The 114,360-nt window shown below is 45.2% G+C and carries 112 protein-coding genes, 1 pseudogene and 1 riboswitch (2 of these 114 only partly in view); of the genes and pseudogenes, 53 read left to right on the forward strand and 60 right to left on the reverse strand.

Annotated elements, in window-relative coordinates; all coding sequences use genetic code 11:
* The 3 genes from J8Z23_RS22090 to J8Z23_RS22100 all read left to right on the forward strand — a co-directional run.
* Positions 1–137: the 3' end of a YjiG family protein gene (locus J8Z23_RS22090; protein ID WP_005396746.1), read on the forward strand. It extends 331 nt beyond the left edge of the window; 137 of the gene's 468 nt are visible here — the last part of the coding sequence; its start codon lies beyond the left edge, outside the window; the stop codon is at positions 135–137.
* A gap of 9 nt (positions 138–146) precedes the next feature.
* Complete coding sequence (locus J8Z23_RS22095; RefSeq protein WP_047009639.1) at positions 147–1,271, forward strand: M20 family metallopeptidase; 1,125 nt, start codon at positions 147–149, stop codon at positions 1,269–1,271.
* 165 nt (positions 1,272–1,436) lie between these two features.
* Positions 1,437–1,811: a YkvA family protein gene (locus J8Z23_RS22100; RefSeq protein WP_074190348.1), complete on the forward strand. Its 375-nt coding sequence runs from the start codon at positions 1,437–1,439 to the stop codon at positions 1,809–1,811.
* A 104-nt stretch (positions 1,812–1,915) separates the two neighbouring features.
* Here J8Z23_RS22100 and J8Z23_RS22105 read toward each other — a convergent pair whose 3' ends face one another.
* The 5 genes from J8Z23_RS22105 to J8Z23_RS22125 form a co-directional block, all read right to left on the reverse strand.
* Positions 1,916–3,220 (reverse strand): dicarboxylate/amino acid:cation symporter, encoded by a 1,305-nt coding sequence (locus tag J8Z23_RS22105; protein WP_005397791.1) that lies wholly within the window; start codon positions 3,218–3,220, stop codon positions 1,916–1,918.
* Positions 3,221–3,622: 402 nt separating this feature from the next.
* Positions 3,623–4,888, reverse strand: a complete 1,266-nt coding sequence (locus tag J8Z23_RS22110) for a DUF1835 domain-containing protein (protein WP_301659330.1) — start codon at positions 4,886–4,888, stop codon at positions 3,623–3,625.
* A 366-nt stretch (positions 4,889–5,254) separates the two neighbouring features.
* On the reverse strand, positions 5,255–7,420 hold the full coding sequence (locus J8Z23_RS22115; protein WP_301659331.1) for a polysaccharide biosynthesis tyrosine autokinase: 2,166 nt from the start codon (positions 7,418–7,420) through the stop codon (positions 5,255–5,257).
* A 55-nt stretch (positions 7,421–7,475) separates the two neighbouring features.
* Positions 7,476–7,916 (reverse strand): phosphotyrosine protein phosphatase, encoded by a 441-nt coding sequence (locus J8Z23_RS22120; protein WP_031780663.1) that lies wholly within the window; start codon positions 7,914–7,916, stop codon positions 7,476–7,478.
* A 130-nt stretch (positions 7,917–8,046) separates the two neighbouring features.
* Positions 8,047–9,165, reverse strand: coding sequence for a polysaccharide export protein (locus J8Z23_RS22125; protein ID WP_006740798.1), 1,119 nt, complete (start codon positions 9,163–9,165; stop codon positions 8,047–8,049).
* A 458-nt stretch (positions 9,166–9,623) separates the two neighbouring features.
* On the opposite strand from J8Z23_RS22125, the gene J8Z23_RS22130 reads away from it, so the two are divergent.
* Positions 9,624–10,523 (forward strand): hypothetical protein, encoded by a 900-nt coding sequence (locus J8Z23_RS22130; RefSeq protein WP_301659332.1) that lies wholly within the window; start codon positions 9,624–9,626, stop codon positions 10,521–10,523.
* Between the two features lie 69 nt (positions 10,524–10,592).
* On the opposite strand, the gene nfsA is transcribed toward J8Z23_RS22130, so the two are convergent.
* A complete protein-coding gene (nfsA, locus tag J8Z23_RS22135; protein ID WP_301659333.1) occupies positions 10,593–11,315 on the reverse strand; it encodes an oxygen-insensitive NADPH nitroreductase in 723 nt (240 codons plus the stop codon).
* A 195-nt stretch (positions 11,316–11,510) separates the two neighbouring features.
* On the opposite strand from nfsA, the gene J8Z23_RS22140 reads away from it, so the two are divergent.
* Together J8Z23_RS22140 and J8Z23_RS22145 are read left to right on the forward strand one after the other, a co-directional pair.
* Positions 11,511–12,152 (forward strand): MarC family protein, encoded by a 642-nt coding sequence (locus J8Z23_RS22140; protein ID WP_046875716.1) that lies wholly within the window; start codon positions 11,511–11,513, stop codon positions 12,150–12,152.
* Positions 12,153–12,331: 179 nt separating this feature from the next.
* Positions 12,332–13,204 carry a patatin-like phospholipase family protein gene (locus J8Z23_RS22145; protein WP_005397800.1) on the forward strand — a complete coding sequence of 291 codons (873 nt, stop codon included), beginning with the start codon at positions 12,332–12,334 and terminating at the stop codon, positions 13,202–13,204.
* A gap of 53 nt (positions 13,205–13,257) precedes the next feature.
* Here J8Z23_RS22145 and gbpA read toward each other — a convergent pair whose 3' ends face one another.
* The 3 genes from gbpA to J8Z23_RS22160 form a co-directional block, all read right to left on the reverse strand.
* The gene (gene gbpA, locus J8Z23_RS22150) at positions 13,258–14,721 is read right to left on the reverse strand and encodes an N-acetylglucosamine-binding protein GbpA (RefSeq protein WP_301659334.1); all 1,464 of its coding nucleotides are present in this window, start codon (positions 14,719–14,721) and stop codon (positions 13,258–13,260) included.
* Positions 14,722–14,826: 105 nt separating this feature from the next.
* A riboswitch (cyclic di-GMP riboswitch) is annotated at positions 14,827–14,927 on the reverse strand.
* Between the two features lie 272 nt (positions 14,928–15,199).
* The gene (locus tag J8Z23_RS22155) at positions 15,200–15,700 is read right to left on the reverse strand and encodes a fasciclin domain-containing protein (protein WP_301659335.1); all 501 of its coding nucleotides are present in this window, start codon (positions 15,698–15,700) and stop codon (positions 15,200–15,202) included.
* A gap of 80 nt (positions 15,701–15,780) precedes the next feature.
* Positions 15,781–17,262, reverse strand: a complete 1,482-nt coding sequence (locus J8Z23_RS22160; protein WP_434635420.1) for a deoxyribodipyrimidine photo-lyase/cryptochrome family protein — start codon at positions 17,260–17,262, stop codon at positions 15,781–15,783.
* A 108-nt stretch (positions 17,263–17,370) separates the two neighbouring features.
* Between J8Z23_RS22160 and J8Z23_RS22165 the strand changes: the two genes are divergently transcribed.
* Entirely contained in the window at positions 17,371–17,676 is a 306-nt protein-coding gene (locus J8Z23_RS22165; protein WP_006740792.1) for a DUF6482 family protein, read from the forward strand.
* Between the two features lie 70 nt (positions 17,677–17,746).
* On the opposite strand, the gene J8Z23_RS22170 is transcribed toward J8Z23_RS22165, so the two are convergent.
* Complete coding sequence (locus tag J8Z23_RS22170; protein WP_432598765.1) at positions 17,747–18,727, reverse strand: rhodanese-related sulfurtransferase; 981 nt, start codon at positions 18,725–18,727, stop codon at positions 17,747–17,749.
* Positions 18,728–19,050: 323 nt separating this feature from the next.
* Between J8Z23_RS22170 and J8Z23_RS22175 the strand changes: the two genes are divergently transcribed.
* Entirely contained in the window at positions 19,051–19,542 is a 492-nt protein-coding gene (locus tag J8Z23_RS22175; RefSeq protein WP_258674720.1) for a GNAT family N-acetyltransferase, read from the forward strand.
* Between the two features lie 58 nt (positions 19,543–19,600).
* On the opposite strand, the gene J8Z23_RS22180 is transcribed toward J8Z23_RS22175, so the two are convergent.
* Positions 19,601–20,896, reverse strand: a complete 1,296-nt coding sequence (locus tag J8Z23_RS22180; protein WP_434635421.1) for an alpha/beta fold hydrolase — start codon at positions 20,894–20,896, stop codon at positions 19,601–19,603.
* A 210-nt stretch (positions 20,897–21,106) separates the two neighbouring features.
* Between J8Z23_RS22180 and J8Z23_RS22185 the strand changes: the two genes are divergently transcribed.
* Entirely contained in the window at positions 21,107–22,264 is a 1,158-nt protein-coding gene (locus J8Z23_RS22185; protein ID WP_434635422.1) for a D-alanyl-D-alanine carboxypeptidase family protein, read from the forward strand.
* Positions 22,265–22,348: 84 nt separating this feature from the next.
* Here the strand turns inward: J8Z23_RS22185 and J8Z23_RS22190 are convergent, their stop codons facing one another.
* Both J8Z23_RS22190 and J8Z23_RS22195 read right to left on the reverse strand, forming a co-directional pair.
* A complete protein-coding gene (locus J8Z23_RS22190; protein ID WP_434635423.1) occupies positions 22,349–25,006 on the reverse strand; it encodes an alpha-amylase family glycosyl hydrolase in 2,658 nt (885 codons plus the stop codon).
* A gap of 129 nt (positions 25,007–25,135) precedes the next feature.
* Positions 25,136–26,599 (reverse strand): helix-turn-helix transcriptional regulator, encoded by a 1,464-nt coding sequence (locus J8Z23_RS22195; protein ID WP_434635424.1) that lies wholly within the window; start codon positions 26,597–26,599, stop codon positions 25,136–25,138.
* Positions 26,600–26,766: 167 nt separating this feature from the next.
* Here J8Z23_RS22195 and nfsB point away from each other — a divergent pair, with 167 nt between their 5' ends.
* Positions 26,767–27,420, forward strand: a complete 654-nt coding sequence (nfsB, locus tag J8Z23_RS22200; protein ID WP_434635426.1) for an oxygen-insensitive NAD(P)H nitroreductase — start codon at positions 26,767–26,769, stop codon at positions 27,418–27,420.
* Between the two features lie 69 nt (positions 27,421–27,489).
* Positions 27,490–27,780 (forward strand): putative quinol monooxygenase, encoded by a 291-nt coding sequence (locus tag J8Z23_RS22205; protein ID WP_021822050.1) that lies wholly within the window; start codon positions 27,490–27,492, stop codon positions 27,778–27,780.
* On the opposite strand, the gene J8Z23_RS22210 is transcribed toward J8Z23_RS22205, so the two are convergent.
* Positions 27,777–28,700 (reverse strand): LysR substrate-binding domain-containing protein, encoded by a 924-nt coding sequence (locus J8Z23_RS22210; RefSeq protein WP_434635847.1) that lies wholly within the window; start codon positions 28,698–28,700, stop codon positions 27,777–27,779. The genes J8Z23_RS22205 and J8Z23_RS22210 overlap by 4 nt on opposite strands.
* Positions 28,701–28,850: 150 nt before the next feature.
* On the opposite strand from J8Z23_RS22210, the gene J8Z23_RS22215 reads away from it, so the two are divergent.
* Positions 28,851–29,069 carry a VF530 family DNA-binding protein gene (locus J8Z23_RS22215; RefSeq protein WP_005396617.1) on the forward strand — a complete coding sequence of 73 codons (219 nt, stop codon included), beginning with the start codon at positions 28,851–28,853 and terminating at the stop codon, positions 29,067–29,069.
* A gap of 437 nt (positions 29,070–29,506) precedes the next feature.
* On the opposite strand, the gene J8Z23_RS22220 is transcribed toward J8Z23_RS22215, so the two are convergent.
* Complete coding sequence (locus J8Z23_RS22220) at positions 29,507–29,959, reverse strand: acyl-CoA thioesterase (RefSeq protein WP_005374933.1); 453 nt, start codon at positions 29,957–29,959, stop codon at positions 29,507–29,509.
* A gap of 210 nt (positions 29,960–30,169) precedes the next feature.
* On the opposite strand from J8Z23_RS22220, the gene J8Z23_RS22225 reads away from it, so the two are divergent.
* Positions 30,170–30,934, forward strand: a complete 765-nt coding sequence (locus J8Z23_RS22225) for a ferredoxin--NADP reductase (RefSeq protein ID WP_047009626.1) — start codon at positions 30,170–30,172, stop codon at positions 30,932–30,934.
* A 134-nt stretch (positions 30,935–31,068) separates the two neighbouring features.
* Here J8Z23_RS22225 and J8Z23_RS22230 read toward each other — a convergent pair whose 3' ends face one another.
* The 10 genes from J8Z23_RS22230 to J8Z23_RS22275 all read right to left on the reverse strand — a co-directional run bounded on the left by J8Z23_RS22230 (position 31,069) and on the right by J8Z23_RS22275 (position 42,268).
* Positions 31,069–31,740 carry a DUF2057 domain-containing protein gene (locus tag J8Z23_RS22230; protein ID WP_054866817.1) on the reverse strand — a complete coding sequence of 224 codons (672 nt, stop codon included), beginning with the start codon at positions 31,738–31,740 and terminating at the stop codon, positions 31,069–31,071.
* Positions 31,741–31,956: 216 nt separating this feature from the next.
* Positions 31,957–33,105 carry an AI-2E family transporter gene (locus J8Z23_RS22235; RefSeq protein ID WP_005396613.1) on the reverse strand — a complete coding sequence of 383 codons (1,149 nt, stop codon included), beginning with the start codon at positions 33,103–33,105 and terminating at the stop codon, positions 31,957–31,959.
* Complete coding sequence (locus tag J8Z23_RS22240) at positions 33,098–33,784, reverse strand: potassium channel family protein (RefSeq protein ID WP_005396612.1); 687 nt, start codon at positions 33,782–33,784, stop codon at positions 33,098–33,100. Before J8Z23_RS22240 ends, J8Z23_RS22235 begins: the two co-directional genes overlap by 8 nt.
* Before the next feature lie 16 nt (positions 33,785–33,800).
* Positions 33,801–34,691, reverse strand: a complete 891-nt coding sequence (locus J8Z23_RS22245; RefSeq protein WP_301659340.1) for an HlyD family secretion protein — start codon at positions 34,689–34,691, stop codon at positions 33,801–33,803.
* Positions 34,692–34,703: 12 nt separating this feature from the next.
* Positions 34,704–34,907 (reverse strand): DUF1656 domain-containing protein, encoded by a 204-nt coding sequence (locus tag J8Z23_RS22250; RefSeq protein WP_005462724.1) that lies wholly within the window; start codon positions 34,905–34,907, stop codon positions 34,704–34,706.
* Positions 34,907–36,550, reverse strand: coding sequence for a TolC family protein (locus J8Z23_RS22255; protein ID WP_301659341.1), 1,644 nt, complete (start codon positions 36,548–36,550; stop codon positions 34,907–34,909). The genes J8Z23_RS22250 and J8Z23_RS22255 overlap by 1 nt, the downstream gene beginning before the upstream one ends.
* Before the next feature lie 10 nt (positions 36,551–36,560).
* Positions 36,561–38,735: an FUSC family protein gene (locus J8Z23_RS22260; RefSeq protein ID WP_301659342.1), complete on the reverse strand. Its 2,175-nt coding sequence runs from the start codon at positions 38,733–38,735 to the stop codon at positions 36,561–36,563.
* Positions 38,736–39,123: 388 nt separating this feature from the next.
* A complete protein-coding gene (locus J8Z23_RS22265) occupies positions 39,124–39,993 on the reverse strand; it encodes a DMT family transporter (protein ID WP_301659343.1) in 870 nt (289 codons plus the stop codon).
* 141 nt (positions 39,994–40,134) lie between these two features.
* Positions 40,135–41,103: an HTH-type transcriptional regulator YidZ gene (gene yidZ, locus J8Z23_RS22270; RefSeq protein WP_301659344.1), complete on the reverse strand. Its 969-nt coding sequence runs from the start codon at positions 41,101–41,103 to the stop codon at positions 40,135–40,137.
* Positions 41,078–42,268, reverse strand: a complete 1,191-nt coding sequence (locus tag J8Z23_RS22275) for an MFS transporter (RefSeq protein ID WP_301659345.1) — start codon at positions 42,266–42,268, stop codon at positions 41,078–41,080. The genes yidZ and J8Z23_RS22275 overlap by 26 nt, the downstream gene beginning before the upstream one ends.
* A gap of 132 nt (positions 42,269–42,400) precedes the next feature.
* Here J8Z23_RS22275 and J8Z23_RS22280 point away from each other — a divergent pair, with 132 nt between their 5' ends.
* Both J8Z23_RS22280 and J8Z23_RS22285 read left to right on the forward strand, forming a co-directional pair.
* A complete protein-coding gene (locus J8Z23_RS22280; protein ID WP_029801980.1) occupies positions 42,401–42,871 on the forward strand; it encodes a GNAT family N-acetyltransferase in 471 nt (156 codons plus the stop codon).
* A 25-nt stretch (positions 42,872–42,896) separates the two neighbouring features.
* Positions 42,897–43,352, forward strand: a complete 456-nt coding sequence (locus J8Z23_RS22285; RefSeq protein ID WP_029801981.1) for a GNAT family N-acetyltransferase — start codon at positions 42,897–42,899, stop codon at positions 43,350–43,352.
* 10 nt (positions 43,353–43,362) lie between these two features.
* Here J8Z23_RS22285 and J8Z23_RS22290 read toward each other — a convergent pair whose 3' ends face one another.
* Entirely contained in the window at positions 43,363–43,875 is a 513-nt protein-coding gene (locus J8Z23_RS22290; RefSeq protein WP_053808269.1) for a DUF2799 domain-containing protein, read from the reverse strand.
* 343 nt (positions 43,876–44,218) lie between these two features.
* Positions 44,219–44,893: a fructose-6-phosphate aldolase gene (locus tag J8Z23_RS22295; RefSeq protein ID WP_006741998.1), complete on the reverse strand. Its 675-nt coding sequence runs from the start codon at positions 44,891–44,893 to the stop codon at positions 44,219–44,221.
* 214 nt (positions 44,894–45,107) lie between these two features.
* On the opposite strand from J8Z23_RS22295, the pseudogene J8Z23_RS22300 reads away from it, so the two are divergent.
* Positions 45,108–46,039: pseudogene (locus J8Z23_RS22300) on the forward strand (glycyl-radical enzyme activating protein).
* Between the two features lie 2 nt (positions 46,040–46,041).
* Positions 46,042–48,465 (forward strand): formate C-acetyltransferase/glycerol dehydratase family glycyl radical enzyme, encoded by a 2,424-nt coding sequence (locus tag J8Z23_RS22305; protein ID WP_069485958.1) that lies wholly within the window; start codon positions 46,042–46,044, stop codon positions 48,463–48,465.
* A 49-nt stretch (positions 48,466–48,514) separates the two neighbouring features.
* Here the strand turns inward: J8Z23_RS22305 and J8Z23_RS22310 are convergent, their stop codons facing one another.
* The 4 genes from J8Z23_RS22310 to J8Z23_RS22325 form a co-directional block, all read right to left on the reverse strand.
* Positions 48,515–49,597, reverse strand: coding sequence for a saccharopine dehydrogenase family protein (locus J8Z23_RS22310; RefSeq protein WP_434635428.1), 1,083 nt, complete (start codon positions 49,595–49,597; stop codon positions 48,515–48,517).
* 24 nt (positions 49,598–49,621) lie between these two features.
* The gene (locus tag J8Z23_RS22315) at positions 49,622–50,566 is read right to left on the reverse strand and encodes an SDR family oxidoreductase (RefSeq protein ID WP_005462753.1); all 945 of its coding nucleotides are present in this window, start codon (positions 50,564–50,566) and stop codon (positions 49,622–49,624) included.
* Positions 50,567–50,789: 223 nt separating this feature from the next.
* Positions 50,790–51,254, reverse strand: coding sequence for a MerR family transcriptional regulator (locus tag J8Z23_RS22320; protein ID WP_005462760.1), 465 nt, complete (start codon positions 51,252–51,254; stop codon positions 50,790–50,792).
* A 98-nt stretch (positions 51,255–51,352) separates the two neighbouring features.
* Positions 51,353–51,898, reverse strand: coding sequence for a TetR/AcrR family transcriptional regulator (locus J8Z23_RS22325; RefSeq protein ID WP_065646206.1), 546 nt, complete (start codon positions 51,896–51,898; stop codon positions 51,353–51,355).
* A gap of 98 nt (positions 51,899–51,996) precedes the next feature.
* On the opposite strand from J8Z23_RS22325, the gene J8Z23_RS22330 reads away from it, so the two are divergent.
* The 4 genes from J8Z23_RS22330 to J8Z23_RS22345 all read left to right on the forward strand — a co-directional run bounded on the left by J8Z23_RS22330 (position 51,997) and on the right by J8Z23_RS22345 (position 53,549).
* Positions 51,997–52,470, forward strand: a complete 474-nt coding sequence (locus J8Z23_RS22330) for an HPP family protein (protein WP_005396586.1) — start codon at positions 51,997–51,999, stop codon at positions 52,468–52,470.
* A gap of 139 nt (positions 52,471–52,609) precedes the next feature.
* Positions 52,610–52,825 (forward strand): TIGR02450 family Trp-rich protein, encoded by a 216-nt coding sequence (locus tag J8Z23_RS22335; protein WP_005396585.1) that lies wholly within the window; start codon positions 52,610–52,612, stop codon positions 52,823–52,825.
* Between the two features lie 117 nt (positions 52,826–52,942).
* Complete coding sequence (locus J8Z23_RS22340; RefSeq protein ID WP_005396583.1) at positions 52,943–53,320, forward strand: PH domain-containing protein; 378 nt, start codon at positions 52,943–52,945, stop codon at positions 53,318–53,320.
* A gap of 10 nt (positions 53,321–53,330) precedes the next feature.
* Positions 53,331–53,549, forward strand: coding sequence for a DUF6500 family protein (locus J8Z23_RS22345; protein ID WP_006741989.1), 219 nt, complete (start codon positions 53,331–53,333; stop codon positions 53,547–53,549).
* On the opposite strand, the gene J8Z23_RS22350 is transcribed toward J8Z23_RS22345, so the two are convergent.
* The 9 genes from J8Z23_RS22350 to fliD form a co-directional block, all read right to left on the reverse strand.
* Complete coding sequence (locus J8Z23_RS22350; protein ID WP_031780567.1) at positions 53,546–53,833, reverse strand: hypothetical protein; 288 nt, start codon at positions 53,831–53,833, stop codon at positions 53,546–53,548. The two genes, J8Z23_RS22345 and J8Z23_RS22350, sit on opposite strands and share 4 nt — an antisense overlap.
* Positions 53,834–53,911: 78 nt before the next feature.
* Positions 53,912–54,904 carry a flagellar motor protein MotB gene (locus J8Z23_RS22355; RefSeq protein ID WP_005396581.1) on the reverse strand — a complete coding sequence of 331 codons (993 nt, stop codon included), beginning with the start codon at positions 54,902–54,904 and terminating at the stop codon, positions 53,912–53,914.
* The gene (gene motA / locus J8Z23_RS22360; protein ID WP_005396580.1) at positions 54,904–55,761 is read right to left on the reverse strand and encodes a flagellar motor stator protein MotA; all 858 of its coding nucleotides are present in this window, start codon (positions 55,759–55,761) and stop codon (positions 54,904–54,906) included. Before motA ends, J8Z23_RS22355 begins: the two co-directional genes overlap by 1 nt.
* A gap of 10 nt (positions 55,762–55,771) precedes the next feature.
* On the reverse strand, positions 55,772–56,500 hold the full coding sequence (locus tag J8Z23_RS22365) for a FliA/WhiG family RNA polymerase sigma factor (RefSeq protein ID WP_005396579.1): 729 nt from the start codon (positions 56,498–56,500) through the stop codon (positions 55,772–55,774).
* 12 nt (positions 56,501–56,512) lie between these two features.
* Positions 56,513–57,013, reverse strand: a complete 501-nt coding sequence (locus tag J8Z23_RS22370) for a flagellar basal body-associated FliL family protein (RefSeq protein WP_005398533.1) — start codon at positions 57,011–57,013, stop codon at positions 56,513–56,515.
* 22 nt (positions 57,014–57,035) lie between these two features.
* Positions 57,036–58,109: a flagellar hook-length control protein FliK gene (locus J8Z23_RS22375; RefSeq protein ID WP_161444929.1), complete on the reverse strand. Its 1,074-nt coding sequence runs from the start codon at positions 58,107–58,109 to the stop codon at positions 57,036–57,038.
* Entirely contained in the window at positions 58,106–58,426 is a 321-nt protein-coding gene (locus J8Z23_RS22380; RefSeq protein ID WP_005398525.1) for a hypothetical protein, read from the reverse strand. The genes J8Z23_RS22375 and J8Z23_RS22380 overlap by 4 nt, the downstream gene beginning before the upstream one ends.
* Positions 58,410–58,796, reverse strand: coding sequence for a flagellar export chaperone FliS (fliS, locus tag J8Z23_RS22385; protein ID WP_005398523.1), 387 nt, complete (start codon positions 58,794–58,796; stop codon positions 58,410–58,412). The genes J8Z23_RS22380 and fliS overlap by 17 nt, the downstream gene beginning before the upstream one ends.
* A 20-nt stretch (positions 58,797–58,816) precedes the next feature.
* On the reverse strand, positions 58,817–60,154 hold the full coding sequence (gene fliD, locus J8Z23_RS22390; RefSeq protein WP_145533807.1) for a flagellar filament capping protein FliD: 1,338 nt from the start codon (positions 60,152–60,154) through the stop codon (positions 58,817–58,819).
* 416 nt (positions 60,155–60,570) lie between these two features.
* Here fliD and J8Z23_RS22395 point away from each other — a divergent pair, with 416 nt between their 5' ends.
* Positions 60,571–60,858: a hypothetical protein gene (locus tag J8Z23_RS22395; RefSeq protein ID WP_048625399.1), complete on the forward strand. Its 288-nt coding sequence runs from the start codon at positions 60,571–60,573 to the stop codon at positions 60,856–60,858.
* A gap of 70 nt (positions 60,859–60,928) precedes the next feature.
* Here J8Z23_RS22395 and lafA read toward each other — a convergent pair whose 3' ends face one another.
* From lafA to J8Z23_RS22440, 9 genes are all read right to left on the reverse strand, one after another.
* On the reverse strand, positions 60,929–61,801 hold the full coding sequence (lafA, locus tag J8Z23_RS22400) for a lateral flagellin LafA (protein WP_046875749.1): 873 nt from the start codon (positions 61,799–61,801) through the stop codon (positions 60,929–60,931).
* A 304-nt stretch (positions 61,802–62,105) separates the two neighbouring features.
* Positions 62,106–62,876, reverse strand: coding sequence for an EAL domain-containing protein (locus tag J8Z23_RS22405; protein ID WP_046875750.1), 771 nt, complete (start codon positions 62,874–62,876; stop codon positions 62,106–62,108).
* 19 nt (positions 62,877–62,895) lie between these two features.
* Positions 62,896–64,986: a flagellar biosynthesis protein FlhA gene (gene flhA, locus J8Z23_RS22410; protein WP_006741984.1), complete on the reverse strand. Its 2,091-nt coding sequence runs from the start codon at positions 64,984–64,986 to the stop codon at positions 62,896–62,898.
* Between the two features lie 31 nt (positions 64,987–65,017).
* Complete coding sequence (flhB, locus tag J8Z23_RS22415) at positions 65,018–66,145, reverse strand: flagellar biosynthesis protein FlhB (protein WP_006741983.1); 1,128 nt, start codon at positions 66,143–66,145, stop codon at positions 65,018–65,020.
* Positions 66,142–66,918 (reverse strand): flagellar biosynthetic protein FliR, encoded by a 777-nt coding sequence (fliR, locus tag J8Z23_RS22420; protein ID WP_006741982.1) that lies wholly within the window; start codon positions 66,916–66,918, stop codon positions 66,142–66,144. The genes flhB and fliR overlap by 4 nt, the downstream gene beginning before the upstream one ends.
* Positions 66,918–67,187: a flagellar biosynthesis protein FliQ gene (gene fliQ, locus J8Z23_RS22425; protein ID WP_005375036.1), complete on the reverse strand. Its 270-nt coding sequence runs from the start codon at positions 67,185–67,187 to the stop codon at positions 66,918–66,920. Before fliQ ends, fliR begins: the two co-directional genes overlap by 1 nt.
* 13 nt (positions 67,188–67,200) lie before the next feature.
* On the reverse strand, positions 67,201–67,959 hold the full coding sequence (fliP, locus tag J8Z23_RS22430; RefSeq protein WP_005398045.1) for a flagellar type III secretion system pore protein FliP: 759 nt from the start codon (positions 67,957–67,959) through the stop codon (positions 67,201–67,203).
* 18 nt (positions 67,960–67,977) lie between these two features.
* The gene (gene fliN, locus J8Z23_RS22435) at positions 67,978–68,349 is read right to left on the reverse strand and encodes a flagellar motor switch protein FliN (protein ID WP_005398044.1); all 372 of its coding nucleotides are present in this window, start codon (positions 68,347–68,349) and stop codon (positions 67,978–67,980) included.
* Complete coding sequence (locus tag J8Z23_RS22440) at positions 68,346–69,164, reverse strand: FliM/FliN family flagellar motor switch protein (RefSeq protein ID WP_282149920.1); 819 nt, start codon at positions 69,162–69,164, stop codon at positions 68,346–68,348. Before J8Z23_RS22440 ends, fliN begins: the two co-directional genes overlap by 4 nt.
* Positions 69,165–69,547: 383 nt before the next feature.
* On the opposite strand from J8Z23_RS22440, the gene J8Z23_RS22445 reads away from it, so the two are divergent.
* From J8Z23_RS22445 to fliJ, 8 genes are read left to right on the forward strand one after another with little or no spacing between them, the layout of a single operon-like run.
* On the forward strand, positions 69,548–70,567 hold the full coding sequence (locus J8Z23_RS22445; RefSeq protein WP_256894809.1) for an OmpA family protein: 1,020 nt from the start codon (positions 69,548–69,550) through the stop codon (positions 70,565–70,567).
* Entirely contained in the window at positions 70,567–71,898 is a 1,332-nt protein-coding gene (locus J8Z23_RS22450) for a sigma-54 interaction domain-containing protein (RefSeq protein WP_006741978.1), read from the forward strand. The genes J8Z23_RS22445 and J8Z23_RS22450 overlap by 1 nt, the downstream gene beginning before the upstream one ends.
* A gap of 15 nt (positions 71,899–71,913) precedes the next feature.
* Entirely contained in the window at positions 71,914–72,270 is a 357-nt protein-coding gene (gene fliE, locus J8Z23_RS22455) for a flagellar hook-basal body complex protein FliE (RefSeq protein ID WP_005375045.1), read from the forward strand.
* Positions 72,271–72,273: 3 nt separating this feature from the next.
* Complete coding sequence (fliF, locus tag J8Z23_RS22460) at positions 72,274–74,022, forward strand: flagellar basal-body MS-ring/collar protein FliF (protein ID WP_031780427.1); 1,749 nt, start codon at positions 72,274–72,276, stop codon at positions 74,020–74,022.
* Entirely contained in the window at positions 73,991–75,004 is a 1,014-nt protein-coding gene (locus J8Z23_RS22465; RefSeq protein WP_005394839.1) for a flagellar motor switch protein FliG, read from the forward strand. Before fliF ends, J8Z23_RS22465 begins: the two co-directional genes overlap by 32 nt.
* A gap of 4 nt (positions 75,005–75,008) precedes the next feature.
* The gene (fliH, locus tag J8Z23_RS22470) at positions 75,009–75,764 is read left to right on the forward strand and encodes a flagellar assembly protein FliH (protein WP_005394841.1); all 756 of its coding nucleotides are present in this window, start codon (positions 75,009–75,011) and stop codon (positions 75,762–75,764) included.
* Positions 75,757–77,103 carry a flagellar protein export ATPase FliI gene (gene fliI, locus J8Z23_RS22475; RefSeq protein WP_005394843.1) on the forward strand — a complete coding sequence of 449 codons (1,347 nt, stop codon included), beginning with the start codon at positions 75,757–75,759 and terminating at the stop codon, positions 77,101–77,103. The genes fliH and fliI overlap by 8 nt, the downstream gene beginning before the upstream one ends.
* A gap of 24 nt (positions 77,104–77,127) precedes the next feature.
* A complete protein-coding gene (gene fliJ, locus J8Z23_RS22480; RefSeq protein ID WP_282149919.1) occupies positions 77,128–77,568 on the forward strand; it encodes a flagellar export protein FliJ in 441 nt (146 codons plus the stop codon).
* Positions 77,569–77,581: 13 nt separating this feature from the next.
* Here the strand turns inward: fliJ and J8Z23_RS22485 are convergent, their stop codons facing one another.
* Positions 77,582–78,586 carry a S1 family peptidase gene (locus J8Z23_RS22485; RefSeq protein ID WP_301658894.1) on the reverse strand — a complete coding sequence of 335 codons (1,005 nt, stop codon included), beginning with the start codon at positions 78,584–78,586 and terminating at the stop codon, positions 77,582–77,584.
* A 125-nt stretch (positions 78,587–78,711) separates the two neighbouring features.
* Complete coding sequence (locus tag J8Z23_RS22490) at positions 78,712–79,602, reverse strand: LysR substrate-binding domain-containing protein (RefSeq protein ID WP_301658893.1); 891 nt, start codon at positions 79,600–79,602, stop codon at positions 78,712–78,714.
* A 129-nt stretch (positions 79,603–79,731) separates the two neighbouring features.
* Here J8Z23_RS22490 and J8Z23_RS22495 point away from each other — a divergent pair, with 129 nt between their 5' ends.
* The 5 genes from J8Z23_RS22495 to J8Z23_RS22515 all read left to right on the forward strand — a co-directional run bounded on the left by J8Z23_RS22495 (position 79,732) and on the right by J8Z23_RS22515 (position 83,124).
* The gene (locus tag J8Z23_RS22495; protein WP_301658892.1) at positions 79,732–80,655 is read left to right on the forward strand and encodes a DMT family transporter; all 924 of its coding nucleotides are present in this window, start codon (positions 79,732–79,734) and stop codon (positions 80,653–80,655) included.
* A gap of 99 nt (positions 80,656–80,754) precedes the next feature.
* On the forward strand, positions 80,755–81,201 hold the full coding sequence (locus J8Z23_RS22500) for an SRPBCC family protein (protein ID WP_048625393.1): 447 nt from the start codon (positions 80,755–80,757) through the stop codon (positions 81,199–81,201).
* A gap of 83 nt (positions 81,202–81,284) precedes the next feature.
* Entirely contained in the window at positions 81,285–82,037 is a 753-nt protein-coding gene (locus J8Z23_RS22505; RefSeq protein WP_301567583.1) for a phosphatase, read from the forward strand.
* A gap of 155 nt (positions 82,038–82,192) precedes the next feature.
* A complete protein-coding gene (locus J8Z23_RS22510; protein WP_005394852.1) occupies positions 82,193–82,582 on the forward strand; it encodes a cytochrome b562 in 390 nt (129 codons plus the stop codon).
* A gap of 176 nt (positions 82,583–82,758) precedes the next feature.
* Positions 82,759–83,124, forward strand: coding sequence for a hypothetical protein (locus J8Z23_RS22515; protein ID WP_080619260.1), 366 nt, complete (start codon positions 82,759–82,761; stop codon positions 83,122–83,124).
* Here J8Z23_RS22515 and gloA2 read toward each other — a convergent pair.
* The 3 genes from gloA2 to J8Z23_RS22530 form a co-directional block, all read right to left on the reverse strand.
* Positions 83,104–83,487, reverse strand: coding sequence for an SMU1112c/YaeR family gloxylase I-like metalloprotein (gene gloA2 / locus J8Z23_RS22520; RefSeq protein WP_237284445.1), 384 nt, complete (start codon positions 83,485–83,487; stop codon positions 83,104–83,106). The genes J8Z23_RS22515 and gloA2 overlap by 21 nt on opposite strands.
* A gap of 30 nt (positions 83,488–83,517) precedes the next feature.
* On the reverse strand, positions 83,518–84,447 hold the full coding sequence (locus J8Z23_RS22525; protein ID WP_042601221.1) for a LysR family transcriptional regulator: 930 nt from the start codon (positions 84,445–84,447) through the stop codon (positions 83,518–83,520).
* 77 nt (positions 84,448–84,524) lie between these two features.
* The gene (locus J8Z23_RS22530) at positions 84,525–84,998 is read right to left on the reverse strand and encodes a hypothetical protein (RefSeq protein ID WP_282149917.1); all 474 of its coding nucleotides are present in this window, start codon (positions 84,996–84,998) and stop codon (positions 84,525–84,527) included.
* 288 nt (positions 84,999–85,286) lie between these two features.
* Here J8Z23_RS22530 and J8Z23_RS22535 point away from each other — a divergent pair, with 288 nt between their 5' ends.
* The 4 genes from J8Z23_RS22535 to J8Z23_RS22550 all read left to right on the forward strand — a co-directional run bounded on the left by J8Z23_RS22535 (position 85,287) and on the right by J8Z23_RS22550 (position 89,043).
* Positions 85,287–85,970 carry a spondin domain-containing protein gene (locus J8Z23_RS22535; RefSeq protein WP_343428931.1) on the forward strand — a complete coding sequence of 228 codons (684 nt, stop codon included), beginning with the start codon at positions 85,287–85,289 and terminating at the stop codon, positions 85,968–85,970.
* A gap of 9 nt (positions 85,971–85,979) precedes the next feature.
* Entirely contained in the window at positions 85,980–86,675 is a 696-nt protein-coding gene (locus J8Z23_RS22540) for a spondin domain-containing protein (protein ID WP_053808290.1), read from the forward strand.
* A 146-nt stretch (positions 86,676–86,821) separates the two neighbouring features.
* Positions 86,822–87,553: a response regulator transcription factor gene (locus J8Z23_RS22545; RefSeq protein ID WP_237284440.1), complete on the forward strand. Its 732-nt coding sequence runs from the start codon at positions 86,822–86,824 to the stop codon at positions 87,551–87,553.
* Positions 87,554–87,669: 116 nt separating this feature from the next.
* On the forward strand, positions 87,670–89,043 hold the full coding sequence (locus tag J8Z23_RS22550; RefSeq protein ID WP_434635433.1) for a histidine kinase dimerization/phospho-acceptor domain-containing protein: 1,374 nt from the start codon (positions 87,670–87,672) through the stop codon (positions 89,041–89,043).
* Positions 89,044–89,073: 30 nt separating this feature from the next.
* Here J8Z23_RS22550 and J8Z23_RS22555 read toward each other — a convergent pair whose 3' ends face one another.
* On the reverse strand, positions 89,074–89,589 hold the full coding sequence (locus J8Z23_RS22555; RefSeq protein ID WP_005394862.1) for a superoxide dismutase family protein: 516 nt from the start codon (positions 89,587–89,589) through the stop codon (positions 89,074–89,076).
* A gap of 541 nt (positions 89,590–90,130) precedes the next feature.
* Between J8Z23_RS22555 and J8Z23_RS22560 the strand changes: the two genes are divergently transcribed.
* The 11 genes from J8Z23_RS22560 (at position 90,131) to J8Z23_RS22610 (ending at position 103,840) form a co-directional block, all read left to right on the forward strand.
* Complete coding sequence (locus J8Z23_RS22560) at positions 90,131–91,540, forward strand: aminotransferase class V-fold PLP-dependent enzyme (protein WP_006741963.1); 1,410 nt, start codon at positions 90,131–90,133, stop codon at positions 91,538–91,540.
* 62 nt (positions 91,541–91,602) lie between these two features.
* On the forward strand, positions 91,603–92,535 hold the full coding sequence (locus tag J8Z23_RS22565; RefSeq protein WP_005394865.1) for a transporter substrate-binding domain-containing protein: 933 nt from the start codon (positions 91,603–91,605) through the stop codon (positions 92,533–92,535).
* Complete coding sequence (locus tag J8Z23_RS22570; protein WP_434635435.1) at positions 92,532–94,862, forward strand: putative bifunctional diguanylate cyclase/phosphodiesterase; 2,331 nt, start codon at positions 92,532–92,534, stop codon at positions 94,860–94,862. The genes J8Z23_RS22565 and J8Z23_RS22570 overlap by 4 nt, the downstream gene beginning before the upstream one ends.
* Before the next feature lie 212 nt (positions 94,863–95,074).
* Positions 95,075–96,268: a glycine C-acetyltransferase gene (locus tag J8Z23_RS22575; RefSeq protein ID WP_005394869.1), complete on the forward strand. Its 1,194-nt coding sequence runs from the start codon at positions 95,075–95,077 to the stop codon at positions 96,266–96,268.
* 44 nt (positions 96,269–96,312) lie between these two features.
* Positions 96,313–97,344 carry an L-threonine 3-dehydrogenase gene (gene tdh / locus J8Z23_RS22580; RefSeq protein ID WP_005394871.1) on the forward strand — a complete coding sequence of 344 codons (1,032 nt, stop codon included), beginning with the start codon at positions 96,313–96,315 and terminating at the stop codon, positions 97,342–97,344.
* Between the two features lie 379 nt (positions 97,345–97,723).
* Positions 97,724–98,269 carry a Csu type fimbrial protein gene (locus tag J8Z23_RS22585; protein ID WP_047009589.1) on the forward strand — a complete coding sequence of 182 codons (546 nt, stop codon included), beginning with the start codon at positions 97,724–97,726 and terminating at the stop codon, positions 98,267–98,269.
* Positions 98,270–98,806: a Csu type fimbrial protein gene (locus tag J8Z23_RS22590; RefSeq protein WP_237309164.1), complete on the forward strand. Its 537-nt coding sequence runs from the start codon at positions 98,270–98,272 to the stop codon at positions 98,804–98,806.
* 39 nt (positions 98,807–98,845) lie between these two features.
* Positions 98,846–99,604, forward strand: a complete 759-nt coding sequence (locus J8Z23_RS22595) for a fimbrial biogenesis chaperone (protein ID WP_434635436.1) — start codon at positions 98,846–98,848, stop codon at positions 99,602–99,604.
* Between the two features lie 31 nt (positions 99,605–99,635).
* Complete coding sequence (locus J8Z23_RS22600) at positions 99,636–102,011, forward strand: fimbria/pilus outer membrane usher protein (RefSeq protein WP_434635848.1); 2,376 nt, start codon at positions 99,636–99,638, stop codon at positions 102,009–102,011.
* The gene (locus J8Z23_RS22605; protein ID WP_012842427.1) at positions 102,008–102,979 is read left to right on the forward strand and encodes a Csu type fimbrial protein; all 972 of its coding nucleotides are present in this window, start codon (positions 102,008–102,010) and stop codon (positions 102,977–102,979) included. Before J8Z23_RS22600 ends, J8Z23_RS22605 begins: the two co-directional genes overlap by 4 nt.
* A 141-nt stretch (positions 102,980–103,120) precedes the next feature.
* Positions 103,121–103,840 (forward strand): carbonic anhydrase, encoded by a 720-nt coding sequence (locus J8Z23_RS22610; RefSeq protein ID WP_434635437.1) that lies wholly within the window; start codon positions 103,121–103,123, stop codon positions 103,838–103,840.
* 72 nt (positions 103,841–103,912) lie between these two features.
* On the opposite strand, the gene J8Z23_RS22615 is transcribed toward J8Z23_RS22610, so the two are convergent.
* A complete protein-coding gene (locus J8Z23_RS22615) occupies positions 103,913–105,016 on the reverse strand; it encodes a mechanosensitive ion channel family protein (RefSeq protein ID WP_434635439.1) in 1,104 nt (367 codons plus the stop codon).
* A gap of 300 nt (positions 105,017–105,316) precedes the next feature.
* Here J8Z23_RS22615 and J8Z23_RS22620 point away from each other — a divergent pair, with 300 nt between their 5' ends.
* Positions 105,317–105,664 carry a helix-turn-helix domain-containing protein gene (locus tag J8Z23_RS22620; protein ID WP_005375109.1) on the forward strand — a complete coding sequence of 116 codons (348 nt, stop codon included), beginning with the start codon at positions 105,317–105,319 and terminating at the stop codon, positions 105,662–105,664.
* Between the two features lie 90 nt (positions 105,665–105,754).
* Here the strand turns inward: J8Z23_RS22620 and lldD are convergent, their stop codons facing one another.
* Positions 105,755–106,894 (reverse strand): FMN-dependent L-lactate dehydrogenase LldD, encoded by a 1,140-nt coding sequence (gene lldD / locus J8Z23_RS22625; RefSeq protein WP_005383962.1) that lies wholly within the window; start codon positions 106,892–106,894, stop codon positions 105,755–105,757.
* Positions 106,895–107,209: 315 nt separating this feature from the next.
* On the reverse strand, positions 107,210–108,901 hold the full coding sequence (locus J8Z23_RS22630; protein ID WP_006741952.1) for an L-lactate permease: 1,692 nt from the start codon (positions 108,899–108,901) through the stop codon (positions 107,210–107,212).
* Between the two features lie 162 nt (positions 108,902–109,063).
* On the opposite strand from J8Z23_RS22630, the gene J8Z23_RS22635 reads away from it, so the two are divergent.
* Entirely contained in the window at positions 109,064–109,963 is a 900-nt protein-coding gene (locus J8Z23_RS22635) for a LysR family transcriptional regulator (protein ID WP_005375112.1), read from the forward strand.
* Between the two features lie 121 nt (positions 109,964–110,084).
* Positions 110,085–112,118, forward strand: a complete 2,034-nt coding sequence (locus tag J8Z23_RS22640; RefSeq protein ID WP_434635441.1) for a prolyl oligopeptidase family serine peptidase — start codon at positions 110,085–110,087, stop codon at positions 112,116–112,118.
* Positions 112,119–112,359: 241 nt separating this feature from the next.
* On the opposite strand, the gene J8Z23_RS22645 is transcribed toward J8Z23_RS22640, so the two are convergent.
* Together J8Z23_RS22645 and J8Z23_RS22650 are read right to left on the reverse strand one after the other, a co-directional pair.
* Positions 112,360–113,991, reverse strand: a complete 1,632-nt coding sequence (locus J8Z23_RS22645; protein WP_301567110.1) for an ABC transporter ATP-binding protein — start codon at positions 113,989–113,991, stop codon at positions 112,360–112,362.
* 85 nt (positions 113,992–114,076) lie between these two features.
* On the reverse strand, positions 114,077–114,360 hold the 3' portion of the coding sequence (locus J8Z23_RS22650; RefSeq protein ID WP_434635442.1) for a hypothetical protein. The gene runs 214 nt beyond the window's last position; only the last 284 of its 498 coding nucleotides appear in the window; the start codon falls outside the window, past its right edge; its stop codon occupies positions 114,077–114,079.

The raw sequence follows: 114,360 nt of genomic DNA on the forward strand, positions 1-114,360 counted from the left end.
TAATGGGCTCACAGGTTCAGTACATGGGTCGAATTATGGGACCTATCGGTACTGAAGGTCGTTACATCCCAGTCATGATTGCGATTTCCGTATTGAACGCATTTGGCGCAATGCTAGTCATGAACTTGTTTGTTTAAGGAGCAATCATGCAGTTTTCTCTCAATGAATATCTCGAAGAACTTCGTCCTCTCATTAATGTCGATTGTGGTACGTACACCACTGATGGCATTGAGTTCATCGCTTCTCAATTTGAAGAGAAGTACCAAGCGATGTCAGGTTGGAGCGTAAAACGCATCGACTGTGGCAGAGCGGGTATCGGTCTTGAAGTTCGAAACAAGCCTGAAGCTGAGCAAGTTGACGTGATGCTGATTGGTCACATGGATACAGTGTTCCCTGTCGGTACCGCTGGATTACGTCCTATGTCTCAAGACCCTGAAAAAGCGTACGGTCCGGGTGTCTCGGACATGAAATCTGGCTTGCTGAATATTGTGTACGCGATGCGTAACCTCGACCAAGCGGTGTTGGATAAACTGTCGATTTGTATCTGCATGAACCCAGACGAAGAAACCGGATCGTTAGATTCGGTCGACTGGATTCAATCTGTTGCAAAAAATGCGAAGAACGTATTGGTGGCAGAAGCAGCACGTGCAGACGGCGGTTTAGTCAAAGCGCGAAAAGGCATGGCGCGTTACAAAATCACGTTTAACGGCGTGGCGGCCCACGCTGGCAACGAGCCAGAAAATGGCCGCAGTGCAATTACCGAGATGGCGAACTGGATTCTCGCAATCAATGCCATGACGAACTTCGAATCTGGCACCACATTAAACGTGGGTATTGTGTCTGGCGGTAACGGCGCAAACATCGTCCCTGAACATGCAGAAGCGATTGTGGATGTGCGTTTCTGGAATAATGAAGAATACGATGATGTCGATAGCAAGCTAAACGGCATGCTGGAAACACCATTCGTTGATGGCGTTAGCATCGAGTTGGTTCGTGAAGCTTACAAACCTTCTATGGTGCCAAGTCAGCAAACAGAGCGCTTAATGGCATTGGTGGAAGAAGCGGCAAATGAGTTGTCTATCGACATCAATTGGAAAGAAGTGGGTGGCGGCTCTGATGCAAACAATACGGCAATTCTTGGCGTTCCAACTTTGGATGGTCTAGGACCTATCGGTGCAGGTTTCCACAGTGACCAAGAGTACTTGTTGCTTGAGTCTATCGAACCACGTATCAAAATGCTGATGCGTGTACTGGAGAAGATAGCTCAGTAGCGAACTCGACAACTTAGTTCCCAACATCACGATCCCCAGACTTCGGTTTGGGGATTTTTCTATCTGTGTTTTTGTTTCACTTTACTATCATTTCTTGTTATTAATCTTGCGTTCAGGTTCGATTTATTAATATGTTGGCCACAGTCATAAATTTCGGAGGCAACGATGAGCACAACAATGTCTGTAAAATCGGCGCCGAAAGACGCCAAAGATCAAACGATGCAAGCGCCAGATGAGAAAACATTCTGGCGCAAAATGAAAGGGTCGGTTAAGAAAGCGGGTGAAGAAATTGCCGTTATGGGTATCAAATCATGGCTCGCGATGACAGATTCCAACACCGCCGTTCGCCATAAGGCGATTTTAGGTGGCGCGTTGGCTTACTTTGTATTACCAACTGATATGGTGCCAGATGTGTTAGCAGGCGTCGGCTTTACCGATGACATGGCAGCGCTTACCTTAGCCGCTAACTCAGTCGGCAATGCCATTACTGAAGAACACGAAGAACGAGCCAGAGAAAAATTGAATTCGATGGCGGATTAGAAAGAGCGTTTCTAGACGCGGAGAAAACAAAAGCCCCGATGTTTCCATCGGGGCTTTCTTTTAGACAGGACTATATAATTTCAGAATGGTAATCGTAGAACGATTTAGGCGTCAGCACGTTTCAGGTGCACTTCTTCTTCGGCTACGCCTGCCATTGGATCGTTGAAGCGAGCTTCATCCAATGCGCCTTCTGATTTTGCGACAATGACGGTAACTGCACTGTCACCAGTAATGTTTACCGCAGTACGAATCATATCAAGTAGACGGTCAACGCCCATGATGAGCGCGATACCTTCAAGCGGCAGACCAACTTGGTTCAATACCATGGCTAGCATTACAAGGCCAACACCAGGGACACCCGCAGTACCGATAGATGCCAATGTTGCTGTCATGATTACCATTAGGTAATCGCCCATAGTTAAATCAATATTGAAGGCTTGAGCAATAAAGGCGGTTGCTACACCTTGCATGATCGCCGTACCGTCCATGTTCACGGTTGCACCAAGTGGTACTGTGAACGATGATACGCGGTTCTCAACCCCCATACGGTGCTTAGCCGTTTCCATTGTCACTGGAATCGTCGCGTTTGATGATGCGGTCGAGAAAGCAAACATGATCGCGTCTTCCATCTTACGTAGGAACGTAATTGGATTTAGACCAGTGAAACCTTTTAACATTAAGCTGTAAGTGACTAGGCCGTGTAGGACAAGCGTACCCGCCAGTACTAAGAAGTACTCTGCCAGATTGACGATCGCGCCCAGACCAAGGCCTGTAAATAGCTTCGCCATTAAGAAGAACACACCATAAGGCGCCAAGTTCATCAAAATCGCAACCAGTTTCATGATCACTTCATTCAGATCAGAGAAGAACGCTGCAATACGTTCACCAGGTTTGCCTGCTGCGCTGATCGCGATACCAAATAGCACCGCAAACACAATAACTTGCAGGGTTTTACCTTCAGCCATCGCACTGATAGGGTTGGTTGGGAACATATCGATGATCACCTGACCCAAAGATGGTGCTTCTGCTGATTTGAATGAACTTGCTGCGGTTAGGTCAGCGCCAGCACCTGGCTGGAACAGAGTACCCATAGTTAGAGCAAGCGTAATCGCGATAGCCGTTGTCGTAACGTAGAAAGCGAGGGTTTTACCACCCATGCGACCCAGTGTAGAAAGGTCTTTGAGGGAGCTAGTACCACAAACTAGTGAAACAAACACTAGAGGGACTACGAGCATTTTTAAGCTGGCGACGAAGATCTGTCCACCAACTTCAAATAATCCATTAACAATGTATGCGTCGACAAATCCGTTGCCGGCAAAAAGTGTGCGAATTGCAAATCCTGTCAAGATACCCGCTACCATACCCAAAATTACGCGGCTGGTTAGCGACATCGGTTTCTTGGTATTCATGAGAACACTCCTTATAGTTATGCACCTTGAGTTCACTTCAAAGCGGCGAGCAGAGTAGCAGTGGAGTGAGAAAATACGAAAGAATAATCCTCTAAATGGTTAATAGATGTGAACTTTATCACTAATAAAAATAGAGTTTTAACCAAATCTTAACTATTTGACTGGTCGAAAAGTTTGTATTTTAACACTTTTATCGAACATACAACCGGTAAGAAAGAGTATTTACATTTGTTTTTGGTAGTAAATGGAGTGCATATTATCTCTAAGGAATGTTGCTCTTGCATAACTATCTAGATTTTATTCAGACTAGAAGCCGTCTCTTTTTGATTGTTTTTGTATTGGGCAGAACACTAGGGGCTAACGAGCCGTCTATGCCCCTGCTTATGTTATTTATCCGCTGAATCAATGAAGGTTGGTCAATGTAGATAATTGGAGGTGATCCCAACTCCAATAATTCTGATTGGTATTGCTAATACCCCCAACCCAATAGCATTGCTTCGCTAGCATGAAGCCTTCCAAACAATGCTGACCAGCCTCAGTGATATGGACGCTCTGTTCCCACCAGTCCCTTTCACGTGACTCAATCGTGATTAAAGGCGTTTGACATTGTGCTAGAGGGAGGAGTAAGGCGTAAAACATCACATCGCCCAGGTAAGGTAGAGGTTCACGTTGTTGATATTGCTCAAACCAATCTTTGATGAGAATTGAACGATTTTGAGAACTTAGGACCTCTAATGCAATCTGCTGAGTCAAGCTTAATCCTGTTTGTGAATGAGGTAACTCTTGCATATGGCGTATTAGCACGTTGAGCATATTGGGTAAGCAATCTAGATCATGCTGCTCGATCAAATTAACCATAGAGATGGGTGTCGGTGATGTGACAGCGTGCCAGGAATGTTTAGCCTGACTGAATAATTTGGCTGTCACGGGTTTACGGTATTGCCAACAAGCGCGAATAGCCTCTTTAGGCAACTGCCCCAAACCGATGAATCGCTCAGTGCCAGGGAACTGGTTCAACTCAATGATCTCTATCACCTTGTTTTCTACATTCTCTAACAAGGTTAGGGCACGAAGCAGCATTAATTGGTCATAGCTGTCATGTTCGACCCAAAAGACGATTCGTTCAAATGTATCACTGAGCAGCGTATCAATATTAGCTTGCTCAAATTTGACAATATCTTGCACTGAATCTTCACGCTTCATCACGGGCAGCAGAGTCTCTACGACATATTGGGCACGAATGGCAAGGAAGTTTTGTGGTGTTGCTGGGATTGGACCCATACAAAGCGGATCTATCAGGGCTAAAAATGTCCCCTCGAATCCGCTGTCTTTAAGCCGTTGCTGAATATCATGCCCACAGCGGACATGGAGCGTTTTTAGTTCGCTATCAAGAGGAGGGAAGTGTTTTTTGATGGCGTCTTTGTGAGCTTCTAACTCTTCGACATGCGCTTTTAATTTACTCCAACTTGGTAAACCTAATTCTCTGGCTAGCGAATGTTGAACGTCAGCTAATTGAATTGTATTGGGAGCTAATGATTCTGGTTTGGAGTGAAATCGCTTAACTCGATCCAACATCTCATCATCGTGTTGACGTATAGCTTTGAGCCTTTTTTTAGCAACGGATTTTTGTTGGTTAATGTTGATTAAGAAGCTATTTGTAGAGTTCATTTTTCACCTTTCTTATCTCTTCCACACTCGCCTAAATAGAAGCTAAAAAGAAGGTAAAAACAGATTGTGCCTGCTATACAGAGCAGGGTAAAAGAGTTGCCGTGAACCAAGTTCTTTCCGCGAGTGTTGGGGGCTTTAGGCGTGAGCAGACTGATAGTAGGGTTTCACAATCCATCATGCAACTATTCATTAGAGAACCGCATCACAAAATATCAGCCCCATTAAAGAAGTGCTGAATAGTTTGACAGCCAATGCCTATGTAGATGTTAAAGACCATCCGTTTTCTAGTAGATATGCATTACAGGATCCAGTAATAAAAAAGCCCTGCTAGGTCTAGCAGGGCTTTGTAATACATGTAGATATTAATTACTCGCTCTTGTAAGCGTAGTTATAGTAACCGTAACCATATCCGTATGAGTTTGACGCTTTCTTCTCTACGGCGTTTAGAATTACGCCTTTTACTTCCACGCCGGATTGTTCAAAGCGACCTTGTGCGACTTCAATTTCCTTCAAAGTCGTTTGATCAAAACGAGCTACCATCAGTGTTGTTCCTGCGATTGCACCAACAATGCTTGGGTCGGTAACCGCGAGTACAGGCGGCGTATCGATGATCACAAGATCGTACTGCGCCGACATTTCGTCAACAAAGCTCTTAAAGCGAGGATGCATCAAAAGCTCTGACGGGTTTGGTGGTACTTGGCCACGAGTAACCACATCTAGATTGTCGATGGATGTTGATTTAATGATATTGCTATGGGATGTCTTGCCGCTCAAATAATCAGAAAGACCGTTATCCCAACGTAAACCAAAACATTGCTGCAAATAACCTTTACGCATATCCGCATCGATAAGCAGTACTTTCTGACCTGTTTTCGCAGCGACGGCTGCAAAGTTTGTCGATACGAACGTTTTACCGATAGATGGTGCTGGACCTGAAATCATAAGAACATTGTTCTTCGCTTCCATCATCGCAAAGTGCAGGCTAGTACGAAGACTACGCAGGGCCTCGATGGAAAGATCGGCCGGGTTAGCTTCAGCAAGAAGGACTAGCTCATCGTTGCTGCCTTTGTTTCGCTTAAGCTTGTTTGCAAATTCCAGTTGTTGAATAGATTTTGGAACGCTAGCGTAAACAGGCATACCAATCTGCTCAATTTGATCTGGTGTTTCTACACCACGGTGGAATGCCGCACGAATTAATACGAAAGCCACGCCTGCCATGCCGCCAAGCAGTGTTGCTAGCACAACGATAAGCGCTTTTTTCGGCTTTATTGGCTTAGAGAACGACTGAGCGTTATCTAAGATTCGAACGTTGCCAACGGTTCCTGCTTTAATGATGTTGAGCTCTTGAACCTTGTTCAATAGCTGGATGTAGATTTGTTGGTTTACTTCTACATCGCGCGTCATGCGTAGAACTTCACGCTGTGTTTTCGGTAACTTTTGAACTTGTTTATTAAGACGCTCTTTCTCTTTGAGTAGCGTCTCACGTTTATCAAGCAGAGACTTATAAGCCGGGTGATCTTGTGTAAAGCGCTGGCTGATTTCACTCTCTTTGAATGTCAGCTCATTTAACTGCGCTTCTAATTCAACCATCACTTTAAGCGTTGATTGAGCTTCAAGGCCTAAGTCGATAGATTCATTTTCTTGACGGAATCGATTTAAAACGTCTTCAGAAGCGGTCAGTTTTGTTTTGATGTCTGGAAGGTGGCCTTTCAAGAACTCGAGACTTTGCTCTGCCTCTGCTGAGTTTCTTTGAACGTTTTGCAAGAAGTAGTTCTGGCTAATGTCGTTCAAGATAGCTTGAATCTTAGCGCGATCTTCACCAGAGAAGCTTAAAGAAATAATCCCGGTTTGCTTACCACGTTCGCTGATCGATAAGTTTTCTTGAAGTTTATTAATTGCATCTAATTTGCTGACTTTACTCACGGTAAACGATGCGCCGTCTTGCGCTATCATTTCTGTAGCTAAGAATTGATAGCCGTTCTTTTCAATGAGCTCGCCAACCTTACCTTCTAAAATGACGTTATTGTCATCTTCTATAAGTCTGAACGTCTGTTTTTCAGAATCAATAACTTCGAGAGTTAGAGGAGTTCCAACTGCGTAAGAAGGGGTATTAAATCGTGAAACGCTCAGACTGATTTGTTCGCCTTGCAGTCGAGCTAAGCCCTTACCGATGATAGGCATGTAATTCGGAGAGACGACCGTGGTTAAGTTGAACTTATCAACTGTACCACCCAAAATCATACGAGATTTAATGATCTCAATTTCTGTTGTCGCTGATGACTCTGCTGAAAACAGCTCTCCCATATCACCAACCATCGCTGAAATACCACCGGAGCTCTTACTTTCAATTTGGATAAGAGCGTCAGCTTTGTAGATAGGTGTTGATAGAATGGCAACGCCGACGCCTATAATTGAAAATAGGACTACGGTACATAGAATGAGCCATTTGGCATCAAGAATGATCCCAAATAACTTTCCCAAATCGATCTCATCGTCGGCTTGACGTGATTGCTTAATAGTTTGTGTTGTCATTACTTTAACTTCTTAAATACCTTGCCATTGGCGTTTATTTATTTAGCCTTGCGGCTTATAGTTTTTGAGACCACGCTTTTGCTGCTTTTTCTATAAGCGTATAAGCATGTTCGAAGGCTTCTCTACTTTGTCTGTATGGATCAGGAATGTTTTTTTCACTTATCCATTGTCCAAACAGCATCGTTTTGCCTCGTGCCTCAGGAGCGACTTTGGTTAAGGCTTCTAAATGACCTTTTTCCATAACCAATATCAGATCGTATTGAGCGCAAAGCTCAGGTGTTAATTGTCGTGCTTCGTGTCCATCTAAGCTTACGCCATGTTCATTCGCGATGGTGGTTGCCATATCATCAGCAGCTTTTCCTGTTAAATGACTTTTATCCACCGCGATTCCCGCTGACGCGACATGTTTGTTTGGTAGTAAAGACTGCAAAAGCCGCTCTCCTGTTGGAGAGCGGCAAATATTACCTACACAGACGACAAGAATATTAGAAAACAAATGCTTACCCTATTTTAAATTGTATGCCTATGATCCCAACTGAATTGCTTGCTTCTTTATATTGCACAATTGAGCTACGTAACTATTGAATGCATGCCGCAAGAGATAACTTTCTTGCGGCACGTCGTTTTTACGGCCAAGTGCGTACTCGTAGTACACCTTCGGTTAATTCGTTAAAGCCGGAAATGGTTGGAACAAGTTGAGCAATAACGCGGTTCCAACGGCTAACAGGCGCGGCTGTTACATAGACTATGTCGTATGGGTTGAGATCAAACTCTGTTCCAATCACCAAAGCAGAAGCATCAGAAACATCCAACTGATAAATGTCCGCCATTTTAGCTTCTTCTTTTGAACGTCTGATGACGAAGACGCCAGTAGCATCGGCGGAGATTTCATTAATACCACCAACGCTACTTAGAGCTTCAGTAAGGCTCATACCGCTGCGATCAATTTTGAGTAGCTTCGGATCGTTAACTTCGCCCATAACAAATACTTTTTGCGCATCGTTACGGGGAATATGAACAATATCACCTGGCTTTAGAAGACGGTTTTGAGTTAAGTCGCCTTGTTGCATCAGAGCGTATAAAGAGACATTTTCAACCACACCGTTTCGCGTCAGTGTTGCATTACGCCAATCGGCTTCGGCTGCCAGTCCGCCTGCTCTATTTACGGCATCAAGAAGTGTAAGAGGAATGTTTGTGATTGGTTGTTGCCCAGGCTTGTTCACTTCGCCAGTCACATAAGTCTTTTTAGAACGAAAAGCTGCAACGCTTACATCGACTTGCGGGCTCTCAATGTATTTTGCAAGACGGTTGGCAATGTCTGCACGAATTTGGCGAACGTTTTTACCTTCAACGTGTACAACGCCAATGTAAGGGTAGAAGATCGTGCCATCTGAGTGCACCCAGTTACCTGCTTCGGCTGAACTACGATATGAGCCAGCTGGGATCGTGAGCTCTGGGTGGTCCCAAATAGTAATATTTAAGATATCGCCAGGTCCTACTTCGTATTCATACTTGGCGATTTCAATATCTAACTCTGGATTTGGCTTTGAAAAAGGATCTATTGAATTTAAAGAGGTCACTCGCTCCAAAGTTAAAGGATAAACCGTAACCTGCGATTCTATATCACTCGATTCAGTGCTCATTACTGTTTTGTCACTGACCGAAAGGTGGCTACCAGGCAGAGTACACCCTGTAAGAAGGATAGGAAGTACTGATATCCCCAAAAATTTATTAAATGTGTTCATTGGTTTATAACTACCGAAAGAAAGTTTGCCGACTGAAATTGGTTCATTCTAATTGAACTGCATTTCATCAATGTTGACGATTTACTGCAGTTTTAAGCCTTTAGAAAGCGAGTCCATTCAGAATTATTTGTGTAATAAACACTCCAAATGGCTGCTAGCGACTTAGAGCTCTTAGTTTCATTAATGAAGGTGTAAAAATCTGACCCACAAAAAATAGTCAACTATTATCCATCTGGTTGCAATAAAGGCAACAAGATACTTAAAAAAATACTGACGAATACATGACAAAATTGTGTCTATTTAACGTTATTGAGATGAATGCATGATTTTGCACAAGTAAACAGGCGGGAATGTGAAAAAACTCATGCCAAAGTTGTATGTATACTATTTACACCATATGCAACTGCCGTTATGCTTCCTGTTGCGGTCGGATATAACAACAAATATTGGAGCTAATTTTGAAAATCAAACTTTTAACGGCAAGTGTGGCAGCAGTCCTACTAGCAGGTTGTGGTAGTGACAGCGACCCTGAGGTAAAAAGATACTCAGTTCAGGCTTATGACCCAGCTGTTATCGGCATGAAGGTTCAAGCTGTATGTGGTGGTGAAACATACGACGCGATTGAAAATACAACAAACTATGAAGGTATGGTTGGTGAAGCGCGTTTTGAAAATATCAATGTCGTAAATGCGCCAGGTGACTGTGCTTTCGTATTGACGCATACTGATGAGAGTAAAGACGCATCAAATGGCAAACCTATTACATCTGACTACAAAATCCCTCAAGGCTTAGCGCAGGCGGATTCATTAGTAACAGGCTCTCCATTTACGACTTTGGTTTCTAACTCTTTGAAAGAAGGTGAGATTTACTCTTCTGATATCGCCGAAAAAGTATTCGAGAACTTAGGTATTGATATCAATGCAAGTGGTAAAACGGTTGATGAAATCCTTCGTGATACAGAGTCAGTAGTTGAAGATCTTCAAAGTGAAGGCGGTAATAGTGCACTTGCTACGAAGTTAGTTGCTACAGCGAACGTTGTATCGGATATCATTAAAGCAAACCCAACAGCTGCACCTGAAGCTGTAGCAGTTGCTGCAAAATCGATTACCGAAGAAGTGATTGCGAAAAACCCACATTACCCTAAAGCTAGTGCGGGTTCTGATGACGTGATTTACGTAGAGATTTCTGAAGAAGATACAAAGAACGTTGTTGAGCAGGTTGAAAAAGATATCGCTGAAGGTAAACCTGTAGATCAAATTAAACCAACTGTTCCTACCATTCCTGAAGCGAAACCTGGTAAGCCAATTAAACCAGAACCACAACCAGGCGATGGTACTGGCGCGACAGGCGGTAACTAAGCGAGTTTTTGCTGATAAATTCTAAAGGCCTCTTCAGAGGCCTTTTTTGATCCTATCGTACTGTGGTCATCACCTTTTAGTGAGCCCTTTACTGTTTAAGTAAGGCAGGATGTGTGGACGTGATTCGCCAGCTAGTTTACTGGTGACTTCTTGTGACCAAGTGCTTTGTTTTTGATTGCTCGAACGGTTTGCATAGTAGTTTTGCATGGTTTGGTCATAAGCCTGAATATCATCCAAATTTAGGTCTTGATATTGATTCTCGTGCACCACGACATGAGCAGGTAGACGTGGCTTAACTTCAGGGGCTTGATCTGGATGACCAAGACACATACCAAATAAAATGGCGGTATTTTTAGGTAAGCCTAATAACTCGTCGACTTTTTGAGCATTGTTTCGTAAGCCACCAATATACACGCCTCCTAGTCCCATAGACTCTGCCGCAAGTAAGCAGTTTTGTGCCATGATGCCAGAATCAACAGCACCGATAAGTGTTAACTCGGTGAAATCAGCTTGAACATCAGGATTGATAGTGGCGTGGCGCTGGTAATCAATGCAAAACACCAAAAACTCAGCAGCGCTTTCAACGTACCCTTGATTCCCCGCATATTGTGCCAATAGCGTACGCTTTTCTTTATCAGTCACGCGGATAATTGAGACGACTTGCAACATACTTGATGAAGACGCCGCAAGGCCAGCTTGTAGAATCGTTTCTAATCGTTCGCTTTCAATAGGTTGCGAGGTGAACTTTCGAATTGAGCGGTGATTGAGAATTGTTTGTATCGTACTGTTCATGGTGACTTAACATCCCCTGTTACATGTAAAGGCTGAAGCCTCACCTTAGCGATATTTGATGAGTCGGTAAACTATCTCAAAAGAAAAACAATGCTTAGCGCATAAGTGTGAAGATGAATAGAGAATACATCACTCGTTCTGCTTGAGAGCGTATATACTGTTTTTAGAATCAACAATTTAACTGCAGTGGAAAATATGAAAGAACTCATCGTTCATACAGTCACGGTGTTTATGGGCTTCTTTGCGATCATGAACCCCATCGCCAATATTCCTATCTTTTTGAGTTTAACGGCTGATGAGGACAGGGAAACCGTACGTTCCATGGCGCTTCGTTCGGTTTTTATTGCATTTGTCATCATTGCGATATTTTCGATCGCCGGTAAATTAATTTTTGATTTGTTTGGTATCACGCTGTACGCCTTGCGAATAACGGGCGGTATCTTGGTGTTTTTGATCGGTTTTAATATGCTTCAAGGTGATTCGACGCATCAGAAAACTAAAGAGAAAGCGTATTCTCCAGCGCAGCAGCAGGCGGCGTTGAGCATTGCCGTTTCTCCACTTGCAATGCCGATATTAGCAGGGCCTGGAACGATTGCTACCGCGATGAACTTTGCTACGGCGGGTGGTTTTGATCAAACCATTATTACCATCGTTTCTTTTGCTGTGTTGTGTGTTATTACCTATATACTGTTTTTATTTGGAGACAAATTGGTCAAAGCAGTTGGACCGAGTGCTCTGAACGTCGTGACGAAAATGATGGGCTTAATCCTAGCGGTTATCGGTACTCAAATGTTTATTGATGGCGCGGGCGAAGCCTATAAAACTGTTTTCTCATAGGCGTCTCCATCTCGTCTAAATCCACACCTACATTTCTAGCTGGTGTGGATTTTTTGAACTTTAGTTTTCACTTTCTAAGAAAGAAATAAATAGACTTCACCTATTTCAATAATAAGAATATTCAATTGTTTTGATTGCACGAATTTCATTACTCTTTTGGAAAGAATAATGGGGGAAATATGGCAACAAAAGCAATTGTAGTGGAAGGTGGCGCGATGCGAGGTGTCTTCGCAAGCGGAGTGCTAGATGCGTTTTTAGAGCAGAGTTATAAACCGTTTGATTTTGCCATTGGTGTATCTGCTGGCGCATCAAACTTGATTGGTTATTTGACCGACTATCCGCATCGCAGCATTAATGTCATTACTAAGCTGGCAACGAGTAAACGCTTTTTTGATCCGACTCGATTCGTTAAAGGTGGGGATCTCATTGATGTGAAGTGGCTGTTTGAAGAGTCTAATCGTTTGTATCCCGTCGATGAAAATAAACTGTTTAATGGCATTCCTTTTCTGGCAGCGACGACGAATGTAGATACAGGACAGGCAGATTATTATCGCGTGACGCGTGATAATTTTCACCATGCGATTGAAGCGACAACAGCGTTACCCATTGCATACAAGCATACCCCTTGCTTTTCTGGAGGCTGCTATACCGATGGCGGGGTTGCAGATTCTATCCCGGTGCGTGAGGCTTATCGTCGCGGGGCTCGAGACATAACCGTTGTGCTTTCTCACCCGCTAAATTATGCCAAGAAGCCAGTAAAAACCACATGGCTGATGAAGAAGTTATTTGCCGAACATCCTAAAATGGCGGACGCGATGTTAAGACGTGCAGATAACTACAATCAATCGTTGGAATTTATTCGTAATCCTCCACCGGGAACGCATGTCAGAGTGATTGCACCACCAGATAATTTTCCTGTTCAGCGCTTATCAATGCGACAAACCGTGCTATTGGAAGGTTATGAAATGGGGCTGATTGAAGGGCGGGCGCATTTGGCCAATTTGTCAGGTGTTCATGGTTTAGATCGGGAAAACTGCCATTTTTGCGTTTGATAATGAAAGAGCCTCATAGCGAGGCTCTTTTTACTTAACGTTCAAAGGGCGATTTAGTTGACTTTATCCCAAGCCATTTCCCAGTGTGAACCAGTTCCTGGTTCGTATTGGTTTGCGCTTTCTTTCCACTGTACACAGTAACCAGAGTATGGGAAAGGTTTACATTGGTAAATGGCACCGTCGCTTGCAAGCACTTTTGTGCCCGCTGTGTAGCTAGATAGCCCTTCAGGGAAGACAAAATCGTACTCGCCAGATGGTGGTGGCGTTACTGACTCTTCTTTTAAGTGAAAGTCGAGCGTTTGCTGATCCACCAAGTTGCCATCTTTGTCTTTAATACGAGTCACGAGCATATGGTGACCAGGCTCTGATTTGGTTAAAGCGAGCGATACAGCCTCCACCGAGCCGTCTTTCATTTCGTCTGCCCAGCTTGTAAGTGGCTCACGGTGGTGATTGTACACGGTGAGTTCTGCGTTTAAATCGCCTTCAGCAGTTAGTGTCAGCTCCAACGTTGTCGGTGTTGACTCAATGATATACTCGTCTGCTAAGCCATCTACTGTGAGTGAGTACTCTGGAGCGGGAGTTTCTATCTTGTAGCCGATTTCTACACGCTCAAGGCCGCTATTAGCTTGCAGGTACACCGGGTTAGTACCATAAACAGGAGTGAATTTATCCTCGGCATACTGTCCAGCTTGCAGTTTAGTTTGCTCTTGGTTGATCTTCGTTGCTAGAGCGTAAGACCAATTTTTCGCTTTGCCCATGACTGCATCGGTAATTTCTAGCTCGGTTCGATAAGCTATGTTTTCACCCGCCTGATCAAATACGCGCGTATAAACCGAATCTCCAACATTTAAATCCATCGTCGGAATAATTTGACCGCCTTGCGTCCAATCTGGAATGACTGGACTGTCGCCATCAAATTTCACATCGATAACGTTATAAAATGAAGCCGCTGTGTCGCCAACATCCCATACCGCCAGAATGACGTGATACCCCTTGCGCGTAGGCACATTACATTGATGGCTCACCTGTTTTGGAGGTTGAACCATATTGCCGTCGACTACACAGAAAGGAGTCAGATCAAACGAGTCGCGTGATAGTGAGGAATTTGGGTTCCAATCAGGTTTGGTGATGTAATATTTCCAGTCACGCGTCACATGGTTAGCGGTAAATGTCCATTCAAAAGTCTGTGTACCTGATTGAATAGGACGTTTAACCCAGCGGTCGGCAGTTTGTTCATCAAGAGCGGCAGCTAGAGCGGTTTCGGCACTTGCTATTTTTCCATCGCGAGGCCCTGTTTGTGGAAAACCATCAGGACCTTCAACACTTTGTGGCTCGTATTGAATGGCACCGCAGTTATTATTTTTTTCGTTAGTATCAGGTGTTGGATACTTACATAGTGCCGCGCGACTTGCAGCGACACCATCATTGGTTTCTGATACGTAGCCGTGAGCCGCAGCACTTGAGCTAATGCTTGCAAGTGCTAATGCAAGTACGGATTTGGTTGGGAAGGATTTCATCACATGTCCTCTGTTATGGCTGACAAATTAATGTCACACCTCGGCGCATGCTGAGCATGAAGCAACGCTGCATGAGTCCATACTTTGGATAATGTAGTGTTGCAACATGGCAACCCCGCTATCATGAGCATTACTTTTGATGATGGAATGCTGACAGACCGGAAGCTTTGCGTCCCACCCTTTCGAGTGGTTTGCCGAAATGTGATTGAGCAGTCAAAATTTAGCTCAAGAATTTACATGTGGAAAAGTAAACGACACTGACATGGAATCATGTTCTCAAATTGAAAGGTAACGGTACGCCAACCTCATTGATATTGTGCTGTTTTGTTTCTAAGGTATTGGTTTTCATGTTGTTTTTGTCTTTTCTATAGCTGGAGTGAATGAGTGATTGGTTGTTGGGTCGAAGGTGGGAAGGGGCAGGATTAAGGATAGAAGAAGCACCGTTTAAAGGGCGGAATATACCGCCCTCTGAATCATTTTATTTAGGCATAATGACGGTATCAATAACATGAATGATGCCGTTTTTAGCTTTCACATCGGTTGCCATTACATTTGCATCGTTGACCATGACTTTATCACCCATGGTTTTAATCATCACGTCTTGTCCCTGAACCGTAGTCGCTTTGTCCAGCTTAACAACATCGGCAGCCATTACTTTCCCTGGGACGACGTGATAAGTCAAAATGGATACCAACTTGTCTTTGTTTTCCGGCATTAAGAGCATATCGACTGTACCGTCAGGCAGTTTTGCAAAAGCGTCATCCGTTGGTGCAAAAACAGTAAATGGGCCTTCTCCTTTGAGTGTATCGACTAGATCAGCCGCTTTCACTGCAGCGACAAGTGTATTGAAAGAGCCGTTTTCAGTGGCAACGTCGACAATATCAGCCTTCATCATGCCATGCTCATGAGCCTTGACGGGAAGCATAAAAGATAAAGTCGCCATCAATGTAGCCGTGATAACCAAGATACGTTTAAACATAATGTGTTCCTTACCAGTTGGGGGTACAACGGTTTCCCTAGAGAATGTCTTCGTTTGTACGCATCTAAATGAAAAGATGATCAACGAGCCCTGCTTTCTTTCGATGGCCTCACGTGTCGTGTTAAAATCCGTTTGCCTTCTTGTTTTACATCGGCCCGTTTCCGCCATGCCCATAGACGCTCCCTTGCGTCTTTAGCTGCGCTATTTAGGTCGACAATAGGCGCTAGGTAACGGCTATCCGGTTTCAAGTGGTACATGACGGTTTCCATCTGTGTCATTGTCCAGGGCTCGAACAATAGTGGGGTGGGGACCATTTGCAATTCAGGCACCCATTTATAGATGAACGCGCCATCAGGGTCATGTTCTTGGGCTTGCTTAACCGGGTTGTAAATCCGGATTGTATTGGTCCCAGTTACCCCGGCTTGCATTTGGAATTGTGGGTAATGAATACCAGGCTCAAAGTCGAGGAATAGTTGCGCTAAATGCGTCACGCCAGTTCGCCAATCCATGTTCATGTGATGAGTGAGAAAACTAACCAGCATGGCGCGCATGCGAAAGTTTATATAGCCAGTCTGATGCAAACAGCGCATACAGGCATCGATCAAAGGTATGCCAGTATATCCAGATTTCCATGCTGCTAACTTTTCTTCATCGAAAGTGCTACTTTGTTTAATCAACGATTCGTAAGCCCGGTTTACACAGTAAAACTCCATGTCGTATTCCGACTCGAATTTCTGTATGAAATGGCAGTGCCAATGCAGCCGTGAAGACAACGCAATTAAGCTGCGACGAAACCCAGCAACTTGCCAGTGTTTCAATAGGTACTGATAAACTTCACGCAAGGCTATATTACCCCAAGCGAGGTATGGAGAAAGGCGAGTACAGGCTGTACGTGAGGCTGTGGGACTAGAAATGCTTCGATAGTAATCACGACCTCGACGATTGAAAAAATCTTCCAGTGTTTTCCAAGCGAGTTGGCTTCCTCCCGTTTGCATTCCTTTGCATTTTGATAGCCAGGATGAAGGTGGCGAAAACGCGCAGCCGAGTGATTCTGCATCCAATGAATGCAACAAGTTGGTTTGCAGCTCAAGAGGGCTTATGGAGGCTCTCATGACCAAATCCCAATGTTTGTCCCAACCCTGCCGGTCTTTTGCTCCTCTAATAACAGCACCGTGCTCGAACTCAAACCACGTGATGTTCTGCTCATGCAGCCAGTCGGCAATTTGCTTATCGCGCTCAAAGGTGCAGTTGAGCCCTATTTCCTGATGAGAAAACACAGCGTTGATTTGATATTGCATTTGAATTGATTGAAAACATGCTAAGGCATCGCCAAACAGAACCGTGATGCGGTGTCCATAGGCTTTGAGCGTCTCATTCATGTCTTGCAATGATTGCCAAACAAATCGCCAGTGACGCTCAGAATAGTGAGGGTTGTTTAACAGCAACGGTTCAACAATATATAAAAGTACCGTTGGGTGCTTTGACGACAATGCTTGTGTTAAGGGCTGGTGGTCAGTCAGTCTTAAATCTCGTTTTAACCACACGACATTGATTGTTTGCATCGGAATCCTCTTTGTTTCCGATGTTGTACGCAAATGATCCGAAGAGATCTCACCTAATGATCGGTTTTGTTCATTAAAACGTAGAGGTTGCTCACAAGGAGGTGAGACATGTCGATACCACTGAGTAAGTTAGAAAAGTTCTTCTACGTAGATAAATTGATCATTCACTCGCTTGATCTCGCATTGTATCAAGCATCTGTCGTAGTTGATGGAAAAGCGCAATTCATCACTGACGACAACGGTATCTTTTTGAGGGCTCATTCCCTTATCGAGATGCAAAAGAAGTGCAAGAATATCAAAGCAAATAAGCAGGTTTTAGTACATCAAAGTGCTTATGATGAGATGGTGGGGCTACCCGAAGGCAAAAGAGACAATCAACTAGAGGTTTTGGTGAGGGATACAAAATTGTATTGAAAGAGTGTTGGTGCATAGTAAAAGCGAGCCACCTTACGGCAGCTCGCTTAAAATAGAATTAGAGTCGAGCTTAGTCTTGTTTACGCTGAGCTTCTTTTTGTGCGTACTTAGCGGCACGTCGGGCTTCTCTTTGCTTGGCACTTTCGCCACCAACATGCTGCTCGCCTCGTTGTTCTGCAAGAACAATTTGTTTTTCACGTTCGCGGAATCGAGCAATTTGTTCTTCTGAGTGTGTGCCGTGACATTTCGGGCAGCTCACGCCTTGCTCGAACAAATCGGACTGTTTGTCTTGTTCTGTGATCGGTAGGCGACAAGCGTTACATAAGTCGTAATCTGCTTTTTCTAGCTGGTGGTTTACTGCAACACGGCCATCAAACACGTAACAATCGCCTTCCCACATACTCTCTTCTTGAGGAACCTCTTCAAGATATTTTAGAATGCCGCCTTCTAAGTGGTAGACCTCATCAAAACCTTGCTCTTTCATGTAAGCAGTTGATTTCTCACAGCGGATGCCACCGGTACAGAACATCGCCACTTTCTTATGCTTTTCCGGATCCATGTTTTCTTTTACATAGTCTGGGAATTCACGAAAGGTTTCAGTATTTGGGTTTACAGCGCCTTTGAATGTGCCGATCTCGATTTCGTAATCATTACGTGTATCGACAACAAACACTTCAGGATCAGCAATAAGATCGTTCCACTCTTGAGGTTTCACGTAAGTACCCACTACGTGGCGAGGGTCGATGCCTTCGACACCCAATGTTACGATCTCTTTTTTCAATTTTACTTTGGTGCGATTGAATGGCTGGGTCTCAGAATACGACTCTTTGTATACGGTGCCTGTCAAACGAGGCTCGTTGTTTAGCCACTCCAGTAGCGTATCAATACCTGCACGATCAGAGGCAACAGTGCCGTTGATGCCCTCACTTGCCAGCAGTAATGTTCCGCGAATATGGTGTTTTTCCATCAACGCAAGTAATGGCTCGCGTAGTTCTTGATAGTTATTCAGCTCAACAAACTTGTACAGCGCACAAACTACATACTGACTCATGAGGTTTCCTTTAAAAATACAGGTGGTCAACGACCTTAAAATTTTAGCGGCACGAAGTATACCTGACTAAATTAGTCGGAAATACGGACAAATTATGCGGATATTATGGCTAGGCGGGATGTAGCGGTGTTTTGATGCGGCAAAGCGTCACGCGGGTAAAATCGCTATGTGTTCAAATTATAAGCATAAATTGTAGAGAACAAGGTAAGTTGAACTCGACACTTTTGGTTTAAATTTGTACTGTGATTCCTTCTTCGGCTCTTCATTAAAGTTGTGCGCAAGAGCTACAAAATAATAATCGGATCAGTTGGCAAGGAAAGGACATGCAGCAGTTTTATATCAGGCGGCTGAGGGAAGAAGATGCTCCCTTGCTCAAACAATTACTCGTTGAACTCGATACATCGCACTATGAAGCTGAACCGAACTTCTATCGTCCACCCAAGGAATTGGCACAACTAAGAGAATCATATTGTACCTTCGAAAAGTATTTTGATGGGAGCGTGAGCGCTTTTATTGCTTGTTCGCAAAGAAAAGTCGTCGGTTTTATCTCTGGTTCGGTTCGTAACGTTCAGTCGCTGATTTCACCAGAAAAACGCGTTGGCTTTATTAATGAGCTTATTGTTTCAGAGAACCATCGAAACTTAGGAATAGGTTTATCGCTGATGGATAAGATGGAAAGTGATTTGTGTGCTCAAGGAATAGAAGAAATCGGCTTAACCGTGGCGTCATTTAACCATGAAGGTGAGGATTTCTATCATAAAATGGGCTACCGGGTGATGACGAAACGTATGACCAAGCGCGTAAGAGATTCGTAAAAACAAGATGGTAGGAATGAAACGCCTCTTACCTCTAGAAGAGGCGTTTTTATAGTATTTATTTCAAATTAGCGGCGGTTTGATTCCTCATCGCAATTAACTTATCTAAAACGCGCTCACCGTCGGCACGTAAACCGTTGTGCTCGTACTCGTTAGTGATCCACGCTTTTGAGTTTGGGATTAACGCGAGCGTTTCTCGGCTGATATCCATTTCCACAAACATATCATCGGCGTAAACGGCGCAACTGACAGGCACTTTGTTTTGAGCCAGTTGTGTTTGATCGTACAGCGCAGTCCAATCTTCTTTCGCGGCCAATATTTCAGCGGCATCTTTTAGTGGCTTGAGGTTGACGTATTGATCGAACATCCATGGGAAGACCATTTCCCCCGTAAAGTAAAATGGCTTGCCAGGTTCATAATTAAACTCTGGTCGGGTTTGGCGAACACGGTGTGCACTCCAATTTGACGCAAAACCTTGGCAATAAATCGATTCATGCAAAATGGCGTAAATCGGGTTGGTTTGGAAGTTTTGTTGCGCCAACATATCGTTCAAGAACTCATAGCGAAGTTGTTGTTTGCCGTTCACTTCAATCAACGCGCTTTCTAACCAATAGTAAGTTGGTAAGAAAGTATCACTCACACCAAAGTTGATGCCGATTTGTTGAAATTGTTCCACCGTGAAGCGTTGACCATTTGGTAGGTACTCTTCATTTTCCAGCAAGTGATTCGCAATGTTTTGGCAAAGTTGTTGCGCACTTGGAAATTGTTGGAAGAACGCTTGGTTTTTCTCCATGGTGCGTTTGAAGGTGGCTTCATAAACATCGTCGGCATGACGCGAGACTGATGGCACGCCACCCGTGATGTAGCTTTGCAGCAAGCTGTCTGGAAACAAAGACAAATAGGTGAGGGAGCAAAAACCACCAAAGCTTTGACCTAAGATCGCCCATTTTTCTACGCCAAATTGCTCACGAATGTATTCCGCGTCGCGCACGATGTTATCCGCTCGGAAGTGGCTCAAGTAGTCTGCTTGTTGCTCTGGCGTGAGGTGAGCAAGCGTCTGGTGATTAATTACGCTGCTGTTGCCCGTACCGCGCTGGTCGAGAAGCAACACTCGGTACTCTTGGAGCGCGCGTTTTACCCAGCCGTTATTGCCGTTTTGACGCGGAGAGGGAAAGCCTGGTCCGCCCTGAAAGTAAACCAACCAAGGTTTGGTCGATTCTTCATCGCCAACTAGGCAAACCGCACGAGCGAAGACTTCAATGGTGCCTTTACTCACGTCTTGGTAATCCAGAGGAACGGTAAAGCTGTGGGGAGTGTAATGCAATCCTGCGTCGATAAATGATTGAGCGTTCATTGTTATCTTTATTTCCTTATTGAGGGGTAGCGCTACTTTACTGCGAATGGCGTGAAGAACCAATGCTATTTCCAAATCGCTTCGTCAGTTCTATACCTTGGTCAAATCAATGTAAGTTCAAGAAAATGAAACGATTAGCGACTGGTGCAACTGGTTGAGTGAGCTATGCTCAATAGAGTTGCGACAAAGTAAGAGCATGGAGGAAGTCGGATGAAAGTGTCACTGGCTCGATGGATTATTGTGACTTGTTTAATAAGCGTACCTACTTTTGCCGTTGTTACGCCCAACCCACCTCAGTTACAGGCAAAAGGTTACGTATTAATGGACTTTCAATCCGGTGCCATTATTGCCGAGCATAACGGGCGAGCAGGCCTTGCTCCGGCGAGTTTAACCAAGTTGATGACCGCTTACGTCGTTGGGCAAGAAATCAAAGCGGGACGTTTGAAATGGGATGATGTTGTCACCGTGAGCGAAAACGCGTGGTCGGCCAAGTTTCCCGGATCTTCTAAAATGTTCATCAAACCGAAAGATGAAATTAGTGTTGCGAACTTAATGCGCGGCGTGATCATCCAATCGGGTAATGACGCGTGCGTTGCACTGGCGGAACACGTTGCTGGCAGTGAACGCGGCTTTGTCGCCTTGATGAATGGTTGGGCTGAGAAGTTAGGGCTGCAAGACACTTATTTTGTAAATTCCCATGGTCTCGATAGTGAAGGCATCCAAACCTCACCCACCGATATGGCAAAACTCATGCAGTCGATCATCAACGATGTTCCCGCTGTGTATGCGCTATATAGTGAGAAAGTCTTCAAGTGGAACGACATTACGCAGTACAACCGCAATAAATTACTGTGGGACAATTCCATTGATGTCGACGGGGGCAAAACCGGTTACACCAGCAATGCGGGATACAGTTTGGTGAGCTCCGCCAAAGAAGGGAAAATGCGGTTGATTTCGGTAGTGATGGGCACGCCAAGTCAACAGGCTCGGATCAGCCAATCGAAGAATCTACTCAGCTATGGTTTTCGTTTTTATGACACCAAGCAAGTTGCTAAGCAGGGCCAAGTTGAGTCTAAAGTTCGCGTTTGGAAGGGAAATATCAATCAAGTTGAGGCGATCTTCGCTAATGATGCCTATCTCACTCTGCCTCGTTCAATGACGGCTGGGCTCGATAAGAGTGTGGTGTTAAATGAACCATTGATTGCACCGATCGCGCAAGGGGATGAGATTGGTAAGGTCGTTTGGAAAAGCGATGACAGTACCGTGGCGAGTTATCCCTTAGTCAGCAGCCAAGCGGTAGAAGAGGGCTCGTGGTTCGCTCAGCTTTGGGACAGTCTGGTGCTGTGGGTGAAATCGTTCTTTAACTAGAATAAAAACGAGCAGAAGTGTCTTTCTGCATTTTTTTGTTGATGGCCGCCCAGCTAAACGCTGGGCGGTGTTTTATTTAACGGTTTATTCCGACAAGGTGATGATTGGTAAATCGTCCCAAATCTTACTTTCATCCGATGCGCCACCGGAGAAGTTCCAAGGGCCTTTGTCTTGCTCTAGCGGACGGTAAGTTGCTGAAAGACCGTCTAAGTCCCAAGTCGTGACATAGAAGCGGATACCATCGAGCGAATCTGGGCGGCCTAGTGCATCGCTAGCAAAGTCCATCGAAATGGTGTTGTTGGCTTTGTCTACCGTGACCATTGGTGCTGGTGTTACGGCTTCTCCCCATATCGTCGCATTTGCTCCTTTGGTGTTGTAAATCGAGCTTTGCCAGCCAAAAACAACCGCATTGCGACTCCAGGTTCCGCTTGGCATAGAAGCGTTGATCTTCGGTAGCTCAGACAAGTTGGTTGCGGCTTCTTCCGGTAAATCAATAAAGATGGTGAAACCCACGTGGTCGAAGCCGTTTGGTGGCAACCAAGTGTCGGTGATGTTGTCCATGGTGAAGATCAAACGTACGTTACTGCCAACGGTAAACACTTCTGCCTTGTTGATTGCGAGTTGGCTGTTGTCTTTGTCGAACGTTGGATCGGTTGGTAATGAGTAGTTACCGTTTGGACCGCCCATGCCGTCTTGTGCGTCGCCCGCATCATCAATGGTGTCATCCGGCGAGCTTGACCAGCTTAGGTTCGAAACAAAATTCACGTCCTCGATGCCTGCTTTTTTCTCGGTGGAATAAATCGCGAAGCGGTGCTGTTGTTCGCCAATTGCAAAGTGACGAGTCGACAGCGTGACGCTAAACTGACCATCAGCGCCTACAGTAATGGTTTGCGCTGTTTCCAAGTTCCCGTCGACGACAAGATTCAACTTCTCGTTGGCGTTCGCACTACCCGCGATAACAATATCACCAGTGATGGTTTGTCCTTCCCAATCCTGCGCTAGTTGGATGTTGAGGTCTGGCGTATCTACAGATTGATTGCTGCTTGTTTTTGAGTAAATCACTGCAGACTTGGCTGGTAGCTCAAGGGTTACGTGACCATTTTCATCTGCGATTAACTGTTCTGGAGCTTCTGCCCAGTTCGACATTATTTGTTGTTGGAAGACGGTGCCGCCAACTTGTTCTACATCGAGTTGGTTCATCAACATCGGCGAGTTGGATGTGTTCATCACAACCAAGACTTCGTCGTTATCCAACGTTCGGGTAAAGGCGAACACGCCCGCACCCGCTTTATCGCTGCCAATCACTTTTATTTCGCCACGTGTCATGACTTTGTTTTCAGTGCGTAGCTTGGCCAGTTCTTGAATAAACAAGTACATCTCACTGTTTTGGTCGAACGAGTCTACGTAGTTGCCATCTTCACGGTACCCTCCGGCGAACATCGCATCACGCGCCGCTGACATCGCTTGCTCTGTACCTTGGTAAATCACAGGAATACCCGGTACGCTCATCATGGTGATCAGTGCTTGTTTCATGTCATTCACGCTACCTTGCGACAGAAAGCGCGGCATGTCGTGATTATCAATGAAGTTCGGCATGATGTATGGATTTGGGAACATCTCCATCATTTTCTCAAGACGGAAACGCAAATAGTCGGTCGGTTGCCCTGCTGCAAATACGCGCGTCATGGTCGCTTGCAATGGGAAGTTCAGTACCGAGGTTAGCTGTTTCGGCGAGCCACTTTCACCGATGTAAGTCAACATCTTCTCTTCGCCTTCGGTGTGGTAAGGCGTAGATGTTTCGAATACTTCACCAAAAGTGAGGAAGTTGTCACGACCGGTATCAACCGCTTGCGTCATCACACCATCGTTGGCGTGTAGGAAATCGTTCCAGAAATCGTGTTCAACAAACTTCACCGTATCGATACGGAATCCGTCGACGCCGACTTCGCGAATCCATTTTCGGTAGCTCTCTTTTAGATAAGCGCGTACTTCGGGATCGGACGTATTAAGGTCATCCAAATCAGAGAGTTGCCAGGTTTTTTCTTGTACCGGATCGTTGTGGTCGGTGATGGTTGGCGTCCAGTGGTAGCTGCCTGTGCCGTCTGTTTTACACTCGTTCATGTTGAGTGGGTACGGCAGTTCTTGCCCGGCGGGTAGTGCATTTTTTATCAAACGGAAGCCTTGGCAAGGTAGGCTTGGATCATGACTGTAAGGATCATCGTAGGTGAAGAAGTTGCCTACATGGTTGGTCACGATGTCCTGAATTAAGAACATGTTACGCGCATGCACTTCGCGTGCTAACGCTTGGTAGCTTTCCATGTCACCAAAGTGTTCATCCACTTTTTGGAAATCGCGCGCCCAGTACCCGTGGTAGCCGCCGTAGTTTTGCTCTGCATCCCACCATTGGTTAGCAACTGGCGGAGTAATCCAGATCGATGTGGCACCGAGATCTTCGATGTAGCTTAACTTATCACTCACACCAACGAGGTCGCCGCCGCTAAATTTTTTATCCGAAGTCGGATCGAATTCGTTTTGCCCTTGATCATTAAGAGCGCTGTCGCCGTCGTTAAAACGGTCGATCATCAGGAAGTAAATGATTTGATCTTGCCAATCAGGAGATGCCACGTGGCTGCCTGTATCGACTGGTGTGGTTTCGTCGCTTCCACAGCCAGAAAGAGCAAGAGCGATCGCGAAAGGAAGTATTTTTATTTTATTCATTGGGTTAGGTAGAGTTTCAAGCACAGTTTCTGCCTCCGTTATGCAGTAATGCAGAAACGATAAAGCAAAGGTTTGAAATTGAGAGTGTCATTTCACGCCAAAAAAGACGTGAAATGATGTCACGAAGAGACGATTTTGATCTGACCGACAGTTTTAATTGAGCGGTTGCACAATAGGATATTGTATCGGGTAATGCTCTTTCGCGAGCTCGTTGTCGAATTCATCATAAAGGCGGAAACGGCACTGCTTTGCAGTTTGAGTGAGCGATAATTGCAGCACCCAACAAGCATAATGTAGCGAGTGTTGGGTCAAGCGCATCGCGTGAGGTGTGGGGGCATCATCGACGTAACAGTCAATCCTCGCAACGTTTTCAAGTCGGCATGCCAGTTCGATAAAGAGCGTGTATTGCGCCCCAATATTAATAAGCTGCCGAGTCGGGACAATGTATTCCGTTGCGCCAATTAAAAGCCCTTTAGAAACCACATAGTCACGCTGGTGGTTATTCTCAATGTAACGTTCCCCATCGACTTCATAACACAGGCGAAAGGTAAGGGGATGCGCTACCGGAAGTTCGGTCGTTGCCCAGAGTTCGGTGCCATGACTTAAAAAACGCTCGAAGAAGGCGGGGTAGCGCCGCCATGCGCCATCACGGTCACGGCATTCTACCGAGACCACTTTTTCAAACGCAATATTGTCCACTTCCATCCAGATTTTGCCGACAGGTTGGTCGATGTGGTTATCGTCGAAGGTATTGGCTTTGGCGTAGTACAAGCGGATCGGTTGCTGATTTAGCTGAGTTCGGTTATCCAAACATTGTTGGCGATACTGCATGGGTGAAAACGGATACCAACGACGAAAAGTGCGGTGAAAGTTCGATGGCTCTTCGTAACCAAGTTGATAGGCGATTTGCTGCGTCGTGAGTTGGGTATCGGCAAGCAAAGTGAGTGCTTGCTTTCTTTTAGCGAAATCAACGCATTGAGAGTAGCTCATTTGCTTTTCTTGCAGTCGACGTTGCAAGGTGCGTTTGGAGACGCCCAGTTGCCTTGCCGCTTGCTCTAATTTGAGCGCGTAATTACTGTTTTTGATGAACAAGGCGTTCAAAACACTCAGCAATTCGGGTTGCTCAATGGGTTGGTGAGAAAGCAGCAAATAAACATGTTTCACCAGTTCAAACACGCTTGAACTCGTTTTAGAATCTCGCGTTTCCTCTAGAAAAATATCGGCCGCGAGTGGATTGTTGGCGTGAACTTGTACCTGTATTGATTCGCTTAGCTCAAGCATTTCCAACTGCATTTTGAGCAAGCCAAACACCGACTCCGCCCAATTTGGCATATCGGCCGTTCTACATTCGACTTGCAGATGGATTTGGGCATCATCATGTTGCAATGTGACGTACAAGCGGCGGTCGAATAATGAGACACTTTTACTCCACCAAAGCAGCCCTTCTTGGAGGTTAGGCGCTTCTTTCAACATCATGCATTGCAAGGCCACCAACTTCTCAATGTGCCAATATTCGCCGGCAATTCTCAGATGATTGTGACCGAGCTTTTTGCACAGAAAGGATGTAATAACGTTATCTTGAGGCAGCATGAGTTGAGTTTGGTTGCGAGCAAACATGCATTATTGCTGAAAAGATGAAGAAGTTCAGTGAGAACGCTCAAAGCCTTTCTTATCGTTATATTTTCAAATTTATTTTGAAAATGTTTTTAATCGAAATCGGTTTTTCCCTTTATCTCATGAGGTTATGCTGTTACACAGCTTAAATTCATTAATTGGAGAACCTCATGGATATCGTACAAGCTGCAAAATCTCGTTACTCAACGAAAGTGTTTGACCCAACGCGCAAGCTATCTCAAGAAAAAATCGACGCAGTTAAAGAGCTGATTCGTTTTAGTCCATCGAGTGTGAACTCTCAACCTTGGCATTTCATTCTGGCAAGCACAGAAGAAGGCAAACAGCGCATCGCTAAAGCGGCGCAAGAGAACTACGCGTTTAACGCGGCGAAGATTCTCAACGCTTCTCACGTATTGGTGTTTTGTGCAAAAACAGGCATTGATAACGACTACATTGAAGCGCTAATGGCGCAAGAAGAAAAAGATGGCCGATTCCCAACTGAAGAAGCGAAAGTGGCTGTGCGCGGTGGTCGTAGCTACTTTGTGAACATGCACCGTTTTGATCTGAAAGATGCGAACCATTGGATGGAGAAACAAGTTTACCTCAACGTGGGTACGTTGCTGTTGGGTGCTTCGACGTTAGAAATTGATGCAGTGCCAATTGAAGGGTTTGATCCAAAAGTGCTGGATGAAGAATTTGGCTTGCGTGAAAAAGGTTACACCAGTGTTGTGATCGTGCCGCTTGGCTACCACGCGGAAGATGACTTCAACGCGAAAACGCCAAAGTCTCGCTGGGACGCAGAAACCGTATTCACCGAGATCTAATTCGAGCTTACTTACAGGTGACGTAGAACCCTGTAATCAATATATAAATCGCAAAAGAGTGAAAAAACGATGATCCACTTAGTTGCAGAAGTGAAAGCCTATCCAGACAGTAAGGATCAGGTGGTGAATTTGCTTGCTGGTTTGCTAGAGCCAACTCGCAAAGAAGAAGGCTGTTGCCAATACGAGTTGTATCTCGACGAAAAAGTTGAAGGCCTATTTATGTTCCAAGAAATTTGGGCATCGCAAGAGGCCTTGGATAAGCATTTGCAAAGCCCGCACATGGCGACGTTTCTTGAAACATTGGAAGAGAACGATTGGGTTGAATATACCCAGATTCGTCCTCTTCGATTTATCGCCTAATGACAGAAGGTTGCCAGCACGTTGGCGCGTTGCTGGCAGCATTTTTGTTGGATAAAGTCGCGGAAAGTCCGAATCGTTGGCGTCAGTAAGCGACGATCGGCACATACCATGTAGAGCGGTACTGGGCCGCAATCCCACTCTGGTAACACCCTCACCAATCTTCCCTCGATTAAATCTCGGCTGATGTCCATCAACGATTTATTCGCAATGCCTTTGCCTTTGATCGCTAACCGATGTGGCAAGTCACTATCGTTGCTCATCAAGTTACCGCTGACGACGATTTGTTCTTTCTCGCCGTTACGCGTGAGCGTCCATTTGTTGTAGACAGAATCCGCAACCATGTAGCACAAGCAGTTGTGTTGCGTTAAATCGGCAGGAGAGGTGAGTTCTGGATGTGTGGCTACGTACTCTGGCGATGCACATAAGATCCGTTCGTTTGACCCACACAATGCCAATACGACCAGATTGGAGTCGGCCGGCTCGCCGTAGCGAATCGCAATATCGACAGGCTTGGTGTACATATCCGTCAAGCTATCGGACAGCTCTAGTTTGATGGAAACATTTGGGTAGAGATCGATGAACTCATCCACCCAATCGAGCAACATATTGCGACCAAAATCGGAGGGCGCAGTAATGTGCAGCTGACCAGACAACTCCCCGCGCGCACTTGAGATCTGATCCAACCCCTCTTGCAATGTTGCCAACGCTTGCGTGGTTTTGTCTAAAAACAGTTCGCCCTCTGAGGTTAAACGCAGGCTTCGGGTGGAACGCACAAACAGCGGGAAACCGATTTGCCCTTCAAGACGCTTAATCGATGCGCTAATGGCGGCAGGTGTCATGTCCATGCTGTTGGCGGCTTTTGAAAAGCTGCCTTGGCGCGCGGTTTCGACAAAAATATTGAGGTCGTTGAGGGCTTTCATCGTGAAAAGGATGTTTGTGAAGTTTGAGCTACTATAGGGGAGATGAGCAAAGTAATTCAAGCTAAACGCCTTTGAAGGTGAAAACATTAGGTTAAGTGGTCACTTTGAGTTAGATTAGCCCGCCACTTACATCGTTACTGGATCAACAACATGAGCAACGAACAGCCGAATAACCCTCTGCATGGGTTGAGTTTAGAAAAAATCGTCACCCGACTAGTTGAACACTTTGGTTGGAATGGCCTGTATGAGCGCGTTCGAGTGAACTGTTTTAAGAAAGATCCGTCGATCAAATCTTCTCTGAAGTTTTTGCGTAAAACGCAATGGGCACGAGACAAAGTCGAAGCGCTGTATATCGAGACGTTTTGCTAATCACTCTATGGCCTGCAGCAAGCGGTAATAGATTCTTAGTCTCGCCTTGGCTCGCTAGAATGACGCTAGTTCTCTTATCGCGTAGGCTGGAAGAGTAGCTTTGCTATTACGTCTAAAGCGAGGTTCCGGATGACTCGCTTGTGCTCATCTGGGATGGTTTTCTTAGATAGTGTTGTAGAGTTCAGAGCCAAACTCGAACTGTCATTCTGAACAGCGAGGAACGAGCGTGATTCAGAATCTACTCTCAGATTGTATTGAGTTTATTCATCGCTCTAGGGTCTGCAGCAAGCGGTAAGTAGATTCTTAGTCTCGCTTTGGCTCGCTAGAATGACGCTGCTTCTCTTATCGCGTAGTCTAGAAGATTAGCCCTACGTTATTCCCGACAGCGCTGAAGAAGCGCTGTCGGGGGATTCTCGCCTTTAATCTCTCGTTTCTTGCTACTCTAAATGATGCGTGCTACCCACAGTTCCTTCCAAGTCTAAAATCGACTGGCGAACGTGGTCTGGAATCGCAGCTTTTACGTTGTTCTTAAAATCAAACATCACACCAGTAGCGGTCGCGATGGTCGCAATCTTACCCCACTTCTTACTCAGCACTTGGTATTCCATCGTGATGCGATCTTCTTGCATGTCGATTACGCGCGAGCCGACTAATAACGTGTCTGGGTAAGTGACAGGAAGCTTGTAGCGGCATTGCGTCTCGCTCAGTACTGGCCCAATTTGCGAGGTTTGCAGGTCGACCAGCAGATTAATTTTGTTGAAGTAATCTAAACGCGCTGTCTCGAAGTAGCGGAAATAGACCACGTTATTGACGTGTTGCAGAGCATCCATTTCACCCCATGCGACTTTGATCTCTGTGATAACGGGAAAGTCCTTTAACAGTGTGTCCATTTTTAGTGCTCCTTTTTCATCTGCATTGCCACAAATTGCGACGCGACTTATCACTTTGAGCATTTATTCTAGATGTAATCATTTAATATGTAATAAAATTGTTTTTAAAATGTGAAATGAAATGGCAATCTTATTATGTAAACTAGAAACTTTACATAATCGAGTTGAAGGCGTAAGTTTAACTAAGAGTAACCAAATAGGAGGTGTCTCATGACTGAGCTGAAAGGTTTCAATCTAGCCAAGGTGGAAAAACGCATTGACTGGACTGGCGAGCTGTTCAGTTTAAGGGTCTCAGGCGCGCCTCTTACCTTTAAAGCCGGCCAGTTCACCAAGCTTGCTTTGCTAGATGATGAGGGCAAGCCGATCAGCCGTGCTTACTCTGTGGTTAATGCACCAAGCGAACAGTTCGATTGGTTGGAGTTCCTAATAGTAGCGGACCCTCAAGGACAACTTTCCCCAAGGCTCCAAAAGCTTAAATCTGGTGATAGTATTTATGTTGGTGAGACCGCACATGGTGACTTAATCCACGACTCTATTCCTAAACAGGCTCATGATCTGTGGCTGCTATCTACAGGTACAGGTATTGGACCGTTTTTATCGCTACTGGATGATATAAACTTACCACCCCATAATGAGCGAATTGTGCTTGTTCATGCGGTTCGCTACGAAAAAGATCTGGTCTACAAATATCTGATTGAGCAACTACAGCAACGATATGAAGGCAGATTAAAGTACATCCCGATAGTCAGTAGGGAAGTGGTGGATGGTCAGTTACAAGGTCGAATTCCTGAACTCATCGAATCGGGTAGACTGTCCAACGCTGCTGATGTGCCATTCTCTGCTCAAAGTAGTTTTGTCATGATGTGTGGGAACCCGCAGATGATCAAAGATACCTTGCCAGTCTTACAAGGGCTTGGGTTGGAAAAGTATCGTCCTAAAACAGGAGGCAATATCATCTATGAGCGTTACTGGTAGCGTTTGGTTAAATTGATATAACCATATTGAACACATGACGATCACCAATACCAAAGTCGTTCAAACGTCCTAGCTTGTTCGATCAAAAAAGCCACATGAAGTGGCTTTTTTAATATCGATAGAGTTAATCAGACTTATTGTTGATTAACGTACGCTTTAAAGCGAGCTTTGGTTTCTGCGTCTGCTTTTTGGTACCAGAAGTGCAGCATCTCTTCTGCTGTCGAATCTGATTTAACCGCAGTCGCTCTCGCTTGTTTCATATCTTCAGGAATCTTTGCTGGCAGTGTGACTGGTTGAGCAACGGCTGCACCAGCAACAGCGATAGCAGCAACGCCGCCTGTTTTGTTGTAGCTTTCCACTTCACGCACGTAATCACGACCGATTTGCATACCCGGTTTGATCAATTTGTCTTGCTCAACGGCGACGGTGTTGCCTGAATCATCAACCAGTTTCCAATCTAAGTCCTTGATCTTTTCTTCCGCATCGCGAAGGTTGCGGTATTCTGGCATTTGTAGTGTCAGCTCGGCATTGGCAGCGTCAAATCGTGTAACGATAACATCGCTTTCAACACTTAAACGGTCATTACCTTGGTTAAAGTAAGGGGCGAAGCGAAATACGACTTGGTTAACGCCATCAGGTAACGTTAATGTTCTTTCCGAGGCGAAAAAACCACCCGAAAGGTCTGCTTTTTCACCGTTAGCCGCTAATACTGAAACGTTGTCAGGAACACTCACGGTTACATCTGCGAATGCCATGCCACTCATTGCGAGAGCAAGCGCACAAGTTAAAGGCTTGATCAATTTCATTGTTTTTATCCTAAGCAAATTAGTGGTCATCGAGAGTGCATCGTTCATTGCCCGATTGCAACTCCCAAGTGTAAGAAGTATGAAAATTTAACAAGAACGTCATTTTTATCGCATTTATTACGGGGAAACTGTGATCCAAATAGAATCAAACCGCTGCAATAGAGCGGTTTGATATCATAAGTTATAGATTAAATTTCTTTCTAACTTATTGATTTATTATATGCCTGCACCGTGTCCAGGCTCTGATTGGTCATCAGAAGCGTCTTGTTGTTCTGCCATTTCTTCTTGCTGTTGTGCTTTCTCAATGCTCAACCACCAAACAAATAACTCATACCAAATCGCCAGGATAACGGCACCTAAGAACAGACCAACGATGCCGTAGAAAAGCATACCACCGATGGCACCGAGCAGAATCACAGGCATTGGCACGTCGACACCACGTCCCATTAACATTGGTTTAAAGAGGTTTTCAGAAAGTGCTGCAACTACTACCCAGACAGTAAACATGGTTGCTGTCGTTGTATCTTGAGTCATGTACATGAAGCCAATCACTGGTAGTACGGCAAGCAGCGCTGGTAGCTGAGCGATACACAAGATCATCAGAATCAGAGTGAGCAAACCAGCTGCCGGAACGCCAAATACAAAGAAACCAGCACCGATCAAAAGGGCTTGAATCGCCGCCACACCGACTACGCCAAGCAGTACGCTCTTAATGGTTGCTGCGATAAGCGTGGTCCAGCTTTTAGCGTTTTCACCAGCGGTACGAATAGCGATGGTTCTTAGACCTGATGCTGCAGATTCAGAGTACGTCATAAAACCTGCTGCAATCGCAAGTGACAAGATTGAAAGCAATAAACTGCCCAATACACCGCCAAGTGTGCCTAGCAAAGAAGTGAGCGCGGACTTTATCTGCGGCATAAAGGTTTGAATCGCTTGTTCAAGGTTAGTCGCGAATAGGGTCCACACCTCATAGAGCTTATCACCTACGACAGGCCAATCCGCAACGGAAGGTTTTGGACCTGGGATCTTCACTTGTCCGTTTTGCAATACTTCAAGCGCATGCGTTGCACCATCCACAATGGAGCCTGACACCATAACAAGTGGTGTGACTAAGAGTGCAATACCAAGTAAAGCAATCGTTGTGGCTGCCAGGCCTCTACGACCGCCATATGCACGCTCCAGCTTTTTTGTAAGTGGCATTAAAGCGACGGCTATAATTGCACCCCAAATAACGGGAAGAATGAAGGGTTTGATGATGTCGTATGTAAACATCAGCAAGACGAAGATCAAGCCAATGCGTATTGCTGATTCCACCATATTACTGATGAAAAGCTTACTGTCGATTTTTACCGATTGTTTATCCATTTTTGTTTACCTGATGATCAATGTTAGAACTGACGAGACTTGAAACAACAATCGCCATATAGAACACACCTGTAATGGCCTCTAAATACACCACGACTTGAGCCAATGGCGTTAGAGGGCTGATATCGCCATAACCAAGCGTGGTTAAGGTGACGAAACTAAAATACGCTGCATTAGAGAAATTCTGCCCCCAAGAAATGGCTTCCATCCCAGTGAATGAGGTTGGCGAGAACTCTAGAAGAATGAGATAGGCAATTGCCCACATCAGACCAAGCAGTAAGAAAAGCGCGACTGAGCCAATGACTTTGTTGCTATTGACGTGGCCAGTGAAAAGAATCTGCCTTGCGATGGATTTAAAAGTGCCGAAAAAGAATGCGAAGGTGAGGGCAAGCATCACTACATTCATCTCTCGGATGTTGAAAACGGTCTTGATAACAATCACAAGAACCCAAACGCCAAACAGGGTATAGAGGAAACGAGACCACATTTTGTCGAAGCGAAGGCTGGCAAAACAGACAATGAACGTGAGAACCGTGAATGCCTGCAGTATGTGTTCAATCGTCCCTTCGCCCACCACTTGTGCCATCGCACTCCCTAGCAACAAAATCACCAGCGCTAAAGTTAGATAGAAGAAGTTGTTTTCTTCATTAATGTTTTTGAGTTTTTTACCAATGACCATGGTTCTTCTCACTTAGTTACTGTTCATTTTCTGCCGATGAATCTTTCATCACCATAATGGACGCAGAAAGCCCGAATCGAAGATCAACATCTTCAGGAAGCTCTTGGATGGAGATTCGTACCGGAATACGTTGTGCTAAGCGAATCCACTGAAAAACAGGGTTCACGTTTGGAAGAAGGTTGTAACCGACCGTGCCGTCTTTCGGCGCAATACCCCAACCGATAGAGTCAACGGTCGCGTCGATAGGCGTGTCTGGGTGAGACATCAAGGTGACACGTGCTTGGCTACCCGGTTTGATTTGCGCGAGTTGGTTTTCGCGGAAGAAGCCAAATACCCAGAAACTGTTTTTGTCGATCAGTGCGAGCAGTGGTTGGTTTGCGACCGCTTGTGTACCGTTTCGAATATCGAGGTTAGACACAAAACCATCGACGGCCGCATAAACTTTGGTGAAACTGAGGTTAAGGCGCGCTGACTTTAATTGCTCTTCTGCAGATTTGATTTGCAGTAGCGATTCCTCGTAAGCGATTTCACGACGAATCAGATCCTTGTGAGATACAGCGCCGCGGTCTTTCGCGCGAATGTCTTTAAGGCGATCGTATTCGATTTTTTTACCGCGAGAGCTCACGATGGATTTTTCCAACGCCACTTCGGCTTGAGATAGTGCGACTTCGTAAGTAGTTGGGTCGATTTCAAACAGTAAATCGCCCGTTTTCACTTCTTGGTTGTCTTGCACCGAAACATTCACAATTGGGCCAGACACTCGCGGTGCGACCTTGATGACGTTCGCGCGTACTTGGCCATCGCGTGTCCATGGGTTATTAAAATACTCTTCAAATTTTTGATAGCCGAGCCAAGCTGCGCCACCAAGAATGACAAGATTGAGTGCGATTACGAATAGTTTTTTCATCTTGTTTGGCACCTAAAATTGAATATAAAAGCTGTCGATGGCCACCACATAACCGACCATGATGGCAATAAACGTCAGAGACGGAAAAGCGATGAAGCGAGACAAACGTGTCTTGTTCAATATCATCACCGTTATCCACGTTGCCGTGACGGCGAGAAAGAGCACCAGTAGCGTGGGAGAAAAGTAAATGTCTCCCCAGGAGAGTTCATGAGGCATTAGAGATCCTCCGTTTTGTTTTCATCACTGTTCTCAGCCGGAGTTTCGAGGCGCAAAGGCGGCAATACGCGGTTTTCTTCATTTAAATAACCATCCCAGTCAGTTCGTTCTGTCATTTGCTTGGCAATAGATTCACTGAGGAAGGGTTTGCCTGTTTGGGTTTGCCAGCCTCCACCGAGGGCTTTATAGAGTGCAACAACTTGGTTCGCCACGTTCCCTTTGATCGTTGCGTAGCTGTCTTCCGCACGGGTCATTTTCTCTACCGAGTTGAGCAGACGTTCAAAAGAGATTTGGCCGTTTTCGTACTGCGTCATGGAGATATTGAATGCACGAATGGAAGAGTTGACTGATTGCAAACGTAAATCTTTTTGCTGTAAATACAGGTCATACGCTTCGATTGCATTGGTCACTTCATTAACGGCTTGCAGCACTTTTTTGTTGTAGTTGGTCAGCGTTTCTTGGAAGCGAGCATCTTCGAAACGAATGTTATTTTTCACGCGTCCGTATTGGAAAATATTCCAACTGAACGTTGGGCCAACCACCATGGTGAGCGAATCGCTAAAACTGAAACTGCTGCCATCGGGAACCGTACTGTCGATACCGATGGAACCGAACAGTGAAAAGCTTGGGTAAAGAGCGGTTTCCGCCACGCCAATTTGCGCACTCTGCGCGCGAGCTTGCATCTCAGAGACTTGCAAATCCGGACGTCGCATCACTAAGTTCGCATCCACTTGGGTATCCAATAGCGGTGGACGTGGCACAATGGAACGCTCGTCGGTGCCCGATAACGCCGATTTTCTGCCTGTCGATTTGAACTGTTTTTCGTAGTCAGCAATTTGCTTATGCATTCCATCTGATTGCAGCAGCTCGTCTACTTCTTCCGGTAATGCACCTAGTAATAACGCCAACGCGGTACGTGATTGTTTCATCGCGACTTCGAGACTCGGTAATGCCGCTTTGGTGGTATAGAGTTGGTTTTTCGCCTGTTGAACGTCCAATTCTGTAACGTTGCCAGAGTCGAACTGCACCTGTGTAATGCGGACGACACGCTCTTGAATTTCGATGTTGCGACGAGACAGCAAAATGCGCTCTTGGAACGTGCGATAGTTAATGTAGTTACGCGCCACTTCTGCGGTGATGGTGACCATTATGTCGTGATACGACGCGATGGATGCGTAATAACCAGCTTCTGCTGATTCGATGCCACGAGCGTATTTGCCCCAAATATCCATTTCCCACGCAGCATCAAACGACAGAGCGGCGTTGTTTACACCCTGATCATTCACGTAGGCACGCGCTAGATTTCCTGACACGGTTTGAACTTGCGGGTATTGCAAGCCAGTCGAAATGCCAAGCAATGAACGAGCTTGGACAATACGCAGTCCCGCGGCTTCTAAATCGAGGTTTTGTTTGCTCGCCAACTCAACCAGCTGATTGAGAGTTGAGTCATTAAATTGCTGCCACCATTGTTGTAGCTGTTGCTCTGATTGCTGCGTATCTTTGGCTGCTTTTTGCACCGACCAGTCACTTGGCATTGGCGCCTGCTTTGGATGAACATAGTCTGGCCCCACAGTGGTACACGCACTGAGTCCGAGCAAAGAAAGTATGGCGAGGCTTGGTTTGGTTAGTTTTGGAAGCATCATATCCCCACCTTTAAAACCGCTTCTGTTGTAAGTTCACCCAATCGATATCCTCGTAGGTTTGCTTGCAATGCTTGATTGCTTCGAACACGTTCCGTTTTAAATTCAGCAAGATATAAAAACCGGCTATCTCAGAATAAGCGTAGTCAGATAAATCCAACTCACTAAAAAAATCTTCCAGTTTATCTTCGAATGTTTGGTAATCCTGACTGTATTGGTCGAATACGGAATCGAGTTCTTGTGTTGCTTGATGGCTGGCTAAAGCGCCCGCCATCAAAGGAATGATGGAATCGCGGTGTTGTTGGCGAAGTTGAGTAATCAACGGATTGGTCAGCAACTTTTTCTCGGCGGCCATTAAGATATTGATATGACTACTGAGTACATCACAGGCTTTGCTAAACGCGCCAATCGCTTCTGGCGTAGTTTTGTCAAAGTGTTTGTGGTTGATTTTCGAACCCCACACCTTGAGCTTTTTCGATGAAACGTTGAGCGTCACCAAATGCAAGGCCCGTTTGAGCGGCGTGATAATCGAGCTGGACTGCTTCTGATAGGAGTCAAACAGATCCCGAGTGTGCCTAAAATAGCGCTCTTTTATAGTCAAAAAGAGGTGTTCTGGTCGTGAGCTAAACGGGAAGTAGTGCGCGAAAATGATCATGAACACCACCATGTAGAACAGCAGCATGATCGTCATGAGGATCCCGAAGTGATAGAACATGTTGTTGTCTAAACCGAGAACAAACAAGCCCACCATGTAGAAAATCGTCACTGGCCCGTTGAACAGATAAAAGCCGATAAAAGTGTAGATAAAGATGAATAGGCCAAGCTCTAACCCGAGATCCAATTGGGGAAGAATGAAGACGTAAGAAGGTACCGCGAACAAAAAGCCGAAAGTGAACAGCACAAGCAACAAAATCGGGTGCACAGGCACGAACGACAGCAAAGACATAAACATGGTCGAGAAGACTACGAACGAGTAGCCGCCTGGTGGATTGAAATAAATCCAAATCAGTCCTGCAACCCAATAAGTGACAAAGGTTTTGACCGCGGTTTTAAAGTTTTCTGCGTCCCACCATAGAAACTTGCCTTTCGGTTTCGGCAGCGGCACGTCAAAGGAGACATTGTTCGTCACAGAGTCAATGCAGCTAATGCTCTCCGCTAAACGCGACAAGTTTTGATGCATGAGCCCCAAGAGTTGCCCTAGCATAAGCGCAGAGCCTTTCTCTAGGTGCGCTGCGTCTTCAAGCAACGCTTGGTTGTATTCGACTTTGAACTCTTGAGCACGAAAAGCGGGCTCTTTTTCGTCCCAGACTTGTTGGCAGGTATCAAATAGAGCGTCAATTTCCGCAACGGCTTGATCAAAGTTGCTGATGCTTTCACGGTCTTGCTGGTGGCTAAAGTGGCTGTGCGCCGCGACGGTCAATTGTTGCGTTACCTGCTTGTTCAAATGAACCGCCAAGCGCCACTCTTTCATGTAGGCCGACACGTCGCTGCATTCCACACTGACTGTGGCAAAACGCTGTTCGAGCGCATTTTGGGCGGCAAACATCTGTTCGATAAGAGAATCCACGCTAGGTTGTGGCTCTCCTGCTTCTGGATTTTCTTCTCCCTCTTCTTGAGGAGAAACTTGCCCTGCCGATTTTTGCTCGAAATTTTGCAAGATAGCGGTGAACAGCGCGCGTTGTGCTTGGTTGAGTTGTTCGATTAGTTGTCTTAGGTTTTGTTCTGTTTTGGTCGGGAATAAGAAAGTCCCCACGAGTGTGTAAACCACCACCCCAAACACCGTCATATAAGCGCGGTCAACGCCATAAAGAAACGCACCTTCTGCGTCACCGCCATTGGACATCATCAGCGTCATGACGCCGGTCAGCATGAGTAGCGTTGGATCTTTTTGATAGGCATTACGGAAGTAAAAAATGAACGAGACCACAACCGACACGCTCAGCATGTACAGCAAGCGGTCTTGAGCAAATAATCCCACCAGTAACAAGCCAACGACGGCGCCAACCAACGTACCGAACACACGTAAGGTACCTTTGGCGAGGGATTCACGACGACTGCCTGTGGATGCAATCAGCATCACTGTGGTTGCGGCCGTCGATGCTTGCGGCCAACCCATGGCAAACGGGATCAGATAAGCCAGAGTCAGGCTAAGCGATACTTTAATAGCGAATTTTATTTTGTCGTTCATAGTGTCAAAGTTTGCTCAGGCTTATCGTTATAAGTTGATGAATTTCTTATATGAATAATCAGAATCTTGTTCTGAATAAATTCGGGGGGCGGAATATAGCGGGTGAAAAAGTGTGCTTTGTAAACCCTTTGTCAAAACACAAAGTGCGTATTTGGCTCGATCTCGCGCTAGCCCTTGGCGTTATTGATGAAACGCCTAAAACGAGCAAAATCGCGATCTGTGACGATTCTCACTTTTGAAACAAAATCGTTGTGTTGTGTGAGCCAATTCTCACCTTATATCCTTCGCCTGATACTAAAGCAGGCCACTCGTACCATCTGCAATGAGCTTTGCTGCTTTAAAAAGCATAGATGATGAATGGGTATTTGAGAGGGAAAGTTATTATTTTTTATCGGCTTGCCGATTGTTCGCTTGCTTTTTTGGATCGAGATAAAAAAACCAAAGCGATGCCACCAAGAATGATGCCACTGGTTAAAAGTGTGTGTAGTGAAAGAGGCTCGTGGAGTACGACGGTGCCTAGCAGCAAAGCAATGGCTGGCACGGAAAGTTGGCTGACGGCGGCCTGAAGTAAAGAGAGCTTACGCATTACTTGATACCAAAGCGTATAACCAAGGCCAGATGCAATGGCGCCAGACGTGATAGCGAGCAAGATTCCGCCTAGAGAGAGATGGATTGAGGACAGTATCAACGGTGATAGGAATATGCCAATCATAGATGCAGCGATAAATCCCCACGTGATGCCACTACTTGGAGAAGGCGCTTGTTTGCCGAGCGCAGTAAACACAGCCCAACAAACGCCAGAAATCAACATGAGAAGTGCAGAACTGATATCGGGGCGAGTGGCAGATGGCAACATTAACCAAACAAAGCCAACAATCGAAAGGCCGATACCGATGATTTCGAGAAACTGAAAGCGCTCACCTTGCCACCAATAGATGGCCAGTAATGTAAGTTGCACGGCACCAAACAAAAGCAAAGCACCGGTTCCTGTCGCCAGTTGTAAGTACGCGAAAGAGAAAAGGGCAGCGTAACCAAATAAAGCCACGCCAGCAAAAAAGCGAAAGCGAGAAGTTGGCCGATCGGTTTTCCACTGACCTCTCACGACGAGCAATGCGATTAAGGTAATCGCGCCAGATATCAATCGAACGAGAGTGAAGCTACCTGCATCAATCAACCCTTCGGCCAATGCAAGTCGGCACAATAATGAATTGGCGGCGAACGCCAGCATCGTAATAGCAGTGAGTAAAAAGGTCGACATCCTTGGCCCTTAATGCAGAAATATGGATTGAGTGTAGCGTCAAACGACCTTCTTCATTAGTTGATAAAGTGATTAGTTATAGCTGTCAGAGCGAGAAAACCATCAAAAATCACCAAAGAAAACCTGATCTTAGCCTGAGTGTTACTGTGGTAGGGATGGTTGTTCGTACAATGACTTGATGGTGTTTTTCAACCATAGCAATTTGGGATTGTACGCATTGCGTTTATGCCAAATCATGGTAAATGGAATCAGTAACTTGTCTTGTTGAGTTTGGTCTAACGGAATTGGCAAGCACACCAAATCAAGATGCAGCTTTTCTGTGTAGCTTTTGCAATAGTGTGGCGCGGTGGTGATCATGCCATGCGTCGGCTGCGCAGCCATAAAAAGGGATTGCTCAAAGTTGGACATCGTCAGCCCGATAGAGCGCTGTAGCCCTAGTTCCGTTAACACTTCATCCAACGCCCAAGTTTCACTTTTTTCCCAAACAATATTGATGTGTTGGTAGCTCAGAAAGGTCTCGAGATTCCACTCTTGCTGTAATGCCGGATGATCTTTATGCAAATACACCATCGGCAGGTCATAAAATAGAATCTCAAAATCCAAGAAATACGGCAGAAGATCCAACGACTCTTTCGATCTCGGGTGACTTTCTCGGCCGATAAAACCGATATCCGCCTCGCCTCGAATGATGGCGTCGAGTGAATCGTAATCCCAGTTACTGGTTTTTACTTTCGCTTCAGGGTATCGCTGGTGGATAGCGACGATGAGTCTGTCCAACACCGTGAGCACTAATGGCGACTCAATCGTGATATCAAAACGCACTCCTTTAGGCGTAATATCGCTGCGTTTTTCTGCAATCTGGCTGCCAATTTGCAGCCATTCTGCAAGATCTTGCTCCATGCTTTGCGCCAAGGGCGTTGGCGCAAGACCTTTAGGTGTTTTGACAAGCAAAGGATCATCGAACCAATGACGAAGTTTGTTGAGCGACTTACTTACGGTAGAGGGCGTAACGTTCAGCTTTTTCGAGGCTTTCGAGACGCTTTGCTCTTGCAGCAATAATTGCAGAGTGAACAGTAAGTTTAAATCAAGTCGCGCTAGGGATTTCTTCATAATGGGTATCGTGAACAGGCTTTGGAATCAATAGTATTAGAGCAAGGCTGATTACGCTACCTAACACTAAGATAAACACCAACATATTCAGTGCACTAACGCCGATGAAACCCATAAACCAAATATAGAACGCTGAACTACAAACTTGAGCAATGCCCAGTAACGAGCTCGCCACGCCAGCTTGTTGAGAGAATGGGCTGAGCGCTTGGCTCATGGCCACGCCAAAGCCACAAGCGAAACCAGCGCAAATCAGCCCAAGTCCGAATACATAGTAAAGAGATTGTCCATCATGGAAATGGGCAGCACTGAGCACGATGCCTGCACAAGCGAGCAATACTTGAGAGGTGATCATTAAGGTTCGCTGCTTAAAAATCCCCAATGCCAATGGCGCCGAGAACGAAATCAACATACTGATCGTCGCAGTCCCTGCCATGATGGAAGAATAGCCGCCGCGATCAAAACCAAGCATGCTCATCACGACAATTGGTGAAGCGTTAACAAAGGTCAGAATGGTGGTCACTCCAAGTGCAGTAATGATCAGCCTACTGATAAAAAATCGCTCGAAGAAAGTCTCTTGATGGCTCTCTGGAGCTGTCTGTTCTTCACCTTGTTGGCTGGGTAGTGATTCCTTGAGCACAAAAATGGCCAATACACTGACGAGAATGCCCATTCCTGCCATCGTGGTAAACAAACTCGGCCAAGGAAATTTCAGCATAATCAAGTGACCAATCACGGGTGCGATCACTGGAATGATACAGGTGATGCCATTGAGCATCGACAATACTTTCGCGCGGCGTTCATCGTCTAACGTGTCGCGTAAAATCGCGAACGCGACGACATAGCAAGATCCAGCCCCGATGCCTTGGCAAAAGCGAGCAATCAAAAAAATGTTTGGTTGTTCAGCCATTCCGCCGAGAAAAGACGCGAGCACGAAGATCATCGCGCCGACGAGGGCAACAGGCTTTCGTCCCACAGAGTCTGCAATTTTCCCCGCGAATAACATGGAGGTAGCCATGCCAGCTAAATAGATCGAAAACGCAATATGCAACTGAGATTCACTAGCGTTGAGATCTGACGCAATTTGAGGCAAACCAACAAGATACAAATCAATGGCAGTAGGGTAGAGTAAAACGAGTGCAAAACTACAAAGTAAAAAACGGGACATGGAAACCTCTCTATCGAATGGCGAGGATAATAGAGTGCTAAACGTTTGCCTGCGAGTGGGAAATACGACACTAGGTATTTCTATTTACGACATACCCTGTATGAATTGAGCATAAAAACAACAAGGAAGATTATGATTACTATTGAAAAGTATTCGCCTGAGCGACATGAACAAACTTGCGAACTTAGCGTGCTAGAAGAGCAATCGCAGTTTACGGTCGCGGATGTGGGTGAAATGCTTACACGTCTTGAACCCAAAGAGCTTCCGCATCTGATTTTGGCGGACGATGACGTGGTTGGCTTTTTTCTATTTGATGCTGCTTACAGCGAGAAATACGATTTTTGCCCGAAAAACAGCTTAGGCGTACGTGCTTTGTTGGTGGATCACCGTCATCAAGGCAAAGGCATCGCCAAGCAAGCCATTCAACAGTTTGCCGATTTCGCCAAACGTCATTATCCCGAGTTTCATGCGCTTTATCTCACCGTGAATTGCCGCAACATACCCGCTTATCAGTGCTATTTAAAATCAGGGTTTGAAGATACCAATGAGCTTTACCACGGCGGCCCCGTTGGACCGCAGCACATTATGAGACAGCCGCTTTAACTAGGAAAACACCAAGGATGGAAATATGAGAATTGAAATCGACGATTTAGAACGGCCGCAGGTGCTTGCGTTGTTGGAAGAGCATTTGCAGGACATGTACGCTACATCGCCACCAGAGAGCGTGCATGCGTTAGATGTAAGCAAGTTGAAGCTGCCTTCAATCACGTTTTGGACGGGGTGGGATGGTGAGCAGCTATTGGGATGTGTGGCAATGAGCCAACTAGAAGATGGTCACGCAGAGTTGAAATCGATGCGTACGACGCCGTCGGCGAGAAAACAGGGCGTGGCATCCCGCTTGCTCAATCACGTGATTGAGCAAGCGAAACATCAGGGGATACAACGTCTAAGTTTGGAAACTGGGTCGATGGCATTTTTTGAACCCGCGCATCGCCTATATGAAAAACATGGCTTCGCGTACTGCGAGCAGTTTGGTGACTATCAACCTGATCCAAACAGCCGCTTTATGACCCTAGCGTTGTAGCCCGTCGCGACTAAAAGTTAAAGTAGTAATTAGCTCCTGGCGAGATGAGTGATGCACGCTCACGCGCCAGTTGTTTTCTTCTCTCTCTAATACGCTTCGCGTTGTCTTTATCTAAGTTTGCATCCAATTGATGATCAAGGCGTGATATCTCCGCATCTAACGCGTTAATGCGTTGTTGACGCTGATATTCTTGATGGCCTAACTGATAGTTTTTAAGGAAAAGATCGTTAGAGCAAACGCCATAGTAGGTTTTTCCTTCTACACCCACCGTGTAACCATTGTCTGGCGAACAGTAAAGAATGGTGCCTTTATCAAAACCGTCTTGCCACTCAACGTGATTTGGCGTTACGCCTGCTTCGCGACAGTCTTTAATGTATTCGTACAAAATGTTTGGGTTGTTGCCTGATCGGCCATCTTGGTAGCCGACGCGATACCAGTCTGCGGTTTGGCATTGTTCTGGCGACATGCTGCTACAACCAGAAAGTAATGCAAATATGGCAAAGAGAAGCGCAATGCGTTTCATGAAGTGGATTCCTTGTTACTGCGTTAGGTTCGCTGATTATAAATGAACAGTGTTCATTTCCAATAGATAAAATTAATAATTACCGAGTTATTGATGCGTTTCGCTTGTGAGTTTGTCGGCTTGAAGCAAAAATTTTTTGCTTGTGGAACGAGCGTTGTTCGTCAGTAGTGATGTTACGAATAGAGTGCTTTGCGTGAAGGGAGAGGTGAGACTAGTGGGCTGGGAATCTCTTCGTAAGCCGCATCTACAAACAGTTGCCTGCGCGAATGTTACTTTTTCTCAGAGATTCCCATATCAAAAGCCCCTCGATCGAGGAGGAACGGGACTTTCGATAATTTTATGCTTAACTTTCAAATGAAAGTTTGTTGCCAAACGCGGATTTCCAGTCTTTATCAAATTGATCGACAGCCGGCTGAACTGCTGGATGAGAAAACATCTGCGCGGCCACATCGACAGGCAAGGTGATCGCTTCAATGCCCAACTTCATCACTTCCATCGCTTGTTGGGTATTTTTAAAACTCGCTGCCAAAATTTTTGCAGGCAGTTGGTTTTGATCCAGTAGCAATTGCAGGTCTGCGACCACTTCTACACCGTTTCCGTTCATCGCATCAATACGGTTCACATAAGGCGCAAGATAGTCAGCGCCGCACAATGCCGCAAGGAAACCTTGCTGAGCAGAGTAAATAGCAGTGGCGAGCACTTGAATTCCCTCTTTTTTCATTAACTTAATTGCCGCTAAGCCCGTTTCGGTTGCTGGCACTTTGACGACCATATCATAGGGTAATTCATGGATTTGGCGTGCTTCTTCCACCATGCCTTCTACAGTAGTACTCACCACTTGAGCATGGAAACGGGGTGTTCCCCCTAACGCTTCTTGCATGCCAGCTAAGGTTTGGTTCAAGCCTTGTTTTGATTTCGCCAAAATACTTGGATTTGTGGTTACCCCTTTCAGAGGTAGGCATTGGTTAAAGCGTTTTACTTCTGCCACGTCAGCAGTATCTAAATAGAGTTCGATCATGGGTTCTACCTTATACAAAATCTTCGTTTTGATGATGGGATCACTATAGATCTGACAATCCGCTGAGATCTTGATTTTGATCAATTGAAATTTCAATTGAAACTATAATAATTTCACAAAACGAAAGTTAAGTGCCAATATTTCATTATCAAATGAAGCTTTCAGCAAAAGAAAAGCGTGAAAAGTAGAAGAGCAAACCAAGAGGCGGACAGCAATGTATTTCAATATTCAGAGGTTCTCGACCCACGATGGTGATGGTATTCGCACCATTCTGTTTCTGAAGGGATGCAGTCTGTCTTGTCCTTGGTGCCAAAACCCAGAAAGCCGCAGTGAAAAGCACTCTCTGCTGTTTGATGAGCGCAGTTGTATGGCGGACTGCCAGCTTTGTATATCGGCTTATAAACAAACCGTAAACGGCAATATGGCGAGCGATGGTATCCGACGCATTGACGATCAAATCATCATCAATCGAAAAGCTATGAGCGAAGCGCAGATCATTGCGCTGCGAAACGTATGTCCAACACAAGCGCTCAGCATATGTGGAGAAGAGGCGAAATCGGACGACCTGTTTGAAGTGTTGATGAAAGACAAGCCTTTCTACGATCAAAGCCAAGGTGGCGTGACATTTTCTGGTGGCGAGCCGCTGATGCAGCCAAGTCTTGTGGCAGAACTTGCCGAACGTTTGCATCAAAACCATGTGTCTACGGCGGTGGAGTCGTGCATGCATGTTCCGTGGAAAAACGTAGAAAAAGTCGCGCCGTATATTGATTGCTGGTTAGCGGATCTTAAACACACCGACGAAGAAAAGTTTCTCCGCTGGGCGAAGGGATCGTTAAAACGCATCAAAGACAATTTTAGAAAATTGGCACCAATTGCCAAACGTATTGTTATTCGCGTGCCGGTTGTGCCGGGCTTCAATGACACCATTGATGAGCTCAAAGCGATCATTGACTTCGCTGCTTCTTTAGAAAGCTGTCAAGAAACTCCACTTGTTGCCGTATCACACCCTCGGCATCAATAAATACCGTTTGCTCGATTATGCCTTACGAGTGTTCTGACAAACCATTAAATAATCCAGAACTGCTAGAAAACGCAATGCAATACGCAAGCGAACATACTCAACTTAACGTGATTGTTAGAGGTTAACCATGGACCTACATACCCTTCCAGAGCGAATCAAAGCCCACAAATCGGCACTGGTCAACATCGTAACGCCGCCTATCTGTACTGAGCGCGCAGAGGCTTATACTCGAGCGTATCAGGCAAATGAAGACAAACCTGTGATTGTGCAACGAGCGTTGGCGTTACAAGAGCACTTACGCACTCGTACCATTTGGATTAAGCACGACGAGCTGATTGTCGGTAACCAAGCGAGCAAAGTACGCGCTGCGCCGATCTTCCCTGAATACACGGTGCGTTGGATTGAAGCGGAAATCGACGAACTGGCCGACCGACCTGGGGCTGGTTTTGCGGTAAGTGAAGAAGACAAACAAAGCATTCACGCCATTACGCCATACTGGCGCGGTAAAACGGTTCAAGATCGCTGCTATGGACTTTTTACCGACGAGCAACAAGAGATCCTAGCCAGCACTATCATTAAAGCCGAGGGCAACATGACTTCGGGCGACGCGCACCTTGCAGTGGATAACGAAAAAATCCTGAAGATCGGTATGAACGGTCTGTTGGATGAGGTTCGCCAGCATCGCGCTAATAACGACGTGTCGACGTATGAAGGGTTAAAGAAAGAGCAGTTTTATAAGTCCGTCGAAATTGTCTTGCTTGCGATTCAGGAGCACATGGTGAGTTACGCCGATCTCGCTCTGGAAATGGCACAAAACGAAACTCGACCAGAGAGGAAAGCGGAACTGGAGACAATCGCAGAAAACTGTCGTCATGTGGCTTTCCATGCGCCAACCAACTTCTGGCAAGCTCTGCAACTGAGCTATTTTGTGCAGTTGATGTTGCAAATTGAATCGAATGGCCACTCTGTTTCATTCGGTCGGATGGACCAGTTCCTAAACGACTATTACGTGCGTGATCTTGAAAGTGGCGCGATGAACAAAGCGTTCGCCCTTGAGTTATTGCAAAGCTGTTGGTTGAAATTGCTTGAAGTAAACAAGATTCGCTCTGGCGCGCACTCAAAAGCATCGGCAGGTTCTCCTCTGTATCAAAATGTCTGTATCGGTGGCCAAAAGCTGAATGAGAATGGAGAACCTGAAGACGCCGTAAACCCGCTATCTTGGGCGATTTTAGAGTCTTGTGGTCAGCTACGTTCCACGCAACCGAACTTGAGTGTTCGCTATCATGAAGGTCTGAATCAAGAGTTCTTGATGGGCTGTATTGAAGTGATCAAATGTGGATTCGGTATGCCTGCATTCAACAACGATGAAATCGTCATTCCAGAATTCATCAAGCTTGGCGTTGAGAAAGAAGACGCTTACAACTATGCGTCTATTGGCTGTATTGAAACCGCTGTTCCAGGCAAATGGGGTTACCGTTGCACGGGCATGAGCTTCATTAACTTTGCGCGTATTTTACTGGCTGCGCTTAACGAAGGTGTGGATGCAACGACGGGCAAAGCCTTCTTGCCGCATGATAAGTCGTTGGCAAAAGGCAACTTCGAGAGCTTTGAGCAAGTCACCGCTTCTTGGGCGAAGCAAATTCGCTACTACACACGTAAATCGATAGAGATCGATACCGTAGTCGACAGTGTGCTTGAGCAGCAAGCGCAAGATATTTTCTGCTCATCGCTGGTGGATGACTGTTTGGCGCGTGGTAAAACAGTAAAAGAAGGCGGAGCGAAATACGATTGGGTATCTGGCCTGCAAGTGGGTATCGCCAATTTGGGTAACAGTTTGGCGGCGATCAAACATTTGGTGTTTGAAGAAGCACAAATCAGCCAAACGGAACTGGCAAAAGCATTAGAAGAAGACTTTGATGGTATTGAGAACGAACAACTTCGCCAACGCTTAATCAACTTCGCGCCAAAATACGGCAATGACGACGATTATGTCGACCAATTGCTGGCTGATGCTTACCAAGTTTATATCGATGAGTTGGCGCAATTTGTCAACACACGTCATGGGCGCGGGCCAATTGGTGGTGGCTACTACGCGGGAACATCAAGCATCTCTGCCAACGTGCCATTTGGCGCATCCACGATGGCAACACCAGATGGTCGAAAAGCGAAAACGCCACTGGCGGAAGGCGCAAGTCCAGCATCGGGCTCTGACCGTTTGGGACCAACGGCGGTGTATAACTCAGTCGGTAAAATTCAAGCCAATAAAATCCTAGGTGGCGTGCTGCTTAATCAGAAGTTAAGCCCAGCGGCTGTCGCTTCAGAAGGGGATAAGCTCAAGCTTTCAATGCTGATTCGCACCTTCTTTAATCACCACAAAGGTTGGCACGTGCAGTACAACATCGTCTCTCGTGAAACCTTGCTGGCAGCGAAGAAGAACCCTGAGCAATATCGTGACCTTGTCGTACGAGTTGCGGGCTATTCAGCCTTCTTTACCGCGCTGTCACCAGACGCGCAGGATGACATCATCGCTCGTACCGAACACGAGTTGTGATGGCCTCAACCCCTGTTAATGCAGAAGGCACCGATTGGTGCCTTTTTGTTTACTCTTCAATGGTTATGCCACTAGAGCCGGGAAGCTGCGATACAAAATTGGATCCCATGAGCTTAGATGGGGTGTATACACCGGCTTCAGGCTTCGTATGTAGCAGGTGTTCTACAATCGCCAGAGATCCCGTTACGGTTAAGCTGTAGCCATTGGCCGTTTGTACTCGTGCTGTTTTGCTTTGTCCGAGTTTGTTGCTTGCTTTACCCCACACATATGTGGGTAATTGGTTTCTTTGCTCCTCATTCGGTCCTTTTACGGTTCTTTCAATACGGCTTTTTATGAGGCTTTGTACCCAGGTTATGCCGAGAAGGGGGCGAACCCAATTCGCTCGTTTAGCGTTTTTTATCATGTTCGGCGATCCGGGAACAAAAACATCAATATTCTCAATCCCCGTGGTGTAATAGGCGGTTGAAACATCGCCCCACGGAATGGTCATCGCAAGTTTTTCGCCGTCACCAAAATCAATGTTGCGAACTTTATACGCTAGCGGAACGGTGGTGATTTTTCCGTTAAGTCTCACTTTTCCGCCTTGAGCCAAACCTTCGACAGACGTTTTCGCTGTGCCCGGAGAAAAACCAGAGCGAGAGTCAAAACCGAGAGACAAGTGTGTTGCATCTGGTAGCGCAGCTTTCAATGTGGCTGCAATGCAATCCGTTGGAATAACATCAAAACCAACACCAGAGCACAATACGACACTAGCTTCCTTTGCTTGTGATTGCAGCGTTTGTGCAAACTCAAATACAGAGATCTCACCTGTAATATCGAGGTAATGTGTACCTGCTTCTAGGCACGCTTTCATCATCGGTTTTGCTGTCGAAGAAAAGGGGCCTGCGCAGTTTAATACCAGTGAGGAACCCGAAATATGTTGGATCGCGCTGCTTTTATCCTCAAGAGAAAAAGCAAGACTTTGCAGCCCTAGTTCAGCCGCTAGGCTTTGTACTTTCTCTAAACTTCTACCTGCAAGGATTGGGTGGTGACCCCGTTTTACGGCCTCTCTCGCAATCAGCTCGCCTGTATAACCATTGGCTCCGTATATGATCCAACGCTCTGGGGATGATGCCGGTGTGTTATCTTTCATCAAAAAGCTCCTATCAATGCCTGCTTAAAGAGGTTTCTGGTCATTGGCTTTTTCTTGTTGAATTGTGGTCAAGCCTTGTTCGAATGTGGTGATTTGAAAATCTGGAAAACGAGTCTGAAACTTATCTGAAACAAAAAGGTTGTCAGATTCGTAGCGAGGCAAAAGCTCGGCTGCATCTCGAATGGTTTGATTAAATCGCCCAGCTAGCCACAATTGCCAGCGCTTGATGACTTTGTATTTCGGCTGAACGTTAAAAACCTTTGCCGCAACAGCGATAAACTCCCGATACGTCAGTCGACGATCATCGCAAGGCAAATGCCAAGTTTGTCCGTAAGCATCGGGCGTATTCCCAATTAGCGCCATGGCTCGGCTTGCGTCTGGCGTATAAATTAAGCTGCGTTTGGTGTCATCACGTAAAAACACTTTTGCGCTCTTTTGGTTAAGTAGATTATCGATAATGGCGGAATTAGTGATGCTTTGCGTTTTTCCCGGGCCGTAAAATTCCGGAGCGCGACAGATAACGGCTTCGATTTCTCCTTTATTCATCGATTCTAGCAGCATGTCAGTAATGACCGCACGAATTCGACCTTTTTCTCCATTGGGCTGAAATGGTGCATCTTCTTGTTGAGGCGTATCCGTTTGCGGGTACATGTAGGTATTATCAAAGTAAACAAGCTTTGCTTGATGAGTTTTACATGCGGCGATGACATTACGCATCATTGTTGGCCACTGTTCCACCCACAGTTGGGTATCCATTGGTAGCCCTGCAGTAAGGTAAACGATACTAGAACCTTTTACGGCATCTGATGTTTGTTTCGCGTCGAGCAAGTCCGCTTTTACCAGTTGATCCGTCTCGTTGACTCGATGCGGATTGCGGCTCACTAAACGGATGTCGCTCGTAAAGTCTCGTTTTAGGCTTAATGCCAGCTCACGGCCAATTTGCCCACTTGCACCCAATATCGTTTGCATTCACCAATCTCCTGCTGTGTTGCTTTGATATTCATCCTAAGATTAAAGTTAGGTTTAAGGTCAACCCGCATTTTGAAGATAAATCAGATTAATTTTTATTGAATATAGAAATAAGGAGATGGCAGACCTGAGCTAAGGGCGAATGGTTTTGACAAACTCAATTTAGTGGCAGGTAGGGAACTTGCGAATCTTTAACTCAACATCAAGAGTAAAGCTTCGCTTGTTAACGTTGCTTTGCTTTGGTGACGGCTTTATTTTTATTTGAAGGGTTTTCTTTGGTCAGAATCGTTTGACCAAGCTGAGACATGACGCGTTTTGCATTCATTGCACAGTCCATGTCATCTGGCTTAGCTTCAATCTCTTTAAGTACTTCTTTTAACTTGCTTTTACTCTGCGCGATTTTTCGCTCAAGCTCGTCGAGCTCTTGGACTTTTTGCTGCAAGGTCGTCAATAACTGGTGATGATCCCAGTTAGAAAGGTCGGATGGCAGTAACGCACTTAGTTCATCCAAACTGAATCCAGCTTGCTGACCCGTTGTGATCATGTCCAGAATCATTAATGCTTCTTGCGGATACTCGCGGTACCCGTTGGCTTTACGGGTCACGGTTTTTAGCAGTCCGATGCGCTCGTAAAATCGAATACGCGAGGGAGCAAGGCCCGTTTTTTGCGCCAGTTCGCCAATTTTCATATCAAGCGTGTCTCATTAGGTTGATAAAATAACCTTACCATTTCTGAACATTCTCGCCAGTTTGGTGCTTGGTCGTTTCGTTTCTTGATTTCTTACCGTTACAGCTTGTGCAAAATTTCCACGCATTTCTTTGTGACGTCGTCGTACTCTTTTGTCATGTAAGCGGTGGTGATGGCACCTTCTTTCATGATGCAAATGGCATTGAGTAATGATGTGTTGTCTGATTTGAGATAGCGTTGAATTAGCTCACGAACCTGTTGTTTATGGTGGCGGCAATACGTTGCAATCTCGCCGCGGTCGTCACTGAATTCGGCGGACGTGTTGATGAAAAAACAGCCGCGAAACTCGCCCAATTTTTCCTCAGAACCATGAAACCAGCCGTTAAGCGCGGTAAACAACTGGTCGATCACGTCTGTGCTCGATTGTGCTGATGACAGTTTCTCCTCTAGCCACGCCATGAAGATTTGGTGGCGTTGTTCTAGTGCGGCAAGGATGAGCGCTTCTTTGCTTTCAAAATGGCTGTACAGCGTGCGTTTAGCCACGCCAGATACTTTAAGGACTTCATTGATGCCAATGGAGTTGATGCCCTGTTTGTAAAACAGCGACAACGCGGTATCGATCAATAACTGTTTCTTTTTGTTCATAACTACGTCCTCAAAAAGTTCTACAAACACATATTGACAAAGGTAGACAGATTTGTCTATTTTAATTTGTAGACAATTCGGTCTACTTTGAGGTGTTTATGAATAATTTAATTTTATCTTTGGTCGCGGGGCTTGGTGCGACATTGGCTATTGGTGTGTTGTCTTACGCCGAGGTATCTCTTACTGAGGTTGTACTTCTCATGGCGCCATTTGGTGCTACTGCGGTGTTGGTGTTTGGGGTGCCTAGCAGCCCTCTCGCTCAACCAAAAAACGTGATCATTGGTCACTGCATTACGGCATCTATCGGTATTGCGTTTAGTCAATACGTTGAGATCACGCCAATCACGCTCGCGATTGCGACTGGGTTAGGTGTGTCAGCGATGCTGATTACGAAGACAACGCATCCACCAGCGGGCGCGAATCCTATCTTGATCATGGCCTCTGGGCAGGGGTGGAGCTTTCTGTTCACGCCAGTACTGATCGGCGCGGTGGTGATTGTGCTGGTAGGTAAGGCGTTGCAGTTGCTACAGAGTCAGTACTTAAACCCTCGTTTGAACGGTCAAAAGACCTAATTGGGTTGCAAGTAAGGCCGCATTAGGGGATGAGCTCTTTTGCGGCTTTTTCTTTTCGTGGATGCTTAAAAATAAAATCTGATTCTCTCTTGGTATTCAGTCGTATACATAAAGATGTTAGTTAAATTGGTATACCACTATGAATAAAATTCACCCCAAGAAGCTATTGCACAGCAAATGGACGGCGACGTCACCTAAAAATAAAGAGAAGCACTTTGTCGTAACAGAAATGGAGCTGGATGAAGAAGGCAATGTTGTGAAATGTGTCATTGAGGCGGTTATGAGTAAACGTGAGCAAGAGATGAACTGGCAAGAGCTGAAAGACCCAGAGCTATGGCGGCAGGGCTGGAAGTAATGCACTTTGTTGAATTTTTCCTAGGTTTGAAATCGAAAGATGGTACTTAGCTGATAGGCAACGGTCTGTGTATCTGCTACGTTGAGTTTGTTCGCTATCAACTAAAAAGGAATGACTATGATCGATTTCGACAATTCATCAGTGTTTAAGCTTAAACCCATTGAGGTATCAAAAGTTAGGGAAGATTTTCACAAGTTTCTTATTGATGGCGAGTCGGTATTTGCGGGCTTTAAAACGGTTCGCGACCAAGTGGTGTTTACCAACAAGCGAGTGATTGCGGCGAATGTGCAAGGGATTACGGGCTCAAAAGTGGATTACACGTCGCTGCCTTATAGCAAGATCAATGCATTTTCTATCGAGACGTCTGGTACCTTTGACTTAGACTGTGAAATTGAGTTCTTCATGAGTGAGGTGGGAAGAGTACGTTTTGAAATTAAAGGTTCGTTTGATCTGATTTCTTTCAACCGTATGGTTAGTGAGTATGTACTAGCGTAAGGGAATAGAAATGAGAGCTTCACTGAGAGACAAAATAATAGAGGTCTGTGACAAAAAGATCGAAAGCAAAGGTGAGCAGGTTGGGCTCTCATTTTATGCGTTTTTCGCCAACAAAAATGATGATCCAGAACGGTTGATGGAGGCGGCTACGTGGTGGATTCAGACCCATCGGCTCGACCACTTCGAAAAAGCAGTAAAAATAAAGTCAATGGTGGAGTCTGGTATCTAAATTAAAAAAAAGAAATAAAGAAAGCAGACAAATGCCAACAACGTCGCGGATAAAACAGGGTAGATAATATAAGAGTCCTGTTTATTGGTTCTTTGAAAGCACAGAGAAACGAGTAAGACGTTGTAGACGACGAGCAGCATACTGATCATGGTCCCACTGTTAAGCGTTAAACTGGACAGCTGAGTTAAGAAAAACGCCAATAAAAGGTAGTCGAAGACAATTAACCATAAAAAGGCCTTCTTCAACAGATCGCGTTTTTTGTTTTCGGATGGTGTTATGTGCATATAGAACTCAACTAAAAAGTCACAGTAACAGAGGTTTCAGTTAGAAAGGTCACCATCAGGCGAGGTGACCTTTTGAGGTTATAATTCTTGAATATTTACTTCGTTGGTGGCCGTATCACCCGAGTAATTGATGACTTCTTGTCGAATGACTGGTTGGTTAAATTCGGCTTTATCTTTCGCTTTTTGCAGTTCACTTTCTTGGTGGTTACCAAAAAGAGTTTCGAGTACTTTGGCTGCTGGCGTCGTTAAAACGAACAGCTCGATACGGCGGTTTTCGCTTGAATCTGGTTCATCAGGGTTAAGCAGTGCTCTATCCGACATGCCTGTGACCTGCATGACGCGATCATCCGGCATGCCACCTTCAACCAGCGTATTTCTTGCGACATCAGCTCGAGATGCAGATAGCGCCCAGTTTGATTGACGACCAAAGCGTTTTTTAAATGGAATCGCATCGGTATGACCGCTGATGATCAGTGGGTTGTTCACACGCTGAAATACAGGCGCAAGTGCAAGTAATAAGTCTTCGAAGAAAGGGGTCAGCTCTGCGCCACCACGACTGAACATATGCTGTTTGTAATCATCTTGAAGGACGATACGTAGGCCTTGTGGGGTCACGGTGACGTTGACATTTCCTTGTGCGTTAATCTGAGCGGTCATTCGTTCAATGACTTTCGCCAACGCTGCAAGTTGCTCCTGAGTATCGAAGTTACCAGGAATCAACGAGTCGATTTCTGGCCCATCGCCGTCACCTCGAAAGTATGAGCTTACCACGTGGTTGGAATTGTGTTTACTTGGCACAGAAGAGTCCTGTGCCAAGTCAATAGGAGAGATACTTTGTGAAGTATCAAATGGATTACCGTAACTCTTGTCGAATACGCTTGAGCTATGTAAGTGGGCGACAATTGCTTTACGCTCTTCTTTGTCTACCACCTGCATAACCCAAAGCACAAGAAACAGCGCCATTAGGGCGATCATGAAGTCAGCAAACGCGACTTTCCACGCGCCGCCATGAGGTTCATCATGGCTGTGTGCTTTGGCACGTTTGAACACTACATGCTCTTGTTTTTGCATTATCCCTCCTGTTCAGCTAACCACTTCTCCATTTGGTTGAATGTTGGTTTGATGTCTAGCTGAATATGTTTACGACCAGCGTCAATGGCGAGCAATGTCGGCTTCTTCGCTACGTAGGCAACCAAGGTTGCGCGTACGCATTCAAAAGCAGTCATATTACGTTTTACTCGCTGAGCCATGGCGTTACTTAGTGGGTCTAAACCACAGTAACAACCGAAAATACCAATGAATGTACCTACGAGAGCTGCTGCAACGTGATAACCAATCATAGCGATTGAGCCATCAATGGCCTGCATGGTGATAATGATGCCACCAACTGCTGCAAGAATACCGAAGCCAGGTAGTGCTTCTGCTGTACGCTGTAGTGAGCGTGAAGGCAAAAGCATTTCGTTTTGGATAGCTTCAATTTCTTGCTCTAGCAGTCCCTCTAATTCATGAGGCGACATTTGTCCCATTGCCATTAAACGTAAATTATCAGTAATGAAAGAAATTAGGCGATGATCCTCAGCAATCGTCGGGTAAGCGAGAAACATAGAGCTCTGTTCTGGCGACTCAATGTGAGAGTCGAGAAACTTATAACCACGGTTGCGCGCTGTCTCGAGCAAGTTATTGAGCAGCGCCATTAATTCCATGTAGTACTCATGCTCTTCTGTCGGGCCTTTGATGGTCGCAGGCACTTGGCGACGCATTTCTTTCAGTACGTGAGGTGGGTTACCGATGATCAAAGAACCAGCAGCAGCGCCAATGATGATAAGGAATTCGGCTGGTTGCCAGATAGCGCCTAAGTTACCGCCGGCCCACATGTATCCACCGAAGACGCACACCAGGATAGTGAGGACTCCAAAAAACTTTTGCATCTTGTGACTCCTAAGAGGACATTAATTGGTTGAGTTGTTTCAGCGCTTGTTTGTGAAGCTGACATATACGAGGTGGTGTCAGATCCAATACCAGAGCTATTTCGTGTAAGTTGAGTTCATGTTGATAGAACAGAGTAAGCAGCAATTGATCACGCTTCGGCAATTTGCCTAAAGCGCTATCTAAACTGCGACGAATATGCTCATGTTCCATGCCATCATATTGCCCGCCAATATAGCTATCACCACTGCTTTCCATCAGTTGGTCAAGGCTTTGCATCTCTCCCGCAAGGGCGGCATTTTGGCGATTGTAATAGTCCTGCTCATTCGTCCCCAAGGCTTGGATGATTTCTGCATCCGTGGGCATCCGACCTAAAGAGCGTGTGAGATCTCGAGTCACGTCATTGAGTTCGTGAGCCTGTTGGCGAGTTTTACGTGAGCGCCAATCTAGCCGGCGTAATTCGTCTAAAATTGCACCTCGAACGCGACACACGGCAAAGGCAGGGAAATGAGGATCGTCAACATCGCCGTATCGGCGTCCAGCTTCAACTAGAGCGATAAGGCCAATTTGCTGCATATCTTCAATACTACAGTGAGAAGTGGCATGAACACGTAGCTGGTTAACGACGCGTTTCACCATAACTTGATGACGTTGCAGCAGTGCATTTTCGTCAATTGGGCGTGATGGCGTCGTCACTTCCTCTTCTGTGGTATAGGTGTCTTGTATATTCATGTCTAACATGGTTGTGCTCCGTTATTGCACAACATATTTAGTCAACAAAACATCGTCGATTTCGCGAACGATGTCTGTCTTAGCAAAAGCCAGTAAAAGCGTTTGTTTTACTTCGTTTTGCAGAATATCGATGGCACCCGCTTGCTGTAACTCATCAAATGTTTTGTCGCTAAACAATTTTAATAATGAGTTTTGTACCATTGGCATGTACTCATCAATGTCTTTGATGCGCTCAGGACGGCGTGTTTCAATTGCTAGTTCTAGCATGACAAAGTGAGTCTGTTTTTTACCTTTTACGGTCAAAACGACTTTGTCTAAAGGATGGAAGCTAGGACCTTTGCTTGTCGGTTCTTCTGTGACTAAAAATGACAATGGAGAATCATCGATCAAGGAACCAGAGTCAGGTGACTCTTGAGCGTGTTTGTTTAAGTACCAGATTCCGCCCATAATCGTGGCGGCCGAAACGAGGGCGCTGGTGATGATCATGGCGATAAACAGGGCGATCATTTGTTGTTTGGTCATAACCTTTTTCCTCGAGGATTAACTAGGCTTGAGTGTTCAGCCAGTGTTCTGAATAGTTTGTTGTTGTAGTTTGGAATGCACCAGATTCTCGTGCTGCGAAAATAGTGGCGTCTTCTTCATTTGTATGTTGGTCATTGCGACTCTGGCTTTGATCAGAGCCCACGTTGACATCGACATGGACGAAGTTCTGCTCTTGCAGTTCTGTGCGTAGACGCTCAGACACTTGCATTAAAGCTTCTCGTGTTGCGGCTGCATTGGCATTGATGTGCACGCTTAGTCGGTCGCCTTCAACACGTACAAGTAAATCCAGCTTACCTAAATCCGGTGGGTCGAGGCGGATTTTGGCTTCTTGTACATTTTGTTGCGCTTGAAGAGTCACACGGTCATGCAGAACTTGCATCATTTGCTCTCCCCATTTCCCAGCACTGGTGTCAACGCGCACAGCCGCCCACTCAGAGCCTTGAGTTTGAATATGACTCGTGGCAACGGCGGTGTTCGGGGCTTGTGGCGTTGGTGTTTGTCCTTGGAGTGGTGAGGCCGTTGGTTGCCCTTGAGCTGGTTGACTCAATAGGGTCTGAAAGTCGGCACTGGAGATTGATAGACGCGAGTTCGATGACATCGGTTGGCTTTGTTGCACCTCTTGTTGCTTGATAGAGGTGTTTAGCAAGGCGTTATTTGAGTCTTGTGTTGTAGACTTAACATCGTTAGCTACCGATAAAGGCGGAGTTTTTCCGAATTGACCCGACTGCTTTTCTGCCATAGTGAGCATACTCTGGGTTAGAGCCTGAGCTTGCATAGCAAGATCAGGTGATTCTGTTGAACCCAGTGTACTTGTCAGGTGAGCATCTGCTTCAGAAGCCGAGTGTTCGTCAGTATCCAAACCACGAGCATGCGCTTTTTCTTCGCTGTCCAAAGCTGGAGCGGTAAGATGAAAACTCGGCACGGTTGAAGCTGAGGCGAAACCTTGGCCGTCATACTGGCTATGCTCAGACATAGGGTTATGAGAAAAACCGTGTACAGCTCTTGCTTGTTTTATGTTGCCTTCATGGCCAGGTGATGCATTGCCGGATATTTGAGTTGAAGGAGATACGATCATTGAGTTAGCTCCATGGTCATCGCTAATTGATAGGCCATAGCGCGCTCTTGATGGTCATTGACCATATTCATCTCTTTTTCTAACTCGTTCTTCGACTTTTCTAATCTAGCGAATGCATCTGCATGAACGGTTTTGGCACGTTGAATTTCAGGTGCAAGCTTAGGATCCTTCAAAAAAGGTTTGTGACTGATCAATAGCTCTCGCAACTGCAAGTCATAGCGCTTAAGCGCATGCCAATCTGCTGTTTTTGTAGCGAATTGGATGAGCTGAGATAAATGACGAAATCGCTCTGGCGACACTTTATGCTTGTTGTCCAAAATTCATCCAACCTTCACGAATGTTACCCATTACACGCTCGACATTAACCAAGCGATTCGCATCGTTCTGCACGCTGGCGTAATAAAGCTCAACTTGGCAGAAGTCATACAGCTGGCGTAAGTTTTCAGCAATTTCGCCACCATTCTCATCATCTAGAGCGCTTGTGAGCCCAATTAAGATGTTCATACATTTGTTGATTCCGTTACCTTTCTCCGCCAAGCGATTCGCAGCCAAATGGCCACGAATACGTTCAACTTCATCAAGTAAGCCATCGATCAACATAATGACTAATTGGTGTGGGTTTGCTGCTGCCGCTTGCGCGTTGAGGTCTACTTGCTGGTACGAGTCATAGCCAGAGTCCATAAGCATGAGTTTTTTCTCCTAAAGGCTTAGCCAAACATTGTCATGGTTTGGCTCATTTGGGTCATAATTGAGTTCATTTGAGTGAATTGTTTTAGGTAGCGGTTGTACGACATCTCGTACTTGCGCTCTAATGTGGTCTGTTTATCTTCGACTCGGTCTAGATTTGCTTGCAAAGCGTCTTTTCTAGATTTGAAAGTACCTGATGAAAACTTCAAAAACGGTTCCACCATGTCATCAATGGAATCAAGTAACGCACCATCACCATTAAAGATTGCTTCTAAACCAGCACTGTTGTTTTGTTGTGCGTTTTTAAACTTTTCTTGGTCAACTTTCATTTTGCCGTTGCGATCTAGACTGATACCGATCTCGCTTAAACGCATGCCGCCATGCTCACCTCGGACTAAGCTTGTTAATTGGCTTTCAATAGAGCGCAGTGTAGGGTCGCTTGCCAATACGCCGCGTTTTTTGTCTTCACCACCTATTTGGGTGTGTTGGTTCATTGCGCCAATAAGAGTGTTATATGCTTCAACAAACTTATCCAATTGCTCTTTTGTTCCCTCACTATCCGCACCGACCTTCAAGCTAATAGGTGCGTCGCCTGCTGACTGCGCTTTTGAGACCGTAATATCAACACCGTCAATTACGCCTTCAAAAGTGTTGCTTGCGTTCGTCAGTTTGAGACCTGAGTCTTTAGATCCCAACCACATAACGGCATCTTGCGGGGCGCTAATTTGGTTTAGGTTAGTGAATGCATCTTCAAACCACGCTTGACCTGTACCAGAGGCTGATACGTTGATTTTATTGGCAACACCAGTTTCTGTGCTCGATAGCATAAAATGTGTTTGACCGTTTGAGCGAACTAGTGTTGCGCTGACGCCAGGATTATCCACATTGTTGTTGATTGCGCTTGCAAGGTCGCTAACGGTAGCGACTCCGTCTCCGTCACTATCGACGGTTGATAAATCCAGCGTCATTGATTCACCGTTTATAGTGAACTCAAGTGAGCCGGTTGTTGGAATCTCCGTTGTTGCTTCAAGGTCTGCGGGCATGCCGGTTGAAACTTGATGTGAAGTTGCTACTTGCTCTACGAAGATTTGGTAATTTCCTGTAAGAGCCTTGGCATCTGCACTGGCTGTAAAGTTGCCTTCTTGAGACAGCGTAGCGCTGTTCTTAACAATACTGTTTGTATTGCTATTCATCTCATTGATTGCAGTACGAAAGTCTCGTAGCGCGGTTTCAACTTTGCCTAATGCGGAAAGTTGAGCCTGATACTTGTTCGTTTGTAGCTGATAGCGCTGTTGGAATGGTTGAACATCTAAAGTGGCGAACTGCGTTGCCATAGTGATTGGATCTAACGAACTCATGAGGTCGCTCCCTCTCTCATATTTAGTCGACTTAAATAGTGTTCTTTTAAGTCTGGTTTAACTTTTCACCGCAAGATGCGTGCCGTATGTTTAAGTTTTTACAAAACAATAACTTAAGTTGATGTTTTTTGTTGAGAGGAAGCTATGTTTCCACCTTGGATATTCCGCATTCCTCTAAAGGGATAATTACTTTTCCCTAATAGAAAAGGCGACCTAGAGGCAGAAAATATTTAATTGTAGTTATGATGTTAGATAGGGGGAGCTGAATAGGACGTAGTTGTATTAAGTGTTTCCCTCTATTCAATTCAGATAATTCTGATACGGTATTTTAATTGTGTTTTGGTATTATTTTGAAGAGGTTACATATGCAAGTGATCTTGTATTAATTAGACCACCACTTAAAAAGAATGTCTGTTATGAATGAATTTGCTTTACGATTAATGAAATGTGCTCGTGCATATGAGGGTTTTATTAGCACAAAGCTACTTAGCAAACAGAGTATTAATTCTGATGAAATCGCTAGTATTCAACAGGAAGCAATGTCTAAATTCCCGGAGCTTAGACTTAGCCAATTAGAAAACAGAGTTGAACCTGTAGAGCTAGAACTATTTAATAAAATACTACACAATATAATGTTAAAAATAGGCTTTCGAATTCCAGAGCACCTGACTGGTAATACTAGCGCTATTTATATTCGTAGATAAAAATAAAGCCTTCCGCGGGAAGGCTTTATCATTAGGACGATTTAAATTGAGCGCACTATTAACTAAATAATTAGCGTAGTAGTGACATTGCCATACCAGGAAGCTGACTAGTCTTAGAAAGAACGGTCGTACCAGCTTGCATTAGCATTTGGTTCTTAGTCATGTTTGAAGATTCAACTGCGAAGTCTGCATCTGTGATACGGCCTTTCGCTGCAGAAGTGTTTTCAACCATGTTACCTAGGTTAGTCATTGTGTGCTCTAGACGGTTGATGTTTGCACCTAACGCAGAACGTGCAGTACCGATTGCACCTAGAAGACCAGCTTCACCAGTCGCACCAGTTAGTGCTGTCATTGCAGTTTGTGCGTTTGCTGCAGACGTTAGGTCACCTACTGCTAGAGCACCAGCAGTACCAACAGCAGTGTTGATTGCTTGAACTTGACCAGAAACGTCGACTGATAGTTGTTCACCAGCTTGCGTACCGATTTGGAAAGTAACAGCAGCTTGCTCAAATTGACCAGCACCATCTAATAGAAGCTTGTTACCACCAAAGCTAGTAGAAGACATGATGTTAGCAAGTTCTGAACCTAGTTGTTGGTATTCTGCGTTTAGTGCTGTACGGTCGTTTGCAGATAGAGAGCCGTTTGAAGCTTGTGTTGCAAGGTCGTTCATACGGTATGTGATGTTTGTCATCTCATCCATTGCGCCTTCCGCAGTTTGCATCATAGAGATGCCGTCCTGTGCGTTACGCATCGCTACGTTCATGCCACGAGTTTGAGATTCAAGACGAGTAGCAATTTGTAGACCCGCAGCGTCATCTGCTGCTGAGTTGATGCGGTAACCCGTGCTTAGACGCTCCATCGCAGTGTTTAGAAGACCGCTTGTGTTGTTCAGAGTGTTTTGAGTTACAAGCGATGCGTAGTTAGTGTGCATTGATAAAGCCATCTTAGTCTCCTTAGTTAGTCACTATATCTTTCAGGCCTCGGGATATTCCCTAGTCACTAACTAGAGGCGGTCGGTCAGCTTTAATGATTAATTTGAAAATTAAAAAATTCCTAAAAAAGATCAAAATTGATGATTTTTAGTGACTTGTATTCCATGAAAATACAGATATAACATCAAATAACCTGAATAAGCCTGACTTAATCAGGGAAGCAGTCATCTATCAATATTGTCGTTCTTCGTTATAAATAAAAAAACAGCGCGAATAATTCGCGCTGTTTTATAAAGATTAATAGTTAAAATTCTGTCATTCCTCACCAAAAGATTGAAAAGAGAGGGAGGTCGGGATGTCACTGAAATAACCAAAGTAATAATTGGCCCCTAACAAGCGATAGCGGTTTAGCTCTGTTTGGCTCGCTACCCGCCCGGCTACCCAAGGGTATTTGTGCTTTCTTAAGAACTTAGCAATCGGTAGGAAAGCATGTCTTTCTTCTTTATCCTCTAACGTGACTGATAGTTTGATCATATCGGGACTAAAGTCAGCGACTCGTTCGAAGTTCACTTGTGATGTCGCGACTTCAAACCAAAGTGAGTAGGCGTTTTCTCTTAACTTCTCTATCAGCGCTGAGACTTTATCATAGGCGCATAGCGTTTTGTCTGCTTGAAGAGAAGGAATCACATGTTGAAAAGCGGAAGAGTGAAACTGAATCATCTGTTCGAGAAAGTATATGCCTGGTTCCCATAGTAATGCGTCGATTCTTATCGGCACGACGACGTTACTGATTAAGTCGGGGTGAAAGGCTTCTAGCTGAAACTGTGTTTGTCGCAATGCGAGATAAAGGCTGAACAAATCTAGGCAGTACTGCATTTGTTCAGAGAGTTCGAATTGATAGACGCTTTGTTCGCCACGCGTGCCAAATCTCAACGTCAGGTGTTGGAATTCTACCTCGCCTGATTGAGTCTCGCGAATGGCTTGGCACGCGTGTTGAATGTCATTGTGCTTTAAAGCATCAAATACTAATTGATCGTCATCCGTGACGATATGTTGTACTGCGAGACCAACCAAATGTTCGTACATCGCATGTGTTGAAATAAGATTAACCAAGGTTTCCTACCACATTGATTTGTTTGTTTTCTGGAATTTCGTTGTAAGACAATACTGCCAGTCCTTGCGTAAATGTGCGTGCGTAACGAGCCAGAAGTGGACGTAACTGAGGCATAACGAGAAGAATCGGAGGTAATCCCTGTTGTTTGAGCTGTTGTCTTATCAGTGGCAAGTTTTGTTGGAACTGACCAAGAATATTTGGCTCAATTGGGAAGCTGTCTAACATTACTGTACCAGAAGATTGTGCTTGTTGTAGCGAAGTCAGTAGCATTTGTTCTAGTTCATCAGAGAGAGCATAGACATTTAATTCGTTTTTCTGTCCCGCAATCAGGTTTACGAGCGTGCGTTTTAGTGCGCAACGCACATCAGATGCCAGTAAAATCGGGTCTTTAGTGTTTTCCGCGGACTCCAGCATCGTGTTAGCAATCGTACGAATATCTTTTAGTGGCACTTGGTCTAGTAACAACTGGCGATATACTTTGAGTTGCTGCGCAGGGTTAAGTGCTGCGGCTAGGGCTTCGGCTAACTTCGGTGCTTGCTGTGTCAAACGTTGCGTCATAGCTTCAACATCGTCGTGCGTAAACAACTCAGCAAGGTTTGTTTTCATTATCTTGCTAATATGAGTCGCGATGACCGTGCCATCATCGACCACTTGATAACCCATGTTCAGCGCTTTCGCTTTGTCTTGATGTTCAATCCACACTGCTGGTAATTGGTAAGCAGGATCACTGCCCAAAATACCATCTACTTCACCGTACGTTTCTCCGACTGCAATCGCCATCAAACGTTCTGGCTCGATAAAGCCTTGTTCGATCACTTCGCCATTGAGAGAAATTGTATACTGATTCGGTTTAAGGCTTAGGTTGTCTCGAATACGTACCTCTGGTAATAAAAAGCCGACTTGTTCAGATAGGTTACGGCGCACACCGCGAATACGCTGTGATAAAGGTGCACCTTGTTCTTTGTTGACTAGGTGAACGAGACGGTAACCCAGGGAAAGCGACAACGTTTGAACATGAGGAATATCTTCCCACGTAAGTGGTGTATCGTCCTCTTGCATGGCTTGTGAAAGTGCTTCGACCTCCTCGATTTGGGAGTCTTGCACGGGCTTTTTCGTTTGACGCCAACCCGCGAAAGCTAAAGCACCCGCGAAAGCAAAAAAGGCCAAATGTGGCATGCCTGGTACCATGCCTATCACAGCCATGATGCCTGCGACGGTAAACAGTGTCGCCGGGGTTGCCAGCAATTGTTTTTGCATGGTTTCCGACATGCCATTATCGCTATCATTAATTCGCGTAACGATAATCGCTGCAGCCGTTGCCAATAGAAGTGACGGAATTTGAGCTACTAAGCCATCACCGATTGTAAGTAGTGCGTAGGTTTTAAAGGCGTCAGATGCTGCGAGTCCATGCTCAAAGACGCCGATGCTGATACCACCAATGATGTTGATAAACAGAATCAGCAAACCAGCGATAGCATCGCCTCGCACAAACTTTGAGGCACCGTCCATCGAGCCGTGGAAATCGGCTTCGTTAGCGACTTCTTTACGACGCAATCGAGCGGTTTCCTGATCGATAAGACCGGCATTTAAGTCGGCATCAATCGCCATCTGTTTGCCCGGTAAGGCATCCAAAGTAAAGCGCGCTGACACCTCAGAGATACGTTCGCCACCTTTGGTAATTACGACGAAGTTGATGATCATCAAGATAACAAACACCACCATACCAACGACGTAGTTACCGCCAATAACGACTTCACCGAACGCTTGGATGACTTTACCTGCCGCATCCCCCCCATTATGTCCTTCTAGGAGTACGATTCGTGTGGAAGCGACGTTCAGTGTAAGACGCAATAATGTCGCGACTAACAAAATCGTTGGAAAAACTGAGAAGTCTAATGGTCGCTTTGCGGTAGTGCTGACCAGCAATACTAGGATTGCCAAGACGATATTGAAGGTAAACAACGCATCCAATAGCAGGGGAGGCAAAGGTAAAATCACCATTGCCAAAATCATTAGCAAGACAATTGGAATGCCAATGTAGCCTTTGGTTGATGTTTGAAGTTGTTTTAACCGGTTAAGCATACTTTCGTGTCCTTGGATAAACGCGGGTTAATCAGTGCTGCAAATGCTTTGGAATCGAAAAATGAGGCAAAGGAGTTGGCTCTTTTCCTTCACCTTTACGGAAGGCTTTCAATTGCAAAACGTAAGTAAGAATATGTGCCACGGCAATGTACAGTTGGCTTGGGATTGCTTGTTCAATCGCCGTGGTGTGATAGATCGAACGAGTCAACGGTGGTGAGTTGATGATCTCCACCTTGTTTTCTCGGGCGATTCGTTGAATGTGCATGGCTGTTTCGTCTACGCCTTTTGCAACCACAAATGGAGCATCAGAAAGTGAAGGTTCGTACTTCAGAGCGACAGCGTAGTGAGTTGGGTTAGTGATGATTACGTCAGCCGTTGGTACCATCTTATCGATTTTACGGCGTGCAAACTGCTGTTGAATTTGACGGATTCGCTGCTTTACTTCAGGGCGGCCTTCGTTGTTCTTGAATTCCTCCTTCAGCTCTTGTTTGGTCATACGCAGCTCTTTTAGGTGCTCCCAACGTTGGTAGGGAATGTCTACAACACCAAATAACAACAACGCAAACCCCATCAACAGTAAGCCTTCAAAGAGAATAGACATCACCAGGGAAAAGCCTTGGCTTAAAGGTAAGTTTTGCATACCTAGCAGAGGCTGTAAGTGGTTGTCTAAATAGCCATATAAGATGCCGAAAATAACGGCTACTTTGAACGTGGACTTTAATAGCTCAACCACTGAGCGTGTCGAAAAAATGCGCTTTATCCCACTTAAAGGATTAATTTTGCTCAGCTTTGGCATCACGTTCGCCGGACGGAACATCCAACCGCCTAGTACAAGGCTGCTACCACAGGTCACGATAATAATGACGGTAAACAACGGTAATAACATGTCGATGATTACCGCTAAACTTTGTCCCAATTGCTCGACAAGCTGTTTAGGGTTTTCTAGGTCGGCTCGCGTCAGCATCATGTTGTAGCGAAAAATACCTGACATACTTTCCCAAATGCTATTGAGCTGAGAGTAAAAGTAGAGCGCTACCGCTAGAAATATCACCGCAGTAGTAAACTCTTTTGCACGAGGAATTTGTCCTTCCTGACGTGCTTTTTTTACTTTCTGCGGCGAGGCTTTTTCAGTTTTGTCCTGAGACGATTGATCGCTCATGCGCCCCCCAACATAAAGTTACTCAAGTGTCTGATGGTGTCGTGTACAAGCGCGGTGTAGCGACCCGGCACACCAGATACTGAAATTAATACGCTGAACAGGCCAAGAAGCATCGTCATTGGAAAACCTAATGCATACACGTTGAGTGAGGGAGCGGCGCGATTCATCACACCAAAACTTATGTTGGCTAAGAGCATTGAAACAATAGCAGGCAACGCTAGTGCTAAAGCAGAGGCAAACATCCAGCCGAAAATATTTACAACGCCTTGCAGAGAAAGCGATGTGATGCCAGAACCGACCGGCCACACGACAAAACTTTGAATCACGATATCAATGACGAGCAAGTGTCCTTCTAGCGCGAGAAATAACAAGGTTGAAAATATAAGAAATATGCGGCCCAAAATGGCGACAGAAAGTCCGTTGATAGGATCATTCATCATTGCCATACCCAATCCCATTTGCAGAGAAACGACCTGACCAAGCATGGTGAAAACGTTAAAGAGCATGTGCAAAATTAGCCCAAACATCACGCCCCAAATCGCTTGCTCAAAAGCAAGGAATAGAGACGTCATGGAGAATAATTCGACTTGTGGCATTGGTGGCATCAATGGTGCGGTAATCACGACGATCGAAAGTGCCAGTAAGGTACGGATCCAAACGGGAATGATTGCATCACCAAAGAAGGGCATCGAAATAAATACGGCTCCTACACGAAAAAACGGCCACCAGAGTTGACCGAGTATCGCTGAGAGCTCTGCAAATGTGATGGCCATTAGCCAATCATCCCCGGTATGTTGTGGAATAAGAAATCAAACAGTTCCATGATTTTTCGGAGCATCCAATGACCCGCAAAAATCACCATCAATAGCGTAACGAGCAAACGTGGTAAAAAGCTGAGTGTTTGCTCGTTGATTTGTGTGGCGGCCTGGAAAACGGCGATACACAAACCGACAATTAGGCCAGGAACAACCAGTACAGCAACCATCAGAATGATCAGCCATACTGCATCGGAAAATAACGTTACGGTTAGTTCAGGGGTCATAGCATGCTCCTATTTAACCGAAACTGGCAGATAACGTGCCAACCGTCATTGCCCAGCCATCCACGAGTACAAACACCACCAGTTTAAAAGGGAGTGAAACAATCAAAGGTGATAGCATCATCATACCCATTGCCATGAGCACACTGGCGACAACCAAGTCGATAACCAAGAAGGGGATGAAGAGCATAAAGCCAATTTGAAAGGCGGTTTTTAGTTCACTGATGACAAACGCAGGCAAGACAACCGCAAAAGAAATATCCTCAACGTTTTGGTCGAGTGGTTCATTGGCAATACGCAGCATTTGCTCAAGAGAGCTTTGATGAGTTTGTGCCAGCATGAACTCTCTCACTGGTTTCTCTGCTACAGAGAACGCTTGTATTAGCGTGATTTCACCATTGTCATACGGTTGAAATGCATTTTCATGAATATCGCTCCAAACAGGTCGCATGATCAGCAAGGTCAATGCCAAAGCAATCCCAACCAATACGCGGTTAGGAGGACTTTGTTGAAGACCAAGGGCTTGGCGCAAAATCGCGAGGACGACGATAATCCGAGTAAAGCTCGTTGCCATCAGAATGAATGCTGGAAGAAAACTGAGCGCCGTCATCAACAACAGAATTTGCAATTTAACGCTGTATTCTTGCTGTGTGTCGCCATCAGAAACGGACAGGATAGTTAAGCCGTTGTCTGCCGCCATGGTTGGGAAAGCAAACAAAAGTGACACCAGTACCAAAAGAGGTAACCAACGGTGCCAAGCGCTCAGATTTTTCATTGTGATGCCTACCTAAGATTATTGACCAACGCCACTCAATGCAGAGTCATGTACATCGATCAGACGAAGTCCGTACTTATCATTAACAACGACGACTTCAGCGTGACCCATTAGAGAGCCGTTTACCTTTACGTCTAAAGGCTCACCATTGAGCTTTTCAAGTTCGATAACCGTGCCTTCTCCGGCTTTCATTAAGTCCCCAAGTGGGATTTCTTTGCTTGCAACTTCCAGCGTGACAGTGACGGGAATACTTTTGAAAAAGCTAAGATCACGTTCCGCAGTTGCTGGTTCTTGTTGGAGCGTACTTTCAGCTTCAAAGTCTTCTAATTGAAAGTCGTCAAAGTTCAATTCTTCTGCGTCGAATGCATTCGTTTCTGGCGCTTCGCTCATCGCTGCGGTTCCTTATCAGGGTTAAAGATCAAAACAAGTTGGCCGTCTTGCTCAGCAATACGACCTGTAAATAAAGATTGGTTACCAATGCTGACTGGAACCGTATTAAGAAGCTCAATTGGTAAAATATCGTTAGGTTGTAAGCCAACAACGTCGCTCAACGGCATCTTCTTTTTACTTAAAACAACATTCAGTCGAACAGGCGTTGCCTCTAAAGAGCGACAGAATGGTTGGTACAAATCCGTATCGGGCTGCAGTTCAAGCTGCTCGATCAGTGTTTGAATAAGGTGGCTATCTAGTTTGAGATGAATTGAGCCTTGGTGATCGTCAAACGCGATGTTTAACTGCACGTTAATCCCAATCCCTTGGGGTGCTTCGTACTCACCCATTTCCCACATCTTACCTGGTGCAAGCCAACCAATAATGATACGACTGATTCGCTCTTGTAGGCGGAGATCACTTGCTGTCAGTGTTGTTGCTGAACGCTCAGTGCTGGCACCATAGAACCGATCCGCCAGTTTTATTAACGTGTGAGAATCTCCATGAACAAATACCATGCCGCCCTCTTGGTGTTGATAGGTTGACGTTTGGTCTTTATCCATTTTTATCGGTGTAAAGCGATGCAAGTCTACAGAGGTTAAGCTAGCTTCCACTTTACTCGTACTGAGCCAATTTTGTAATTCAATCGTAAGGCTGGAACAAGACTCTGAAATCAAGCCTTCAAGCTTTTCACGAATGATATGAATAGGTTTGCCTAATAATTCTACATCAAGTAGTTGAATATCAGAAATAGGCTCGCTAACTCTATTTTCCATTTATATTTTACCGTGCTTTAACAATCGAAACTGTTTTAACTTAATGGCGTGTAGTCTACACAGAAATTTTAATGATCTTTTAGTTTCAAACTCTAAGATTGTGACTTTAGTTCACATGTTGCCTTGAGCATATAGTCTTAATCTTTTAATAAAATTTAAAAAGGGTTAGTTTCCTTTATAAATTGCTTAATAAGAAAATATAAAAATATTAAGCGTTTTAGTTGTTATTAACTTTTTAAAACCATCTTCATGGTGTAACGTCTAATTTAGATAATTAAATTATAAAGCATTGTTTTTAAAGCTTAAATCTTAATTTTAAAGGTTTGGTCATGCTCTTGTGAGCATTTTGTAACCAGTTTCAATATTCAGAATAGGTAATTAACATGATTAGCTATGCCAGTTATCACGGCTTAGTGGCATATTTAATTAAATTGATAAGGTCATGGAATTGTAAGATATACATGGACTCTATCCGTTTGATAATTTGTAACACACTTATTTTTGTGAGTTTTATTTTTTCTAAACTAACATATTCTGGAGAGGTCTTAACAATACCAATGGATCTTTCAAAATGGATATATAAAGGAAATCTATTTGAGTGCAACTTATTGCAATCAAATAGATTGTATGGGAAGTTTTATTTCCGTTCGGAACCTAACAATAAAACTTATTTTATTTCCGATATACATTATGAAAATAATAAATGGAAAACGATTGCTCTAATAAGTCAAAGTGCCCCTTGGTCTAGTGAGCTTTATAGAAAAGAGCTTGCCACCCTTGATTTTACTAAGCCATCCCAACGATTTGTCTTCAGCAAAGGTGCTGATGAACTCATGGATTCAATTGCTACTGGTAATTGGGTGACGTTGTCACTAAAGGGAAGTAATGCTTCCTCTTTGTCGGAGATTGTGATTCCGACTATTCAAATTCAAAACGCGCTCAAGTCATTTAATGCCTGTCGAGCGCGTTTGCCTAAGCTTTCGTTTTCAGAGGCACGAAATCTTGTTCTGTCTTTTGACTTTGGTCAGAAGGCGCTAAGTCGTAAGCAGCAAGAAACGCTCGCAGCGCTAAATAGCTATGTATCTGTTGATGATCGTGTGACCAAGATTTTAATTGATGGCCACACCGATAACGTTGGTTCTAGTTTGGCGAACCTTTCAGTATCACGTACTAGAGCAGAGCAAGTTGCCGAGGCCTTAGTTGAACTTGGTATTGATAAATCGATGATCGAAACAAGAGCGCATGGTTCTCGTTACCCAATTGCCAGCAATAATTCGACGAAGGGCCAAGCGAAAAATCGACGTGTAACGTTGCGCCTAGTGAGAGATAACGAGCGAACGGCAGTGAAACACCACCCTGATGTACAACAACAAAATCAACAAACGAAAGTTAAGGTTCAATGATGACGAAAACGAAAATTTTGTTGGTTGAGCCGAATGAAGCTCTTGCTCAACCAGTATTGGATGTGTTGCAAAATGCAGGTTACACCGCAAAACACACTCGTACTGGCCGAGGCGCATTACTTGAAGAGCGAGCAGAAATTACTCTTGTGAGCTCTACTTTACCGGACATGTGTGTCCGCGAGTTTGTTGCTTGCCACCAAAAGCAACGTAACTCTGGTGTTGTTATCGCTATTGTCGATCAAGAGCAGGGAATCTTGGCGGCTGAGACGATGAAATCGGGAGCAACCGATTATCTATTACGCCCATTTGAAGCGAATCAGCTGCTTAATTTACTGAAGCGCGTTGAAGCGTTAGGTAAGCCAATGGCCAACATTGTTGCGGAATCTTGGCGAAGCAAGCAGGTACTGCAATTGGCGCATCGTGCCGCTTGCACCAGCGCCAGTGTGTTAATTACAGGCGAATCGGGAACGGGTAAAGAAGTGCTGGCTCGATATGTGCATGAGCACTCTCCACGTATTGATGGTCCATTTGTGGCGGTTAACTGCGCCGCCATTCCAGAGTCGATGCTAGAAGCGGTTCTATTTGGTCATGTAAAAGGTGCCTTCACAGGAGCGACTAACTCTCAAAGCGGTAAGTTTGAAGAAGCGAATGGCGGGACGATTTTGCTAGATGAAATCGGTGAAATGTCCCCTGCAGTTCAAGCCAAGTTATTACGCGTTCTTCAAGAGCGTGAAGTGGAACGCGTAGGCAGCCACAAGGCGGTGAAGCTTGATATTCGTGTTATTGCGGCAACCAATAAAGACTTACGTGAAGAAGTTCAAAAAGGCACATTCCGTGAAGACCTTTATTACCGATTGGATGTTTTGCCTCTGCACTGGCCGCCTTTGCGTGAAAGAAAAGAAGACATTTTACCGATCAGCCAATTCTTTATTGAAAAGTATCAAGATAGCAGTCGCTGTCATCTATCCCAAGATGCGATCAGTGCGCTGAGTCAGTATCACTGGCCAGGTAATATTCGCGAGTTGGAAAATGTCATTCAGCGTGCATTGGTCATGCGTCATGGTGACTACATTACTGCCCATGATCTGATGCTGCCTATTGAACTTGTTGCGCCAGTTCCATCCGCTGAGCCAGCTTCAAGCTTTGGTCATGTAGAAGCGAAGAAGCAGGCCGAATATCAATTTATTTTAGAAAAATTACGTCAGTTTGGTGGAAACCGAACGAAAACCGCAAACGCGCTTGGAGTCTCTACTCGAGCGCTACGCTACAAACTCGCAGCCATGCGAGAACATGGTATTGATTTACAGTCGGCACTAGGCTCGGCTGCCTAATAGGAGAAAAAATAGATGGCAAGTCAACCTACTCATGCGGTCTCGGCAGAGCAACTTATGTTGTCAAAAATGCAGGCGATGCAGGCACAAGTGCAGCCGCCAGAGTTTATCGTGAGTGCAAATCCTTTAGATCAACAATCACTAAACGCACCATTATCGTTCTCACAAGCGATGACAAATGTGTTGGATACAGTGAATCAACATCAATCAGTGGCTAGTCAAAAAATGACGGCCGTAGAAACAGGAAAAAGTGATGACCTAGTTGGTGCGATGGTCGCTAGCCAAAAAGCCAGCTTATCATTTAATGCTTTGATGCAAGTGCGCAACAAAGTCGTGACCTCATTTGAAGATATTATGAAGATGCCGGTGTAATTCATGTCAGAACTAACCCCCCAAGTCGCCGGAAATACAGCCATGACCTCCGGCTCAGCACAGACATTTTCTACTGCGAATAGCATGGACGATGTAACAACGAAGCTGAAGCAAATCTGGTCGAGTAGCCAGAGAAACCTAGTGTTATCTGCCGTACTCGCTGCGATTGTTGCGGCAATCATTGTGGTCGCTCTTTGGAGTTCCTCACAAAGCTTCCGTCCACTGTATAGCCAACAAGAACGTTTTGATATCGGAGAGATTGTCTCGGTATTAGAAAGTGAAGGTGTGAGCTACCGTATGCAAGAGCAAAATGGCCAAGTTCTTGTGCCAGAAGGCGAAGTTGCGAAAGTTCGCATGTTGCTTGCGTCAAAAGGTGTTAAAGCCAAACTGCCGACAGGTTTGGATTCGCTTAAAGAAGACAGCTCTCTCGGTACAAGCCAATTTATGGAAACGGCGCGTTACCGTCATGGTTTAGAAGGTGAGTTAGTACGCACTATCATGTCTCTAAATTCAGTGGCGAATGCGCGTGTTCACTTAGCTATTCCTCGTCAAACCTTATTTGTTCGTCAAAACAGCGAGAACCCTTCAGCGTCAGTGATGCTTGAGCTGAAACCTGGCGAAGACCTCAAGTCTGAGCAAGTTGAAGCAATCATCAACTTAGTGGTTGGTAGCGTGACGGCGATGAAGCCTGAATTTGTATCTGTTATCGACCAATATGGCCGTTTACTCAGTGCTGATGTTGCTTCGGCGGAAGCAGGTAAAGTCAACGCAAAATACCTTGAATATCAAAAGAACGTTGAGAAGCAGATCATTCAACGCGCAGCAGACATGCTTACGCCAATTGTGGGTCCGAGTAACTTCCGTGTGCAAGTTGCTGCCGATATGGACTTTAGCCAAGTTGAAGAAACGCAAGAGATTTTGGATAACGCACCTGTCGTACGTAACGAGCACACCATTCACAACAACTCAGTTGACCAAATTGCGCTAGGCGTACCAGGTTCTCTAAGCAACCAACCGCCGGTAACTGGTGAAGAAGTAGAAACGAACGATAGCCAAAACACCAACGCACGCTCTGAAGTAAACCGTCAGTATGCAGTGGGGAGTAGTGTTCGTCGTACTCAATACCAACAAGGTCAAATTGAGAAAATGAGCGTGTCGGTACTGTTGAACTCGAAAGCCTCTCCGGATGGTGTTGCTTGGAGTGAAGCAGATAAAGAGCAGATTTCAAATATGATCATGGATGCTGTCGGTATTTCTGCGGCACGAGGTGACAGCTTAAGCTTGATGAGTTTCAACTTCACTCCAATTGAAATTGATGCGCCTCCTGCGTTGCCGTGGTGGCAAGACCCTACAGTACAGCAGCCAATACGTTACGTTATCGGTGGTTTGTTAGGCTTGGCGATGATCTTCTTCGTACTACGCCCATTGATCATGCACCTCACTGGCGTTGATAAGCCAGTACCAGAGTTAGACTTTGCAGAGCCGCAAGAAGAGCCTGATTACGACAACCTGCAAACGCGTGAAGAGCGTGAGCATGAAGAAGTGCTTGATCGTCGTCTATCAGAAAAAGGTATCTCAGCCTCTTCCGGTTTAGATGTAAACAGCGACATGCTGCCTCCAGCCGGTTCGCCACTAGAGATTCAATTGAAACACCTACAGCTTATTGCCAATGAAGAGCCAGAGCGCGTAGCCGAAATACTGAAACAATGGGTAAACATCAATGAACACAGTTCCATCAAAGCAGACGCTTAGTTATGTAGAACAAACCGCGCTCGTGCTATTAGGCATGGGCGAGGATGCCGCTGCGAAGGTTTTACAGCACTTTAGCCGTGATGAAACCCAGCGGGTGACTCGTGCAATGGCGAAGTTGAATGGCATTAAGAGCGATTCCGCTCGCGGCGTTATTCAAACTTTCTTTGAAGACTTTCGTGAGCACAGTGGCATTCGTGGAGCTTCTAAAGAATATTTGTCCAATACGCTACGTAAAGCATTGGGCAATGATTTGGCAAAAGGGCTGCTGAATACGCTGTATGGTGATGAAATTCGCAACAATATGCAGCGCTTACAGTGGGTGGAAGCAGAAACACTTGCTCGTTTCATTGTGAATGAGCACCCGCAAATGCAAGCGATTTTTCTTGCGTATTTGCCAGCTGATAGCTCTTCAGCGGTGTTGAAGCACCTGCCACAAGATTACCATGACGAAATCTTGTTCCGAATTGCTCAGCTGCAAGACATCGATCATCAAGTTGCTATTGATTTGCACGAGCTCGTTGAGCGCTGCATTGAAAAAGTATCTGCGAGCCAAAGCACACCCCTATCTGGTGTCAAGCAAGCTGCTGACATCATTAACCGCTTTGAAGGTGATCGCGGGTCGTTGATGGAAATGCTGAAGTTGCATGATGAAGATGTCGTCAATGCCATTGAAGAGAATATGTTCGACTTTATGGTTCTTGGTCGTCAGCGTGAAGAAACCATGGACATGCTGGTGCAGCAGATCCCACTAGAATTGTGGGCGGTTGCACTTAAAGGTTCAGAAATTACGTTACAGCAAGCCATTAAACGTTCTATGCCTCAGCGTATGGTGAAAGCACTGGAAGACGATATGGAAGCGCGCGGGGCTGTTGCGCTAAGTCGTGTTCAAAAAGCGCGTCAAGACATCATGCAAATGGTGCGTGAGTTGGATGAATCTGGTGAAGTTCAGTTGCTTCTTTATGAAGAGCCAACGGTGGAGTAACGTCATGGTAGAGACAAAATCAAGTACGATGCGACTGCCGCCGAGTGGATACCGTTTGCACCGTTTTCCGCCTTTGGCGCAGCCTAAGGCTATAGAAGACGAATTCGGGCTAGATAACCAAGGTTGGCAAGAGCCGCAAGTTGATATTCAACAACAGCTTGAAGCCGGTTTTCAACAAGGTTTACAACAAGGGCATGAAGAAGGCTTACGTCAAGGTATCGAGCAGGGTAAGCAACAAGGTCTGTTAGATGGACAAAAAGAAGGCTTCCAAAAAGGCTTTGTGTCTGGTGAGCAGTCAGGAAAACAGAGTTTTCTAGAGGCGGCGAAACCCGTGAACGAGCTCTTTCATGCGCTGTCTCGCTGGCAAGACGAAAAAGAGCAACAGCAACGCCATATGATTTGTGAGCTGGTACAAAAAGTGGCTCAGCAAGTGATTCGTGCTGAGCTCACTTTAATGCCTCAACAGATCCTTGCCTTGGTGGATGAGACACTGTCTGCCATGCCTGGCAAAGCGGAAACCGTAACCGTGCATTTAAATCCGCAGGATTTAGAACGAATTACTCACATTAATGCTGATCTGCCACAATCTTGGAAACTGGTGGCTAATACGGAACTTCCGATTGGTGGCTGCCAACTAGTGACCGATGATGCAGAGGCGGATGCAAGTTGCGACTCTCGTTTAGAAGCCTGTATGGACAATGTAAAACAACACCTTTTGGATGAAGTTAGTATTCCGCAGGTAGAATCAGAGCATGAGTAATACCTTAAGCCATGAGCTATTGAGTGAGCGTTTGAGCGAAGCATTGGCTTCGCTCGATTCAATCCCTGTTGCTCGCGTGACAGGGCGCTTGATTAAAGTAAACGGCTTAATGTTACAAGCCGTTGGGTGCCGGTTTAAACTGGAGCAGCGCTGTCTCGTAGAAACCGCAGAAGGCGACATGATCGAAGCGCAAGTGGTGGGCTTTGAGCACACTATTGCTTACCTAATGCCTATTCGGCGCTTAGGTGGCTTATTTGCTGGTGCGAAAGTCATTCCTCTGGATGGTGACAGTACCGTGCAGTTAAGTGCTCAGTGGTTAGGGCGAGTGCTGAATGGTTTAGGTGAGCCGTTGGACGACGGGGCACCGCTAAAAGGGGGAGATCGTGTTTCACTTGAACCAAAACCGATTAACCCTTTGAAGCGACGTCCTGTTGATACCCCACTCAACGTTGGGGTGCGCGCAATCAATGGACTCTTGACCGTCGGAAAAGGTCAACGCATTGGTTTAATGGCGGGCAGTGGTGTCGGTAAAAGTGTTTTAATGGGGATGATCACCAAAAACACCGAAGCCGATGTGATTGTGGTCGGTCTTATTGGTGAGCGAGGCCGAGAGGTACGCGAGTTCATCGAACGAAACTTAACCCCAGAGGCGCGCAAGAAGGCGATTATCATCGCAGCTCCTGCTGATGAATCCCCGCTGATGAGGTTAAGAGCCACACTGCTTTGTCATCGCGTTTCCGAGTATTTTCGAGACCAAGGCAAAGATGTTCTGTTGTTGATGGACTCTCTCACTCGATACGCCATGGCACAGCGTGAAATCGCTCTTTCTCTTGGCGAGCCTCCGGCATCTCGCGGTTATCCGCCCTCTGTCTTCAGCGTGTTACCGCAACTGCTTGAGCGTGCGGGCAACAGTGAAAATCAGCACGGTAGCCTAACCGCAATTTATACCGTGTTGGCGGAAGGGGACGACCAGCAAGATCCTGTCGTGGATTCTGCGCGTGCTATCTTAGATGGGCATGTTGTATTATCGCGTCAACTTGCCGAGCAAGGGCACTATCCTGCCATTGATATTAATGCGTCTATCAGCCGTTGTATGAGTACCTGTACACAGGAGGCGCATAGCACGATCGCGAATAATTTCCGCCAGATGTACTCCAACTATCTTCAGGTGAAAGAACTGCTGCCGTTAGGAGGCTATCAACCGGGGCAAGATCCTGAATTAGATCAATCTGTTGCTATGTATCCAAACTTACGTGCGTATTTACAACAAGCCGCCAATGAGTCAGTGGATTACCCAACCAGTTTGACCGAGCTTGCGCAGCTTTTTCAAAGTGCTTAACCAAATGGGAGTGGTATCGTTGAGATGAAATCCAAGTTAAAAGCAGTGGGTAAGCTGCATCAAATGGAAGAAAAGCAACGTGATCGTGTGGGTCAGCAACTTGATGCCATGCGCCAACGTCACTCCCATCTTTCAATGCAGTTGGAACAATTGTCAGCATTGAAAGGCCATGCGGGACAATCAACAAGAACTGTTCCAACACTGACAAGCGTAGCGCTGATGAACTTTAATCGTGTCGATCAAATGCTGCAAAAAATGCTTCGCCACCATGAGCATGAACAAGCCGTCATGCAAGCGGAATGCGCGTCTGTACAAAAAACGCTGGAGCACAAACACGCTCGTGTTCAAGGGTTAGAAAAAGTGCTCGAACGATGGCGTACTAAGCAAAATTATGAAAAAGCGAAAAAAGAGCAAAAAATAATAGAAGACATCATCAACTCTCGTGTTAAGCGCAAGATATTATGATGTCTTATCGAAGCTATTTGGAGCGCGAATAATTTCTTCGGCGTCTTAGCCAACCAAACCAGCCTCCAAGCATGATCATCCCTGCACCAAGTGCGCCACCACTACTGCCATTATCCTCAAAGCCAGATGTGTTGGTATCTTCTGGTTCAAAGCCGGAATCACCTTCACTATGATAATCTTCTGTGCTTGCTAAGAGAGCATTGTAACGAGTCTTCACTCCCGAGCTGGTTTGGGCTTCAATCCATGTTGTGTAATTTAGAACCTCAGTAAACACACTCGGAATCGCAGCGGATTCACAAACAGAAGAACCATAGCTCACAATACCGATTTGTTGATACATTCCGTTATTGTCTTGATAGGTGAGAGGGCCACCAGAGTCACCGCTGCAAATACCGGTATAACTGCGCTCAGGAAACCCATTGGCACATAAGCTTTCTTGAGCATTAAACCCCGTCACTAAAGAAGCACATTGCGCATCGGTGAGTGGTTTTACTTCCGCCCATCGCAAATAGTTTGGTCCATTTTCATCGTTGGTCGAGGTTTGCCCTAAACCGAATATCTGATAAACCGATTTGCTGCTGTAATCACCAAAATCTTGCGGCAACGTAATGGATTGAACGTTGTCGGTGATCGGGTGGGTAAGTTCAAGTACGGCGATATCATTAATCCATAAATCACTAGGCTCGTAATTTGGATGGATAGTGATAGAGCGAACATCTTTGAATTCATCAACAAACACATCGTTCATTGTCGGGTTTTTTACTAAGACTCGCAGATCATTGATTGTCCATCCATCAGAAAAAACACTCGGCTCTACACAATGAGCGGCGGTTAAAATGAAGCGGTCATTAACAACAGTTCCGCCACAGATGTTGGCAAATTGATTAGCGCCAGTTTTGTGTAGAATGAGTCGTGCGAAAAAGGGCAATTGATTTTGAGTGGCTTGCTGGCCGCCTATGATTGCCGTTGATATACCTTGCTCTGAATGAGCGTCTTCACTTTCAGCGACTGCACTCATGGGTACTGCGAGGCAGAGTACGCTTAACCATATTTGATACCGCTTCATAAACCATCCTTGGATGAAAAGTGCTCTTTCTAACTTTATACTAATTTTTAAATGAATGTGCTTAACAAAAGGTTTCTTTAATTGAATGATTGTTGCAACCACGAGCGCAGAAGGTGAAACGATTCCAGCTTTAGCTTGTGTGGCGGGCATACAAAGTAAAGCTGTTGATGAGGATTAATTACGGGTTCGCCCAGCTCGATTAACTGGCCATATTTGATGTCATCTTTCACAAACAAGCGATGAGTGACCAATAAGCCTAAACGACGAGTCGTCGCCTGCACGGCTTGTATCGACATATTAAAAGTGATTGGTTTTTGGCTTTTAGGTCGCAGGACGCCAGTCGCATTCTGCCACACGTTCCAGTCATTTTTTCTTCGTTCGTTAGTGACTTCAATGATGGGATACTGCTTTAACAGTTGAGCGATATTTGAGTCATTCGTCTTAGCTACCAATTCAGGGCTACACACCAAAACCAGTTCATCTTCACTGAGCTTTTCACAGTAATAATCTTGCCATTCCTCGGTGTTTCCATGCACGAGGGCTGCGTCGATACCTTCTTGCTCTAGATTAAACCTGCCAGACAGGTTTGATAAACGAACGTCTAAATGCGGAGCAAAGTCCTGCAAACTAGACATTCGCGGAATCCACCAATGCAGCGCCAAGGAATTCACCATATTAAGCGTAATACGTTGCAAGTTTTGGTCTTGGATTAGCGCTTCTGTGGCATCGACAATTTGTTCTAAAGCTGGCGCAACCTTTCGATAATATTTTTTACCGTCAGCATTAAGTTGAACTTGTCTGCCTACGCGATCAAACAGAGGTTTGTTGACCTGAGTCTCCAGTGATTTTATCGCCTGACTCACCGCCGAATGACTCACACTTAATATCTGCGCTGCTTCTGTCATGCTGCCAGATTCCGCCACAGCGACAAATGCATAGATGGATTTTAGAGGGACTAATTTACGCATATTTTAGAAACCGTAACATGATGAGAGATAAGTTAACTTGTAAGTTTTTCTTACATTAATGGTTAATATTACTCGCTATTTACAATAAGTGATATCTCATAAAATACTCCATATATTAAGGAGTATCGAATGAATGCAGTAAATAAATCTATTCTTTTCATGCTGATGTCTACGTTAAGCTTATCTGTTACTGGGTTGTTAGCAAAGCAGTTGACAGGTGAACTTTCCGTCACACTGTTTAGTTTCTTACGCTTTTTGGCTCCTGCACTTATTTTGCTTGTCTTACTTCGTTTCAAAAATCTTACCTTTCCTAAAGCTGGGACGTTAAAACCGATTTTGCTTCGCGCCTTCTGTATCGGCTTATCACAGTTGTGTTTCATCGCGTCACTACAAACGTTAACGCTGGTAGAAGGGGTGGTATTGTTTGCCACTGGCCCATTATTTATTCCTTTGGTTGAAAAGCTGTTTATGGGAGCACACATTCGCGTTTCAACATTGGCTGCTTTAGCAATGGCGTTTACTGGAGTGGTTATGTTGGCGGGAGTTGGTGGGGAGTTTACTTGGCGCTCGGATTTATTACTCGGTCTAGCTGGTGGACTCTTCAATTCCGGCTCTCAGCTTACGCTATATAAAGTGAGTAAAACTGATATGTCGCCATTAGAAATCAACTTTTGGGCGTTTGGGTTTGCTGCCGTATTTCTGTTACCGCTAACGTTGTTTAACGACATCGATGTTTTCCTCAAAGCCAATGTGATGGAATCTACTGTTTCTTCTAATATGCTGTGGCTCGGTGTGATGTCCCTGATGATCATTAACACCCAAGTTTTCCGCTCCAAAGCGTATCAACTGGCAAGCAGCGGCTCTCAACTTGCACCACTTATTTTTACTAACCTACTGTTCACTGCGGTTTGGCAGAGTGCGTTTTTCGATGACCGAATGAGTCAAAGCCAAATTATCGGGATGAGTTTAATCGTGCTCGCAACCATACTGAACACATGTTGGGTTCGTTTTACGGCGCATCGTGGTGGTAGGTTACAAGCGAGAACTTCTTAGCCTGTCGGAAAATAGAGGATTAAGTAAGGCAAATCAGAGGTGAGGTTTGATTTTTTCTGACAATGAACTAGCGTCAAGAAAGGTTCAGGGAGAGAAATAATGCTTACGCTAAATTATTACGTTGAGATTTCAGCTACACCGCAACGGGTGTGGGAAGTGCTAACCGATGCTGAGTTATACAAACGCTGGGCACAGGCTTTCTCACCCCAGTCTCAATTTGATGGGATATGGGAAGAAGGGCAAGACATCACTTTTTTTGATCCCGATATGGGCGGAACGCGAGCGACTATCGATATCGTGCAACCGCAACAGCATCTTGAATTTCATCACATTGCCATTTTTAATCCGGATAATAGGCAGCAATTGGATGGAGATTTAGCATCTAAGTGGATTGGATCACGAGAGATCTATCAGATCGACACCAACAGTGATCGTTTGTTACTCAATGTCACCATTCATACGCACAGCGACTTTGTTTCTATGTTTAATCACGGATGGGAAAAAGCGTTGCCCCTAATAAAAGCCATCAGTGAGGAGCAAGCTTAAGTCTGATACTCATCTTGGGCTGACGGTACGTCACGTGTAGGTATACAATAGCACGCAAGATAGCGCACCTAAGAGAGTGGATGATGGAATTTAAAGTTGATACCCATACACATACGTACGCCAGTGGTCATGCGTACAGCACCTTGATTGAAAATGCAAAATTGGCGAAAGAGAACGGCTTGGATATGTTCTGTACGACTGATCACGCGGAATCAATGCCGGGCGCGCCGCATTACTGGTTTTTCTCCAACCAAAAAATCCTGCCTCGATTTTTAGACGGTATCGCGATCATTCGGGGTGTGGAATCCAACATTCTTAATACCGAAGGCGACATCGATATTCCGCTGAGTGTCGATCGTAACCTAGATTGGGTTATTGCAAGTTTCCATGAACCTGTTTTTCGTCCTGCAAACAAAGAAACTCATACGGAAGCGCTCATTAATGTGATTCAAAATGGTCGTATTGATGCGCTTGGCCATCTTGGGAATCCAAATTTCGACTTTGATTTTCAGGCTGTTTTAACGTGCGCGAAAGAGCATAATGTTGCGATTGAAATCAATAACACCACGCTAAAAGGGAATAGCCGAGTGGGTAGCGTAGACCGTTGCCACGAGATTGCACAAATCGGTAAAGATCTCGGTGTCTTCTTCACAACGGGAAGTGATGCGCATTTCTGTCATGATGTTGGTAATCTGGATTTGGTTGGAGAGCTAATGGATAAAGTGGGTATCGATAGCAAAAAAGTGATTACTCACACCGCTCAGCAGTTTTTGTCTTTCTTAGCTCTGAGAGGCCGTAAGCCAATTCTAGAGTATGACGACATTCGCAACGCATAAACTTGATTACATTTTAGGTATGCACCTGGCGTAAGATTGCTTTACACTGCGACCCGGAAATACTCAACTAAGCTAGTTTGTCGCCTTTTATGGCGTGGGTTATTTGGGTAAATAAAGCCGACACAGAATTCGGCACTATAAATGGAGAAGTGAAAATGTTACGTCCTTTAGTCCTAGGGTGTGCGATTGCGTTTGGCTCAACATACGCAATGGCAGAAGCGGTTGATTTAAAACAAAACATGAAGCAGATGAAGATGGAATTCAAACAGGCGGCAGAAGCGTCGGATGTTGAAACCATGAAGTCTGCAATTGATAGCTTGCAAGCAATCGTCGAGCAATCTAAGCGCGGTAACTATCCACCAGAGAAATTCGATACCTACTTAGAAGGCTTTAATAAACTAACGGTAACGTTAGACAAGATTGAAGCAGACTTAGACGCTGGTAACCTGCAAGACGCGAAAGCACAATTACGTGAAATTGATAGCCTACGTGAAGAATACCATGACAAGCGTAACCCAAGTATTTGGAGTAAGCTGTTCGGCTAATCGCGATAAAAGCTGACAATAGAATATGAAAATAGCCTGCCGTTTTGGTGGGCTTTTTTGTGTCTGTCAATTGCGTTATTGAAGAAAAGCTGTGAGGTGGCAACCACTTATTGATCCTGTTTTTGAGCTAGCACTCAGAATTAGTTACGCTGAATTAAATTTGTTAAGTCACCGTTATGCGTAGATTAATTCCTTTTTATCGCTCCATGCTATTTGCTAGTGCTCTAAGTTGGGTGCTAGTGACGCTGATGCCTGTTATCAATGCTCATGGTAACAGCATGGGCGTGTGGGCGACGCTATGTACGCTTAATGGTTTTGAATTGGTTCAAATCGAAGAAAGTGACAATGCCGTCAGCCATAAAGGCAAACCTTGTCCTTTTAGTCACTTTTCGACTTTTCATCATGATTCACTTCCAACTACACCAATACTTCCACAACTGAGCTTGGTCATTTCTGAAAGCTACACTTTTTTGGCTCTAAGTGTACGATTTGAAACGCCAGTTCCTCGTGCCCCACCAAAGTTAGCGTTGATAAACTTCTAGCGGCAAGCCATCTGGATCTTTGAAAAAGGTAAACGCTTTGCCTGTAAATTCATCGATGCGAATGGGCTCTACCTCAATTTCTCTCGCCTCTAAATATTCTTTAACATGCTCGACATCATCCACTTGAAAAGCAAGGTGGCGTAACCCCTGAGCTTCAGGAAAGCTCGGTCTCTCTGGAGCGTCCGGAAAGCTAAATAGTTCAACTTGGCTACCGTCAGGCAGAGCAAGGTCAAGTTTGTACGAGTCTCTGGCTTTACGATAATTTTCAGCAATGACTTTTAGCCCTAACAATTCGGTGTAAAAGCGTTTTGACCTTGGATAATCACTGCAAATGATCGCGACGTGATGAATGGCATTAAACATGGTTAGCCTCTTCAAACATGGTTAGTATCCTCAAGCATGGTTAGTGTCCTCGGAGACTAAATGCTCCTTAACGAAGTCGATAAACACGCGCAGACGAGCAGGCATGTATTTGGTTTGCGCATACTGCATCGCGATAGCACCGTGGTAGTTACTCTTGATCATCCAGTCCGGTAGCACCTCTACCACTTCTCCTTGCTCCAACGCGTCTTTGATCACGAAGTCATGGAAGATCCCAATTCCCAAGCCAGACTTAACCCCGTTCAAGCGCATTTGAGAATGGTTGACGGCGTAACGCCCGCTCACTGCAATGGAGTGGAATGCTTCCTCTTTAAAGAACGACCAGATGTTGTCTTTGTCGTTTTCGGCAAGGTAAATACAATCGTGCTGCTCAAGCTCAGTCGGATGCTCAGGCATACCGTGTTTGGTGAGGTAATCTGGAGAGGCACATAAGACAAGATTGGTCTTGCTGATCTCTTTGAGTACCAAATTCTCATCGGGTTTGTCGGTGAGCTTAAACGCGACATCAATACCTTGGCGGAACAGATCGATCTCACCATCTGCTGCACGCAGCTTAAGCTGTATATTTGGATAACGTTCTAGGAATGGCAACACAAACGGTTGAAGCACCGAATTAAGAAATGCTTCAGGAGCTGCCACTGTGAGTGCGCCTGTTGGCTCGGCATGATCTTCCGCAGATAGCTCAACGGCTTGCTGCGCCGCATTCACCATTGCGATGCTTTGGTCGTAAACCTTTTGTCCTGCTTGAGTGATGATCAACTTACGAGTCGTGCGCTCAAACAGTTTGACCGAGAGGGCTTGTTCCAACCGTGTGATCAACTTACTTAAAGCCGATGGCGTCACGCCGAGTTGTTTGGCTGCAGCGGTAAAACTGCCTTCGTTTACCACCAAGATAAACGAAGCAAGATCAGGAAGTAGGGCAATGAGTTTTGGATTAACCATAATTGTTCAGTTCTGCGCAGCGGAATAACGATATTGTCTGGTACGGTTTCACGAGGTTCAAGTGTCACCGTCTCGCTTTAACGATATTTTGCTAAAAATGTATTGAGTGCAGGCAAGCCGGATTCACCAGTATGGTATTGTTGCCAACAGTGATAAATAGCTGTTTCGTGGTCTGCAATTAACTCGATAGCTTCTCGCTCAGCGATTGAATATTGCTGCGAAGCTTTCACTTCTTCATGCCACTCTCGATACTTGACCTCATAAGGTTCTACCCACTTCAGAAGAGTCGCTACCAACTCTTGCCATGGTAAACCAATCCACTTGGTTGCATCTGCCAAGCCTTTATCCAGCATCTCTTGGTGTCGATTTTTGATATCCATGCCATTTGTCAGCAGTACAGGTTTGAGCTTTTCTGCGGTGAGGTCTTCCACTTTAATCAAGGTTTGCCACAGTGTTTGTTGTTCACTTTGGGCGTAATGGCTCAAGTAGTGGTTGAAAAAAGCGATGCCGTAGATTTCGCCATAGTAGGCAGACAGAACGTTATGAATCATGGTGAGAATCGTGATTTAAACAGGGAATACCGCATTGTAGGAGGGGAGCGCGCGAAGTGTAAACACCTGATTAAGAGTAAAAAAGTGCTGATGATAGAATTCGAACAGAACTTGTGAGAATTTTATGAGAATTCGATGAAGTTACTGATAGATTTGCTCGTCATTCTTAGAGGCAAGAACGCAAAACGTTCGAAACGTAATGCTTAACCTACTCAAGTCACGAACAAAGAAGTAAAGCCGTACACATGGGCTTGGGTAGTTCAACCCTCATTAAAGGATGGAATCACAATGAAAAAACGTACCCAACTCGGACTCGTCATGACTTCAGTCGCTATGGCACTAGGCTCTGCATCAGTGAATGCGGCGGAATTGGAAATCACCGTGACAAACGCAACCAAAGGCATCTACTTTACGCCACTTATTGTTGCTGCACATGGCTCCGACCTTCAAATGTTCAGAACGGGTCAAGCAGCGACTCCAGAACTAGAAGCAATGGCAGAAGGTGGTGATATCTCTGGGCTTGCTAGTGTGATTGGTAACGCTGGTGGTTCGGTGGTTGAGAACCCTGCTGGTGGTATTTTGAATCCGGGTGTTGCAACCACCTTCACCTTGGACAGTGGCGATCACGGATATCTTTCTCTGAGCGCGATGTTGCTGCCAACCAATGACGGTTTCGTCGGTCTGGATAGCTGGAAGATTCCAACGGAAGCGGGTACATACCGAGCAACGCTAAGAAGTTACGATGCCGGTACAGAAGCGAACGATGAGCTTGCGTCTAGCATGCCAAACCCACCTTTCATTACCTTTGGTACTGGCGGCACAGGCGTTGAAGCAACGGTAACTAACGATAAAGTCCACGTGCATCCGGGTAACCTTGGTGATAGCGACCCAACTGGCGGCATCAGTGACCTAGACAGCAGCAGCCATCGTTGGTTAAACCCAGTCGCAACCATCACAATCGTTGTGAAGTAAGGGGGATGTATGAAAGTCAGAATCTTACTAGTAGCAGCTTCAGTCGGCTTGCTCGCCGGTTGTCCAAGCGATGATGATAACGACGTAGTGAAATCGTACCGCTACACCGTCAACGTGGCGAACTTGACTGCGAATCAACCAATGTCTCCGCTCGCTGTACTCACTCACAATGGTGACTACCAATTGTTTGAAATTGGACAAGCCGCATCTGTTGAACTTGAGCACCTTGCCGAAGGCGGTAGTAACGCTGAGCTGATTGAGTTGATGAACAGCAATGACAGTGTTTACCAAGGTATTTCGGGCAATGGATTGGTGTTGCCGGGGGCATCGGACGAAGTCACCATCACGGTTGATCCTAGTCGTTACGGTTACTTGTCTGTGGCGTCTATGTTTGTGAATACCAATGATGCCTTTGTTGGCGAAACGGGACTATCGCTCAAATCGCTCGCAGTGGGTGAAAGCTACGAAATGAGCATGAACGTTTGGGATTCCGGCACGGAACTGAACGATGAACTTGCTGCAACCATTCCGGGCCCAGCAGGTGGCGGTGAGGGTTTCAATGCCGCCCGTAATGACAGCAATGACGTTGTTGCATTCCATGCGGGTGTTGTTAGCCAAGATGACGGATTAGCAAACTCAGCACTCTCTGCGAACCATCGTTTCTTGAATCCAGGTGCGAAAGTCACCATCACTCGAGTCGAGTAACACAGGCTCCGATGACGTCTCCTTTCCAAAGCGCTTGTAGCCGAGCGCTTTATCCCTCATGGCGTCATCGGAACCTTTTTTGAAAGAATTTCTAATTTGTTCCGGTCATGTGCAAAGTGAGGATACTCGAAGGCAAGGAAAGGACCATGGAACAACAGGCAATCAATTTAGTCGCGAACATCTTGTTGGTGGAAGATGACGATGATTTGGCAGAACTGGTTCAGATGCATCTCAAGTTTCAAGGACACCAAGTATCGCGAGCCACAAATGTCGCCGATGCTAAAGCGCAATATCAGCAACAACCCTTTGATTTATTGATCCTTGACCGAGGTTTACCAGATGGTGATGGCCTAGACATCTGTCATTATTTGCGTCAGCAACAAGATTGGAATCCAGTGCTCATGCTGACAGCCAGAGACGGTGAAATGGACAAGGTTGACGGTTTAGAAGCGGGCGTTGATGACTACATCACTAAGCCATTTAGCGTATTAGAATTCCAAGCACGAGTGCGAAACGTGCTGCGCCGAGTCAGTCAAACCGCAGAGGCCAAAGTAGCAAATGAAGTCCTCGACGAAGCGATGGATTTTGGTCCGCTGAGAATCATTCCGGAGTTGCACCAAGTATCCCTAAACGACAAGGATGTCACTCTTACCGCGACAGAGTTTACTTTGCTGCAGTTTCTCGCGACTCGTCCGGGCAGAGTCTACAGTAAAGATGAATTGCTCGATCACGTATGGAACACCAGTCATTCTGGTTATCACCACACAGTGTGTAGCACCATTAACCGTTTACGCAGCAAATTGTCTTTGTCTGACTCTGATCATCACTTCATCCAAACCGTGTGGGGTGTTGGGTATAAGTTTCAGCCAAGACACTAATGCAAAAAAGCAAGTCAAAACATCAAGCCAAGACAGTAAGTCGGCAGTTGTTTTCACCGTCATTTTTCAATCATCACGGGTGTTTCAAAAACATCGCTGTTTAAGGAGGCGATAGGATGAGCTTCAAATCTCGCTTAGTGGTATTTACCAGCTTGTGGTTCTGCCTCGCGGCGGTGGTGATTGCACTGACTTACAATTGGCAAAAAGAAACCATTGAGTTACGGACTAAGCAAAGCCTGCACAAAGAGCTAGCCAGCCACATGCGTGACGATAATCCGCTGATGATTGGTACGGATTACAACCCTAAAGCGCTCAAGTCGATCTTTCATACGCTCATGTTGATCGGCCCTGATTTTGAAATCTATTTCCTCGATAGCCAAGGCAATATCACCACCCATGCTGCGCCAGATGGGGCAAAGCTTATGGACTCGGTGGATCTGAACCCCATTCAGCAATTCTTAAACAACGAACCGCTTCCCATCTTAGGCGAAGATCCTCGTAATCGCGGTGAACACAAAGTCTTTTCTGTCGCGGCGATAGAGGAATTAGGCTCTACGGTCGGTTATCTCTATGTGGTGATTGGCAGTACCCGACATGACGCCATTGCCAATGCGCAAGTCGATACCCCTTACATCGCGCTGGCAGGATTGGTCTTAGTGTCCATTTTAGGCTTTGCTCTCGGGGCTTATGTGCTGGTCAAACGTAGCCTATTGAACCCGATTGAGCGTGTGACCAAGCAACTTCAACAGCAAGCCGAACATGATTTTCACCTGCAACCTGACTTTACTCACCAAGTGCCGGAACTCGTGCCGATTGCACACTCTTATCAGATGATGGCGAAGCACATTCAGCAGCAGTTTTTACAGTTGGAGTATCAGTCTTCTCATCGTCGTCAGAGCTTGTTGCAGCTCAGTCATGATTTAAAAACGCCGTTATCGAGCGTGCTTGGCTATCTGGAAACGTGGCGTTTGCAACATCCGGAATCCGATCCGCTGATTGAGGTCGCTTTCCGAAATTGTGAGAAGCTCTCAACTCAATTGCATTCTTTATTAGACGCCGCGCGTAAAGAGGAACCAATGCCAAACTACGAATACCGCCCCATAGATCTTGGCGCGTTGATGGCTGAATGTGCCGAGACGATGCAGAGCCAGTTTTCTCGTAAAGAAGTGGTGTTGAAAGTGGATATGGATAGCGAGATTCAAACTGTGGGTGATAAAGGACTCTTAGAGCGGTTGGTATTGAACCTGCTTGAAAATGCGTTGCGCCACAGCCCAATCGGCTCGGAAGTGCATTGCCAAGCGCATTTGAGTGAAGATAAGTCGCGAATCCTGTTCACTTTTGTCAATCGAATTGATAAAGATGCCGTCGGGGGCGCATTAGGAATTGGTACAAAGATAGTGCAGTCAATTTTAATGTTGCACCACAGCTACTTAGAGACGTGTGAGACGGACACTGAGTATCAACAAAAGTTCGCACTTCTCGCTACTTGAGGAGAAGCGCGAATTTGGCTTATCGAATGACTACTTAATAACGCCACATACAACGCGCGCACCGCCGCCGCCTAATTTAGCAGGATGGTCGGAATGATTGTCACCACCAGCATGAATCATTAATGCTCGGCCTTTTAAATCTGATAATTTTAGGCGAGGCGCGACAACGGGCTGATTGGCATTGCCATCCATGTCCACATAGAGTGGAGGCAGGTCGCCTAAATGATTGTCATCGGTCCAAGGGTAGCCATGTTTCCCTGTGTTGCTGGGGTCATAGTGACCACCTGCTGCACCGCCAAGGACGGTTTTGCCATTCTTCTCCGCGCTATCGCACGATGGATTGGTGTGAACATGGAAGCCGTGCACCCCTGATGACAAACCTGATAACTGAGGCATAAATACCACGCCATAGTCACTTTGTGAAATCTCAATGGTGCCAGCGCTCTTCTTACTGTTGAGATCGGTCATCGCGACAGTCTGCGCAAGTACGTTAGGAGCGGCTACGAGAGTGGCAGCAACTGAAATGCATAGCAATCCTTTTAACATGGGACTTCCTTCTTTTTGGTTGTACGCTCAAGCACATATTAGTGAAAACTTCTCTTCCTTATGTCTGTTGAGCGGTGGGTTTATGTCAGAGAGTGATGTGTCTCACTCTATGGTCTTAAACTGGTATCTATCTGCGAAACCAGTTCTCCTTTATTAAGACTTAACATATTGAGATTGTTCAGATATAAAAAGAATAGACGTCAATCAAAAAATAGCCTGAATATTTTTAAATTAACGCAAAGTTAAATTTTTAATGACTTTATAACAAAGCTCATAATTGATTTATAAAGAAGTTGCCGGAATTGTCTTCTATAAAAAATAATCAATTTAATGAATATTTTAATGTGAACATGGTTGTTTATAGGTTTGTGGTCAAACTGTTGCTTATATCATCAAATAAGATAAAAAATTGGAACTAAAGTCACTTAATGGCAGAGGAAAAAATTAAACTCTGGTTTTAATGGGTAATAATGTTTTAGTAACAGATAGTTACGCACTTAAAATTAATAATATGGCTAATTTCCGACAAGGATTGAAAAAGATGAAAGACAAGGAATCTATTCAGACTAATAGCAGCCGCCGTAATTTTCTGAAAGGCGCAACAGGAGCTGTTGTTGCTGGTGTGAGTGCTTCCGCTTTCTCGGGCGCAGTTCAAGCACGAGAACAGAAAATTGATTGGAGCAGCCGCGGGCTAGGTAGAAAACACGATAAGCGCTTTTGGCGTAAAGTGCAACGACAGTTCGTTTTGGATAAACGTACGACTTACATGAACATTGGCACAACGGGTTCTATGCCAAGACAAGTTCTTCAAGATTACGAGCATAACAACAAGTTGGTGGCTAAATATCCTTGGGATATGAAGGGCAAATTTGGCTCTTGGCCTTATGTCTCTGAGATGGTTCAAGAAGTAGCGCCTGGCTTTGGTGCTAACCCAGAAGAAATCATTCTCAGCCGCAATACTACTGATGGTCTATGTTCGATCATTAACGGCTTACACTTTGAACCAGGTGATGTGATTTTAACGACGCACCATGAGCATATGGCTGCAACATCACCGATGAATGTCGCAAAACATCGTTTTGGCGTCGATGTTGTTGAAATTCAACTACCAGTATTTACCGGTACTGAAGACGTTTCTGAACAAGATTACATCCAAGCTTTCCGCGACGCGCTTGATGCGCATCAAAACGTTCGCCTCATCATGTTCTCTCATATCACCTATAAAACGGGAACGGCGTTACCAGCCAAAGCCATTTGTGCTCTAGCGAAAGAATATGGTGTGCCTACGCTTGTAGATGGAGCGCATACTGTCGGTATGTTTGACCTCGATTTCCATGATATGGATTGTGATTTCTATGCAGGTTCTGGTCACAAATGGCAGTGTGGTCCTGGTGCAACCGGTATTTTGTACGTACGTGATAATGCCAATCGTTTGAATGAGTATTGGAGTGATCGTGAAAACCCGTTGTGGTTGATCAACTCTTCACTTTCTCATGCGGATTACTTAGGTAAGCAGTTACAGATGCAGTACATCGGGAACGACAACTATCCTGCGAAACAAGCGTTAGTTGATAGCTGTAAAATGTGGGATGAGATTGGCCGTGACCGCATTGAGGAACGTGTTCTAAGTCTTGGTAGTTTGTGTAAAACCTTACTACAAGAGTACTTGCCACAAGCCCAAATGTACTCGCCAAACGTGGAAGGTTTAACGAGTGGCTTAACCACAGTTAACCCATTCTCTGATGTGACGAATGAAGACATATTGACTGAATTCAGAGATCGTCTGCGTGAAGAATATGGCTATATCATTCGAACAACCAGCTTTAAGCTGCATAAAGATGATGACTTTGATACTTACGCACTCCGTATCTCCACGCACTTGTTCCATGACGAGCAGGATGTTGAAGGGCTCGTGGTGGCGATGACGAATTTGTATTACTCGTCGTTCTAACATCGTTGTTTATCACTCAAGCGCCCATGATTGGGCGCTTTGTGAAAGGTAAGGATATTATTATGTCAGTCAAAACATTCAAAAGAACTTTAGCGGCGATGGCGCTTATGGCGGCCTCTGTTATGTCCTCTTCCGCTTGGTCAGACGACTTACAACAGATTCGTGATCGCGGAGTGTTGCGCCATATTGGTGTGCCGTACGCTAACTTCGTTTCTTATATTGAACAAGGTGAAGTGGAAACCTTGACTGGCTTAGATGTAGAGATAGTAAAAGGCTTTGCCAAGTCGTTGGGCGTCAAGTACCAATATGTTCCAGCTCAGTGGAGCGATATGGTCGGTAAGCTGACGGGCCAAGATGTTCAATACCATAATAAGCAAGCTGTTGTGGGAGAAAGTGTTCCAATCGAGGGTGACTTGATCGCAAATGGCGTTACCATTCTTGACTGGCGCTCTGAAGTTTTAGACTTTTCACAAGATTACTTCCCGTCGGGCGTTTGGTTAGTTTCCAGAACAGATTCCACGCTGAGTCCGATTAAACCAAGTGGTTCGGTTGATGAAGATGTAAAAACCGTCAAGCAGCTTATTCATGGTCGCGAAGTGTTGGCGTTGGAGCACTCTTGTTTGGACCCTAACCTTTATGACTTATATGACACAGGCGCAAAAGTCATACTGCCTGATGGGGCTCGTCTTCTTAATGAGATGGTGCCAGCGATAATGAAAAATGATGCGGAAAGCACATTACTAGACGTCGCCGATACGTTAATTGCATTAGAAAAATGGCCAGGTGAAATAAAAGTCATTGGTCCAGTATCCGAAAATCAGAAAATGGCTGTTGCATTCCGGAAAAACTCGCCGGAATTACGCAAAGCATTTGATCGTTATTTAGATTCAATAAAGAAAGATGGAACCTACGAAAAATTAGTAAAAAAATACTATCCATCTATTTACTACTTTTATAACGATTACTTCATAGAAGATAGTAAGAAAACCCGATGAAAAAGGCCGTTAAAAAAATATCCAGTAAAAAATTTATTGCAATAAGCGCAATATTAGTCTCTATTTATTTAGCTATGCTTATTGTTGTGACAAGTTTGGGGCAAAATAAATTAAAAGAATCCCAACATAGGGAACTCGGTTTAAAAGTAAAAAGCTACGCAAGCACACTCGATAATTTATTTACCATTGCCAGTGAGGATGTTGATAATTTATCTACAGATAAAACAGTACAAACCTTCTTTGCTAATTTAGCCTCTGGCATGTCAATGGAGTACGGATTAGGAGCGAGTTTAATTAACTTGAAGCGTCGTTTCGATGAAAAGATAGATGGTAAGTTAATTAATAGCAGCCAAATCTATAAAAAGCTCACACTGGTAGGCAGTGATGGCACAACGATTGTCACGACGGGCTCTGAAGACAACATAGAGCATAAGATGGATATCCAAACCTTAATGACTCAACATGGGCATCCCGAAGAGGTTTGTGCAACTCGATATAACGACGACGTGCGTATTCAAGTCATTAAGCAAGTTAAGTTCTCTGGAAAGCCAGTTGCCTTTCTAATTGCAGATCTCAATAAAAACATTGTTATTGATCAGCTCACTAATCAAGAGCACGAAGACAGTTATAGCCGGATGGTGCTCAAAATAAAAGACGTTGAGATGGTCGTATGGGATACAATAAATAAAACGTCTTCTCATAATAAAGATGAGAATTATTTAATATCTGAAGCCGTTGATGGAAAGATATATTTTGAAGTGCCTGTTGAAAAACATCACTTCAAACTTATGGCTTGGTTTGAGCCTTTGAGTGAGCGAGATATTTTCACATCACGGATCTTCATTCTCGGTTTGAGTATTCTTGCTGTTATGGTTGTTATTGCGCTGTGTTATGCGTTCATCACAAACAATAATAGAATTGAATTGAAAATTAAACTTGAAGAAGAGAAAAAGCGAAAAGACATACTTTCTCAACAGAACCGAAAACTAACTAACGAAATTGAACGCCGAAAAGCGTCTGAAAAAGAACTCGCCTTCCAAGCTAAATACGATACGTTGACTAACTTGCCTAATCGCAGCTACGGTTCTGAGAGACTGGCTTTGGAGTTGATTAGAGCGTCACGTAGTGGTTCAAAAGTATTGGTCATGTTTATTGATTTAGACCACTTTAAGCAGATTAACGATTCAATGGGTCACTTTGTTGGGGACGAGATCCTTAAACTTAGTGCTCAACGACTGCATCAAGTCGCGAGAAAAACAGACTTACTGGCGAGAATTGGTGGGGATGAGTTTTTATTAGTGATTCCTGACTTACCTGACAACGACACCGCGAAGCGCGTTGCTTCAAGCGTGCTTTCGGCGTTTAACGATCCATTTGTATGGAACAACCATGAATTCTTCTTGAGTAGCAGCGTCGGAATGTCTGTATTTCCGGATGATGGAGATAATGCCGAGCAGCTCCTCGCCTGTGCTGACATGGCGATGTATCGCGTGAAGCAAGATGGACGCGATGCCTTCTGCTTTTATAACCACAATATGAACCAAGACTTGCAACGCTATTTGGATTTGGAAAATCGACTAAGAAATGCCATCTCCAGCCAATTACTAGAGTTGTATTATCAACCTATTATTGAGCTGCGCAGTGGTAAAATTGTTGGCGCAGAAGCGTTAATGCGTTGGAATGATGAGAAGTACGGATTCGTAAATCCTGAAGAGTTTATCTCTATTGCTGAGAAAAATGGCTTGATTCATCAAATTGGTGAATTCGCTATCCAGCAAGCGTGCCGCCAAGCGGCGCAATGGCAAAGTCTGACGCCGCTGTTTGTTTCTGTGAATTTCTCCAGTGTTCAATTTAGGTATTGTGATCGCTTACTTGCGTTTATTAAGAACAGCCTTGAGGAGTCTGGTCTTCCATCAGATAAGTTCGATATTGAAGTGACAGAGAGCCTTCTCTTTAACCACGACTCAGAGCTATTAGACATGCTCAATAACTTAAGAGCGTTAGGCACTAAGCTTACCATCGATGACTTTGGTACTGGCTATTCTGCGTTGAGTTACTTACAGAAATTCCCGTTCGATCGCCTTAAGATTGATCGCAGCTTTATGCAAAATATGTTCGAAAACGACTCCGATCGTGAGCTCGTCAACGTGATCATTGCAATGGCGAAAGCGCTGAACCTTAAGATTGTTGCTGAAGGCATTGAAGAACAGCGTCATGTCGATTATCTAAAAGGCTTAAACTGTGAGTTCGGGCAAGGTTTCCACTATAGCCGCCCGTTACCAGCCAAAGACTTTGAAGCACTACTTAAACAACCAACTGGGCGATAACTCCTTTTATTACAATAATATAGGAAAGCATTAATTGAATTCGTGCCTTGAATTCATTAATGCTTTTCCACCTTAAGGGATAATCCTTCTTCCTTCCTTGAATTACACTACAATTAATTGATGAGTGATAGCCCGTGATGCCCGTCACATAAAGGCTCAACCTAATTCTAAACGAGTAAATACTCGCCAAAATAACCAGGAAGGAATTTCAAATGTCTTCTGCATTCTACCAACAGATTCAGCAGCAAATTGAAGAAGTGAAGGCTGAAGGTCTTTACAAATCAGAGCGCGTAATCACGTCTCAGCAGCAAGCGGCTGTTAAAATCTCTACCGGAGAAGAAGTATTAAACTTCTGTGCAAACAACTACCTTGGTCTTGCTAACCATCCTGCGCTAATTGAAGCGGGTAAAGCGGGTATGGACGAACACGGCTTTGGTATGGCTTCAGTACGTTTCATCTGTGGTACTCAAGACATCCACAAAGAGCTTGAGCAGAAGTTGTCTAAGTTCCTAGGTAAAGAAGATACGATTCTTTACACCTCTTGCTTCGATGCAAACGCAGGTCTGTTTGAAACCATTCTCGGTAAAGAAGACGCAATTATTTCAGACGCACTAAACCACGCGTCAATCATCGACGGTGTTCGTCTATGTAAAGCAATGCGCTTCCGTTACTCAAACAACAACATGGAAGAGCTAGAGCAACAACTGATTGCTGCGAAAGAAGCAGGCGCACGCCACATTCTTATCGTTACTGACGGTGTGTTCTCAATGGATGGCGTAGTGGCGAACCTTCCGGCTATTTGTGACCTAGCTGAAAAATACGGCGCACTGACCATGGTTGATGACTCTCACGCGGTTGGCTTCATGGGTAAAACGGGTGCAGGTACGCACGAATACCACAACGTGGTTGACCGTATCGACATCATTACAGGTACGCTAGGTAAAGCAATGGGTGGCGCTTCAGGCGGTTACACGTCTGGTAAAGCGGAAGTGATTGACTGGCTACGTCAGCGTTCTCGTCCATACCTATTCTCTAACTCTGTTGCACCAGCAATCGTAAGCGCTTCTATCCGAGTTCTAGATCTACTAGAAGAGAGCGGTGACCTACGTGACCGTCTATGGGAAAACGCAGCACACTTCCGCGCACGTATGGAAGCTGCTGGTTTCACAATGGGCGGCGCTGACCATGCGATCATTCCAATCATGCTAGGTGATGCGAAAGTGGCAGCAGAATTTGCTGAGCGAGCACTAGAGAAAGGCATCTACGTAATCGGCTTCTCATTCCCTGTGGTACCAAAAGGCCAAGCGCGTATCCGTACTCAAATGTCAGCAGCGCATTCTCGTGAGCAGCTAGATCGTGCAATTGATGCGTTCATCGAAGTTGGTAAGGACATGGGTCTTATTTAAGACTCTAGGTCCTAGATAATAGGGCCTTTAATTAAGGTTACATTATGAAAATTAAAGCATTATCAAAGCTAAAGCCTGAAGAAGGCATCTGGATGACTGAGGTTGATAAACCTGAAGTTGGCCATAATGACATTCTGATCAAAATTAAGAAAACCGCTATCTGTGGTACGGACGTACACATCTACAACTGGGACGAATGGTCACAAAAGACAATTCCAGTGCCTATGGTTGTAGGTCACGAATACGTGGGTGAAGTGGTTGCGATTGGTCAGGAAGTTCGTGGCTTTGAAATCGGTGACCGCGTATCTGGTGAAGGTCACATCACTTGTGGTCACTGCCGTAACTGTCGTGGCGGTCGTACTCACTTGTGTCGCAACACGATCGGTGTGGGTGTAAACCGTGAAGGCGCATTTGCAGAATACCTAGTGATTCCTGCATTTAACGCGTTTAAGATCCCTGACGAGATTTCTGACGATCTAGCATCGATCTTCGACCCGTTCGGTAACGCGGTACACACTGCGCTTTCTTTCGATCTAGTCGGCGAAGACGTGCTCATCACTGGTGCTGGCCCAATCGGCATCATGGCCGCTGCAGTTGCGAAACACGTCGGCGCTCGTCATGTGGTTATCACAGACGTAAACGAGTACCGTTTAGAGCTAGCTCGTAAAATGGGTGTAACACGCGCAGTAAATGTTGCTGAAGAGAAGCTTGAAGATGTAATGGCTGAACTAGGCATGACAGAAGGCTTTGACGTAGGCCTAGAAATGTCTGGTAACCCAGCGGCATTCAACTCAATGCTAACCACAATGAACCACGGTGGCCGTATTGCATTACTCGGTATTCCACCATCAGATATGGGCATTGATTGGAACCAAGTTATCTTCAAAGGCCTAGTTATCAAAGGCATCTATGGTCGTGAAATGTTCGAAACATGGTACAAGATGGCTTCACTGATTCAATCTGGTCTGGATCTATCACCAATTATTACGCACCACTACAAGATTGATGACTTCCAAGAAGGCTTCGATGTCATGCGTTCAGGCATGTCTGGCAAAGTTATCCTTGACTGGGAATAATCTGCTCAAATAAGAAAGCGCTCCGAAAGGGGCGTTTTTTCGTTTTTTAACGCTTAGATTTTTTAAACGGTTAGATTTTTTATTATTTAGCTCACACCCTATCTCTTTTCGTTTCTAAAAGCTGTCTAATTCAGAAAAAACTGCCTTCTTCGTGTTTCAACGTATGCAGAATACACTAAAGACCTTTTATTTAATATGGTTAATTGGTGGTTTTATATTCCAACCTAAAAGAATATCTCGGTGTAAAGCACTGCTTTTCTTTTGACAACTACAATGAACTGACTTCTTTTTATCTTTTTAATCTTGATATGCACTTTGTTTTATTTGTTGAGCTATAACTAATAATACAATCATCTGTATAGAGTTCACAGAGATAGAAATGGAGCTTCATATGAAAATTTTTTGTTTGATTATTCCCTTGTTATTTACAGTGTTGAGCTTACAAACGAGGGCAGAGACAATTAGCGGTACGATAGACGTTTCGATCAATTTAGTGGAAGGCTGTGTCATTAATGGCAACAATGCGGTGAACGGTTCCAGTAATATCGGTTTTGGCTCATTAAATTTTGGTGACGTTCCGGCCATTTTTACTGAGCAAGAAGCAGTCTTGACTGGGGAAGGTGGTACGGGGATCGAAATACTTTGCAGCAATGGAGTCACGCCTACTTTCTCTTTAGTCAGTGGTGCCAACGATCCCAGTTCGACGACAGGTAATCACGCAATGACCAACGGATCCGAGTTTGTGGATTACACTCTCTTCACTGATTCAGATCGTTCTACCCAGTTTACCTCGAGTAACCCGATAGCACTCTCTACATTTAATGGTGTTGATTCAGAGACCATTAATTTGTACGCCACGGCATACGGTACCAGCAGCGTCGCAGGAAATTATGTTGATACACTAAACGTAACTCTGAGTTGGTAAGTGAACTCTATATTACTCAAAGCATTTTTATTCACCGCCTGTGCCACTTTTTCCTATCCTATTTTTGCAGCGCAGAGTGAAACTTTCCAAGTGTCAGCGACCATTGATACGGGATGTCTGATCAATGGTGCGCTGACAGAAGAGAGTAACACTCAAATTGGAACAATAGGAGAGTTAAACTTTGGTGAACATTCAGCTATTTATGCTGCGGAAGTCGAAGGCAGCATCACCTACAACGGTGGGCTTACGTTAAGTTGTACCCCTGGCATAGCCATGAATATTAAGATTGACGGTGGTTTGAACGCTTCGGTAGGGGTACGCAAGCTGAAGCACACAGAAAAGTCGAGTACGGTGGATTATTTATTATTTGAAGATGCAGAACACTCTCAAGTATTAGACATTGATACCCCCTATTCTGTTGGAACTAATGAAGACCCTGACAACATTCAGGTGCCAATTTGGGCAAAGGCGATATTAAATGGAAATGAAATCGCTGGTATTTATACAGATACTCTTACCTTAACGCTTGAGTGGTAAGCGCTGTTTCGAAGAAATGATAACCTTCGGAGAAATTAAATGGATTTAATAATAAAAAGACTGGTTTTCGTCACTATTTTCTTATCAACGTTAACTTCACAGGCCTATGCTAATTCTCTCCTTATTTGGCCTATTTACCCTAAAATATCTTCTGAATCGAATGCGACATCAATTTGGATGGTTAATCAAGGCACTGAAGATTTTTATTTGCAGGTTCGTATTTTTCAGTGGGGACAGAAGGATGGGCAGGATACATATGCGCAGCAACGACAACTGATAGCTACGCCTCCTTTTGTGAAAATTGCACCTGGTGCCAAGCAACTTATTCGTATATTAAATCAAGATGGAGCGCTTTCAAATAAAGAGTACGCATATCGTATTATCATCGACGAACTCCCGCCAGCTAAAGGGCCTCAAGATGAAAATAAAGAAAATGATCTGGCAGTAAAAGTGAGAATGAGATATTCCATACCATTGTTTATGTACGGTAAAGGGATGAAAAGACAATCCCAAGGAACAAATGAAGTTTGGAACGGACTACAGGCAAAGATTATAAAGAGTAAAGATAAGGACCTTATTCATATAGAAAACACCAGTAATCACTATGTCAGATTAGTCAACCTAGCAGTGACCGCACCAAACCAATCGCCTTTTATCGTTTCGAAAGGGTTAGCAGGGTATATATTACCTGAGCAATATAAAACGTGGCCTATTTCTTACTCCAATATGAAAAATATAAAAGTAAAGGCGGATATTGAAGGTAAGCGTTACGTTATTCCACTCGAACAAAATGAATAAGATTTTATATCTATCTTGTTTATTTACCAGTATGACGCCTGGTGTGGTTTGGTGCGACAACGTAGTGGCCCATTTATCGCAGTTACCTAGTCCTGAAAACTTTTCTTATGAGAACTTTGAAAATATTCATTTGTCGTTAGAACTAGTTATTAATCAACGACCGACTGGTTTAATCGCGGATGTTGAACGTAAAGGCGAGCGTTACTTCGTGTATAGAGACGATTTACTGTCTGCTGGCGTGGTCGCGGATGTATTACCTGGGACGCAAGAGAAGTTAGACATAACATCAATATCGGGTGTAGAGGTCGATTATTTGCAATCGTCACTGCAATTATTAATCACAGTGCCTCCTAATTGGTTGCCGATGCAACGCTTTTCTGCGCAGAACAGGAGGCGTTTTTCGCCCGCTAAATTCGGAACTGGTGGGTTATTTAATTACAGTGTGTTTGGTGTTTATGATCACGATAGTAGTCAAAAAGAAGTATCTATTAACCACGAATTGAGAGCCTTTTCCGAATTCGGCGTACTTTCTACGACGGGAATATTTAAATCTAACCTTCATCGAGACGTTCAAGCGCAACAAAGTAATAAATATACGCGCTTCGACACGAGGTACGAATATGTTGATCAAAGTCGTCGATTGCGCTTTGAAGTAGGGGATTACATTGTGAGGCCCCTTGCGTGGAGTCAACCAGTTCGAATGGCTGGTATTCAACTGTCACATGACTTCTCTATGCGTCCAGACGTGGTTACCGCACCTTTACCTGCATTTTATGGCGAAGTAACTGCTCCCACGACGTTAGATTTATTTGTAAACGGATTAAAAACCGATTCAATGTTTGTGGGGCCGGGACCGTTTGTTATCAATGATATTCCAATGGTATCGGGAGCTGGTGAAGCGACAGTGATTGCAACGGATGCCCAGGGAAGGCGGACTGCAATGACCAGTCCATTTTTCCTTTCAGCTAACTTGCTGAAGGCTAACTATACCTCTTACAACGCCAGTTTTGGTGCTTTACGCCGAAACTATGGCAACGCTTCAAATGACTATGGCGATGGTGCTGTTGTCGCAGCTGCGAGGCACGGAATGACAAACTGGCTAACGTTGGAGGCACAAACCGAAGCGAAAGATGACTTAATTGTTGCGGGAGTCGGTTTTGTTACCAACCTATTCAATATGGGAACGATTGATGGGGCGGTAAGGTTTAGCAATTATGAGCAGAGAGCGAGTTCCTATTCAGTTGGTTATAGTTATCAATCTCGAATGTTTAGCTTTTCCGCTCGTACCCAAGTTGAGAGCGAGGGATTTTACACGCTCTCCCAAACACCAGAGAACTTGAGAAGTGACGACATTAACGAGCGAGAGAATTTATCTCGGCATGTCTCTCAGATAAATGTTGGCGCCCGGCTGAATGAGTGGGGTTCGTTATCAGGGGGATACTTTGATGTTCAGCAAACCGACTCTCGATCGAGAATACTTAATGTAACTTACAGCCGCTCGCTTCCGTTCGATATCAACATGTCATTATCGTTTAATCGGAGCATAGGTGGAGAGGCCGTTACGCTAGCACAATTCTCATTACCTTTGAGTGCCTTCTCTGGTAGCGCGGGATTAACCATGAAGCGTGAAAGCGATGGTCATATTGGTGGCCGTGCTAGTGTTAGTCGACTTGCGCCGATTCGAGGTGGTTGGGGAATCAACTTAGCGCATGATATTAATGAAAAGCCTGACAATAGAAAGCAGGCCGATGTTACTTACCGAGCCTCTTGGGCGGAGTTCCGAGCGGGCTTAAATGGGACGAGTGGTAATTACGATTATTTTGCCGAAATGTCGGGTTCGGTTGCGTCACTCGATGGTGAAATATTCCCTGCAAATAATGTGTATGATAGTTTCGCTGTTGTCAGTACTAGCGGTTTTGAAGGTGTGCCCGTCAAATATGAGAATCAAGTCGTTGGATTGACTGATGATGACGGTTACTTACTTGTACCGTGGGCAATGGCATATTACACCGCAAAATATGAAATTGATCCGCTTAGATTACCTGCCAATGCTTTTTTCCCAACAACAGAACAATACGCGTCGATACATTCTGGGTATGGCTATTTGCTCGAGTTCCCAATAGCTTTGCAAGTTGCGTTAAGTATGGAGGTTGTTGATGAAAATGACGCCTACTTGCCGTTAGGAACTTATGGTCAATCAGATACTGGAGTGGTTGGGCAAATTGGTTGGGATGGAGTAACGTATTTTGAGGGGCGTAATGTAGGTGAGTACATTATCTTTTACCCCGAAGGCTTTCCACCATGTAAAGTATTTATAACGGGACTCTATCAAACACGGAGCGAGAAAATAGAGACATTAGGTAAACAAGTCTGCACGAAAGAGCAAAAAGCAGAGGTACAATTATGAGTCGGTATTCTCGTTATCTTTGGTTTTTTCTTCTTTTTATATCGTCCGGTAACATGGCTTGTGAGCTCACTGCGCCGACGCCTTTGATTCAATTTGGAAGCGTTTCCTCGTTTACCGTTTCAACTATTCAGCAACAGAGCTCAGCCCAGCCTCATGCTGGGATAACGTGTGACTTTTCTACACTTGTTTCTTTGTTGAGTGGCGATTATGTGTCTGCAACGTTTAACAGCACTAACGATGGGCGGTTGCTTAATGCGGCGGATATCAGCTCGGAACTTAGCTATCAGATTTTTGGAGACCCAAGCCTTTCGCAAGAGTACATTTTTGGCCAAACTTACAATTTTTTTGAAATTGGGCTGCTCGATTTACTAGGTTTATTTGGCACTCAAGCTGAATTTCCGCTTTATGCCCGGACAGGAGCTGGTAGTAATCTCTCAGCAGGGACTTATCGAGACCAAATTACGGTGTCTTGGATTTGGAATTATTGCTCAGGAATTGGAGTTGGAGGCGTATGTCTTGGGCGAGAAACAGGCAATGCACAAAGCTTGATTACGGTAGAGTTAGAAGTCACTCCCGATTGTATGATCACGGCGCCAGATATTAATTTTGGTTCATCACCATTGGTGGCAGGTTTTGACCCTGTCAGTCAGGTTATATCATTAACCTGTACCAAGAACAGTGCTTTTACCATTGGTTTAAACGACGGTGTGAATGCCTCCGGAGGCCAACGACGCATGGCATCTGGCGGTAACTATTTGGAGTATGAAATCTATAAATCCTCATCGACGGAGCGGTGGGGGGGTACTGGTTCTGAACGTCGTGAACAGAGCGATGTGGATACGGGTGACACCATTCCCGATGGCATCACTCCGCAGAACTTCAATTATCGCGCAGAGATAATAACAAGCCAAACCACCCCACCATCTGGCACTTATACCGACTCGATAATCGTTGATGTTCAATTTTGAGCATCATATCAATTGCATAACTAGAGGCATCTATTCCAAAAAACTTTTGTAATCATAGTTTTCACTCTATTCCCGCTTAATTCTGTGCGATTAGTATGGTTTTGTTTTCACAACATTTAACTTGAAGGAATAAGGAAAACTATGAAGAAGTCACTGGCAGCACTAGGTTTGGCGTTGGTATTTACAGGAACAGCTTATGCAGCAAGCTGGGGTTACGAGGGGAGTCACGGGCCTGAGCATTGGGGCGAGTTTGCGTCTGAATGTTCCAAAGGTCAAAACCAAAGCCCAATTAATATTGTCTCCGCAGCAGAAGCGAAGTTAGACAAATTGCAGTTCGACTACCATGGCAAAGCAATCTCATTGCTCAATAACGGCCACACCCTGCAAACCAGCCTAGAGGGTGACAACACACTGTTGATTGATGGCAATGCATTCACGTTAAAGCAGTTCCACTTCCATACTCCGTCAGAAAACCATGTGGATGGCAAAGAATACCCATTAGAAGCGCACTTTGTGCATGCTGATACAACTGGCCATTTGGCGGTTGTGGCCGTGTTTTTTCAATCCGGAAAAGCGAACCCAGATTTAGCGAGGTTACTAGCAACCATACCAAGTAAAGATCAAGGTGTAGAGATTAAATTGCCATTTGAAGCGGATGCGTTGCTTCCAAAAGACAAAGCGTATTATCGCTTTAATGGCTCACTAACGACACCACCATGCTCTGAAGGGGTACGTTGGTTAGTAATGAAAGAAGCACAAACCATTTCCCCTGAGCAGATTAAAGCGTTTACGAAAGTGATGGGGAAAAACAATCGTCCCATCCAACCATTGAATGCTCGTATGGTGTTAATGCAACACTAACCAATCCAAGCAAATAAAAAATGAAAAAGCCCGCTTAAATAAAGCGGGCTTTGTTATTGGTATTGGTGGAAATTAGAAGCCGTGATCTTCTTGCTCTTCAGCTTTTATCATTTGAACTGGGTCGAGCTTGAGTGTTTGAGTTGGGAAGGCGATATCTGCTTCGTGTTCTTTAATGATGTTAATTACTTGAAGAAGAACATCCTGTTTAACTTCATGGTATCTCACCCAATTCACGGTTTTTGTGAAAGTATAAATGAAGAAATGCAGTGACGATGGACCGAACGTATCGAAGTTGACGATAAGCGTTTGGCGTGCATCAATATCTTTGTGATTCTTAAGCATCTCTTTCACCGCTGTAATGATTTGCGGCATTTTTTCGGCGTCGTCGTAACGAAGTCCAATTTTTTCGTAGATGCGTCGGTTTAGCATGCGAGATGGGTTTTCTACGACTATGTTGCTAAACACAGAGTTTGGCACATAAAGAGGACGCTTGTCGAAAGTTCGTATGATGGTCATTCTCCAGCCAATTCGCTCTACCGTACCTTCAATTTGGCGATCTGGAGAGCGGATCCAGTCGCCAACTTTAAACGGTCGATCGAAGTAGATCATAAGGCCGCCAAAGAAGTTCGATAGTAGATCTTTCGCCGCTAAACCAACGATTAAACCACCGACACCACCAAAGGTGAGCAATCCTGACAGTGACAAGCCAAACGCCTGCATCACAGTGAGAATTCCGACGGTAATAAAGAACAAGCGCGCGACTTTAGCTATCGCTTGCACTGTGGTTTCATCTCGGTTTTTTTGTTCTAGGACGTACTCTTCAACATTGGTGATGAGTCGCATAACGGTCCAGACGAAGATACTGATCACCAAAATCAGTTTCAGCGTGCTTAACCAGTTTATTTTATCGTTGAGCTCGCTCTCTAATATGATGCCGATAGAGACGGTTGCAGGCCAACACCAAATGAGTGTACTGACTGGCGCTTTTAGCGCGTCAAGCAACATGTCATCCCAGTGGAAAGGGGTTTTCTCTACTAGTACTGCGAGACGAGAGCGGATCAGTCGCCAAGCTATCCAAGCAATAAAGCTGGCGAGTGTAATGAAAAGGACACTTCCACTCCAATCTTGATGAGATGTTTCAATATAGATTTGCAAATCGGTAAACCACTGTGACATATGTAACTTCTTTCTAGTGAACCATGGAAGGAAAGGTAGCAGATATTACTCCTTCACCCCAGTGATTTCCTTTAAATCATTTACTTATGTATAAATCGCCTGAGGTAGGCTATTTCGTGAGGTGAAAAGTGAGTGGTCGAAACTGGGTGATGAGCCGCCGTTCCATTCGTGTGCGGAGCTTCGTCATCTCCGATGTGCGTTGATATTTGAACGATCAATTATAACTTCTCTGACTTATCGCTAACATTTATCTTAAGTAAGTGTGAGAGTGTATTGGCTCTTGAATTAGCGGAGGCAGATATGGAATTTACAGAGCTGGATCGAAACGCGCTCTACGACATCTGGATGTCACAAAAAGCCAAAATGCACATCACTCAAATGGAAATGGCGAAGCGCCTTGGTTTGAGTCTACACGAGTTTTCTGGCTTGTTACGTGGTAATTCTCCACTGACGCTAGGTTTTGTAAAACAGCTATGCGAGCAGCTACATGTACGTCCTGGTCAGGTGATTCCGTCTTTGACGGAGCGTGATCTATCTGCATCTGGTACGGTTTATTTACAAAATCGTGTGACGGTGGATGGTGATATCAGTAACGTGTTTATCGACGGAAACCAAGTCGTGATTGAGTACGTTCACCAAGTAAGCTAGCTTGCTCGTCAAATTATCGGGTTGAAGAGCAATAAAAAACGAGCCAACTGTGGCTCGTTTTTTCGTTTCTGTTTTGCTCGCCTGCAAAGATTATGGGATTTTCACCAAGGAATCGCGAGAAAGGTCCGCGATAGACTTCGCACCAGTAAGCGTCATAGCTACACGCATTTCTTTGTCGTACAGATCCAGTAGGTTTTCAACGCCTGCGCCGCCTTGCGCAGCCAATGCGTACACAAATGAACGACCAAGCAGTGTGCAGTCTGCACCAAGTGCGAGCATACGAACCACATCAAGACCAGTACGGATACCTGAGTCAACAAAGATTTTAAGATCGCCTTTTACCGCATCTGCAATGCTTGGTAGTGCTTTAGCACTTGAAAGTACGCCATCTAACTGACGACCACCATGGTTAGATACCACAATGCCATCCGCGCCGAAACGTACCGCATCTTTCGCGTCTTCTTCGTCGAGGATGCCTTTGATGACCATAGGGCCATCCCAAAAGTCACGAATCCACTCAAGATCTTTCCAGGAGATAGACGGGTCGAAGTTTGCGCCTAACCAGCCGATGTAATCTTCTAGTTTTGTTGGTTCGCCGCGATACGTTGAGATGTTACCTAAGTCGTGCGGCTTACCAAGTAGACCCACATCCAGTGCCCAGCTTGGGTGGCGCATCGCCTGGAATACACGACGCATGGCTGCGTTAGGGCCACTCATACCTGAGTGCATGTCACGGTAACGCGCGCCAGGAACTGGCATATCAACGGTAAACACCAGCGTTGTGACGCCCGCTGCTTTTGCACGCTCAAGCACGTTCTTCATAAAGCCACGGTCTTTAAGCACGTAAAGCTGGAACCACATTGGACGTTCAATTGCAGGTGCGACTTCTTCAATAGGACAAACCGAAACGGTCGACATAGTAAACGGGATGCCTTTCTTCTCGGCCGCTTTTGCTGCTTGCACTTCGCCTCGGCGCGCGTACATACCAGTTAGACCAACAGGAGCTAGCGCGATTGGCATTGCCAGTTTCTCACCGAAGATCTCGGTTTCTAGGCTCAAATCTGTCATATCGCGTAGGACGCGTTGGCGAAGGGCGACATCACCTAAATCGTCAGTATTACGCTTCAGCGTGCGTTCGTCGTAAGAGCCGCCATCAATATAATGGAATAGAAACGGGGGAAGTTTGGCTTTCGCGGCAGCGCGGTAGTCAGTAGAAGCTGAGATAATCATAATGGTGTCCTAGCGGTTATTCTAAGCAAAGTTGTGGAGCAATTTGCTCTTTCGTTGAGCCTTCATCGCAAAGCAGTGAAGGCATCAAAATGAGTATAGTTACCTATGGTTCACTTACGTTTGAACTGGTGATGTTGGTAACTCATTTACATAATTGATTGAAAAATTTTGTTAAATCACTCAATCAGTTATACAAATTGGAAAGGATGACACAGCTGTCGGGGGGATTGATGTAGCAAGCTAAATCAACATGTCGGGGTAGTAGTGCTGACAGCTGTGTCAAATTAGGCAGGGCTACAAACCCTGCGTTTCGTGTTACTTCATCAAGACATCCGTCATTTGGAGGCCGTAAATCAACACCAAACCAATAATGCCCGTCATTACAATGTAGTAGAACGTAGGGATAATAGTCTTACGTAATGTTGCGCCTTCACGGCCAAGTAAGCCTACGGTGGCTGATGCGGCAACAACGTTGTGAATCGCAATCATGTTACCTGCGGCAGCACCAACGGCTTGAAGCGACACAACAATCACACTCGAAATAGACAGTGTTTGTGCCACTTCGAATTGGAACTGGCTGAACATCATGTTTGAAACCGTATTTGAGCCAGCGATGAACGCACCCAGCGCACCAACGGTGGCACTTAGTGCTGGGAACGCAGAACCGACAAGGTCAGAGGCAAAGTTCGCTGTTGTGACCGGCATGCTTGCTAGGTCAGCGCCGTTAATACCAGAGTTGATGAAGATACGAACCATCGGGATGGTAAATACCAAGACAAACCCCGCGCCAATCAGTGTTTTGCTTGACTCGCCAAACGCTTCACGCAATGGCTTTGCGCTACCGCTTTGTAACATTGCGGCAAGCAGTGCGACAAACACGAGGATGCCACCTGGCAGGTACAATGGCTGAATAGCGGCACTCACACCAGTCTCACCAAGAATATTGCTGAACGACAAACTTACGCTTTGTACAAAGCCTTTCAGTTCCGGACTTACGCGGCTTGCGACGAGAATTACCGCCAGCATTACATATGGTACCCAAGCTTTTACGATGCTCATTGGCTTGCCTGGATTGTCGTTTAGATCGACTTTTAGCGAGCCCAGCCATTCAGCAGGCCATTTGTCTTCGCTTTCGAAATCCCACTTAGTCTTTGGTACTAAGAAGCCTTTTTTCGCTGCGGTAACAACAATAGAAAGACCAACCAAACCACCGATAAGTGAAGGGAATTCTGCACCCAAGAACACACCAGTTAACGCGTATGGCACAGTGAAAGAGACGCCTGCGAATAAAGCAAATGGTAGAATATCCAGACCTTCACTCCAGCTTCTGTTCTTGCCGAAGAAACGTGTTAACATCATCGCCATTAATACAGGGATCATCGTACCTACAACAGCGTGAATCACAGCAACGTGCGCGGTGATATCTTGCAGGTACATTTCCCATGTTGCGCCTTGTGCAGCCAAAGACTCACTGATGTTATGCGTGTCTAAACCTTTGTTTACACCCACGATGATTGGTGTGCCCACCGCACCGAATGACACTGGCGTTGACTGAATCATCATGCCCATTAGGACAGCGGCTAGCGCAGGGAAGCCGATTGCAACCAGTAGTGGCGCAGCAATTGCTGCCGGGGTACCGAACCCTGATGCGCCTTCAATGAATGAGCCAAAACACCAAGCAATGATGATGGCTTGCACACGGCGGTCAGCTGAAATATCGGTAAATCCATTACGGATAGTGGTGATCGCTCCAGTGTGTTTTAAAGTGTTGAGCAAGAAGATGGCACCAAACACGATCCATAGAACAGAGACAGTAATGCCTAGCCCTTGGAATACAGAAGCCAGTACGCGATTGGCTGACATATCCCAAAACATTAGGGCAATAGCGACGGTTAAACCGAACGCAACAGGCATAGCTTTTTTAGCAGGCCAGTTGAGACCAACCAATAAGATGGCGGCAACAACAATTGGCGAAAATGCCACTAGGGCAAGTAGGGTTTCACTCATTTGTACATCCTTCGTACGCTGACTTCTCGAACGGTGTCAATCCGCTGTAGAGGTGACTTTTTGTTGTAATGGTTTTGTTAATTTGGCGTGAATTTACTCCTTTATTTTTTGTTGATATAGGGAAATAATGAAAATAATTAATTCCAAAAGTGACATAATCGTATGAGAGCAGACGACTTAATCCTATTTTCTCAAGTAATCGAACTGGGCAGTTTTAGTAAGGTTGCAGAAGCAAATAACCTTACAAATTCGGTAGTTAGCAAAAGAATGGCAAGGTTGGAGGAAGAGATAGGGGCGCAGCTATTATATCGAACAACGCGTAAATTGACCTTAACCGAAGCAGGTAAGGTGTTACTCCACAGTGCTAAAAATGTGAAGCAGGCCACTCAGGAGGCTATGGACGCTGTTGCAGGCTTTGGAGAGAATGTGAGCGGTCACATAAAAATGTCCGTGCCTTGTATCTCTGGAGATTTGATACTTGCTGATGCCGTTGCGGAATTTTGTAACCTTCATCCGGGTCTGACCGTGGACATGTCATTGGATAACCGCTTTGTCGATTTGGTGGCTGATGGTTACGATTTAGTCATTCGAACTGGCTACCTAGCCGATTCCAGTTTGATCGCACGACATATTCTCGATTCCCAATGGGTGGTATGCGCGTCCCCTTCATATATCGCTAAAAATGGGAAGCCGATCGAGCCGATTGATCTCACCACGCACAATTGTCTGCAATACGCTTACCAAACCACAGGTGCAACAGACTGGGAGTTTAAAGGCGAAGATGGTAATTACATCGTCAAAGTATCGGGCTGCTTTTCTACTGATAACGCGACCGCATTACGTAAAGCCGCTCTGGGCGGCCATGGTATAGCTTACGTCCCGCGATGCTTGGTGTATCACGATATTCGCAATGGCCAACTGGTGGATATTTTTCCTGAACTAGTGGGTAAAAAGTTGGGTATCTATGCGGTGTACCCGTTTACTCGTCAACCACCGAATAAAGTGAAACTGCTTATTGAGCACATTCGTGATCGTTACTTAACGATATCTCATTATTTCTAGTCCCTTCATAGATTTAAAACAATGTCGTTGAAATCAATATTGGGTGCTCTAAGGTAATCACCGCAATAAAACGATATGAAAATAAACAACTTAATAAAAACAACGGAGTAACACGGACGTTATGCATTACCCAAAAACACGTAAAGATTCTGTCGTGGACACTTACTTTGGTCACGACATTGCCGACCCTTATCGCTGGTTAGAAAATGATCGCAGCGAAGAAACCGCACAATGGGTTTCGGGTCAAAACTCAGTGACCTTCGATTTTCTTGGTCAGGTCCCGTACCGCCAACAAATCCGTGACTTGGTCGCGAACAGCCAAAACTACGAAAAATATTCCCAGCCATTTGTACGTGGTGACTACACCTATTTCTACAAAAACGACGGTTTGCAAAACCAAAGCGTATTGTATCGCCGTAAAGGCGAGGGAGAAGCCGAAGTCTTCCTTGACCCAAATACGTTCTCTGAAGAGGGCACGACCTCTCTTGGCGAAGTCAGCTTCTCGAAAGATTATCGTTTGGTCGCGTATTCCATCTCGGAAGGGGGCAGTGACTGGCGCAAGATCTTTGTTATTGATGCGGAAACCAAAGAACAGTTAGAGCCTGAGATTGTGGATGCGAAGTTTACGTCGATTTCTTGGCTGGGCAGCAAAGGCTTCTATTACTCAAGCTATGATAAGCCGCAAGGCAGTGAGTTATCTGCGCGAACTGAACATCACAAGCTTTATTATCATGAACTTGGTACACCTCAGTCTGAAGATAAAGTGATTTTCGGTGAGTTGGATACGCAGGTTCACCGTTATGTGTCTGGTACCACGACGACGGACGATTGCTTCCTCATTATTTCTGGCGCAGAATCCACATCGGGTAATCGTCTGTTTTATATCGATTTACAGTCTGAGTCCCAAGCGATTGTGACGCTTCGTGATACAACGCAAGGCGACACCTACTTGATTGATAGCCAAGACGAAACCTTGCTGCTTTACACCAACCTAGATGCGCCGAATGGCAAAGTTGTCAGCTACAACACCCGAACAGCGCAATGGATGGATGTGATTGCTGAACAAGAACAGCCGTTAGAAATCAGCAAAGGTGGCGGTTATCTGTTTGCGACTTATATGGTGGATGTACTTTCTAAAGTGCAGCAGTTTAACTACCGAGGTGAGTGGATTCGAGATGTTGAACTGCCGGGAGAGGGTACGGCTTATGGTCTAGCGGGTAAAAAAGAAGAAACCACGCTGTATTACACCTTTACTAACTACGTGACGCCACCGACGATCTTCTCATTTGATGTTGAGTCTGGTGAATCGACGCTGTTTCAAGAATCAAAAGCGCCATTCGATCGCAGTGAGTATGAATCAAAACAGGTGTTCTACACCTCAAAAGATGGCACGCAAGTTCCGATGATCATCTCATACAAGAAGGGCATCGCGCTTGATGGCAGTGCGCCAACCATGCTGTATGGTTACGGCGGTTTTAACATCAGCCTCACTCCGATGTTTTCTGGCAATGTGGCCAACTGGCTGGAATTGGGTGGTATTTACGCTGTCGCCAACATGCGAGGCGGCGGTGAATACGGTAAAGCTTGGCACAACGCAGGCACTCAGCAGCAAAAGCAAAACGTATTTGATGACTTTATTGCTGCGGCGGAATACCTGATTGAAAACGACTACACTAGCTCCGAGCGTCTAGCGATTCGTGGTGGTTCAAATGGCGGCTTGTTGGTTGGTGCGTGTATGACGCAACGTCCTGAGTTATTTAAGGTGGCGCTGCCAGCCGTAGGTGTGCTTGATATGCTCCGTTACCACACGTTTACGTCTGGAGAAGGCTGGAAGTATGACTATGGCACCTCTGAGCAAAGCGAAGCGATGTTCCAATACTTGCTTGGCTACTCTCCTGTTCATAATGTAAAAGAAGGCGTGCAGTATCCTGCGACATTGGTGACAACCGCCGATCACGACGATCGTGTGGTTCCAGCACATTCGTACAAGTTTATTGCGGAGCTGCAAGACAAGCAGCAAGGTGCTAATCCAGTATTGATACGCATTGATGTCAATGCTGGTCATGGTGCAGGGATGCCGCTGAGTAAGCAAATTGACCTCACCACAGACGTGTATGCATTTACGTTACATAATATGGGTATTGAGTCGATTTAATGCATTAGTTGCTCGAAGCTTCTGAGAATAAAAAATGCCGCGACACTGTCGCGGCATTTTTCATGGTTGGGGGAACTCAATTCATACTGTTTGCTTGTATGTGAGCCAGGTTGACTAAGTCTGACTCTTGAACCAACCAGTCTCGGCGGCCAAACCGAAAGGCAGCTGCGCCATTCTTAAGACAAGATGAACTTATCACCTTTTCTTAATCCTAGTTTATGAATATGAAACTGTGATGAACCTAAGCCGCATTGTGCTGATTTTCACTGTTTTCAAGATCAAATGAGGCATCTATCAGTTTTTTCGTGTAGTCATTTTTAGGGTTTTGGAAAATATTTTCGGCCGTACCTTGTTCCATGACCTCGCCCTTTTGCATGACTAGAACACGATCAGAAAGGGCTTTGACGACTGATAGATCGTGGCTAATAAACAAGTAGCCAATATTATGCTTTTTCTGCAAATCTTTCAGAAGGTCAATCACAGTCAGTTGAACTGAGCGGTCCAATGCAGAGGTCGGCTCATCAAGCAAAATAAACGAAGGTTCAAGGATCAGTGCTCGCGCGATAGCAATACGCTGACGCTGGCCTCCTGAAAACTCGTGCGGATAACGGTTGATGGACGCGGGATCTAAGCGAACCTCTCGAAGCACGTCGCGTGCTTTCTGCATACGTTCTTTTTTACTCAACGTTGGCTGGTGGACAGTTAATCCTTCAGTGATGATCTCGCCGATAGTCATACGAGGAGAAAGCGAACCATAAGGGTCTTGGAACACCATCTGAACGTCTTTTTTCAGCTCAAAACGTTCTTTGTTTGTTAGCAAAGCCATATCTTGGCCTTTGTATTCGATTTTACCTGTGGATGGCAAGAGACCTATCAATGCGCGGCCGAGGGTAGACTTGCCTGAACCGGATTCCCCAACAATCCCGAGTGTTTCCCCTTGTTTAAGCTCAAGAGAAATGCCTTTTACCGCTTCGAAGTACTCATTTTTACTGGCAATAAAATGCGACTTTATCAAGAATTTGACTCGTATATCGTCAGCTTTTAATAGTTGTGTAGCACTCTCGCTAATAGGGTCCTTACTGCCTTTTGGAATAGAATTGATCAGCATACGTGTGTATTCGTGCTTTGGGTCTTCGAAGAGTGTTTGCGTTTCGCCTTCTTCGACGACTTCCCCTTTACACATCACAATGACACGGTCGGCAAAGTGTTTTACAACGCCTAAATCATGAGTAATAAAAAGTATCGCCATGCCCATCTGAGCCTGAATTTCTTTAATCAGGTGCAGCACTTCTGCTTGAACCGTGACATCTAACGCGGTGGTTGGTTCGTCGGCAATTAAAATATCGGGTTCGTTAATCAGTGCCATTGCAATCATGATGCGTTGCAACTGACCGCCAGAAAACTCGTGCGGATATTTGCTGTACGCTTTCTCTGGCTCTGGCATGTGAACCAGTTCAAACAGCTCTAACACTCTCGCTTTGGCTTTCCGTCTATCCACTGGACGGTGGCACATGATGGCCTCAGCGACTTGGATCCCCACCCGCATGTATGGATTCAATGAGGTCATCGGCTCCTGAAAAATCATACCGATACGATCACCGCGAATGCTTTGCATTTCACGCTCCGTTTTATCCAAGATGGAGCTACCCTCAAACATGATGGATGAGTTCGTATGCAAAATAGCGTTGTCTGGCAATAGTTTCATCAGTGCATTGGTTGATACTGACTTGCCAGACCCAGACTCGCCAACGATGGAAAGCGTCTCGCCTGCTTTTAAATCGAAGCTAACATTCTTTACTGCATCGACGATCCCATCGTTTGTCGTAAAGCTGACCGATAGGTTATTCACCGAAAGAATGGTTTTAGAAGACATCACAGATCCTTGTGGTTGGTAAAGCAAATGATACTCAAGCAATGGACAGCACAAACCTAGCTGGCCTCAATGCTTGGATTCTAGATTAATTATAAAAGTGAGAAGGCGAAGACTTTGCCGAACTCATCGCTTGCAAATGCAAAAACTGCTCATGTGCGCGCGTCACATGGTCTAGCTCAATCATCCATTGAGCATTACGTTGAGCGGAGCAAAATGCCGCCATATGAGCTAACAAGTCTTCACTTTGTTGACCAAGTAAATGACCCACACGCTCAATAAGTTCATGATTCTCTAGTTGCAAGAATTGGAATAGTGCGTACGTTTGATTGAGTGTTGAAAAAGCATCGTGCTGTAATCCGAGTTTGTTGA

This window comes from Vibrio sp. SCSIO 43086 (assembly GCF_051132235.1).
In the GTDB taxonomy this organism is placed as follows: Bacteria; Pseudomonadota; Gammaproteobacteria; order Enterobacterales; family Vibrionaceae; genus Vibrio; species Vibrio diabolicus.

Bases quoted from the DNA above. Each gene is read 5' to 3' on its own strand.
- J8Z23_RS22610 (WP_434635437.1), top strand. From the start codon at position 103,121: ATGAAGAAGTCACTGGCAGCACTAGGTTTGGCGTTGGTATTTACAGGA.
- J8Z23_RS22095 (WP_047009639.1), top strand. From the start codon at position 147: ATGCAGTTTTCTCTCAATGAATATCTCGAAGAACTTCGTCCTCTCATT.
- motA (WP_005396580.1), bottom strand. From the start codon at position 55,761: ATGCAAAAGTTTTTTGGAGTCCTCACTATCCTGGTGTGCGTCTTCGGT.
- J8Z23_RS22170 (WP_432598765.1), bottom strand. From the start codon at position 18,727: ATGAGTCAGTATGTAGTTTGTGCGCTGTACAAGTTTGTTGAGCTGAAT.
- J8Z23_RS22305 (WP_069485958.1), top strand. From the start codon at position 46,042: ATGGACCTACATACCCTTCCAGAGCGAATCAAAGCCCACAAATCGGCA.
- J8Z23_RS22395 (WP_048625399.1), top strand. From the start codon at position 60,571: ATGAATGAATTTGCTTTACGATTAATGAAATGTGCTCGTGCATATGAG.
- J8Z23_RS22115 (WP_301659331.1), bottom strand. From the start codon at position 7,420: ATGACAACACAAACTATTAAGCAATCACGTCAAGCCGACGATGAGATC.
- J8Z23_RS22500 (WP_048625393.1), top strand. From the start codon at position 80,755: ATGCTTACGCTAAATTATTACGTTGAGATTTCAGCTACACCGCAACGG.
- J8Z23_RS22255 (WP_301659341.1), bottom strand. From the start codon at position 36,550: ATGATGCTTCCAAAACTAACCAAACCAAGCCTCGCCATACTTTCTTTG.
- J8Z23_RS22105 (WP_005397791.1), bottom strand. From the start codon at position 3,220: ATGAATACCAAGAAACCGATGTCGCTAACCAGCCGCGTAATTTTGGGT.
- J8Z23_RS22335 (WP_005396585.1), top strand. From the start codon at position 52,610: ATGAATAAAATTCACCCCAAGAAGCTATTGCACAGCAAATGGACGGCG.
- J8Z23_RS22510 (WP_005394852.1), top strand. From the start codon at position 82,193: ATGTTACGTCCTTTAGTCCTAGGGTGTGCGATTGCGTTTGGCTCAACA.
- J8Z23_RS22250 (WP_005462724.1), bottom strand. From the start codon at position 34,907: ATGCCTCATGAACTCTCCTGGGGAGACATTTACTTTTCTCCCACGCTA.
- nfsA (WP_301659333.1), bottom strand. From the start codon at position 11,315: ATGAACAGTACGATACAAACAATTCTCAATCACCGCTCAATTCGAAAG.
- fliP (WP_005398045.1), bottom strand. From the start codon at position 67,959: ATGAAAAATCTGAGCGCTTGGCACCGTTGGTTACCTCTTTTGGTACTG.
- J8Z23_RS22260 (WP_301659342.1), bottom strand. From the start codon at position 38,735: ATGAACGACAAAATAAAATTCGCTATTAAAGTATCGCTTAGCCTGACT.
- J8Z23_RS22265 (WP_301659343.1), bottom strand. From the start codon at position 39,993: ATGTCGACCTTTTTACTCACTGCTATTACGATGCTGGCGTTCGCCGCC.
- gbpA (WP_301659334.1), bottom strand. From the start codon at position 14,721: ATGAAATCCTTCCCAACCAAATCCGTACTTGCATTAGCACTTGCAAGC.
- J8Z23_RS22535 (WP_343428931.1), top strand. From the start codon at position 85,287: ATGAAAAAACGTACCCAACTCGGACTCGTCATGACTTCAGTCGCTATG.
- J8Z23_RS22140 (WP_046875716.1), top strand. From the start codon at position 11,511: ATGAAAGAACTCATCGTTCATACAGTCACGGTGTTTATGGGCTTCTTT.
- lafA (WP_046875749.1), bottom strand. From the start codon at position 61,801: ATGGCTTTATCAATGCACACTAACTACGCATCGCTTGTAACTCAAAAC.
- J8Z23_RS22490 (WP_301658893.1), bottom strand. From the start codon at position 79,602: ATGCGTAAATTAGTCCCTCTAAAATCCATCTATGCATTTGTCGCTGTG.
- J8Z23_RS22600 (WP_434635848.1), top strand. From the start codon at position 99,636: ATGACGCCTGGTGTGGTTTGGTGCGACAACGTAGTGGCCCATTTATCG.
- fliF (WP_031780427.1), top strand. From the start codon at position 72,274: ATGTCAGAACTAACCCCCCAAGTCGCCGGAAATACAGCCATGACCTCC.
- J8Z23_RS22465 (WP_005394839.1), top strand. From the start codon at position 73,991: ATGAACACAGTTCCATCAAAGCAGACGCTTAGTTATGTAGAACAAACC.
- J8Z23_RS22175 (WP_258674720.1), top strand. From the start codon at position 19,051: ATGCAGCAGTTTTATATCAGGCGGCTGAGGGAAGAAGATGCTCCCTTG.
- J8Z23_RS22295 (WP_006741998.1), bottom strand. From the start codon at position 44,893: ATGATCGAACTCTATTTAGATACTGCTGACGTGGCAGAAGTAAAACGC.
- J8Z23_RS22275 (WP_301659345.1), bottom strand. From the start codon at position 42,268: ATGTCCCGTTTTTTACTTTGTAGTTTTGCACTCGTTTTACTCTACCCT.
- J8Z23_RS22505 (WP_301567583.1), top strand. From the start codon at position 81,285: ATGGAATTTAAAGTTGATACCCATACACATACGTACGCCAGTGGTCAT.
- J8Z23_RS22220 (WP_005374933.1), bottom strand. From the start codon at position 29,959: ATGGACACACTGTTAAAGGACTTTCCCGTTATCACAGAGATCAAAGTC.
- J8Z23_RS22565 (WP_005394865.1), top strand. From the start codon at position 91,603: ATGTCAGTCAAAACATTCAAAAGAACTTTAGCGGCGATGGCGCTTATG.
- J8Z23_RS22350 (WP_031780567.1), bottom strand. From the start codon at position 53,833: ATGCACATAACACCATCCGAAAACAAAAAACGCGATCTGTTGAAGAAG.
- J8Z23_RS22515 (WP_080619260.1), top strand. From the start codon at position 82,759: ATGCGTAGATTAATTCCTTTTTATCGCTCCATGCTATTTGCTAGTGCT.
- J8Z23_RS22550 (WP_434635433.1), top strand. From the start codon at position 87,670: ATGAGCTTCAAATCTCGCTTAGTGGTATTTACCAGCTTGTGGTTCTGC.
- J8Z23_RS22640 (WP_434635441.1), top strand. From the start codon at position 110,085: ATGCATTACCCAAAAACACGTAAAGATTCTGTCGTGGACACTTACTTT.
- J8Z23_RS22595 (WP_434635436.1), top strand. From the start codon at position 98,846: ATGGATTTAATAATAAAAAGACTGGTTTTCGTCACTATTTTCTTATCA.
- J8Z23_RS22315 (WP_005462753.1), bottom strand. From the start codon at position 50,566: ATGCAAACGATATTGGGTGCAAGTGGGCAAATTGGCCGTGAGCTGGCA.
- J8Z23_RS22330 (WP_005396586.1), top strand. From the start codon at position 51,997: ATGAATAATTTAATTTTATCTTTGGTCGCGGGGCTTGGTGCGACATTG.
- J8Z23_RS22620 (WP_005375109.1), top strand. From the start codon at position 105,317: ATGGAATTTACAGAGCTGGATCGAAACGCGCTCTACGACATCTGGATG.
- J8Z23_RS22280 (WP_029801980.1), top strand. From the start codon at position 42,401: ATGATTACTATTGAAAAGTATTCGCCTGAGCGACATGAACAAACTTGC.
- J8Z23_RS22615 (WP_434635439.1), bottom strand. From the start codon at position 105,016: ATGTCACAGTGGTTTACCGATTTGCAAATCTATATTGAAACATCTCAT.
- J8Z23_RS22230 (WP_054866817.1), bottom strand. From the start codon at position 31,740: ATGAAATTGATCAAGCCTTTAACTTGTGCGCTTGCTCTCGCAATGAGT.
- J8Z23_RS22370 (WP_005398533.1), bottom strand. From the start codon at position 57,013: ATGACCAAACAACAAATGATCGCCCTGTTTATCGCCATGATCATCACC.
- J8Z23_RS22160 (WP_434635420.1), bottom strand. From the start codon at position 17,262: ATGCAAACAATCAATGTCGTGTGGTTAAAACGAGATTTAAGACTGACT.
- gloA2 (WP_237284445.1), bottom strand. From the start codon at position 83,487: ATGTTTAATGCCATTCATCACGTCGCGATCATTTGCAGTGATTATCCA.
- J8Z23_RS22110 (WP_301659330.1), bottom strand. From the start codon at position 4,888: ATGAACTCTACAAATAGCTTCTTAATCAACATTAACCAACAAAAATCC.
- J8Z23_RS22450 (WP_006741978.1), top strand. From the start codon at position 70,567: ATGACGAAAACGAAAATTTTGTTGGTTGAGCCGAATGAAGCTCTTGCT.
- J8Z23_RS22545 (WP_237284440.1), top strand. From the start codon at position 86,822: ATGGAACAACAGGCAATCAATTTAGTCGCGAACATCTTGTTGGTGGAA.
- J8Z23_RS22225 (WP_047009626.1), top strand. From the start codon at position 30,170: ATGACTGAGCTGAAAGGTTTCAATCTAGCCAAGGTGGAAAAACGCATT.
- flhB (WP_006741983.1), bottom strand. From the start codon at position 66,145: ATGAGCGATCAATCGTCTCAGGACAAAACTGAAAAAGCCTCGCCGCAG.
- J8Z23_RS22180 (WP_434635421.1), bottom strand. From the start codon at position 20,896: ATGAACGCTCAATCATTTATCGACGCAGGATTGCATTACACTCCCCAC.
- J8Z23_RS22235 (WP_005396613.1), bottom strand. From the start codon at position 33,105: ATGGATAAACAATCGGTAAAAATCGACAGTAAGCTTTTCATCAGTAAT.
- J8Z23_RS22575 (WP_005394869.1), top strand. From the start codon at position 95,075: ATGTCTTCTGCATTCTACCAACAGATTCAGCAGCAAATTGAAGAAGTG.
- J8Z23_RS22320 (WP_005462760.1), bottom strand. From the start codon at position 51,254: ATGAAAATTGGCGAACTGGCGCAAAAAACGGGCCTTGCTCCCTCGCGT.
- nfsB (WP_434635426.1), top strand. From the start codon at position 26,767: ATGGATATCGTACAAGCTGCAAAATCTCGTTACTCAACGAAAGTGTTT.
- J8Z23_RS22195 (WP_434635424.1), bottom strand. From the start codon at position 26,599: ATGTTTGCTCGCAACCAAACTCAACTCATGCTGCCTCAAGATAACGTT.
- J8Z23_RS22240 (WP_005396612.1), bottom strand. From the start codon at position 33,784: ATGGTCATTGGTAAAAAACTCAAAAACATTAATGAAGAAAACAACTTC.
- J8Z23_RS22215 (WP_005396617.1), top strand. From the start codon at position 28,851: ATGAGCAACGAACAGCCGAATAACCCTCTGCATGGGTTGAGTTTAGAA.
- J8Z23_RS22630 (WP_006741952.1), bottom strand. From the start codon at position 108,901: ATGAGTGAAACCCTACTTGCCCTAGTGGCATTTTCGCCAATTGTTGTT.
- fliQ (WP_005375036.1), bottom strand. From the start codon at position 67,187: ATGACCCCTGAACTAACCGTAACGTTATTTTCCGATGCAGTATGGCTG.
- J8Z23_RS22145 (WP_005397800.1), top strand. From the start codon at position 12,332: ATGGCAACAAAAGCAATTGTAGTGGAAGGTGGCGCGATGCGAGGTGTC.
- J8Z23_RS22555 (WP_005394862.1), bottom strand. From the start codon at position 89,589: ATGTTAAAAGGATTGCTATGCATTTCAGTTGCTGCCACTCTCGTAGCC.
- J8Z23_RS22205 (WP_021822050.1), top strand. From the start codon at position 27,490: ATGATCCACTTAGTTGCAGAAGTGAAAGCCTATCCAGACAGTAAGGAT.
- fliR (WP_006741982.1), bottom strand. From the start codon at position 66,918: ATGGCCATCACATTTGCAGAGCTCTCAGCGATACTCGGTCAACTCTGG.
- J8Z23_RS22440 (WP_282149920.1), bottom strand. From the start codon at position 69,164: ATGGAAAATAGAGTTAGCGAGCCTATTTCTGATATTCAACTACTTGAT.
- J8Z23_RS22245 (WP_301659340.1), bottom strand. From the start codon at position 34,691: ATGAAAAAACTATTCGTAATCGCACTCAATCTTGTCATTCTTGGTGGC.
- fliI (WP_005394843.1), top strand. From the start codon at position 75,757: ATGAGTAATACCTTAAGCCATGAGCTATTGAGTGAGCGTTTGAGCGAA.
- J8Z23_RS22345 (WP_006741989.1), top strand. From the start codon at position 53,331: ATGAGAGCTTCACTGAGAGACAAAATAATAGAGGTCTGTGACAAAAAG.
- J8Z23_RS22290 (WP_053808269.1), bottom strand. From the start codon at position 43,875: ATGAAACGCATTGCGCTTCTCTTTGCCATATTTGCATTACTTTCTGGT.
- fliJ (WP_282149919.1), top strand. From the start codon at position 77,128: ATGAAATCCAAGTTAAAAGCAGTGGGTAAGCTGCATCAAATGGAAGAA.
- J8Z23_RS22125 (WP_006740798.1), bottom strand. From the start codon at position 9,165: ATGAACACATTTAATAAATTTTTGGGGATATCAGTACTTCCTATCCTT.
- J8Z23_RS22375 (WP_161444929.1), bottom strand. From the start codon at position 58,109: ATGATCGTATCTCCTTCAACTCAAATATCCGGCAATGCATCACCTGGC.
- J8Z23_RS22530 (WP_282149917.1), bottom strand. From the start codon at position 84,998: ATGATTCATAACGTTCTGTCTGCCTACTATGGCGAAATCTACGGCATC.
- J8Z23_RS22405 (WP_046875750.1), bottom strand. From the start codon at position 62,876: ATGTACGAACATTTGGTTGGTCTCGCAGTACAACATATCGTCACGGAT.
- J8Z23_RS22635 (WP_005375112.1), top strand. From the start codon at position 109,064: ATGAGAGCAGACGACTTAATCCTATTTTCTCAAGTAATCGAACTGGGC.
- fliH (WP_005394841.1), top strand. From the start codon at position 75,009: ATGGTAGAGACAAAATCAAGTACGATGCGACTGCCGCCGAGTGGATAC.
- fliE (WP_005375045.1), top strand. From the start codon at position 71,914: ATGGCAAGTCAACCTACTCATGCGGTCTCGGCAGAGCAACTTATGTTG.
- J8Z23_RS22645 (WP_301567110.1), bottom strand. From the start codon at position 113,991: ATGTCTTCTAAAACCATTCTTTCGGTGAATAACCTATCGGTCAGCTTT.
- J8Z23_RS22585 (WP_047009589.1), top strand. From the start codon at position 97,724: ATGGAGCTTCATATGAAAATTTTTTGTTTGATTATTCCCTTGTTATTT.
- J8Z23_RS22365 (WP_005396579.1), bottom strand. From the start codon at position 56,500: ATGTTAGACATGAATATACAAGACACCTATACCACAGAAGAGGAAGTG.
- J8Z23_RS22340 (WP_005396583.1), top strand. From the start codon at position 52,943: ATGATCGATTTCGACAATTCATCAGTGTTTAAGCTTAAACCCATTGAG.
- J8Z23_RS22155 (WP_301659335.1), bottom strand. From the start codon at position 15,700: ATGTTTAAACGTATCTTGGTTATCACGGCTACATTGATGGCGACTTTA.
- J8Z23_RS22325 (WP_065646206.1), bottom strand. From the start codon at position 51,898: ATGAACAAAAAGAAACAGTTATTGATCGATACCGCGTTGTCGCTGTTT.
- tdh (WP_005394871.1), top strand. From the start codon at position 96,313: ATGAAAATTAAAGCATTATCAAAGCTAAAGCCTGAAGAAGGCATCTGG.
- lldD (WP_005383962.1), bottom strand. From the start codon at position 106,894: ATGATTATCTCAGCTTCTACTGACTACCGCGCTGCCGCGAAAGCCAAA.
- fliD (WP_145533807.1), bottom strand. From the start codon at position 60,154: ATGAGTTCGTTAGATCCAATCACTATGGCAACGCAGTTCGCCACTTTA.
- J8Z23_RS22560 (WP_006741963.1), top strand. From the start codon at position 90,131: ATGAAAGACAAGGAATCTATTCAGACTAATAGCAGCCGCCGTAATTTT.
- J8Z23_RS22285 (WP_029801981.1), top strand. From the start codon at position 42,897: ATGAGAATTGAAATCGACGATTTAGAACGGCCGCAGGTGCTTGCGTTG.
- J8Z23_RS22100 (WP_074190348.1), top strand. From the start codon at position 1,437: ATGAGCACAACAATGTCTGTAAAATCGGCGCCGAAAGACGCCAAAGAT.
- J8Z23_RS22445 (WP_256894809.1), top strand. From the start codon at position 69,548: ATGATTAGCTATGCCAGTTATCACGGCTTAGTGGCATATTTAATTAAA.
- fliS (WP_005398523.1), bottom strand. From the start codon at position 58,796: ATGCTTATGGACTCTGGCTATGACTCGTACCAGCAAGTAGACCTCAAC.
- J8Z23_RS22525 (WP_042601221.1), bottom strand. From the start codon at position 84,447: ATGGTTAATCCAAAACTCATTGCCCTACTTCCTGATCTTGCTTCGTTT.
- J8Z23_RS22485 (WP_301658894.1), bottom strand. From the start codon at position 78,586: ATGAGTGCAGTCGCTGAAAGTGAAGACGCTCATTCAGAGCAAGGTATA.
- J8Z23_RS22355 (WP_005396581.1), bottom strand. From the start codon at position 54,904: ATGCAAAAACAAGAGCATGTAGTGTTCAAACGTGCCAAAGCACACAGC.
- J8Z23_RS22310 (WP_434635428.1), bottom strand. From the start codon at position 49,597: ATGAAAGATAACACACCGGCATCATCCCCAGAGCGTTGGATCATATAC.
- flhA (WP_006741984.1), bottom strand. From the start codon at position 64,986: ATGCTTAACCGGTTAAAACAACTTCAAACATCAACCAAAGGCTACATT.
- J8Z23_RS22185 (WP_434635422.1), top strand. From the start codon at position 21,107: ATGAAAGTGTCACTGGCTCGATGGATTATTGTGACTTGTTTAATAAGC.
- J8Z23_RS22165 (WP_006740792.1), top strand. From the start codon at position 17,371: ATGTCGATACCACTGAGTAAGTTAGAAAAGTTCTTCTACGTAGATAAA.
- yidZ (WP_301659344.1), bottom strand. From the start codon at position 41,103: ATGAAGAAATCCCTAGCGCGACTTGATTTAAACTTACTGTTCACTCTG.
- J8Z23_RS22570 (WP_434635435.1), top strand. From the start codon at position 92,532: ATGAAAAAGGCCGTTAAAAAAATATCCAGTAAAAAATTTATTGCAATA.
- J8Z23_RS22540 (WP_053808290.1), top strand. From the start codon at position 85,980: ATGAAAGTCAGAATCTTACTAGTAGCAGCTTCAGTCGGCTTGCTCGCC.
- J8Z23_RS22210 (WP_434635847.1), bottom strand. From the start codon at position 28,700: ATGAAAGCCCTCAACGACCTCAATATTTTTGTCGAAACCGCGCGCCAA.
- J8Z23_RS22605 (WP_012842427.1), top strand. From the start codon at position 102,008: ATGAGTCGGTATTCTCGTTATCTTTGGTTTTTTCTTCTTTTTATATCG.
- J8Z23_RS22495 (WP_301658892.1), top strand. From the start codon at position 79,732: ATGAATGCAGTAAATAAATCTATTCTTTTCATGCTGATGTCTACGTTA.
- fliN (WP_005398044.1), bottom strand. From the start codon at position 68,349: ATGAGCGAAGCGCCAGAAACGAATGCATTCGACGCAGAAGAATTGAAC.